This is a genomic window from Lysobacter sp., assembly GCF_035655815.1.
Lineage (GTDB): Bacteria > Pseudomonadota > Gammaproteobacteria > Xanthomonadales > Xanthomonadaceae > Lysobacter_J.
The window spans coordinates 1-113,099 of the sequence record NZ_DASRTS010000014.1; the positions used below are offsets into that span (position 1 = coordinate 1).

The window sequence follows — 113,099 nt, forward strand, 5'->3', positions numbered from 1 at the left end:
AACGACAGCAAGCAGTAATCGCGGAGAGCGAACGTGACGCAACCTGCGAGCGGTTCCGGCTTCAATCTGGTGGAGTTCTCCACGCGCCGTCGGGTGACGGTGATGATGGTGACGCTCACCTTCGTACTGTTTGGCCTGATCGCGCTGGGCGACCTCAAGGTCAACCTGCTGCCGGACCTGAGCTATCCGACGCTGACCGTCCGCACCGAATACACCGGTGCGGCGCCGGCGGAAATCGAGACGCTGATCAGCGAACCGGTCGAAGAGGCCGTCGGCGTGGTCAAGGGCCTGCGCAAACTCAAGTCGGTTTCGCGCACCGGGCAGAGCGACGTCGTGCTCGAGTTCGCCTGGGGCACCGACATGGACCAGGCCAGCCTGGAGGTGCGCGACAAGATGGAAGTCGTGCAGTTGCCGCTGGAGGCAAAGGCGCCGGTGCTGCTGCGCTTCAATCCGTCGACCGAGCCGATCCTGCGCATCGCGCTGTCGCCCAAGACCGAGGCCAGCAGCGAAACCGAAGCCATGCGCCAGCTGACGGGCATGCGCCGTTACGCCGACGACGACCTGAAGAAGAAGCTGGAGCCGGTCGAAGGCGTGGCCGCGGTCAAGGTGGGCGGCGGTCTGGAAGATGAAATCCAGGTCGACATCGACCAGCAGAAGATCGCGCAGCTCAACCTGCCCATCGACAACGTCATCCAGCGCCTGCAGCAGGAGAACATCAACATCTCCGGCGGGCGCCTGGAAGAAGGCTCGCAGCGCTATCTCGTGCGCACGGTGAACCAGTTCGCCAGCGTGCCGGAAATGCGCGAGATGCTGGTGACCACGCAGAGCGGTGGCGACAACGCCGCAGCCAGTGCGGCCGCCCAGATGGCCGCGATCGCCGCGCAGACCGGTTCGGCCGACGCGATGGCCGCCGCGGCCGCCGTGCAGAACGCCAACTCCGGCAGCAGCGCTTCGATCGCTGGCGGCATGCCCGTGCGCCTGAAGGACATCGCCGACGTGCGCCAGGGCTTCAAGGAGCGCGAGGCGATCATCCGCCTGGCCGGCAAGGAAGCCGTCGAGCTGGCGATCTACAAGGAAGGCGACGCCAATACCGTCGCGACCGCCGATGCGGTGCAGAAGCGGCTGGACGAGCTGAAGGAGCAGATCCCGCCGGACATCGAACTGACCACCATCGACGACCAGTCGCAGTTCATCCGCCACGCCATCAGCGACGTCAAGAAGGACGCGGTGATCGGCGGCATGCTCGCCATCCTGATCATCTTCCTGTTCCTGCGCGATGGCTGGAGCACGTTCGTGATCAGCCTGTCGCTGCCGGTCTCGATCATCGCCACGTTCTTCTTCATGGGCCAGATGGGCCTGAGCCTCAACGTCATGTCGCTGGGTGGTCTGGCGCTGGCGACCGGCCTGGTGGTGGACGACTCGATCGTGGTGCTGGAGAGCATCGCCAAGGCGCGCGAACGCGGCCTGGGCGTGCTCGATGCCGCCATCGCCGGCACGCGCGAGGTGAGCATGGCCGTGGTCGCGTCCACGCTGACCACCATCGCGGTGTTCCTGCCGCTGGTGTTCGTGCAGGGCATCGCGGGTCAGCTGTTCCGCGACCAGGCGCTCACCGTGGCGCTGGCCATCGGCATCTCGCTGATCGTGTCGATGACGCTGATCCCGATGCTGAGCGCGCTGAAAGGCCGTCCGCCGATGTCTTTCCCGGAAGAGGAGCCGCATCCGCGCTGGCAGCCCAAGTCGAAGCTGCAGAAGCCCATCGCCGCGGTCCAGCACGGCATCGGCGTGGGCACGCGTGGCGGGTTCTTCGGCCTGGCGTGGCTGGTCGTGCGCGCCTGGCGCGGACTGGTCGCCGTGGTCGGTCCGGTGATGCGCAAGGCCAGCGATCTTGCGATGGCGCCGTATGGCCGTGCCGAACGCGGTTACCTGAAGCTGCTGCCCGGCGCGCTCGCCCGTCCCTGGCTGGTGCTCGGTTCGGCCGGTCTGGCCTTCGTGCTGACGCTGCTGGCGGTGCCGCTGCTGGGTGCGGACCTGATTCCGCAGCTGGCGCAGGACCGGTTCGAAATGACGGTGAAACTGCCGCCCGGCACGCCGCTGCGCGAGACCGACTCGCTGGTGCGCGAACTGCAGCGCAAGCACGCCGGGGATGACGGCATCCGCACGCTGTACGGCGTCAGCGGTACCGGCACGCGCCTGGATGCCAACCCGACCGAGAGCGGCGAGAACATCGGCAAGCTGACCGTCGTGATGGAAGGCGGCGGCAGCAAGGAAGTGGAGGCGCGCGAAACCGAGCGCCTGCGCGAGACCATGCAGGCGCATCCGGCTGCGCAGGTCGACTTCGCCCGTCCGGAGCTCTTCAGCTTCTCCACGCCGCTGGAAATCGAGCTGCGCGGGCAGGACCTGGAGAGCATCCAGCAGGCAGGCCAGCGCATGGCGGCACTGCTGCGCAGCAACGAGCACTACGCCGACGTGAAGTCGACCGTGGAGGAAGGCTTCCCGGAGATCCAGATCCGCTTCGACCAGGATCGTGCCGGCGCACTGGGCCTGACCACGCGCCAGATCGCCGACGTGGTGGTGAAGAAGGTGCGCGGCGACGTCGCCACGCGCTACAGCTTCCGCGACCGCAAGATCGACGTGCTGGTGCGTGCCCGCGAGACGGACCGCGCGTCGCTCGACAGCATTCGCCGCCTCATCGTCAATCCGAACAGCAGCCGTCCGGTGACGCTGGACCAGGTGGCCGACGTGGTGTCCACCACCGGTCCCAGCGAGATCCACCGCGCCGACCAGGTGCGCGTGGCGATCGTCTCGGCCAACCTGCGCGACATCGACCTGGGCACCGCCGTGCGTGAAGTGCAGGAAATGGTGTCCAAGCAGCCGCTCGGCGCCGGCGTGAGCATGCACATCGGCGGCCAGGGCGAGGAACTGGCCGAATCGGTCACCTCGCTGCTGTTCGCCTTCGGCCTGGCGGTGTTCCTGGTGTACCTGGTGATGGCCTCGCAGTTCGAATCGCTGCTGCACCCGTTCGTCATCCTGTTCACCATTCCGCTGGCGCTGGTCGGTGCGGTGCTCGCGCTGCTGCTCACCAACTCGCCGGTGTCGGTGGTGGTGTTCATCGGCCTGATCCTGCTGGTCGGCCTGGTGGTGAAGAACGCGATCATCCTGATCGACAAGGTCAACCAGCTGCGCGAGGCCGGCGTCGCCAAGCGCGAAGCGCTGATCGAAGGTGCCCGTTCGCGCCTGCGTCCGATCGTGATGACCACCACGTGCACGCTGTTCGGCTTCCTGCCGCTCGCACTGGCGATGGGCGAGGGTGCCGAGGTGCGTTCGCCGATGGCGATCACCGTGATCGGCGGACTGCTGGTGTCCACGCTGCTGACGCTGCTGGTGATCCCGGTGGTGTACGACCTGCTGGACCGCCGCGCCGACGACTACTACGTCGAGCGCGCCAAGCGCCATCACGGCAAGCCGGTGGCGGACGACGCCGACGGCCAGGTCGAGCCGGTCTGAGGAGCGCTTCGACATGACCATTGCGGAGCTCAGCATCAAGCGGCCGGTCACGGCAATCATGTTCTTCGTGTCGCTGTTCGTGATCGGCCTGATCGCGGCGATCCGCCTGCCGCTGGAGGCCTTTCCGGAAGTCTCGCCGCCCTTCATCTTCGTGCAGCTTCCGTACACCGGCTCCACCCCCGAGGAGGTGGAGCGCACGATCCTGCGCCCGGTGGAGGAATCGCTGTCGACGATGACCGGCATCAAGCGCATGGATGCCAATGCGCGTGCCGACGGCGCCGAGATCTTCATGCAGTTCTCCGACTGGAACCGCGATGTCGCCATCGCGGCGTCGGAGGCGCGCGAGCGCATCGACGCGATCCGCGACGACCTGCCGGAAGACCTGCAGCGTTACAACGTCTTCAAGTTCTCCACCACCGACGAACCGGTGCTGCGCGTTCGACTTGCCAGCCAGAGCGACCTGACCGGCTCGTACGACATGATCGACCGCGAGTTCAAGCGGCGCATCGAACGCATCCCCGGCGTGGCGCGCGTGGACGTCACCGGCGCGGCGCCCAATGAGGTGGAGATCGCGATCGACCCCGATCGCCTGACCGCGCACAGCCTCAACCTCAACGAGCTCAACGAACGCCTCAAGGCGGTGAACTTCTCGATCTCCGCTGGGCAGATCGACGACGGTGGACGCCGCCTGCGCGTGCAGCCGGTGGGCGAGATCACCGACCTGCAGCAGCTGCGCGACCTGGTCATCAACAATGCCGGCGTGCGCCTGGGCGACATCGCCGACATCCGGCTCAAGCCGCAGCGCATGAACTATGGGCGTCGCCTCGACGGCCGCCCGGCGATCGGCCTGGACATCTTCAAGGAGCGCAACGCGAACCTGGTGGATGTGTCGAGCAAGGCGCTGGCGGAGGTGGAAGCCATCCGCAAGCAGCCGGAGCTGAGCGACATCCGCGTCATCATCATCGACAACCAGGGCGACAACGTCACCAGCTCGCTGCTGGAACTGGCGGAAGCCGGCGCCATCGGCCTGGTGCTGTCGATCGCGGTGCTGTTCTTCTTCCTGCGCCACTGGCCGTCGACGCTGATGGTGACGCTGGCCATCCCGATCTGCTTCGTGATGACGCTGGGCTTCATGTACTTCACCGGCGTCACGCTCAACATCCTGTCGATGATGGGCCTGTTGCTGGCGGTCGGCATGCTGGTCGACAACGCCGTGGTGGTGGTGGAGAGCATCTACCAGGAACGCGAGCGCATGCCGGACCAGCCGGTGCAGGCGTCGATCCTGGGCACCAGGCACGTGGCCATCGCGCTGTCGGCGGGCACGCTGTGCCACTGCATCGTGTTCCTGCCCAACCTGTTCGGCCAGCGCAACTTCCTCAGCATCTACCTGTCGCAGATCGCCATCACCATCTCGGTGTCGCTGCTGGCCTCGTGGCTGGTGGCCGTGAGCCTGATCCCGATGATCTCCGCGCGCCTGAAGACGCCGCCGGCGGTGAAGTCCGAGCGCGGCCTGATCCCGCGCATGCAGAAGCGCTACGCGCAGTTGCTGCGCTGGACGCTGGAGCATCGCGGCAAGAGCGTGCTGGGCATCCTGCTGATCATTGCAGTCAGCATCGTGCCGTTCATGCTGACCAAGAAGAACATGTTCGGTGGCGACGACGGCACCGAGACCAACATCTTCTACCAGTGGAAGGGCGCCTACACGAAGGAGCAGATGTCGGACGAGGTGCTGCGGATCGAGAAGTTCCTCGACGCCAACCGCAAGAAGTACAACATCACCCAGATCTACTCCTGGTACAGCGAGCAGGGCTGGGGCGGCACGCGCATCACCTTCGACACCGACAAGATCACCGAGTCGAAGGCCATCGTCGAGCAGCTGCGCAAGGACCTGCCCAAGTCCGCGCGCGCCAACATTGGCATCGGCAACCAGGGCGGCGGTGGCGGCGGTGGTCCGCCGGGGCAGAACGTGCAGGTGCAACTGGTCGGCGATTCCACCGCGACGCTGGTGGAACTGGCCAACGACATCGTGCCCATCCTGGCCAAGCGCAAGGAACTGCGCGATGTGCGCGTGGACATCGGCGACCAGAACAGCGAACTATCAGTGCGCGTGGATCGCGAGCGCGCGGCGGCCTTCGGCTTCAGCGCGCAGGAGGTGGCCAGCTTCGTCGGCTTGGCCCTGCGCGGCGCGCCGCTACGCGAGTTCCGCCGCGGCGAGACCGAGGTGCCGGTGTGGGTACGCTTCGCCGGCGCAGAGCAGTTCGACACGTCGGACATTGCCGGCTTCACCGTGCGCGCGCCGGATGGACGTTCGGTACCGCTGCTGGCGATGGTGGACGTGTCGATCAAGCCGGCCGCGACGCAGATCCAGCGCGCGAACCGCCAGACCACGGTCGCCATCCAGGCCAATCTGGGTGAGAAGGTCACCGTGCCCGAAGCGCGCAAGGCGATGGAAGAGGTGCTCAAGGCCGTCGCATTCCCGGCCGGCTACAGCTACAGCTTCGAGTCCGGGGCGTTCGAGGACGAGGCCGAAGCCAGTCAGCAGATGATGTTCAACCTGCTGATCGCGCTGATCATGATCTACGTCGTGATGGCGGCGGTGTTCGAGTCGCTGCTGTTCCCGTCGGCCATCATGAGCGGCGTGCTGTTCTCGGTGTTCGGCGTGTTCTGGCTGTTCTGGCTCACCGGCACCGAGTTCAACATCATGGCCTTCATCGGCATCCTGGTGCTGATGGGTGTGGTGGTGAACAACGGCATCGTGATGATCGAGCACATCAACAACCTGCGCCGCCGTGGCCTGTCGCGCACCGACGCGCTGGTGGAAGGCAGCAAGGAGCGCCTGCGTCCGATCCTGATGACCATGGGCACGGCGATCCTGGCGATGGTGCCGATCTCGCTGACGCAGACGCAGATCGGCGGCGACGGCCCGCCGTACTACCCGATGGCGCGCGCCATCGCCGGCGGCCTGGCGTTCTCGACGGTAGTCAGCCTGCTGTTCCTGCCGACCATCTACGCGATGCTGGACGACCTGCGTAACGGCACCGCCCGCGCGATCCGCCGCGCACGCGGAAAGCCCGCCGCAGTACCGGCGGCTGCGGTGGCGGCGTTGAAGGCGGAGTAAGCGCCTTCGCCATTACGAAACGAAAACGGGGAGGCAATGCTCCCCGTTTTCTTTGCGCAACCGTCAACGCAGATCAGGACGTTAGGGTGTTCGGCCGTTGGCGCCTGCTTCCGGCGCGGAGCGTGGAAACCTCATGCGCCTGTCGCCAGCAAGCTGGCTCCTACAGAAGCGCATGCAACCGCAGAGTCGCTCAGGGGCGTAGGAGCGAGCTCGCTCGCGACCTCGAGGCCAGCGGACACACGCGCCCGAAAACTCAGCCGACCAGCTTGCCCAGCATCCGCAATCCGCCCGTCCACACACCGATGGCGGTGCCCAGGCTGGTCAGGAAGAAGTTCAGCAGCACGCGCGCGACCCGGTTGCGCCACCAGCCGCGCCAGCTCTGCACGTCGTCGCGCAGGGCCATGAAGTCGGCGTAGGTGGGCTTGCGCAACCAGGCCTCAGTGAGCGCGCTGAGCGTGCCGGACGCGAGGGCCGGATGCAGCGGGGTGATCGGCGAGGCCACGAAAGCGACGAGGATGCTCAGCGGATGGCCGCCCGCGATCGCACAGCCGATCGCGCCAAGCACGCCGGTCGCCAGCACCCAATGCAGCATCAGCTCGGAACCCACATCCAAGCCGCCGCGCCAGAAGCCCCACGCGAACCCGCCCAGCACGAACACCGCCAGCGCGATGGTGAACCACGGCACGTCGCTCTTCTTCGGCAACGCTTCCAGGTCCGCGATGATGGTGTCGGGGGCGCGCGTTTCTTCCTTCAGATGCCGCGCCAGGCCCTGCAGGTGGCCCGCACCGACCACCGCCAGCACTTCACGCGAATCGCCGTGGCTCTCGCGCAGGCGCGCGGCCATGTAGCGGTCGCGTTCGGCGATCACGCTCTCGTACAGTTCGGGGCTGTCGCTGGCGAATTCGCTGAAGCTCGACTCCAGCATGTCACCCTGCTTGAGCTTCTCGATCTCGTCTGCGCCGACTTCCTCGTCGACGAACAGCGCCGCCAGCAGGCCACCACCGAGCTTCGCCCGCGACCACCAGCCCAGACGGCTGGATGCGCGCTTGAAGGTCAGGCCGACGTCGCGGTCGATCAGGTGCACCGGCAGATCGCGCTGGCGCGCTTCCAGCACGGCGCGCTTGAGTTCCGCGCCCGGCTCGATGCCCAGTTGTTCCGCCAGCCGGCGCTGGTACGCGGCCAGGGCGAGGTTCGCGGCGAACAGGGCGGTCTTGCCCGTGCGGATCACCTGGATCAGGTCCAGGCGCGACAGCGCATCAGGATCCGTCAGTGCCTGCAGGCGCTGCGGGTCCAGCTCGACCGCTACCGCGTCGAACGCACCGCTGCCGACCGCGTCGCGCACCGCTTCGACGCTGGCCAGCGACACATGCGCCGTGCCGAGCAGGGTGTAGCGGACGCCATCGCGTTCGACGATGGCGTGCGGCTGGTGCGCGAGCAGTTGCTGCAGCGACTCAGTCATGGGCGCGACCGGAGTGGGGGCGGATTGTGGCGTGGCGGGCTGCATGCATTCGATGTTCGGGCCTTCTGGGGGCTGGCAGCACGACGGCGCCGCAGGGGCGCCGTCGGTTGCACATCACAGGACTGGCCCAGAGCTTAGGGCTTGGCCCCGTATGGGGCAATGAAGCGGTTTCTCAAGCCACGCCAAACGGCAGGTTCGGCGTGGAGACCAGCCGCTGGCCGACCGCTTCGCCATGCAGGAACCGCATGACCGACGCGATGACGTCGGCATCGTCCAGTACGCGGCGATGGCCCAGGCCCCGGGTGGTCAGCAGGCGCGCGTCCGGCCAGTAGCGGGCATAGCGCTCGCCTTCGGCCCAGGGCACTTCGGGATCCTCCAGGTCATGCACGATCAGCGCCGGCCGACCGATCACCGGCGCCGTGCGGTGCGCCTGCTGCTCGTCGAAGGTCATCCCGATCAGGCTTTCGAAATAGCCGACCATCCGCTGTCCCAGGTGTCGGCCGATCCACATCACGTCCGCGAACCGCTCGGTAGCCGCGACCGGGTCCGCGGCCGGGGCGATCAGCACGGCGCGGTCCGCACGCAGGCCGCGTGAGAGCGCATTGGCCGTGGCCGCGCCGCCCAGCGAATGGCCGACGACCACCGCCGCGGGGCCGAAATGGCCGCCGACCGCCAGCAGATGACGGGTGAAGTCGGGCAGGGTGGCCAGCCGGCCCCCGGTGCGGCCGTGCGCGGGCTGGTCGAAGGTGACCACCGCGTAGCCGGTCCCCCTCAGGTGCGGCAGCCATGAACCGATACGCGTGCCGTGGCTGGACCAGCCGTGCGCGAACAGCACATAGGGCTGGGTTTTCGGATCGCCCCAGACATAGGCGGTGACCTCGTGGTCGTCGATGGGGATGCGGATCTCGCGGGCGTCAAACGTCGGCGCGGCCAGCGCGCGCGTCCGGGAAGATGGGAACGGCGTGCAGAACAGGCGGGCTGCACGGTCGAGCGTGGCGCGGGGCGCGACCCGGCTGCCGACCGCGAACCGCAGGCGCAGAGCCAGCAATGGCAAGTTGTTACGAACGGTCGTGCTAATTTTGGCGATGAGCGGGTACATGAGGTTCTCCGCGGACGCGGTCAGGGGGCGTAGGAACGGAACAGGCGCTCGAGCGCGCGACGGCCGCGCTCGATCGCCAGGTCGAAGCCGAACAGGCCGGCATCGTGGTGGACGATCAGGGCCAGGCTGTAGAGCTCGAAGGCCATCTGGTCAGGGTCGGTGTCGGTCGCCAGTTCGCCCGTGCCGATGGCCAGGCCGACCGCGCGGGCGATCTCCTGGCGCCAGCGGGTCTCCTGTGCCACCAGATGGTCGCGCAAGGGCCCGGGACGGTCGTCGTATTCGCTGGCGGCGCTCAGCAGCAGGCAGCCGCCCTCGGCCTGGACCCAGCCGAACCACGCTTCGAGGATGGCGCGCAGACGCGCCAGTCCCCGCGGCTGGCTCAGCGCCGGTCGCAGGACATAGGCGACGAAGCGCTCGCCGGCCGAGTCCAGCACCGCCAGTTGCAGGTCCTCGCGCGAGCCGAAGTGGGCGAAGACCCCGCTCTTGGACATACCCACGGCCTGCGCCAATGGCCCGATCGACAGGCCCTCGAGGCCGGCCGAGCACGCGATGCCGTAAGCGCGGTCGATGATGGCCTCGCGCGTCGCTGCGCCCTTGCTGGTGGCGGTGAGGAGATTCATGGGAAGGAAATTAGCACGTCCGTTCGTTTTATTTTCGACCGTTCGTCGGGCGCGACCTCATGTGTCTGGCGCGGTCGCGTTGCCGAGCCCGAGCGCCAGTTGCATCTGCACCGTGTCCAGCCACCGGTCGTGCTTGCGGCCCAGCCCCTGGAACACGCCTACCGTGCGGAAGCCGAACTTCTCGTGCAGCGCGATCGAGGCGACGTTGGTGATGTCGCCGACCACCGCCACCATCTGGCGCAGTCCCAACGCGGTGCAGTCATCGATGAGCCGCCGCAACAGGGCACTGCCGACGCCGCGGCCTGCGTAGTCCGGATGCACGTATACGGTGTCCTCCACGGTCCACCGGTAGCCCTCGCGCGTGCGATAGCTGCTGGCGTAGGCGTACCCGGCGAAGCGGCCGTCGAGTTCCGCGACGAGGTACGGCAGGCCCTGCGCGACCACGCCCTGCCAGCGACGCTGCATTTCCGTCTGGTCCGGTGCGTCGTATTCGTAGGTGGCGACGTTGTCGCGGACTTCGCTGGCGTACAGGGCCGTGATCGCCGGCAGGTCGCCGGCGGTCGCGGGGCGAATGCGCAGGCCGGAGGGCGGTGCGCTGTCGGAGACGTGGGCTGGCATGCGCGCACGATATCGCGCGCCCGCATGGCGTGGCAGAGGTCAGGCGAGCATCGGCGCGCACTCGCGCGCATAGTCGGCGAAGCGGCGGGGGGCGCGGCCGGTCAGGCGCTCGATGTCGCCGGTGACGCGACTGGCGTGGCCTTCCCGAAAATAACGTTCCAGGTCGAGCAGGCGGTCGGCGATCGGTTCGGGCATGCCCATGTCGAGCATGGCGTAGCGCAACTCGTTCGGTGGCAGGTCGACGTGGGTGATCGTGCGCCCAACCGCGAGCGACAGCGCCTCGGCGAGCTCGTCGTAGGTCAAGGCATCCGGTCCGGTCAGCGTGTAGGCCTGGCCGGCATGACCTGGTTCGGTCAGCGCCTTCACCGCCACGGCGGCGATGTCGCGCACGTCCACGTGGCTGATGCGCGCTTCGCCACTGGCGCTGTAGAACGCCGACTCGGAGCGGATCGTGGGGCTCATGAAGGTCATGACGTTCTGCATGAAGCTGTTGGGTCGCAGCAACGTCCAGGACAGCCCGCTGGCCTCGATTGCCCGTTCGACCGGCCGATGTACCTGCGCCAGGCTGTAATCCCCGCGCTCGGCGCCCATCACCGATTGCTTCACGATGTGGCGCACGCCGGCGTCGCGTGCCGCGCGCACGGCCGCCAGTTCCAGCTCCGTCTGGTCGATGGCGTTGTGCCCGAGCAGGAACAGCGATTCGCATCCGGCGAACGCGTCGCGCAGTGAGTCCGGATCGTCGAAGTCGATGAGCGCGGCGTCCACGCCTCGGGTGCGGGCGTCGTCGGCCTTGTCGGAAGAGTGGAACGCCGCACGCAGCGGCATACCGGACGACTGCAGTTGGCGGAACACCTCGCTGCCGAGCGTGCCGCCGGCGCCGGTGATGCAGATCATGACGCCGCTCCCTGCAGGAAGGAGCGGCGAACTTAGCCGGCGACCGGTGACCGCCTCGTGCAGGGCGGCCCGGCTCGGGAATCAGTCCCGGTAGCGCTTGAGCAGGTCGCCGTACGCGTCGATGCGGCGGTCCCGCAGGAACGGCCAGATGCGGCGGACGTGCTCACTGCGCTGCATGTCCACTTCGGCCATCAGGATTTCCGGCTCGCCCGTGTTGGCCTCGGCCAGGAATTCGCCCTGCGGTCCAAGCACGTGGCTGCTGCCCCAGAAATCGATGCCGGCCGCGTCCATCGGCGACTGTTCGTGGCCGACGCGGTTGCAGCTGAGCACGGGCAGGCCGTTGGCCACGGCATGGCCGCGATGACTCAGGATCCAGGCGTTGCGCTGGCGATCCTTCTCGGCCTGCTCATCGGTCGGATCCCAGCCGATGGCGGTGGGGTAAAGCAGCAGTTCGGCGCCGGCCAGCGCCATCAGGCGCGCGCCTTCCGGATACCACTGGTCCCAGCACACCATGACGCCGAGGCGGCCCACCGAGGTGTCCACCGGCTCGAAGCCGATGTCGCCCGGCGTGAAGTAGAACTTCTCGTAGAAACCCGGATCGTCCGGGATGTGCATCTTGCGGTACTTGCCCGCGATGGAGCCGTCCGCTTCGAAGACCACCGCGGTGTTGTGGTACAGGCCTGCCGCGCGCCGCTCGAACAGCGAACTCACCAGCACCACGCCGTGCTGCCTGGCCAGCGGGCCCAGGCGCTCGGTGCTGGGGCCGGGAATCGTCTCGGCCAGATCGAACTCGCACACGTTCTCGTGCTGGCAGAAGTACGGGCCATTATGCAGCTCCTGCAGCAGCACGAGCTTCGCACCGCGCCTGGCGGCTTCGGCCACGCGCTGCTCGATGACGCTCAGGTTCGCGTCGGCATCGCCGTGGTTGCGCTCCTGGATCAGCGCGACTGGGAGGGTGGTCTTCTTCATGGGCGAATTGTAGGTCGAGGGCCGGGCCAGGGCCGTGAATTCGAGTCGACGAGGATCGACACGGAAGCGGGATACGGAAAGCGGGATTAAGCCTTCGCTTTCATCCGCTCCTTCTGCGTCGATCCGCGTCGAAAAATAACCAGTGCAAGGTCGGGTCAGACGAGCCCGGCAGGCAACTGCATCGTGATGCAGTGCAGGCTGCCGTTCTGCCAGATCAACGGGCGGCATGGCACTGGCACGATCTCGCGGTCTGGGAAAGCCTCGGCGAGTACGGCCTGTGCCTTGGCGTCGGCTTCGTCGCCATACGCCGGCATCAGCACCGCACCATTGACGATGAGGAAGTTGGCGTAGCTGGCGGCCAGGCGGCGTCCGTCGTCGACGATGGGCTTCGCCCACGGCAGCGGGAACAGGCGGTACGGCTTGCCGTCCCGCGTGCGCAGTGCGGCGATCTCCTCGCCCATCGCCTTCAGTTCGGCGTAGTGCGAATCGGCCGGGTCGTCGCAAGCCTGGAAGACGATGGCATCGGGGCCTGCGAAGCGGGCGAGGGTGTCGACGTGGGCGTCGGTGTCGTCGCCTTCGAGGTAGCCGTGGTCCAGCCACAGCACGCGATCCTGCTTCAGCCAGTCGGCCAGCTTGCGGCTCAGTTGCTCGCGGGAGGCGTCGGGGTGGCGCTCACGCAGGCATTGCCACGTAGTCAGCAGGGTGCCTGCGCCGTCGGTATCGATGGCGCCACCTTCCAAAGCGAAATCAACGGGTTGACGCACACTCTTCGCGAAGATTCCCGCATTGGTCAGGCGCTCGACCAGCAGGTCGTCCTGACTCGCGTCGAACTTGCCGCCCCAGCCGGTGAAGCGGAAGTCGAGCAGGCGGAAGCCGTCGCCTTCGCGCAGCGTGATCGGGCCGGAGTCGCGCAGCCAGGTGTCGTCGTAAGGCGCTTCGACGAAGCGCACACGGCTCATGTCGATACGTGCGGAGGACAGGCGCGCGCGTGCATACGCTTCCACGTCCTCGTCGGCCACGCACACGATGGCGTGCTGGAAGCGGGTGATCGCCGCGACGAGCGCGATGTAGGTCTCTTCGACCTCACCGAGCCGGTCGGCCCAGTCGGTATCGGCGTTGGGCCAGGCGATCAGGACGGCGGACTGGGGTTCCCATTCGGCGGGAAAGCGCGATGCGTGTGCGTTCATGACCTCATCGGATGGGCGGCTTGGGCCCGATTTCCTCGGCGTTCGCCTTGGTTGCCACCACGTCGATCACCTTGTTCTTCTCGAAGTACACGGTGAACGTCGGGTACACCCAGCGGTTGATGGTCGGCCACTGGCGCTTCTGTCCGCCCTGGGCTTCCAGCTTCTGCGCCGGAGCGCCGTAGCTCGCCTCGACCCGCGCCATCGTCTGGCCGCGGTCCGGCAGGGTCGCCTGGTTTTCTTCCTGGACGCGCTCGATCAGCAGCGTGTCGGCCGAGGCGACACCGGCGAATGCGAGCAGAGCCAACAGCGGAACGGCAGCGATGCGATGCTTCATGACGAGCCCCCTCGTGAGTAGTGCGGGATTGTATGCACAAGCCCCCGGAACGCGGCAGCGCGCCGCCGTCACGGTTTGAACGATCGGGACGCCTCGTTTCACTGTGCCTGACGCAGAAAGGCCGCCTGACGGCGGCCCTTCGACGGTGCATCGCGAGTCGCGGGACCGGCGCGGGCAACGATGGCCCGGCCGCTCGCGATCAGCGCTGACGTGCCTTGAAACGCGGGTTGGACTTGCAGATCACGAAGACCTTGCCACGACGGCGAACGACCTTGCAGTCGCGGTGGCGGGCCTTCGCCGACTTCAGGGAGGACAGGACCTTCATGACAGACCTCGGCTACAGGTGAATGTGGATAACGAACGAAGCCGGCGATTCTAGCGGGTAATTCCCACGTGGATCAAGTGGTTGCATTGGAGCGGGTGGAGGAACGGGTGGGTGGTTGGCAGGAGGGGCTTGCGCGCGGCCTGGATCCCGGGGGAATCCGGTCCCTGGACCGTCCTCTCGGGTCAGCCCTGGACACTCCCGGCGCTTCGCTGGCCGGTCGGCGGATCCTGGCGGCGCGTGGGCGCCGGTTCCGGGGGTGGATACCGTTGCCGTCCATGGCGTCGCGCGCTGGGCTGCGGATCGCCCGGCCCGGCCATCCATGGCCGGGCGTTCGGCAGATCACGCGGCAGTGCCGCGTAAGCGATCTGCCTCACCCGCGTGAGCGATCTGCCTCACCCATAATGTCCCGATGAACAGCGCAGACAATTCCAAGAACGTCCCCGTCCTCACCATCGACGGCCCGTCCGGCTCCGGCAAGGGCACCATCAGCCGGCTCGTGGCCGCCCGGCTCGGCTGGCATTACCTGGATTCCGGAGCCCTGTACCGGGCCGTGGGCGTCGCCGCCGGCTGGGCCGACGTGGATCTTGCCGACCCTGCGGCCCTGGTCCGCTGCACGTTCGACACCCGGATCGACTTCCTCGAGGACCCGGTTTCCCGCGAGCTGCGGATCCTGGTCAACGGCGTGGATGCCACCGACGAACTGCGCACCGAGACAGCGGGCGCGGCGGCTTCGGCCATCGCCGCCATTCCGGAGGTGCGCTCCGCCCTGAAGGACCGTCAGCGTGCTTTCCGGCAGGCCCCGGGCCTGGTGGCTGACGGCCGCGACATGGGCACGGTGATCTTCCCGGATGCCCCCTTCAAGGTATTTCTGACCGCCAGTGCCGAAGAAAGAGCGGAAAGGCGCTATAAGCAGTTGAAAGACAAGGGGGTTTCCGTTAATTTAGACGGTCTGCTGCGGGAGATCCTCGCCCGTGACGCCCGCGATGCCAGTCGCGCGGTGGCGCCATTGCGTCCGGCCGAAGAGGCCGTTCGCATCGACACCACCGGTCTTGGCATCGATGACGTCGTCGAGCGCGTGCTGGGACTGGTCACGACGTAATCGCATCGCGCGATGCGTTGCGGTTCCGCGCAAGGCTAACCGCAGCAGAGACAGTTCCACCGCGACGTGCGTCGTTGTTTGCGCACGATGCGATGGGTGAATCCACCAACACATGGCGTGGCTGTATCGCGCCACATCAACGGGTGGGTCGACCACGCGCTGCTTGATGCCCTCCAATGCGGATGGCCCTGACAGCCGGTGCGGCCCGTGTGTTCAACCGAGTAATTTCTCCAATGACCGAATCATTTGCCGAACTGTTTGAACAGAGCCAGACCAACCTGGCCAAGCTGAAGCCGGGCGCGATCGTCACCGGTACCGTCGTGGAAGTCCGCGGCGACGTGGTGGTGATCAACGCCGGCCTGAAGTCGGAAGGCATCGTGCCGATCGAACAGTTCCGGAACGACGCCGGCGAGATCGACGTGGGCGTGGGCGACGAAGTCAAGGTCGCGCTCGACTCGATCGAGAACGGCTTCGGCGAGACCGTGCTTTCGCGCGAGAAGGCCAAGCGCGCCATGGTGTGGGACGAACTCGAGCAGGCGCTCGAGAAGAACGAGACCATCACCGGCCGCATCAGCGGCAAGGTCAAGGGCGGCTTCACCGTCGACATCAAGGACGTGCGCGGCTTCCTGCCGGGCTCCCTGGTCGACGTGCGCCCGGTGCGCGACTCGGCCTACCTCGAAGGCAAGGAACTCGAGTTCAAGCTCATCAAGCTTGACCGCAAGCGCAACAACATCGTCGTCTCCCGCCGTGCGGTGGTCGAGAGCGAGTACAGCGTCGAGCGCGAGCAGCTGCTCGAGAAGCTGCAGGAAGGCGCCATCCTCAAGGGCGTGGTCAAGAACCTCACCGATTACGGTGCGTTCGTCGACCTGGGCGGCATCGACGGCCTGCTGCACATCACCGACATGGCGTGGAAGCGCGTGCGCCATCCGTCGGAAGTCGTGGAAGTCGGCCAGGAGCTGGACGTCCGCGTGCTCAAGTACGACCGCGAGCGCAACCGCGTCAGCCTCGGCCTGAAGCAGCTGGGCGAGGATCCGTGGGACAACATCGCCCGTCGCTACCCGGCCAACACCCGCGTGTTCGGCAAGGTCTCCAACGTCACCGATTACGGTGCGTTCGTCGAGATCGAGCCGGGCGTGGAAGGCCTGGTGCACGTGTCCGAGATGGACTGGACCAACAAGAACGTCAACCCGTCGAAGATCGTGCAGGTCGGCGACGAGGTGCAGGTCATGGTCCTGGACGTCGACGAGGAGCGTCGCCGCATTTCGCTGGGCATGAAGCAGGTCACCAGCAACCCGTGGGAAACCTTCGCGGCGATCCACAAGAAGGGCGACAAGGTGTCGGGCCAGATCAAGTCGATCACCGACTTCGGCATCTTCATCGGCCTGGACGGCGGCATCGACGGCCTGGTGCACCTGTCCGACCTCAGCTGGAACACCACCGGCGAGGACGTGGTCCGCAACTACAAGAAGGGCGACACGCTGGAAGCCGTCGTCCTGGCCGTGGACCCGGAGCGCGAGCGCATCAGCCTGGGCGTCAAGCAGCTTGAGCAGGACCCGATGGGTCAGTACGTGGCCTCCAACGCCAAGGGCTCGATCGTCCGCGGCAAGGTGAAGGAAGTCGACGCCAAGGGCGCCGTGGTCGAGCTGGACGGCGGCATCGAGGGCTACATCGCCGCCCGCGACATCGCCAAGGAGCGCGTCGAGGATGCCTCGCAGTACCTGAAGGTCGGCCAGGAAGTCGAAGCCAAGATCATCGGTACAGACCGCAAGGGCCGCTCGATGCAGCTGTCGATCAAGGCCAAGGACGAAGCCGAGCAGCAGGAAGCGCTGGCCGACTACAACCGTGCTTCGTCCGAAGCTTCCAGTGGTACCACCAAGCTGGGCGCGCTGCTGCGCGAACAGCTGGGCAACAAGGGCGAGTAATCGCCTCCGAAGCGGTAAACGCGAAGGCGGTCCGGTGATCCGGGCCGCCTTCGATGTGCGAGGTTCCTCGCAAGCGCCCGCGCGCAGTCAACGCGGATGTCCGACGCAGAGCGTGCATGACCAAGTCAGAACTCATCGAGATCCTTTCACAGCGCCAGGCCCATCTGAAGGGCGAGGACGTCGATCTGGCGGTGAAGGCGCTGCTCGAGATGATGGGTGGTTCGCTTGCTGGCGGCGAACGGATCGAGATCCGCGGTTTCGGCAGCTTCTCCCTGCATTACCGTCCGCCACGCCTGGGCCGCAATCCCAAGACGGGCGAGTCGGTCGCGTTGCCGGGCAAGCACGTTCCACACTTCAAGCCGGGCAAGGAACTGCGCGAGCGCGTCAGTGGCGTGGTGCCGCTGGACGAGGCCGAATAAGCGTTTCCTGACGCCGTATCTCTGGACCTGTCGGCGAGGTCCGTTAAGCTAACGCAGACCACCGCGGTCCCTGGAGGCCGTCATGCGCCTGCTTCGTCTTCTCATCGCGATCGCGTGCCTCGCGGCAGGTGCCATCGTGGGCGCGCTCAACCGCGCACCGGTGGTGATCGACCTGGGCTTCACGCGGATGGCGAGCAACCTGGGCGTGAGCCTGTTGTGCGCACTGCTGCTGGGCGTTCTGGTCGGCGGACTGGCGATCAGCGCCAGCGTCGTGTTGCCGCTGCGTCGGCGACTCGCCCGCGCCGAGCGCCGCGAGCCGGTCGTAGCCCCCATTTCCGGACCTTGATGCATGGCCTTCATCAGCGAGTGGTTCTGGTTCTTCCTGCTCCTTCCGATCGCCGCCGTCAGCGGCTGGATCATCGGTCGCCGTGGCGGCGAACGTCATAGCGACACGCAGGTCAGCCGGCTGTCGACCACGTATTTCCGCGGCCTCAACTACCTTTTGAACGAGCAGCCCGACAAGGCGATCGAGTTGTTCCTGCACATCGCGGAACTCGACAAGGACACGTTCGAAACGCAGGTTGCGCTGGGTCATCTGTTCCGTCGCCGCGGCGAGGTCGACCGTGCGATCCGCCTGCATCAGGCATTGGTGCAGCGCCCCGGCTTGAGCGATCAGCAGCGCGTGCAGGCATTGCTCGCGCTGGGCGAGGACTACATGCGCTCGGGGCTGCTGGACCGCGCCGAGACCGTTTTCAGCGACCTGGTGGCGTTGGACATGCGCGCGCCGCTGGCACTGCGCCACCTCATCGGCATCTATCAGTCCGAGCGCGACTGGGACAAGGCTATCGAGAACGCCCGTCGCTACGAGGAAGCCACCGGCGAGCCGATGGGCAAGCTGATCGCGCAGTTCGAATGCGAACTGGCAGATCGTCACCGCGCGGCAGGCGACATCGAGGCCGCGCGTGAGGCGGTGAAGCGTGCCTACGAGGCCGATACCAACTCGGTGCGCGCCGGCATGATCGAAGGGCGCATCGAGGTGGAGACCGGCAACGACGCGGGCGCGATCCGTGCCTTCGAGCGCGTGGCGCGCGTGGACCCGGATTACCTGCCCGAAATCTTGCCGTCGCTGCTGGCCTGCTACGAACGCGTCGGCGATGCGCCGGGTGCGCGCGCGTTCCTGGCCGAAATGACCGAGCACTATCGCGGCATCGCGCCGGTGCTCGCACTTACCCGCATGGTCGAGAGCGAAGAAGGTGTCCCTGCGGCTCGCGCCTACCTCGCGCGCCAGCTCAAGGATCGCCCGTCGGTGCGCGGCGAAGCCGCCCTGATCGACCTGACCCTGGCCGAAGACGCGGACCCGGCGGCGACGCTGCACGACCTGAAACACATCACCGATCAGTTGCTGGTGCGCAACCCGAGCTATCGGTGCAATCGTTGCGGCTTCGGTGCGCGCAGCCATCACTGGCAATGCCCGAGTTGCAAGGAGTGGGGCACGATCAAGCCGCTGCTGAACTACGCCGTGGTCTGACGCATGCTCGAATGGTTGGTGTTGCACTTCTGCATCGGCGTGGCGGGCACGTGGCTGGCACGGCACTACGCGCTGCGCCGGTCCTTGATCGATCTTCCCGGCGAACGCCGTAGCCATAGCGTGGCCACGCCGCGCGGCGGTGGCATTTCCATCGTCCTGGCACTGATGGTGGCCGTGGTGGCCTTGGGCATCCGCCAGCCGGTGCAGGCGCCACTCATGCTGGCGCTCGGTGTCGGCGTGATGCTGGTGGCCGGCGTGGGCTGGGTGGACGACCACCGGCCACTGTCGCCATGGTGGCGGCTGGGCGTGCACGTCGTCGCTTCCGGGCTGTTCGGCTGGGTCGTAGCGGATGTGTATGACTCGGTCTGGCTGGGGATATGCGGGTTCGTCGCCACCCTCGTGCTAACCAACGTCTGGAACTTCATGGACGGTATCAATGGCCTGGCGGCCAGCCAGGCATTGATCGCGGCGTTCGGACTGGGCGGGTTGGCCGCCGGAAATGCATGGCTGCTCGGCCTGGCGCTGGCGGCCGCATGCGCCGGCTTCCTGCCTTTCAACTTCCCGCGCGCCCGGATCTTCCTGGGAGACGTGGGCAGCGGAGCGATCGGTTTCGCCCTAGGGGCGATGGCGACCTTGGCCGCCGCGAGCCTGCAGGGCAGGGCATGGCTGGCACTGCTGCCGGTTTCTGTGTTCCTGGTGGATGCGGGCCTGACGCTGGCACGCCGCCTGCTTCGGGGGGAGCGGTGGTGGACTCCTCACACCCAGCATGCCTACCAGGTCTGGGCCCGCCGCAACGGTCACGGAACGGTGACGGTCGCCTATGCGATCGTTTCGGTTCTGGTCATACTTCTGGCCGGCTGGTTGTACGCACGCGATGCACCCTTCATCGCGGGTACGACGATGGCGTGGTATATGTGCTGCGCTTTTTTTTGGCTCGGCCTGCAAAGATTAGACGCAAGGTCGGCAAGAAGTTGACCTGACCATAATTAGACGAGGGCATGGAATGAGCTCATGGCGTGATCGCTGGAAAAGCGGCCTTCCGCGCCTCGCGGTAGTCGCGCACGATCTGGCCATGGTGTGGCTCGTGTGGCAGGCCCTCCACCGCCTGCGCTGGGGCATCGAAGCCAACGCCCCTGTTATTCCACTGTGGTCTCCCGAAGTCGCCCTGGTGCTCGCCGCGCAGGGGCTGGTCTTCTGGCAGGTCGGCCTGTACCGCGGGCTGTGGCGCTTCGCCGGTGTCCCGGACCTGTGGAACATCCTCAAGGCCTCGGTGCTGGGACTGTTCGCCATCGTGCTGGGCCTGTTCCTGTACAACCGCCTTGGCACCGTGCCGCGCACCGTGCTGGTGCTGTATCCGCTGGTCCTGATGGGCATGCTGGGCGCGCCACGACTGCTGTACCGGGCGTGGAAGGACAGCCGTCTCGACTCGGGCGCGACGGCGTCAGTCCGCATCCTCATCCTTGGCGCAGGGCATGCGGGCGAAGCCTTGGTGCGTGACCTGCGCCGCTCGGGCACCTACCAGCCGGTCGGCTTCCTCGACGACGCCGTGCGTCTGCGCGGAAGCAAGGTGCAGGGCGTGCCGGTCCTGGGCCGCGTGCAGGACGTGGCCGAGATCGCCCGCGAGACCGCCGCCAAGCTGCTGGTCATCGCCATGCCTTCGGCGGACGCCAACGCGTTGCAGCGCGTGGTGGTGGCATGCGAGCGCACGGGCCTGCCGTTCCGCATGGTGCCCAAGCTGCAGGACGTGCTGGAAGGCCGCTCGCTGCCCGGCGAACTCAAGGAAGTCGCGATCGAGGACCTGCTGGGCCGCAAGCCGGTCATGCCGGACTGGAAGGCCATCCGCAGCTGGCTGGGATCGCGCTCGGTGCTGGTCACCGGTGCCGGTGGATCGATCGGCTCCGAACTTTGCCGCCAGTGCGCACGTCATGGCGCGCGTCGCATCGCGCTGATCGAGATCGACGAACTGGCGCTGACCACCACCGAGGCCGCGCTGCGCCGCGATTTCCCGGACCTCGAATACATCGCCATCCTCGGCGACTGCGGTGACCCTGCGGTGATCGCGCACGCGCTCGCGCGCGCCGAACCGGATGCTGTCTTCCACGCCGCCGCCTACAAGCAGGTGCCGCTGCTCGAACTCCAGTTGCGCGAGGCTGTCCGCAACAACGTCCTGGCGACTGAAACCGTCGCGCGTGCCTGCCGCAACGCGGGCGTGGGCACCGTCGTGCTGATCTCCACCGACAAGGCGGTCGACCCGGTCAACGTGCTAGGCGCCACCAAGCGTCTGGCCGAGATGGCCTGCCAGTCGCTGGCTGATCAGCGCTCGACGCGTTTCGTAACGGTGCGCTTCGGCAACGTGCTCGACTCGGCGGGCAGCGTGGTGCCGCTGTTCCGCGAGCAGATCCGCGCGGGTGGCCCGGTGACCGTGACCGATCCGGAAGTCACGCGCTTCTTCATGACCATTCCCGAGGCCTGCCAACTGATCCTGCAGGCCTCCGCCATCGGCACGCACGAAGCCATCTACACGCTCGACATGGGCGAACCCGTGCCGATCCGCCTGCTGGCCGAGCAGATGATCCGCCTGGCCGGCAAGCATCCGGGCCGCGACATCGCCATCGTGTACACCGGCCTGCGCCCGGGCGAGAAGCTGCACGAGACGTTGTTCCATGCGGACGAGCGCTACCGCCAGACCGCGCATCCGAAGATCCTGCAGGCCGAGCCGCGCGACGTTTCGGCCGCGCAGATCGACAACGCCATCGCCCAGCTGCGTGAAGCCTGCGGCCGTTACGACCTGGACGCGCTGGGCCATCTGTTGCGCATGGCCGTGCCCGAATTCCAGCCGGTCGGTACACATCCCGACTACCAGGAATCTGCCACCGTGGTGGCCTTTCCCGCTCGTAACGCCAGGAAGATTTGATGTCAGTTCGTATCCGCAAGGCCGTTTTTCCCGTGGCCGGCCTCGGCACCCGTTTTCTTCCCGCAACCAAGACCGTTCCCAAGGAAATGCTGCCGATCATCGATCGACCGCTGATCCAGTACGCCGTCGACGAGGCGATAGAAGCCGGCTGCGATACGCTGGTGTTCGTCACCAACCGATACAAGCACGCGGTTGCGGACTATTTCGACAAAGCCTACGAGCTGGAACAGAAGCTCGAGCGCAGCGGCAAGACCGAGCAGCTCGAACTGGTGCGCAACGTGCTGCCGGACGGCGTGCGTGCGGTGTTCGTGACCCAGGCTGAGGCACTGGGCCTCGGTCATGCCGTACTGTGCGCCAAGCCGGTGATCGGTGACGAACCCTTCGCCGTGCTGCTGCCGGACGACCTGATCTGGAACCGCGGTCCCGGAGCGCTCAAGCAGATGGCCGATGCGGCCGAAGCCACGGGCGCCAGCATGATCGCCGTGCAGGACGTGCCGCGCGAGCAGACAGCCAGTTACGGCATCGTCGCCACCGATTCGTTCGACAAGCGACAGGGGCGCATCCGCGCCATCGTCGAGAAACCCAAGCCCGAGGTCGCGCCGAGCAATCTCGCGGTGGTAGGTCGCTACGTGCTGAACCCGCGCATCTTCTCGCTGCTTGAGTCGACCACGCCGGGGGCCGGTGGCGAAATCCAGCTGACGGACGCCATCGCGTCGCTGCTGGGCGAAGAGACGGTCAACGCTTACCGTTTCCAGGGAACGCGCTTCGACTGCGGTACGCACATCGGACTGGTCGAGGCGACGATCCGCTACGCGCTGGACCACGAGAAGCTCAGCGACTCCGCGCGACAGCTGATGCAGAACGCGCTGTCCGAACTGGGCGTGGAAGAGCTCGGCTGATCCAAGCCGCGCAGCCGGCGGCGCAGCTAGACTGACGACGACGGCTCTTGCCGTCGTCGTGGGTGCAGCCGATGGTGGGACCCGATTCCAACTACTACACCGCGACCACGCCGCGCCATGGCATTGGTGCCGGACCGCTGGTCGGCACGCGTGTCGCCCGAGTCTGCGTGGTCGGCGGTGGCTTCGCCGGTCTCAACACCGCGTTGGGACTGGCCGAACGCGGGCTCGACGGCATCGTGCTGCTCGAGTCGGAGCAGGTCGGGTTCGGTGCGTCGGGGCGCAACGGTGGATTCGTGTTCGGCGGGTTTTCGCGCGGCGAAGACAGCCTGCTGCATGAGCTGGGCGCCGAACGCGCACGGCGCCTGTACGCGGGCACGACATCCGCCGTCGAGCTGATCCGCCGCCGCACGGTCCATTACGGCATCGAGTGCGATCGCGTCGATGCCGGCGTGATCTGGGCCAACTGGTTCCGCGATCAGCAGGTCCTGCTCGAACGCCAGCGCCTGCTGGCCGAGCACTACGGCGCGCACTGGGAGTGGATTCCGCAGGCCAACCTGCGCGAACTGGTGAGGACCCGTCGTTACCACGACGGTCTGTTCGAAGCCAACGCGTTCCACTTCCATCCGTTGAAGTACGCCCGCGGTCTCGCCCAAGCCGCCGAGGCGCAGGGCGTTGCCGTCCACGAGTTCACGCCTGCGGTTGAGCTCCAGCGCCATGGCCACGGCTGGCGCGTGCGGACGCCGGATGGCGTCGTCGAGGCAGAACAGGTGGTGCTGGCCTGTGGCGGCTACCTGGCCGGTCTGCGGGCGGAGGTCGACGCCGGCGTGCTGCCGATCGCGACCTACGTGATGGTGACCCAGCCCCTCGGATCGCGGCTGGACGAGATCATGACGACGCGCGCAGCGGTCTACGACACGCGCTTCGCGTTCGATTACTACCGTCCGTTGCCCGACACCCGGCTGCTGTGGGGTGGACGCATCTCGGTGCTCGACCGCTCGCCTGCGGAGGTGGAGCAGTTGCTATACGGCGACATGCTGAAGGTGTTCCCGCAATTGCACGGCGTGCGCATCGATTACGCCTGGTCCGGACTGATGAGCTACGCACGCCACCAGATGCCGCAGATTGGCGCGATCGATGACGGGCTGTGGCTGGCGCAGGCGTTCGGTGGACACGGTGTCGCGCCCACCACCTTCGCAGGAGAATTGCTGGCAAGCGCCATCGCCGAGGGCGACACGCGCTGGCGGGAACTGTCCGGCTATGGGCTCGTCTCTGCCGTGAAGCCGGTCGGTTTTGTCGGCGCGCAGTTGAGTTACTGGTGGGCGCAGTTGAAGGACGACTGGAAGGACCGCATCGAACAGGCGAGGGCAGGATGAGCGAACAGGACACGATTAGCTGGGACGATTTCGAGAAGGTGCTGCTCTGCGCCGGCACGGTGCAACGCGTCGAGGAGTTTCCCGAGGCACGCAAGCCGGCCTGGAAGCTGTGGGTCGATTTCGGACCGCACGGCGTGCGCAAGACCAGTGCGCAGATCCGCCACCTCTATGGTGCCGACGACCTGGTCGGCCGGCAGATCGTCGGTGTCATCAACTTTCCGCCGAAGCAGGTGGGGCCGTTCGTGTCGGAGTTTCTGCTGACCGGCTTTCCGACGGACGAGGGGGTGGTGATCACCACCGTGGAGCGGCCGGTGCCGAACGGGACGCGGCTGGCGTGAGCCGCGCCCATTCCCGCCAAGCCCGATAGCTGAGCTAGGAAGGCAGAACCGCCACACGCAGGATAGGGCGAACGACGTTCCCACGAAAAAGGGCAGCCAACGGCTGCCCTTTTCGCGTGCTCGTGCGGTGGGCGGTCAGAGCGCTTCGAACACGCCCGCCGCGCCCATGCCGGTGCCGATGCACATCGTCACCATGCCGTACTTCTGCTGGCGACGGCGTAGGCCGTGCACGATCGTCGCGGTGCGGATCGCGCCAGTTGCGCCCAGGGGATGGCCGAGAGCAATGGCGCCGCCCAGCGGGTTGACCTTCGACGGATCCAGTCCGCTGTCGCGGATCACCGCCAGCGCCTGCGCAGCGAACGCCTCGTTGAGCTCGATCCAGTCCAGCTGCTCCTTGGTCAGGCCGGCCTGCTTCAGCGCCTTCGGAATGGCCGCGATCGGGCCGATGCCCATCACTTCGGGACGCACACCGGCCACCGAGAAGCTGACGAAACGCGCGAGCGGCGTCAGGCCGTAGTCCTTCACCGCCTGCTCGGACGCCAGCAGCACCGCGGCCGCGCCGTCGCTCATCTGCGAGCTGTTGCCCGCGGTGACGGTGCCGCCGAACTGGCCGTTGCGGAAGACGGGCTTCAGCTTGCCCAGGCCTTCGATGGACGAATCCGGACGCGGGCCTTCGTCCACTTCGACCAGTGCCTTCCTGACGCGCACGGTGTTGCCCGACAGGTCCGGCACGCGCGAGATCACCTCGTATGGCGAGATCTCGGACTTGAACTCGCCGGCCTGGATGGCGGCGATGGCCTTCTGGTGCGAGGCCAGGGCGAAGGCGTCCTGGTCCTCGCGCGAGACCTTCCATTCCTCGGCGACCTTCTCGGCCGTGATGCCCATGCCGTAGGCGATGGCGACGTTCTCGTCCTTCGCGAACACCTGCGGGCTCAGTGCCACCTTGTTGCCCATCATCGGCACCATCGACATCGATTCGGTGCCACCGGCCAGCATCAGGTCGGCATTGCCCAGGCGGATTTCGTTGGCGGCCAGTGCGACGGCCTGCAGGCCGGACGAACAGAAGCGGTTGATGGTCTGGGCGGCCACGGTGTTGGGCAGGCCGGCCAGCAGCGCGCCGATACGCGCCACGTTCATGCCTTGCTCGCCCTCGGGCATGGCGCAGCCGATGATGGCGTCGTCGATGCGGTTTACGTCGATGCCCGGTGCCTGCGCGACCACGTTGCGCAGCACGTGCGCGAGCATCTCGTCAGGGCGGGTGTTGCGAAAAACGCCACGGGGCGCCTTGCCGACCGGAGTGCGGGTAGCGGCGACGATGTAGGCGTCTTGAACTTGCTTGATCATGTCGTTGTGTCCTGTGTCGTCGTCGCTTAGTTACGCAGCGGCTTGCCGGTCTTGAGCATGTGCGCGATGCGCTCCTGCGTCTTGGGCATCTGTGCCAGCGCGACGAAGTGTTCGCGTTCGAGCTTGAGCAGCCACTCTTCGTCCACCAGCGCGCCGCGGTCGACTTCGCCGCCACAGATGACCGTGGCGATGCGGCTGGCGATCTCGTAGTCGTGCGGCGAGATGAAGCGGCCTTCCAGCATGTTCACCAGCAGCATCTTGAATGTGGCGATGCCGACATCGCCGGCGACCTGGATGCGTCGCGCGGGCAGCGGCGGACGGTAGCCCGACTCGGCCAGGCCACGCGCCTGCGCCTTGGCGACGTGCAGCAGCTCGAAGGCGTTGAACACGACCACGTCGTTGTCGCGGGCCAGCTTCAGCTCGCGCGCTTCGAATGCGGAGGTGGACACCTTGCCCATTGCCACGCTCTCGAACGCCGTCTTGAGCTGCGCAAAGACGTCGCCGCCCGGACCCGCCGCTTCGGACGCGCGTACGGCGAGTTCCTTCAGGCCGCCACCGGCCGGCAGCAGGCCCACGCCGGCCTCGACCAGGCCGATGTAGCTTTCCAGCGCGAAGACGCTGCGTGCCGAGTGCATCTGGAACTCGCAACCGCCGCCGAGCGCCAAGCCGCGCACCGCGCTCACCACCGGTACCAGCGAATACTTGATGCGCTGGCTGGTCGCCTGGAAGTTGGCCACCATCGCCTCGAAGCCCTTCACGTCGCCGGCCTGCAGCAGGCCCAGCGCACCGGCCAGGTCGGCACCGGCGGAGAACGGCTCCTTCGGCTGCCAGATCACCAGGCCGCGGAAGTCGCGCTCGGCGATGGCGACGGCTTCCTGCAGGCCATTGAGCACGTGGTCGTTGACCGTGTGCATCTTGGTCTTGAAGCTGACCACGGCGATGTCGTCGCCCTCGTCGGCCCACATGCGGATGCCGTCGTTCTCGAACACGGTGCGACCATGCGAGAACTTCTCGCCGAGCAGCGGATCCGGAAAGCGCTGGCGCGCGTACACCGGATTGGACGAGCGCGGCACCTGCGCCTTGCGCGCCGGGCTGAAACTGCCGTCCTTGTCGTGGACGCCGTCGCGGCCGTCGAACACCCAGTCCGGCAGCGGTGCGCTGCTCATCGCCTTGCCGGCGACGATGTCCTCGGCGATCCAGTCGGCGACCTGCTTCCAGCCGGCCGACTGCCACGTCTCGAACGGGCCCAGCGACCAGCCGTAACCCCAGCGCATCGCGAAGTCGACATCGCGCGCGGTCTCGGCGATCGACTCCAGATGGTAGGCGCTGTAATGGAACGAATCACGGAAGATCGCCCACAGGAACTGCGCCTGCGGATGCTGGCTGGCGCGCAGCGCTGCGAACTTCTTCTGCGGATCCCGTTCCTTCAGCAGTGCCGCGACCTCGGCATCGAGTTCGCCGGCCGAAGCGCGGTAGTCCTGCGCCTTCAGGTCCAGCACTAGGATGTCCTTGCCGCGCTTGGTGTACACGCCGGCGCCGGTCTTCTGGCCCAGCGCGCCCTTCTCGATCAGCGCCGCCAGCCACTTCGGAGCCTTGAAGTACTGATGCCACGGGTCGTCCGGCAGCGTGTCGGCCATGGTCTTGATGACGTGCGCCATCGTGTCCAAGCCCACCACGTCGGCGGTGCGGTAGGTGGCGGACTTGGGCCGGCCGATGAACGGGCCGGTCAACGCGTCGACGGTGTCGAAACCCAGGCCGAACTGCTCGGTGTGGTGCATGGCCGCCAGCATCGAGAACACGCCGATGCGGTTGCCGATGAAGTTCGGCGTGTCCTTGGCGATCACCACGCCCTTGCCCAGCGTGGTCGTCAGGAAGGTTTCCAGCGCCTCCAGCACGTCGGCGTCGGTGCTCTTGGCCGGGATCAGCTCGGCCAGGTGCATGTAGCGCGGCGGATTGAAGAAGTGCACGCCGCAGAAACGGTGGCGCAGCTGCTCTGGCAGCACCTCTGCCAGCTTGTTGATGCCCAGGCCGGAGGTGTTGCTGGCCAGGATGGTGTGCTCGGCCACGAACGGCGCGATCTTCCTGTACAGGTCCTGCTTCCAGTCCATCCGCTCGGCGATGGCCTCGATGATCAGGTCGCAGCCGCGCAGCAGCTCCAGGCCCGTCTCGTAGTTGGCGGGCGTGATGCGTTCGGACAGCGACTTGCTGGCGAGCGGGGCGGGACTGAGCTTGCCCAGGTTGGCGACGGCCTTGGCGACGATGCCGTTGGGGTCGCCCTCCTTGGCAGGCAGGTCGAACAGGACGGTGTCGACGCCTGCGTTGGTCAGGTGCGCGGCGATCTGCGCGCCCATCACACCGGCGCCGAGCACGGCGACGCGCCGCGCAAGCAGTTTCTTAGGCATGTTATGCAAGTCCTTGTTACAGAAGGAAATCAGCTTTTGAAGCCGGCGGCGGCGAAGCGGATCAACTCGCGCGCCGCACGTTCACGATGCGCCGCCTCGGTGACACCGGCGGGTCGCTTGATCAGACCGAAGTCGGCCATCGCATAGGTGAGCGCGCCGGCCAGGAAGTCCAGGCGCCAGTACAACTCCTCCTTGCTCAGCCCGGGCACGCACGCGGAGATCGCCTTGGCGAACTCGCGCAGCACGTGTCCGTAGTGGTCGGACAGGAACTTGCGCAGGCGGTCGTTCTTCTCGGCGTAGGCGCGGGCGACCACGCGCACGAACGCGCCACCGCCGTGGCGGTCCTGGGCCATGGCCAGGGCAGGCTCGACAAAGGCCGCGAGGATCGGCTCGAGCTCGCCGGGATGGCGCTCGATGGCAGTGCGCAGGGCACCGAGGCGCTGCGCGCTCATCTCGTCCATGCGGCGGCGGAAGACCTCGTTGACGAGGTTCTCCTTGCTGCCGAAGTGGTAGTTGACGGCGGCGATGTTGACGTCCGCGCGGCTGGTGACCTGGCGGAGCGAAGTGCCGGTGAAGCCGAACTGGGCGAAGAGCTCTTCGGCGGCGCCAAGGATGCGGTCCTTGGTCGAGAAATGGGCGGTGGTGGCCATCGGGCTCCGGAGGAACGGGCAGGTGAATCAAACGCTTGTTTGATGCTAGTCCCGGCATGCCTGAACCGTCAACGCCGATCTGCGGCCAAGCGGTGCAAAACCGCGTGACGATCCGCTAGAATTACCGGAGCCTTGTTGGCTAAACCCGCGTCCCGACGCGGGTTTTTCTGTTATCCTCGGGCGCGAACCCTGGTGAATGCCACCACGTTCGGCGGCCCGCCAACCCGGAGAGAATCCATGGCGCTGGAGCGCACCCTGTCCATCATCAAGCCCGACGCCGTCGCCAAGAACGTCATCGGCGAGATCTACACCCGCTTCGAGAAGGCCGGCCTGAAGGTCGTCGCCTCGAAGATGAAGCACCTGTCCAAGCAGGAAGCCGAGGGCTTCTACGCCGTGCACCGCGAGCGTCCGTTCTTCAAGGCGCTGGTCGAGTTCATGATCTCGGGCCCGGTGATGATCCAGGTGCTGGAAGGCGAGGGCGCGGTGCTGAAGAACCGCGAACTGATGGGCGCGACCAACCCGAAGGATGCCGCGCCGGGCACGATCCGCGCCGACTTTGCCGACAGCATCGACGCGAACGCCGTGCACGGTTCCGACAGCCTGGAGAACGCCGCGATCGAAGTCGCGTACTTCTTCCCGGCCACGGACGTCTACGCCCGCTAAGCAGCACAGACCTCAGGCCATGACCACGCAACGCGAACGCATCGACATCCAGCTGGCCGACGCAGGCAATGCGCCGGCGACGGAGTCGGCCGCGCGCGTCGAAGCGGGCCTGGCCGGCAAGCACGCGGTCGGGTCGAAGACGAACCTCTTCGACCTCGACCGCGCCTCGCTCGAGCACTTTTTCGAACAGACGCTCGGCGAGAAGAAATTCCGCGCGCACCAGGTGATGAAATGGATCCATCACCGGTACGTGACCGATTTCAACGACATGACCGACCTGGGCAAGGCGCTGCGCGCCAAGCTCGAGGAGCACGCTGAAGTACGCGTGCCGCAGGTCGTGTTCGACAAGGCGTCCACCGACGGCACGCACAAGTGGCTGCTCGGCATGGACCCGAAGAACGCCATCGAAACCGTCTACATCCCCGACAAGGGGCGCGGCACGCTGTGCGTGTCGTCGCAGGTGGGCTGCGCGCTCAACTGCCAGTTCTGCTCCACCGCCACCCAGGGCTTCAACCGCAACCTGTCCACCGCCGAGATCATCGGCCAGGTGTGGGTCGCCGCGCGCCATCTGGGTAACGTGCCGCACCAGCAACGCAGGCTCACCAATGTCGTGATGATGGGCATGGGCGAGCCGCTGGCGAACTTCGACAACGTCGTCCGCGCGATGAGCATCATGCGCGACGACCTCGGCTACGGCCTGGCCAACAAGCGCGTCACGCTGTCCACCGCCGGCATGGTGCCGATGATCGACCGCCTCGCGCTGGAGAGCGACGTGTCGCTCGCCGTTTCGCTGCATGCGCCCAACGACGAGCTGCGTAGCGAACTGGTGCCGCTCAACAAGAAGTACCCCATCGAACAACTGATGGACGCCTGCGTGCGCTACGCGCTGCGCAAGCGCGGCACGTCGGTGACGTTCGAATACACGCTCATGAAGGGCGTGAACGACCAGCCGCAGCACGCACGCCAGTTGCTGCGCCTGATGCGCCAGTTCGACAACGCCGTGCAGATGAAGGATGCGGCGAAGGTCAACCTGATTCCCTTTAACCCGTTCCCGGGCACCCGTTTCGAGCGGCCGGACGACGCGGCCATCCGCGCGTTCCAGAAGCTGCTCAACGAGGCCGGCATGATCGCGCCGGTACGGCGCACCCGTGGCGACGATATCGACGCCGCCTGCGGTCAGCTCAAGGGGCAGGTGATGGACCGTACCCGCCGGCAGGCGGAGTTCCGCAAACGGCTGCAGGCCGGCGGTCTCGGAAACGAGGCGGCGTGATGCGGGGGGAGCTGCGCTAGTCATGGATGTCCGCGGCCGCCCGCTGAGTCTCGTCGCCACGACCGCGTTGCTGGTGGTCGTAGTGCTCGCGACCGGCGCGTGCAAGCGCCTGACCTTCGTGCGCCAGGACTTCTCCCGCCAGGATTACGAGCGCGTATCGCCCGAAGTCGACGTCAGTGGCAAGGGCGGCAACCGCAACGCCGCGCAGGCGCTCCAGCATCTGCAACTCGCCCAGGTACGACTAGTGGGCGGCGATTACGAAACCGCCGAGCGCGAAGCGCGGAAGGCGCTCAAGCTGGATCCCAAATCCGCCGACGCGCATTCGGTTCTGGCCGCCACCGCGGACCGGCGCGGTGCCTCGGCCGAGGCGGGCACGCACTACCTGCGCGCCGCCGAACTCGCGCCCGCCAACGGCGCCGTCCTGAACAACTACGGTGTGTGGCTTTGCGGGCAAGGCCGCCATGCCGAGTCGCTGGCCTGGTTCGACAAGGCCCTGGGCGATCCGCGCTACGGCACGCCCGCCGTCGCCCTGGCCAACTCCGGCACCTGCGCCATCCGCGCCGGCCAGGACGCCCGCGGCGAGCGTGATCTGCGCCGGGCGATCAGCCTGGATCCCGGCAATGCCACTGCGCTGGGCGCACTGGCGCAACTGGAATTCAGGCGCGGAAACGCCTTCGATGCCCGGGCGTTCTCGGAGCGCCGCCTGGCCGCTGCACCGCCCGATCCGGCGGCGTTGCAGCTTGCGTCACAAATCGAAGAGAAACTCGGCGACACGGCAGCCGCCGCAAGATACGTTCAGCGAATGAGGGCGGAGTTCCCGCAGTCGCGTGGCTCCGGCATGGGGGATGACGGTAAGCGATGATGCACTCTTACGAAGCCGCGCCTGAAACGGGCGCCAGTTGCGGCGTGCGCCTGAAACAGGCCCGTGAAAAGGCGGGGCTGTCGCAGGAAGACGTCGCCGTCAGTCTGAAGATTCCGGTGCGGGTCATCCGCCAGCTCGAGTCGGGGGATCCGAGCCAGCTGGGTGCGCCCGTGTTCGTCCGCGGCCAGTTGCGCAGCTATGCGCGCCTGCTTGGCGTGGACCTGGAGGACCTGCTGGGTAGCACCGCGAGTGCGCCGGTCGCGCCGTCCGTGCTGGTCAGCCACACGCACACGCCGCGCTACCGCCGCGTGTTCGAACAGGCCACGCGCCGCGCGATCTACATCGTGCTGACCGCGGCCATCGCGGTGCCGATCTGGATGGCCTCCAAGCAGCAGCTCAGCAAGGAGCCGCGGATCGAGACGCTCGACGTGGCCACCGCGCCCGCGGCGCCGAATGCCGTTGCGCCGGTTCCGGCCCAGGCGCCTGTAGTCGCTGCCGAACAGCATCGCACTCCGCTGGTCGCGTCGATGGCGACGCTGCCCCGGGCAGCGGCCGCACAGCCCGCGCTGTCGCTGACCTTCACCGGCAACAGCTGGGTCGAGGTGCGCGGCAACGACGGTCGCATCATCGAAAGCGGCGAGCTCGGTGCGGGCCAGCAGCGCACGTACGGCGCGGGCGAAGTCTCGCGCGTGGTGCTGGGCAATTCGTCGGCCGTCGAAGTCCGGCAGGCCGGCACGACGGTCGATCTGACACCGTTCAGCCGCGCGAACGTGGCGCGCTTTACGCTATCCTCTGACGGTTCCGTCACGCCGGTCACCGACTGACCCGCGGTAACGGAAGATTCCTCGCACCGGCTCGCCTCGCGGGCCGGTGTTCCTCATTGGATGACCGCCAGACGGCGGGACGACTGAGCATGGCAGCCGGATGGCGATAGACGATCTCCTCGACGAACACGAACAAAGCGAACGTGTCCTGCAGTGGTTGCGCAACAACGGCGCCGGCCTCATCGGCGGCATCGCGCTGGGCCTGGCGGCGATCGGCGGCTGGAAATGGTGGGAACACCGCGGCGAACAGCAGGGAATGGAGAACGCCAGCCACTACCAGGCCGCGCTGGACGCGATAGCCAGCAAGGACAAGCAGGCCGAAGCCAAGGTGAAGGCGTTGGGCGGCGGAACCTACGGCGCGCTTGCCTCGCTGGAACTGGCGCGCATGCAGGTCGACGCCAAACAGAACGACGCCGCGATCGCCACGCTGCGCGGCATCAAGGTCGAAGACCCGGCGATCGCGCAGATCGTCAACCAGCGGCTGGCGCGCCTGCTGATCGAAGCCAAGCAGGCCGACGCGGCGCTGAAGCTGGTGAACAATGCCGCCAGTCCGTCCGCCATCGAAGTGCGTGGCGACGCGCAGTTCGCGCTGGGGCAGCTGGAACAGGCGCGTGCGTCCTACTCGCAGGCCATGACGAAGCTCGACGTGGCTTCGCCGCAGCGCCGCCTGCTGGAACTCAAGCTCACCGAAGTCGGCGGTACGTCCGCCAAGCCCGAGGCCAAGTCCTGATGAAGCACCGCTCGATGCTGCTGCGTACCTCCCTCGTGCTGCTGTGCGCCGCGTCGCTGACCGGCTGCTCCACGATCAAGGGCTGGTTCGGCGGTGACAAGAAGAAGGACGACGGCAAGCCCAACGAACCCGCCGAGCTGACCGACATCACGCCGTCGGTGACGGTGTCCAAGATCTGGTCCGCGAACGCCGGCAAGGGCGAGGGCCGCATCGGTGTTCGCCAGGGTCCCGTCGTGGCCGATGGCCGGGTCTTTGCCGCCGCCATCGAAGGTGGCGTGCATGCGTTCGACCTGCAGACCGGCAAGCAGGTCTGGGAATACCGCCCCGACAAGAAGGCCAATGTCCGCCTGTCCGGCGGTCCGGGCGTGGGCGACGGGCTGGTCGTGGTGGGCGGCCTGGACGGCGAGGTGATCGCCCTGGATGCCGCGAGCGGCGAGGAGAAGTGGCAGGTCAAGGTGCCCAATGAAGTGATCGCCGCGCCCGCCATCGGGATGGGCATGGTGTTCGTGCGGTCCAACGACGGCCGCGTGACCGCGCTGGATGCGGCCACCGGCGAGCGCCGCTGGTTCTGGGTCCAGGACGTGCCGATGCTGTCGGTGCGTGGCAACGACGGGCCGGTTCTCGGTCCCGGCTTCGTGTTCGTCGGCAACGACGACGGCACCGTGGCCGCCTTGTCGGCCACCGATGGTCGTCCGATGTGGGAACTGCCGGTGGCGCAGGCCGAAGGCCGCACCGAGCTGGACCGCATGGCCGACATCGACGGCACGCCGGTGCTGGACGGGACCACGCTGTATGCCAGCAGCTTCAAGAAGGCGACGATGGCCATCGATGCACCGAGCGGCCGCCCGATGTGGGCGAGCGAGCACGGCGGCGCGGGTCGCGTGGGCCTGGGCAGCGACAAGCTGGTAGTGACCGACCCGACCGGCACCGTGTTCGGCCTCGACCGGGCCGGCGGCAGCGCGCTCTGGCAGCAGCCGGCGCTGGCCCGCCGCAACGTGACCGGCGCGGCGGTGCAGGGCGATTTCGCGGTCGTCGGCGACTACGACGGCTACGTGCACTGGATCAAGCTCGAGAACGGCGAATTCGCCGCGCGCGAGCGGGTCGGTGGCAAGGCGGTACGGGCTGCGCCGGTGGTCGCCGACGGCATCGCCATCGTGCAGAACGTCTCTGGCGAGCTGACCGCCTTCCGCCTGCAGTAAAGACACCGGGCAGGTCCCTGCCCAAACCGGAACGGTCCGGGCGCCAGCGCCCGGACCGTTTCCATTTTCACGCCCGGGCGGTCATCATGCCGTTCCCCGGCGGTTCGTCCGCCCCGGACCGGGCGTTGACGCCTGGCGCCATCACGGCGCGTCCGAACCTCCAATACCGCTTCCGGCTGACACCATGCTCCCCCTAGTCGCCCTCGTTGGACGTCCCAACGTCGGAAAATCCACCCTGTTCAACGCGCTCACGCGCAGTCGCGACGCCCTGGTGCACGACCAGCCCGGCGTGACGCGCGACCGCAACTACGGCGTATGCCGACCGGAGGGCAAGCGCCCGTTCGCGATCGTGGACACCGGCGGCATCGCAGGTGAGGACGAGGGGCTGGCCGGCGCCACCGCGCGCCAGGCGCGGGCCGCGGCGGAGGAAGCCGACCTGGTGCTGTTCGTGGTTGACGGCCGCGAAGGCGCGTCCTCGCTGGACGACGACATCCTAGTCTGGCTGCGCAAGACCGCGCGGCCGGCGATGCTGGTGGTCAACAAGACCGACGGCATCGATGCCCAGGCAGCGATCAACGAGTTCGCCCGTTACGGCATCACCGATGTCATCGCGGTCTCGTCGGCGCACCGCCAGGGCATCGACGCGCTGATCGATCACGTACTCAAGCGCGTGCCGGAAGAGGGCGCCGCAACCGAACTCGATGCCGATCCGAACCGCATCCGCGTCGCCTTCATCGGCCGGCCCAACGTGGGCAAGTCGACGCTGGTGAACCGCCTGCTGGGCGAGGAGCGGATGATCGCCTCCGAGGTGCCGGGCACCACGCGCGACTCGGTGTCCATCGACATGGAGCGCGACGGCCGCCTGTACCGCCTGATCGACACCGCCGGCCTGCGCCGCAAGTCGCGCGTGGACGAAGCGGTCGAGAAGTTCTCCATCGTCAAGACGCTGCAGGCGATCGAGCAGTGCCAGGTAGCGGTAGTGCTGCTGGACGCCAGCGAAGGCATCACCGACCAGGACGCGACCGTGCTGGGTCATGCGCTCGACGCCGGCCGCGCGCTCGTGGTCGCGGTGAACAAGTGGGACGGGCTCACCGACTATCAGCGCCAGCAGGCCGAAGCGCTGCTGGCGCGCAAGCTCGGCTTCGTCGACTGGGCCGAGGCGGTCCGCATCAGCGCCAAGCATGGCTCCGGCCTGCGCGAGCTGTTCCGCGCGATCCATCGCGCGCACGCGTCCGCCACGCACGAGTTCAGCACCAGCGAGGTCAACAAGGCGCTGGAAGTCGCGTACGAGACCAACCCGCCGCCGACCGTACGCGGGCACGTCGCCAAGCTGCGCTATGCGCATCCGGCGGCGAACAACCCCCCGACCTTCGTCGTGCACGGCACGCGCCTGCGCACGCTCAGCGACACGTACAAGCGTTATCTGGAGAACTTCTTCCGCAAGCGTTTCAAGCTGGTGGGCACGCCCGTGCGGTTCGTGTTCAAGGAAGGCACCAACCCGTACGAAGGCAAGAAGAACCCGCTGAGCGACCGCCAGGTCGCACGAAAGCGCCGCCTGATGCGGCACGTCAAGCGCGGCAAGTGAAGTTTCGGCCCGCGTGCGCAGCACGCGGCTTTGCCGAAACGTTATCCCGGCGAAGGCCGGGATTTAGGCGCATTGCATCGAGGTAGCCGATGTCGTCATTCCGATGAAGGCGGGGCTCGCGGCCCGCAGTGTCAAGCAGCGAATGTCGTCATCCCGGCGAAGGCCGGGTCCAGGTCCGCAGCGTCACGCAATCAATGGCGTCATTCCCGCGAAGGCGGGATCCAACCGTGAGCGCATCACGGCGTCCGTCGGTGTGTCGCGTCTGATGGCTGGATTCCCGCCTTCGCGGCAATGACAGCGAACCGGATGGCGATCGGCCGGCCACCGCGCGTCCCGACCCTCACCCCAACCCCTCTCCCAAGGGGAGAGGGGCTAAAAAGCGTGCATCTTCCGCGCCGTCATCAGCGCGTACCTTGAACGCCGTCATCCCGGCGGAGGCCGGGATCCAGGCCGTAGCGTCACGCAACCCATGCCGTCATTCCCGCGAAGGCGGGGATCCGACCGTGAGCGCATCACGCCGTCCGTCGGTGTGCCTCGTCTGATGGCTGGATTCCCGCCTTCGCGGGAATGACAGCGAACCGTGTGGCGATAGGGCGCCACCGACGGCCGTAAGGGCTTGAAGCGCCGCGCACCGTACAATTTCTTCATGTGGCTATCTCCCTCCGACCTCACCATCGGCATCCTCGCTGGTGGCCGTGCTACGCGGCTGGGCGGGATCGACAAGGCCTGGCTGGAACGCGACGGCATCGCACAGGTCATCCGCTGGCAGCGCCGATTTGCGAACGAGGCGTCCGCGCTGCTGGTCAGCGCCAACCGCGATCTCGACCGTTACGCCGACGCCGGCCTGCGTACTGTGCCCGACCGGACCATGCGCGACATCGGTCCGCTCGCCGGGCTCGATGCGCTGGCCGCCGTGTGCATGACGCCTTGGCTGCTGACGCTCCCCGTCGACCTGGTCGGCGTCAATGAATGTCTGCTGCCCACACTCGCTTCCGCGGCCGGCGACATCGGTGCCCATGCGGTCGATGACGATGGCCCGCAGCCGCTCGTCGCGTTGTGGCGCGTCGATGCGCTGCGCGATGCGATGCCGCAGGCGCTGGCGGGCGACGGCGCGGTACATGCGCTGCAGCGCAGCCTGCGCATGGCGGCCGTGCGGCTGGAAGGCGTACGCTTCGGCAACCTCAACACGCCCGAAGATCTCGCCGCCGCGCGCGTCGAGCCGACACCATGAGCGACTTCCCCACGCACCTCGTTTTCGATGACGCAGTCGACGTGATCCGCGAAGTCGCGGCACGACATCGCCTTGAGTCCGAGACGCTGCCGTTGTCGCGCGCGCACGGACGCATCCTTGCCGAGGACGTGATTGCGCCCATCGCGCTGCCGCCGTTCGACAACAGTGCGATGGACGGCTTCGCGTTGCGACACGCGGATCTTGGCCCGGGTGAAACCACCTTGAAGCTGGTCGGCGAGCAGTTCGCGGGCATGGCCCTTCCGCTCCAGGTGGGCGAAGGCGAGTGCGTGCGCATCACTACCGGGGCGCCGATGCCGGCCGGTGCGGACACCGTGGTCATCAAGGAAAACACGCATGCGAACAGTGAGCACGTGACCGTCCTGGCGCCGCCGCCGCACGCGGGCGCCAACGTGCGCCGTGCCGGGGAGGACGTGGCTTCAGGCGAGCGGGTGCTGCTGGCGGGGTCGCGCCTCACGCCCGCGCGCGTGTCGCTTGCCGCGTCGCTGGGTATCCCGTCGCTGCCCGTACACCGCAAGCCCACCGTGGCGGTGTTCAGCAGCGGCGATGAACTGGTCGAACCCGGATTGCCACTCGCACCGGGACAGATCTACGACAGCAATCGTGAGCTGCTGATGGGGCTGCTGCGTGCTGAGGGGCTGGAGCCCACCGCATGGCCGCGCCTGCCAGACGATCCGCGCCAGGTCGAGATCGCGCTGCGCGATGCAGGCTGCGCGTTCGATCTCATCGTCACGTGCGGCGCGGTCTCTGCTGGCGAAAAGGACCACATTCCGGCGGTCCTGCAGCAGTTCGGGCAGGTGCACTTCTGGAAGGTGAAGATGAAGCCGGGCATGCCGGTGTTGTTCGGCAGCCTCGACCAGGCCCGGGTCCTGGCACTGCCGGGCAACCCGGTGTCGGTGTTCGCGACCTTCCTCGGCTTCGGGCGCGTGCTGATCGATGCGCTGCAGGGCGCTACCGAGCCGCGGGCGCTGGAGCGGGCGCAACTCGCGTCGCCCGTCGACAAGCCGCATGCACGTCGCGAATTCATGCGGGCCAGTGTGTTCTGCGATGACCATGGCGTTCTGCGCGCGGACCCCAACCCCGCGGTTGGCAGCCATCGCCTGCGGGCGGTCAGCGACTCCAACGCCCTGATTGTGCTGCCGGATGGACCGCAGCGTCTTGCCGCAGGATCGCTGGTCGAGGTACTCCGCTACGCCTGAGCGGCGCGATAATCCGGGCATGGACATCGAACGCATCACCCCGGCCGAAGCGCTGCGGCGCCAGCGCGATGGCGCCCTCCTGATCGACGTACGCGAACGCCACGAACGTGCCGCGGGCCATGCGAAGGGCGCGATGGGTATCGCCAAAGCCGAGCTCGAGGCCGATCCACAGGCGGTGGTGCCGGACCGCGACGCCGTCGTGCTGCTGATCTGCCAGTCCGGACAACGCTCGCTCGCCGCTGCCAACGCACTGCTCGCTGCCGGGTACCGGCGCGTGGCATCGGTGGAGGGCGGCACGACGCGCTGGATCGCCGAAGGGCTGCCGCTGGCCCCGCCGGATGCCGATTCGGATTTCTACGACCGTTATTCGCGCCACCTGCGTCTGCCGGAAGTCGGCGAAGCGGGGCAGCGCAGGTTGCAGTCCGCCCGCATCGCGATGGTCGGCGCAGGCGGACTTGGATCGCCCGCGGCGTTCTATCTGGCGGCGGCCGGCGTCGGCAGCCTGGTGCTGGCGGACGACGACGTGGTCGACCGCAGCAATCTGCAGCGCCAGATCCTGCATACCGAGGCGCGCATCGGCGTGGCGAAGGTTGAGTCGGCGCGCATCGCGCTGTCCGCCCTCAACCCGACAGTGCAGGTCGACGTCTTCCCCGAGCGCATCACCGCAGCCAACGTGGAGCGCCTGATCGCCGATGCCGACGTGGTGATCGACGGCGCGGACAACTTCCCCGTGCGCTACCTGCTCAACGATGCCTGCGTGAAGCTGGGCAAGCCGCTGGTGTACGGTGCCGTGCATCGGTTCGAAGGGCAGGTGAGCGTATTCGATGCAGGCCGCCATCGCGGTCATGCGCCGTGCTACCGGTGCCTGTTCCCGGAACCGCCGCCGCCGGAAGCCGCCCCCAACTGCGCCGAGGCCGGCGTGCTGGGCGTGCTGCCGGGCGTGATTGGCCTGTTGCAGGCGACCGAGGCGATCAAGCTGATCCTGGGGATCGGTGAGCCCCTGAGCGGCCGCCTGCTGCATTTCGACGCGCTAGGCATGCGCTTCCGCGAAACCCGCCTGCCGGCTGACCCGGAATGCCCTGTGTGCGCCGAGGGCCGGGAGTTTCCCGGCTACATCGACTACGTGCGCTTCTGTGCGGCTTGAAGCCCTTGCGTTTGACGCTGATTGACGCAGAGGACGCAGAAAGAGCAGGGGACAGGCGGTGCCGCCTAGCGCTCACCACCTAACGTCCAGGCGTTGACGCTGGACGACGCAGATGCCGCGGAAAAAGTATGTCGGCGCGTGTTGCTCTGCGCTTTGATCCGCGTTCTTTGCGTTCTTCAGCGTCCAAATCACAGCCTGAACATCGGTCGTTCAACGCGGAGTGACGCAGAGGACGCAGAAAGAGCATGTCGATCAAGACGGGTATGCGACGCGCTTTGTCTGCGTCATCTGCGTCAATCTGTGTCCAACCCTGAAGAGAGTCAGCGCAGGAACTCCGCGATCGCCTGTTCGAACGCCGTTTCCGAGCTGATGGTGTTGTGGTCGGCGTGCGGGACGTCGACCACGCGCGGTGGAGTGCCCAACGATGCGATGAGTCGATCCGTGTTGGCGGGCGGCACGACGGTGTCGCGGCCGGCGCGCACCACCAGCACCTTGCCCTGGTAGCCACGCAGGCGGCTGGCCGAGTCGAACCGGTCCTTCACCAGCCAGCGCACCGGGAATACCGGATAGTGCGTCTGCGCCACCGCGGCCAGGCTGTCGAACGGCGCGACGAGCACCAGGTGCGAGACCTTGCGTTGCGAAGCGACATGGCTGGCCACGCCGCTGCCCAGGCTGGAGCCGATCACCGCGACGGGCTCGCCCGGATGCCGCGCCTGCACTTCGTCGAATAGTGCGAGCGCGTCGTCCAGCAAAGCCTCTTCGCTGGGCGTGCCGCCACTGGCGCCGTATCCACGGTAGGACACCAGGTAGATGCTGCGACCCGGCAGCAGGCGCTCGAGTTGTTCGCGCCGGTTCTGGATGCTTTCGGCGTTGCCGCCGAAATAGATCACGGGCCGCGGCGATTCCGGGTTCACCGCCCAGCCATGCAGTTGCACGTCGCCGCGGGCCAGCACGAAATCGGTCTGCGCCGCATCGACACGCGTGGCCTGCGGGAAGTAGATCAGCTCGCGCTGCTTGGCGAACAGCCATGCGCAGATCGCGGCATAGCCGAGCAACGGAAGGCTGGCCCAGCCGAGCAGTTGCCGGCGCATCGTTCAGCCGACGTGACGGCGCTGCGCCGCTTCGAATGCCGCCAGTTGCTCCGGCGTCGCCTCGCGCTGGTGCTGAGCCTTCCACTGCGCGAACGGCATGCCGTATACGGCTTCGCGCGCCTCGTCCTTGGTCATGGTGATGCCGCGCTGCTCGGCGGCCTCGCGGTACCAGTCGGACAGGCAGTTGCGGCAGAAGCCGGCGTTGATCATCAGGTCGATGTTCTGCACGTCGGGGCGCTCGCGCATCAGGTGCTGGAGCAGGCGCCGGAAGGCGGCGGCTTCGATCTGGGTGGTTTCGAAATCGGTCTCGGTCATGGGGCCTCCGGCGGCCGGAGCGGTATGTCGGAAAGAGGCGCCGAGCCCGGCGCCCGCTTCGGCGATAATGCACGGCCCGACTCTAGCGCAGTCGACATCGCGTCCACGGCATGACCGCTCCCACGACCTCCGCACCGGCCCGCATCCTCGACGGCAAGCGCATTGCCGAGGACCTGCTCGACAACCTCAAGAGCCGGGTCGACGCGCGCGTGGCCGCCGGCAAGCCGCGCCCCGGCCTGGCGGTCGTGCTGGTCGGCAACGATCCCGCGTCCGCCGTGTACGTGCGCAACAAGCGGCGCGCGGCCGAGAAGGTGGGCATTCGCGCCATCGACTACGACCTGCCGGCGCAGACCAGCAACGAGGACCTGCTGGCCCTGATCGACCAGCTCAACGCAGACCCGGACGTGCACGGCATCCTGGTGCAGCTGCCGCTGCCGGACCGCCGCGATGCGACCGAACTGATCCACCGCATCGACCCGCGCAAGGACGTGGACGGCTTCCACCCGGAAAACGTTGGCCACTTGGCCCTGCGGCAGTTCGGCCTGCGCCCGTGCACGCCGCGCGGCATCACCACGCTGCTGGCCTATACCGACCGCCCGGTCCGCGGGCAGAGCGCGACCATTGTCGGCGTCTCCAACCACGTCGGCCGGCCGATGGCGCTGGAGTTGCTGATCGCGGGTTGCACCGTCACCAGCTGCCACAAGTTCACGCCCCCCGACGTGCTGGAGTCGGCCGTGCGCGGTGCGGACATCCTGGTGGTGGCCGTGGGCCGGCCGGGCCTGATTCCCGGCGAATGGGTCAAGCCGGGCGCGGTGGTGATCGACGTGGGCATCAACCGCCTGGACGACGGCCGCCTGGTCGGCGACGTCGGCTTCGCGGCCGCTGCGCAACGCGCCAGCTGGATCACGCCCGTACCCGGCGGTGTCGGCCCGATGACGGTGGCGACGCTGATGCAGAACACGCTGGAAGCGGCGGAAGCGGCGGATTCCGGCCGCGCCTGGCAGCCGGTGCGCTGACGGCCGCGGTTCGCGGAGCGGCGCCGCCGGCGCATTGCGACACGCGGGTGGAACGCGATGTCCCGGCCGATCCGAGCGTAGGAAGTCCCGGACGGGTTACAATGTCGCGCTTCATCCTCCCGGCCCCCGCCCATGCTGCGCATCCAGGCTGAAGCACTTACCTTCGACGACGTCTCGCTCGTCCCGGCCCATTCGACGGTCCTGCCCAAGGACGTCTCGCTCGCCACCCGCCTGACCCGCGACCTGACCATCCGCCTGCCGATCCTGTCGGCCGCGATGGACACGGTCAGCGAAGCGCGTCTGGCGATCGCGATGGCCCAACTGGGCGGCATCAGCATCGTTCACAAGAACATGAGCCTGGAAGCCCAGGCCGCGCAGATCGCCTCGGTGAAGAAGTTCGAGGCGGGCGTGATCAAGGAGCCGTTCACCGTCGGCCCCGAGACCACCATCGCCGAAGTCCTCAAGCTCACCCGCGCCCGAAACATCTCCGGCGTGCCGGTGGTGGAGGGCGGCCAGCTGGTCGGCATCGTCACCAGCCGCGACATGCGCTTCGAGAAGAAGCTCGACGATCCGGTCCGCCACATCATGACCAAGAAGGACCGCCTGGTGACGGTGCGCGAAGGCGCCACCGACGAGGAAGTCCTGGACCTGCTGCACAAGCACCGCATCGAGAAGGTGCTGGTGGTCAACGACGGCTTCGAGCTGCGCGGCCTTATCACCGTGAAGGACATCCAGAAGAAGTCCGACAACCCCAATGCCGCCTACGACACCAGCGAACGCCTGCTGGTCGGCGCGGCCGTGGGCGTGGGCGGCGACACCGAGGCGCGCATCGAAGCGCTGGCCGCGGCTGGTGTGGACGTGGTGGTGGTCGATACCGCGCACGGCCATTCGCAGGGCGTGCTGGACCGCGTGAAGTGGGTCAAGAAGAACTTCCCGCAACTGCAGGTCATCGGCGGCAACATTGTCACCGGCGACGCCGCGCTGGCCCTGATGGACCACGGCGCGGACGCGGTGAAGGTGGGCGTGGGCCCCGGTTCGATCTGCACCACGCGCATCGTCGCCGGCGTCGGCGTGCCGCAGATCACCGCGGTGTCGATGGTGGCCGAGGCGCTGCAGGACCGCATCCCGCTGATCGCCGACGGTGGCATCCGCTACTCGGGCGACATCGGCAAGGCCATCGTGGCCGGCGCGTCCAGCGTGATGATCGGCGGCCTGTTCGCGGGCACCGAGGAAGCTCCGGGCGAGGTCGAGCTGTTCCAGGGCCGCAGCTACAAGAGCTACCGCGGCATGGGCTCGCTGGGCGCGATGGAGCAGGGCTCCAAGGACCGTTATTTCCAGGATGCGTCCGACGCCGACAAGCTGGTGCCGGAAGGCATCGAAGGTCGCGTGCCGTACCGCGGCCCGCTGCGCGGCGTGGTGCACCAACTCGCCGGTGGCCTGCGCGCGACCATGGGTTACGTCGGCTGCGCGACCATCGAGGAAATGCGCACCAAGCCAAGCTTCGTGCGCGTAACCAACGCCGGCACGCGCGAGAGCCATGTGCACGACGTGCAGATCACGAAGGAACCGCCGAATTACCGGGCCAGCTGAAGCTGGCCCGTGCTTTTGTCGTCATTCCCGCGAAGGCGGGAATCCATGGACTTTGCTGTTGTCGTCAATGTCGAGTCACGCGGCGCATGGAACGTTCAACGTCCATGGATTCCCGCCTTCGCGGGAATGACGGACAACAACAAAGGCCGAAGGTCCAATCTGCTGCGCCGCCAATGACCAACATCCACAGCGACAAGATCCTCATCCTCGATTTCGGCGCGCAGTACACGCAGCTGATCGCCCGCCGCATCCGCGAGATCGGCGTCTACTGCGAGATCTGGGCGTGGGACCATGACCCGGCCCAGATTTCGGCGTTCGGCGCCAAGGGCATCATCCTGTCGGGTGGCCCGGAATCGACGACGGAACACGGTGCACCGAAGGCGCCGCAGCAGGTGTTCGATAGCGGCCTGCCGATCCTCGGCATCTGCTACGGCATGCAGACGCTTGCCGCGCAGTTGGGCGGCGCGACCGAAGCGGCCGACGCGCGCGAGTTCGGCCACGCCGAGGTGGAGTTGGTGGCGAAGGACGCGCTGCTGGGCGGCCTGTCCGACCACGATGGCGAGCCGCGCATCGACGTGTGGATGAGCCACGGTGACCACGTCGCCAAGGCGCCGCCGGGCTGGACGGTCACCGCCGTCACCGACCGCATTCCGGTCGCCGCGATGGCGCTGGAAGAAAAGCGCTGGTACGGCGTGCAGTTCCACCCGGAAGTCACCCACACCAAGCAGGGGCAGACGCTGCTGCGCCGCTTCGTCACCGAGATCTGCGGCTGCCGCACGCTGTGGACGGCGGCCAACATCATCGACGACCAGATCGCGCGCGTGCGCGAGCAGGTCGGCGACGATGAAGTGATCCTCGGCCTGTCCGGCGGCGTCGACTCGTCCGTGGTCGCCGCGCTGCTGCACAAGGCCATCGGCCCGCAGCTGACCTGCGTGTTCGTCGATACCGGCCTGCTGCGCTGGAACGAGGGCGACCAGGTGATGGCGATGTTCGCCGAGCACATGGGCGTCAAGGTGATCCGCGTGAACGCGGCCGATCGCTACTACAAGGCGCTGGAAGGCGTCAGCGACCCGGAAGCCAAGCGCAAGATCATCGGCAACCTGTTCGTCGAGATCTTCGACGAGGAGTCGGCCAGGCTGAGCAATGCGCGCTGGCTGGCGCAGGGCACCATCTATCCCGACGTGATCGAGTCGGCCGGCAGCAAGACCGGCAAGGCGCACGTCATCAAGAGCCATCACAACGTCGGCGGCCTGCCCGAGCACATGAAGCTCGGCCTGGTCGAACCGCTGCGCGAGCTGTTCAAGGACGAAGTGCGCCGCCTGGGCGTGGAACTGGGCCTGCCGCAGGCGATGGTCTACCGCCATCCGTTCCCCGGTCCGGGACTGGGCGTGCGCATCCTGGGCGAAGTGAAGCGCGAATATGCCGAACTGCTTGCCCGCGCGGACCACATCTTCATCGAAGAGCTGCGCAAGGCCGATCTGTACGACCGCGTCAGCCAGGCGTTCGCGGTGTTCCTGCCGGTCAAGTCGGTGGGCGTAGTCGGCGATGCCCGCGCCTATGAGTGGGTGATCGCGCTGCGCGCCGTGGAGACCATCGACTTCATGACGGCGCACTGGGCGCACTTGCCGTACGACTTCCTGGGCCGTGTTTCCAACCGTATCATCAACGAGTTGCGTGGTGTTTCCCGCGTCGTTTACGACATCAGCGGCAAGCCGCCTGCGACGATCGAGTGGGAATGACGGACCATGCCGGGTAAGGCCGGCGACCAGGGGGAGCCATGGGGAAGGCGATCGTTTTGATGCTGGTGGCCATGTTCGGCAGCTGGTGGTTTTTCCACGCGGGTCGCCAGATGACTGAAGAGTCGATCCGCGACCAGTACGACGTGGAAGCGCACGCCACGGCCAAGATGGACGCAGATTACCTGTGCGACCGGCTGGCGGGCGACTACCGGCACGAGAGCCTGGTCTTCGCGCTGGCGACCGGAACCGAGCGCAAGACCTTCGGCAAGGAGGAATCCTGCGACGAGATGCGCGAGGCGTTCCGCGTGTTCAAGCGCCTGAGTGCGTTGACCAACGGCGCGATGGGCATGGCCGTCGAGAACCGGATCGTCGAGGTCAGCCTGTCGGACGACCGCAAGACCGCCGACGTCGAGGTCATCTCGACCATCCGCTTGGGCGGCCGCCTGCTGGGCAAGACGCACGGCATCGACCGGCTCATCCGCCGCAACGGCCGCATCCTGCACGCTGAAGCGAAATCGAAGTCCTGGGTGTACGTGCCGGCGAATTGATCTTCGGGTTGGACCACGCAGGCCAAATCCGACTTGTTTGAGACGCGTCATTCCCGCGAAAGCGGGAATCCAGTGCCTCCGCTCCTGAATGCTTCGAAGTCGCTGGATCCCCGCTTTCGCGGGGATGACGGAGCGAAGGAACGAGCTCGCAGGAGCGAGCTGCTCGCGATGGATGATCCGGCCTAGTCGCGAGCAAGCTCGCTCCTACGGAGCTGGCGGTCTTCACGAGCAAAAACCGCTCGAGCAGAATTGCTCCGCCGAAATGGGCGACTAGAACGATTCGCCCGGCACGCGCACCCAGCCTTCCATCAGCACCCGGGCGCTGCGGCTCATGATGGCCTTGGTCACGGTCCATTGACTGTCGACGAATTTCGCCTGCGCGCCGACGCGCAGCGTGCCCGACGGGTGACCGAAACGGACCGCCTCGCGCTCGCCGCCGCCGGCGGCGAGGTTCACCAGCGTGCCGGGGATCGACGCCGCCGTGCCGATGGCGACCGCGGCCGTGCCCATCATCGCGTGGTGCAGCTTGCCCATCGACAGCGCCCGCACGCGCAGGTCGATGTCGCCAGCCGCGATTTCCTTGCCGCTGGAGGCGGTGTAATCGCCCGGCGGAGCGACGAACGCAACCTTCGGCGTGTGCTGGCGCGTCGCGGCCTGGTCGGTGCTGGCGATCAGGCCCATGCGCACGGCGCCCAGAGCGCGGATGGTCTCGAAGCGGGCGAGGGCCAGCGGATCCTTGTTGATCGCGTCCTGCAGCTCGCTGCCGGTGTAGCCCAGGTCGGCGGCGTTGAGGAAGATGGTCGGGATGCCCGCGTTGATCATCGTGACCTTGAGGGCACCGACCCCGGGCACGTCGAGTTCATCGACCAGGTTGCCGGTCGGGAACATCGCGCCGCCACCTTCGCCGTCGTCGGAGGGATCGAGGAACTCGAGCGCGACCTCCGCGGCGGGAAAGGTCACGCCGTCCAGTTCGAAATCGCCGGTTTCCTGCACCTGCCCGTCGGTGACCGGCACGTGCGCAATGATGGTCTTGCCAATGTTCGCCTGCCAGATCCGCACGGTGCAGATGCCGTCGTGCGGAATGCGCGCCGGATCGATCAGCCCGTTGGCGATGGCGAATGGACCGACGGCGGAGCTCAGGTTGCCGCAGTTGCCGCTCCAGTCGACGAAGGCGGTGTCGATGGACACCTGGCCGTACAGGTAGTCGACGTCATGCTCCGGCACGGAGGCCCTCGAGATGATCACGCACTTGCTGGTGCTCGACGTCGCGCCACCCATGCCATCGGTGTGCTTGCCGTAGGGATCCGGCGAGCCGATCACGCGCATCAGCAGCGCATCGCGCGCCTTCCCGGGTACCCGGGCGCTCTCGGGCAGATCTTCGAGGCGGAAGAACACACCCTTGCTGGTGCCGCCGCGCATGTAGGTGGCGGGGATGCGGATCTGTGGGGCGTGGGTCATGTTCCGGCTTCCGGCGTGCGATAAAGAGTGAGGGAGATCTTTGGACACGGATGACGCGGATGACGCGGATGAATACGAACAAGGCGTTTACGTGTTTGTAGTGCTCTGTCCGTGTTTCTCCGTGTCATCGCGTCTAAACGATGACGTTCAAGCCCCGTCCGGAATCTCCGGCTCGACCAGCTTGGCCAGCATCTCCAGCGACTCCTGCCAGCCGAGATAGCAGAACTCGACCGGGATCGCGTCCGGGATTCCCTTCTGCACGATGCTCACGTCCGTGCCGACCATGCCGGGCTTCAGTGTGACTTCGACTTCCATCGTGCCCGGCAGTTCGGGATTGTCGAACTGGTCGTCGTAGCGCAGCTTCTCGCCGGGGACGAGTTCGCGGTACGTACCGCCGAAGGAGTGGCTGCCGCCGGTACCGAAGTTGGTGAACGACATGCGGTAGGTGCCGCCGACGCGTGCGTCCATCGAGTGGACATCGCCGGTGAAGCCGTGGGGAGGCAGCCATTTCACCATCGCCGCAGGCGTGATGAAGGCGCGATAGATGCGCTCGGCGGGAGCGCGGATGACGCGGTGCAGGGTGACGGTGCCGGGCATGTGGTTACCTCTCCTTTCGGTGGTGGAGCGGGGCTTGGCTCAGGCCGCCGCCTTGGACGATTCCAGGAAATCCTGCGCGAAGCGCTGCAGCACGCCGCCGGCTTCGTAGATCGATACTTCCTCATCGCTGTCGAGGCGACAGGTGACCGGCACTTCCACGCGCTCGCCGTTACGGCGATGGATGACCAGCGTGAGGTCGGCGCGCGGCTTGCGCTCGCCGATCACGTCGAAGGTTTCGGTACCGTCGATGCCCAGCGTCAGGCGGTTCACGCCCGGCTTGAACTCCAGCGGCAGCACGCCCATGCCGATCAGGTTGGTGCGGTGGATGCGCTCGAAGCCCTCGGCGACGATGGCTTCCACGCCGGCCAGCCGGACGCCCTTGGCGGCCCAGTCGCGCGACGAGCCCTGGCCATAGTCCGCGCCGGCGATGATGATCAGCGGCTGCTTGCGCTCCATGTAGGTCTCGATCGCTTCCCACATGCGCACGACCTGGCCGTCCGGCTCGATGCGCGCCAGCGAACCCTTCCTGACGTGGCCATCGACCACGGCCATTTCGTTGACCAGGGTCGGGTTGGCGAACGTCGCGCGTTGCGCGGTCAGATGATCGCCGCGGTGCGTGGCGTACGAATTGAAGTCCTCTTCCGGCAGGCCCATTTTAGCCAGGTACTCGCCCGCGGCGCTGTTGGGCAGGATCGCGTTGGATGGCGACAGGTGGTCGGTGGTGATGTTGTCGCCCAGCACCGCCAGCGGACGCAGGCCACGCAGCGTGCGCTCACCGGCCAGCGCGCCTTCCCAGTACGGCGGACGGCGAATGTAGGTGCTCATCGGACGCCAGTCGTACAGCGGGCTGACCTTTTCGCCGTGTTCGACGCGGATGTTGAACATCGGCTCATACACGCGACGAAACTGCTCCGGCTTCACGCTCTGCGCGACGATCGCGTCGATCTCCTCGTCCGAGGGCCAGATGTCCTTCAGCGTGACCGGCACGCCGTTCGGATCCAGACCCAGCACGTCCTTCTCGATGTCGAAGCGCACCGTGCCGGCGATGGCGTACGCCACGACCAGCGGTGGCGAGGCGAGGAAAGCCTGCTTGGCGTACGGGTGGATGCGGCCGTCGAAGTTGCGGTTGCCGGACAGCACGGCGGTGGCGTAGAGGTCGCGGTCGATGATTTCCTGCTGGATCACCGGATCGAGCGCGCCGGACATGCCGTTGCAAGTGGTGCAGGCGAAGGCGACGATGCCGAAGCCGAGCTGTTCAAGTTCCGGCAGCAACTTCGCTTCTTCCAGATACAACTGCACGGCCTTCGAGCCCGGCGCCAGCGAGGTCTTCACCCACGGCTTGCGCGCCAGGCCGCGCGCATTGGCGTTGCGCGCCAGCAGCGCGGCGGCGATCACGTTGCGCGGGTTGCTGGTGTTGGTGCAACTGGTGATGGCGGCGATGATCACCGCGCCGTCGGGCATCAGGCCCGCGGCTTCTTGCGCCAGTGCGTTGCCCAGGTTCACGGCGATGCCGCGCTCGGCCAGCGCCGAGGTCGGCAGGCGCTTGTGCGGGTTGGACGGGCCGGCCATGTTGCGCACCACGCTCGACAGGTCGAAGGTGAGCGTGCGTTCGTACTGCGCGTTACGCAGGCTGTCCGTCCACAGGCCGGCGGTTTTCGCGTAGGTCTCTACCAGCTTCACCTGCGCGTCGTCACGGCCGGTCAGACGCAGGTAGTCCAGTGTCTGCTGGTCGATGAAGAACATCGCCGCAGTGGCGCCGTATTCGGGCGCCATGTTGGAGATGGTGGCGCGGTCGCCCAGGGTCAGGCTCGACGCACCTTCGCCGCGGAATTCCAGATAGGCGCCGACCACCTTTTCCTTGCGCAGGAATTCGGTCAGGGCCAGCACGATGTCGGTGGCGGTGATGCCGGGCTGGCGCTTGCCGGTCAGCTCGACGCCGACGATGTCCGGCAGGCGCATCCACGAGGCGCGGCCGAGCATCACGTTTTCCGCTTCCAGGCCGCCGACACCAATCGCGATCACGCCGAGGGCGTCCACGTGCGGCGTGTGGCTGTCGGTGCCCACGCAGGTGTCGGGGAAGGCGACGCTTCTGCCGTTCTCGTCGCGCTGCACCTGGATTACCGGCGACATCTTCTCCAGGTTGATCTGGTGCATGATCCCGTTGCCCGGCGGAATCACGTCGACGTTCTTGAACGCCTTTTTCGTCCAGTCGATGAAGTGGAAACGGTCTTCGTTGCGGCGGTCCTCGATGGCGCGGTTCTTCTCGAACGCCTGCGGGTCGTAGCCCCCGCATTCCACGGCGAGCGAGTGGTCGACGATCAACTGCACCGGCACCACCGGGTTGACCTTGGCCGGATCGCCGCCCTGGTCGGCGATGGCATCGCGCAGGCCGGCCAGGTCCACCAGCGCCGTCTGGCCCAGGATGTCGTGGCACACCACGCGCGCTGGGAACCACGGGAAGTCCAGGTCGCGGCGGCGTTCGATCAGCTGCTTCAGCGAATCCGTCAGCGTGGCGGGGTCGCAGCGCCGCACCAGGTTCTCCGCCAGCACGCGCGAGGTGTAGGGCAGGGCGTCGTAGGCGCCCGGCTGGATGGCCTCGATCGCGGCTCGCGCGTCGAAGTAATCCAGCTGGGTGCCCGGGAGCGGCTTGCGGTATTGGGTGTTCATGTCGGAAATCAGGACCTGGAGCGTGCGGTCGAAGGCGGCGTTCGACGGCTGGCGGGCCGCGACAGGCGCGGGGAACCGCAATTTTGCCATTTCCGTCCGCGACTCGACTGATGGAATGGGGCCGGATACGCGCTCCGGGCCGCCTCGGGCCGCTGCGGCGTGACGTGATGCGGTGGGCTCGGGCATGCTTTCCCGATGGTTCAGCAAATCACGAGCGCCCTGGATTTCACCGACGACGACCAGCGATGGATGCGCCATGCCCTGGCGCTGGCCGACCGAGCCGAGCGCGAGGACGACGAGATCCCGGTCGGCGCGGTGCTGGTGTCGGCCGACGGCGAGGTGCTGGGCGAAGGCTGGAACCGCAACATCACCGAGCGCGACCCAAGCGCGCACGCCGAAATCGTGGCCATGCGCGAGGCCGGCCGGCGCCTGGGCAACCATCGCCTGCTCGGTTCGACGCTGTACGTGACGCTGGAGCCGTGCGCGATGTGCGCCATGGCGATGGTGCACGCGCGCGTGGCACGTGTGGTGTTCGGCGCCTTCGATCCGAAGACCGGTGCGGCCGGCAGCGTGTTCGACCTGCTGGCCGATCCGCGCCACAACCATCGCGTGCAGGTGCAGGGCGGGGTGTTCGGCGACGAGGCCGGCTCGCGGTTGACTGCGTACTTCCGGCGAAAGCGCGGCAAGCCCAGCTGACCTGATTCAGTCGGCCGGGCGATCTCCACACGAGGAGGGGGCGCCGGCATGCACCACGCGCGGCATGCGTGCCGGAATCTCCGCAAGGCGCGTGAGCATCGCGCGGGTGATGTGCAGGCGGCCGTCGGTAGCCACCAGCAGCGCGCAGCCCAGGCCCATGCGAGCGGCCAGCCGGTCGAAACCCTCGGGTCCGGCCACCATCAACGTCGTGGCGGCCATGTCGGCCAGCACGGGATCGTCCGACAGCACCGTCGTCGCCGCGCTGACGCGTTGGGGTCGCCCGTTGCGTGGATTCACGATATGCCCGCCCTGCGCATCGGATCGCCGGCGCAGGTAGTCGCCGGAAGACGAGAGCGCTTCACCGTCGCGCATCTCAACCGAACCCAGCAACCCCTCCGGGCCGCGCACGCCCACGCGCCATGGCTGGCCGGCATCCTGGCCACGCGCGAGCACGAAGCCGCCGATGTAGACCAGGGCATCGTCCATTCCGCGCGACTGCAGCAGGTCGCGCACCTGCTGCGCGGCGTAGCCTTCGGCCAGCGCATTGAGATCGAGCTGGGCGGCAGCGTTGCCGCTGCTGACCTTGCCCTCGGCGTCGATCCGGATATCGTCCATCGAAGGGGCGCGTGCGACCAGATATCGCACCTGCCTGCTGGAAGGGGCCCGGCCAGGGGCAGGGTAGTCGCTGGTGTGGAAACCCCAAGTGCCGATGAGCTTTCCCGCGGCCGGATTGAACAATCCCTCGCTGAGCGCATGGCCACGCTGGGCGGCGCGGATCATCTCCAGCAGGTCCGGCGGAACTGCGTAGCTCCGGCCTTTTGCGAGCGCGTCGTTCAGTCGGGTGAGCTCGCTCGGCTCCCACGCATGCCAGGTGCGGTGGTCGCGGGCGAGCAGGGCGCCGATGCTTGCCAGCGCCGATTCGGCTCGCTCGCGATCGCGTGTGCGGATCACGATGCGGGCTCTGGTGCCGAACACCAGGTATTCCGCCTCGACTGTCCCGACCGGACGCATCCAAGTCATCGCCGAGGCGATGACGGCGACCAGCAACAGCACCGCGAGCAGGCGCGCCAGCCCGGTCGGATGCGTGCGCTGGTACCGTCTCATCGCGGTTCGGAGTCGGCCGCGATGTGTTCGAGCAGACGATGCAGCGTGTGCAGGCGCGTCGCTTCGGAACCCAGTCGCCAGGGATCCGCCACGACCGAGCCATCCGGCCGCCGTAGACATGCAGTCGTGGTGATGTCTTCAGGCCGCGCAGGTGCCGTGTCCAGGCGCCAGCGGCGGTCCTCTGCCGTCCACTCGACCGACCATGCGTCCGGCGCGAGGATGCGCGCCAGGACCGGCACACCACCCAGCTCGGCGGACAGGCCGTCCGAATGCGCGGTGATGGCGGAGCCGTAGGGCTCGGGCAGCGGCTGTTCCGCAAGGGTCTGCGTCCACGACGCAATCCCGGGTTCGTTGTCCGGGCCGCCGCGGCAACGCCAGTCGATCCAGACGCGGATGCTCTCGTGCTGCTCCTGCAGCAGCGCGAGCGTCAGCCACACGTCGTAGCCCGCGCGGACATCGACCCGCTCACTACGGACGGCTTCGAGCAGGTCCGCCGCTTCCTCGAAACCTGTTTCGCGCAGGATCTGCTTCCGCTGTTCGCGCAGGTCGAAGGCGCGCCGCGACAATTCGGCCAGTTCCAGCGCGACCTCGGGATCGAGTCCGGAGAAGAAGGTGTCCATCGCAGATCACATCCCGTGGTCGTGGTTCATGCCGCCGTCCAGTTGCACCTTCTCCGGCGTGATCTCCGAAAAGCGCAATACCTCGCCGCCGTGTTCGCGGGCAAAGGTGTCGGCATCGACCCGGCTGGCGAAGCTCGCCAGCGTCGGCCCCATGCTGCCGACGCGACGCGATCCTTCGACATAGAACGCGTCCTGCACCCGGATCCACTGCCCTTTGGGCTGTTCCCAGTCGGTCTTGGCCATGTCCTGCGTGTATGCGCCGGCGATCGCGTGGACCTGTTCCGGCGCGACCACCTGCGACAGCAGCTCAACCGTGTCGCAGAAGTAGATCGTCTTGCCGTCCGCGTAGCGGATCTGACCCTTGGGCCCAGGGAAGTCGGACAGCGTCATGCCATCGAGTTCGCAGATCTCGTCGCCCTTGAGCTCTGTGGCCGTCTTCTCGACGTGCGCTGGCTCGGCACATGCCGAGAGAACGAGCGCGACAACGGCGATGGCTGCCAAGCGTCTGAGTGGGGAATTCGGAAGTGACATCAGCGGAATCTCCAGAGTGCAATGCCCAGCGGCATGACGATCCACAGCAGCATCACGCCGCACAGCAGGACGGGGTTGTTCCAGTGGTCGGCCATCAGGGTTTCGAGCCCGTAGGCGCTGCGCGCTGCGTCCATGCCGAACACGTTGAGCACGCGGAACACGTCCGCCGGATTCAGCAGCAGGGCATAGGGCGCCCAGCCGGACGCGTTGCGGCCGGCCGAAGCGACGAGCGCACCCAGCAGCGCGAGATCGAACATCAGCACGAAGAAGAACCAGATCGCGATGGCGCCGCCGGTGGCCCGCGCACGCTCGCGTGAAATCACGGAGACGAGGACAGCCAGGCTGAGGAAGGCCAGGCCCAGCAGCACCGCGCTGCCGACGAAGGCCGCGTATTGCCCGAGGCCTTCCGCATCGATGTGCCGGGCCAACGGCACCAGCGCCGCCCCGAAGCCGACGACGGTCGCCACGCTCAGGGCTGCGGCCAGGCCGCAGTACTTGCCAAGCAGCAGCTCCACGCGCGAGATCGGCATCGACAGCAGCAGGCCCAGCGTGCCGCGTTCGCGTTCGCCGACGATCGCATCGAATCCCAGCAGCAACGCAATCAGTGGCACCAGGTAAATCGCCAGGCTCGCCAGGCTGGCGATCGTCACGCCCACACCGCGGAAGCCGACTTCGCCGCTCTGCGCGCCGCCGACATAGGCGATGAGCAGCGCGAACACCGCCAGCACCACGGCCACCGCCATTACCCAGCGATTGCGCAGACGATCGCGGAATTCCTTGCAGGCGACCGCGAGGAGCGGACGCCAGGACGATCCGTCGCCGTGCAGTTTCAGGCGCAGCGCGCCGGGGGATTCAAGCTGGCTGCTCATGCGTCGGCCCCGGATCGGGATAGCCGCAAGAACACGTCTTCCAGCGTCGGCTCGCTGATGTCGAAGCCGGTGATCGCGTCGCCCAGCGAGGAAAGAATGGTCAGGAGCGCCAACTTGCGATCGGCCGGAACGTCGAAGGAAAGCTGCTCGCCCTGCGGCACGACAGGGGTGAAGCCGGCTTCGGCGATCACGTTCCCCGCATGGAGCAGCCTGCCTTCGCGCGCGTTGACCCGGACGCATGTAGGCAGCCGCGCGCGTTGTCCCAGGTCCGCCACCGAGCCCGTCGCGAGCAGGCGCCCATTGGCCATGATGGCCAGCGCATCGACGCGCGGTTCGATCTCCGAAAGCAGGTGCGAGCTGATCACCACGCTCACGCCCTCGTCGCGAAGCACGCGCAGGGTGTCGTAGAACGTGCGTGTGGCGACCGGATCGAGTCCATTGGTCGGCTCGTCGAGCAGCAGCAGGGAAGGGCGACGGAGAAGCGCCTGGGCGAAGCCGAGCCGCTGCCGCATTCCCTTGGAGTACTCGCGCACCTTGCGGCCGGCTGCATCCGCCAGGCCGACGCGATCGAGCAGTGCCGCGCTTTCGCCGGCATCGGCAGACTTTATCCGCGCGAAGAACTGCAGCGTCTCGAGCCCGCTGAGGTTCTCGTACAGGGCCAGGTTCTCGGGCAGGTAACCGATGCCCCGCCGCACCGAACGCGGGCTACCCCGCTCGATGCTCTCGCCGCGGATGCGGATGGCGCCGCGCGTCGGGCGCAACAGCCCCAGCATCAGCTTGAACAGGGTGCTCTTGCCGGCTCCGTTATGGCCGGTCAGGCCGAACACTTGCCCCGGCTTCACCTCGAAACTCACGTCCTCGACGGCCCGTACCGGCCCGTAATGCATGCTGACGTGGTCGACTTCGATCACCGCGGCGCTCATGGCGGCGAGTTCCCCTGGTCGTTGCGGACCCTGGCCAGCCATTGCGGCCAGTCCGCGTGATGCGGCTTCATTGCGGGTGCCGGATCGACGATGGTCGCCACCCGCAGCACGGGGAACTGCCGGGCGACCACCTTCAACGACTGCATGACGGGGCTGCTGTCGAGCAGTTTGACGAACGGGTAGCGGGTGAGCAGGCGGTCGACCATGTCGTTGGCCTCGTACACGGTATCCCCGCGCCCGTTGCCGTCCTGGTCCCAGCCCAGGTAGTTGCTCCAGTAGTTGCCCTCGCGCTGGCCCCACCGCACATCGCGCGAGGCCACGTAGCGCACCTGTTCGCCGTTGTGGATGAAGTCGTTGCCGTCGACTTCGTTGTTGTAGGAGCCCGCCCACAGGTGCAGGCCGACGCGATTGCCCGCAATGAGGTTGTCGCGCAGCTCGTTGTACTCGGCGTCGTACACGAAGAATCCGCGGCCGTTGCCCACGCTGACGTTTCCGGCGATCGTCGAGTCCTGCAGCGTGCGCAGCATGATGCCGTGGTCGGCGTTGTTCCACGTCCGGTTGCCCAGTACCTGGATCTCGCGCACTTCCATCAGCGCCAGCCCGCCGAGGTTGTCGTGGCTGTCGTTGCCCTGCCACACGTTGCGGTACGAGTTCATGTAGTGGGACCCGTAGCGGACGTGGTGCATCACGTTGCCGACGAACCGCGCGTCGTGCGAGACATCCACGTAGATGCCGTCGCGCGTGAAGCTGATCCGGTTGCGCAGGATCTGCGCGCGCTGGCTGTTGTAGACCTGGATGCCGTTGCCGCGCTGGGACGACAGCTTGTGGCGCATGCCGGTCACCAGATTGCCGTCCACCCGCACGTCGTCGGACTTCTCGACCCACAGGCCGAACAGCACGTTGGCAAACACGCATGCGCGGATCACCGTGCGATGCGAGCCCGGCTGGATGTAGATGCCCGCGTTCTGCGCACCGAGGTCGTCGCCGCTGTCGCGCACGATCAGGTTCTCGATCCGCACGTCGGGCGCGGCGATACGGATCACGTCGCCGCGGCCATCCGCGCTGACGCGGACGGAACCGCGGCCGACGAGGGTGAGCGGCTTGTCGATCCGCAGGTTGCCGACGTAGCGGCCGGCATCGATCTGCAGCGTGTCGCCGGACGATGCCCGGGCGATGGCTGCTTCGATGCTGTCCCCGGGCCGGATACGCCATGTGGCCGCCTCGGCGGCGGACAAGCCCGCCGTGCCAGCCAGAAGCATCGCGGCCGTCGCGAGGCGCCGGATCATTCGGTCAACCTCAGCGGGATGAAATGTCCATCGCGGCCGACCGGCGTGAGCGGCAAGCCCGCTTTCGCGCGGCGCTTGCGCTCCGATGCGAGTGGCGGGCAGGCGTGGTCGTCGTAGTACAGCACCATGCAGTCCAGGCACTGCATGCATTCGCTAGGGTCGATGCGGCCCTTGTCGTCGATCGCCTGCGATCCGCATCCGGCCGCGCAGGCCTTGCACGTGGTGCATTCGGCCTTGCGCCACAACCCGAAGACGCGCCACCGCGAAGGGATCGCGAGTGCCGCTCCGAGCGGGCAGAGGTACTTGCAGAACGGCCGTTCGGTGAACATGGCGGCCACCATCAGCAGCGTCCAGAACGCGATGAACGGCCAGCTGCGCGTCCACACGTGCACGAGGAACGTACTCTTGAACGGCTCGATCTCGGCCAGGTGTTCGGCCAATGCCATGGAGTGGAACGAAGCGCCGACCAATACGGCCAGCACAACGTACTTCGACCAGCGCAGGCGGTGGTGCCATCGCGCGGGCACGCGGAACTGCCAGCGCTTCAGCCCGATGCGGCCGGCGAACTTGTACAGCAACTCCGAGAGCGACCCGTACGGGCACAGCCAGCCGCAGAACACGCCGCGGCCCCACAGCACAATGGTGACAGCGATGAAGATCCAGAACAGGAAGATCAGCGGATCGCTCAGGAACAGGTCCCAGCGCCAGCCGTCGATCAACGCGTGCAGCAGCGTAAGCAGCTGCACCACGGACGGCTGCGCCAGCTGCCAGAAGCCGACGAACACCACGGCGACCAGCCACACCCCTATGTGCGGCCACAGGATCCAGCGCTTGTCGGTGCGACGCGAGCGGGCGGCCCAGCGTCGGTGCATTGCGTAGAACGCCGCGGTGAACAGCAGCAGCGCAACGAAGCCCGCGATTTCCCAGCGCTTGTTCGTCCACGCCTGCGTCCAGGAGGGTGCTGTCGTCTCCAGTCGTGGACGGCCGCCTTCCAGATGGCGCGCCGGCAGCCAATAGTCTGCGTCGAAGTTCGCGTATTCGGTCTGGCTGCCGATCTGGCTGCGGTTCGCCAGGAAAGTGAGCTTCCACGGATAGGCTGCGGAGAACGACGGGTCTCGCAGAATGAAGATGCCGGACTCGTGGTACGCCGGTGCGCCGGGGGCCTGCACACCGTAGAGGTTGAGGTAGTCGGTGTCGCGGAAGCTGTAGATGTCGACGTCCTGCGACACCTGGATGCGGTCGTAGATGCCGCCTCGCACGAAGGCCGAGCCCTTGAAAGAACTGGTGCCTTCGCCGATCACGAAGATCGCGTGCTCGCCGGGCGACAGGTCGGCCATCAGGCGTCGATAACCGGCCTCGCCCAGGATGCTGATACCTATGGCCGGTGCGTTGAGATAGCCGAACCAGAGATCGATGAACGGCCGATGGGAGGAAGGGCCACCGGCCTGTTCCGCGCTCACGATGAGCCGGCGGACGCTGCCTTCCTTCGTCAGCGTCGCCCAGTCGCGCAGCGTCGTGTCGCTGGTGAAGCGCGCCTGTGGCCGCGCAACCGCCTTCACCAGCCCGACCTGTCTCGCCACTGCGTAGCTTCCGCGACTGATCGCCTGGTTCTCGGCGATGACGGTGACCGTGGCGCCGCTGACCGCCTCCATCGCGATGTGTTCGCCTTCGGCCTTGCCCAGTTCGTAGCGGGCACCGGGCAGCGTGCCGGTGTACTGGGCGATGTATCGCGACAGCTCGCTTTCGGGAATGCCGGCCAGCAGGATCGGCTCGCTGTGCTTGAGGATGCGCGCGCCGCTGATGCGACCCTGCGCATCCATGCCGACCAGCGTGACGATCGGCTTTCCGGAATAGCCGACGATCTCCGGCGTGGCGTCGGTGCTGAGGAAGACGTACCCCACCAGTTCCTCGCGGCCGTCAACGTCACGGAAGCCGCGCACGAAGGAGGGGCTCCCCTCTCGCAACGAGAAGCGGGTCGCCTGCGGCAGCACACTTTCGCACGAGGTGTGCCGGCATAAGTCCGGTTGCGTGAACAACCCGGCCGGAAGCTCGCTCTCGTACGCACCGGCGTGCGCCACCATGGCCATCATCCACAGCGCGATGGCGGCGAGAAGCTTGATCAGGAAGTAACGTGTCATGGCCTGTGGCAGTGAGCCGCAGCGCAGACCTGCTGGCTGCCGCGTGCGCTGCATGCGCTATTGCGACTTGGCGATCATGTGGTCGACCGCAGCCTTCACGCTGGCATCGTCCAGCGACGGATTGCCGCCGCGCGCGGGCATCATGCCCTTCGCGCCGGTGAAACCTTCCAGCGCGTGCTTGTACAGCGTTTCCTTGCCCTGCGCGATGCGTTCCCTCCAGTCGTCCTTGTTGCCGGCCACCGGCGCGCCCATTGCCGGCGAGCCGTGGCACATCGCGCAGGTCTTCTGATAGGTCTGCTCGCCGGCGTCGTCGCCTTCCTGTGTCGCCATCTCGGTCGACGCCGCCGCCGTGGAGGGCGAGGTCGGCTCTGGAACAGGTTCGGACGATACAACGGGATCGGCAGCGACCGACGCGGCGGCCGCGGCTTCCGGAGACTTGGTTTCCTGCTTGGTCGTTGCTGGTTCGCCGCCGCATGCGGCCAGGACCAGGGCAAGGATGAGCGGAGACGCGCGAAGCGGCCGGATGCGCAACATGGGGATTCGTTCCTCGACAGGGATGGCGTGCCGCATGGGCGGCGTTGGCCGCGCACGTTATCGATCGGCAAGACATCTGCGCATTGACGTGGATCAATGCCATGAGCAATGACACGGATCGAAGATGCGCGCGCCATCAATGGACGCTCATGCGGAGGAAAGTTTGTGACCACACAGAAGGGGAACCCGGATAGCACGCGCAATCTGGGGCGAAGGAAATTCCTGGAAACGACCGCGCTGGCCGGTATGGCCACCGCGGGGCTTGGCCTTGGGCTCACGGGTTGTGCGCCGAAGGAGCAGGGGGCAGGGAAGGCGGGCGGCAGCGCGTCAGGCGCGACCGCGGCCGGTGCATCGCACGGCAACTACGAGGTTCCACCGGGCAAGCTGGACGACTACTACATCGTGTCGTCAGGCGGGCATTCGGGCGAGGTCCGCGTCTACGGCTGTCCGTCGGGGCGCACCCTCAAGCGGGTGCCGGTGTTCAACATCGATCCGATGGTCGGCTGGGGTATCACCAACGAGTCCAGGGCGATCATCGGCACCCGGCCCAATGGCGAACTGAAGTACTGGACCGGCGACACGCACCACGTGCACGGGTCGTACGAGGACGGCACCTACGACGGCAAGTACTTCTGGGTCAACGACAAGCTGCACAGCCGCGTCGCACGCATCCGTGGCGATACGTTCGAGGTCGACCGGATCACCGAAATTCCCAACGTGCAGGGCCAGCACGGCCTGTTCCCGGACAAGCGCGATCCGGTCAAGCAGGACGTCAACCGCACCACGCGCGTGTTCGCCGGCGCGGAGTTCCACCTGCCGCTGCCCAACGACGGCCGCGACATGGATTCGCCGGAGAAGTACGGCTGCCTGTTCACCTGCCTGGACGCCGAGACCATGGAGGTGCGCTGGCAGTGCCGGATCGACGGCAACATGGACCTGGTGGCCACGTCGTACGACGGCAAGTACGCCGCGTCCAATCAGTACAACACGGAGGGTGGCGTCCGCTACGAGGACATGATGTCCGCCGAACACGACGCCTGCGTGTTCTTCGACGTCGCCCGCATCGAGGCGGCGATCGCCGCAGGCAAGACGTTCCGCATCGGCGATTCCGCCGTGCCGGTGGTCGATGGCCGCAAGGCCGCCAACGCGGATCCGAAGACCGCGCTGACCTGCTACGTGCCGATCCCCAAGAATCCGCACGGCGTGAATGCCAGTCCGGACGGCAAGTACTTCGTCTGCTCGGGCAAGCTGTCGCCGACCTGTTCGGTAATCGACCTGTCGCTGGTGGAGAAGTGGTTTGCCGGCGAGCTGAAGACGCCGCGCGAAGCCGTCGTCGCCGAGCCCAACCTGGGCCTGGGACCGCTGCATACTGGCTTCGACGGTCGGGGCAATGCGTACACGACGCTGTTCCTGGACAGCAAGATCGTGAAGTGGAACGTCGACGCCGCCATCGCTCAGTTCAAGGGCGACAAGAACGCCAAGGTAGTGGTGGATTCCATCGACGTGCATTACCAGCCGGGTCACGGCTACACCTCAATGGGCGAGACCAGAAATCCGGACGGCAAGTACTTCAACTCGGGCAACAAGTTCTCGAAGGACCGCTTCCTGCCCGTCGGGCCGCTGCACGTGGAGACCGAGCAGCTGATCGACATTTCCGGCGACAGGATGGTGCTGGTGCACGATCACACCGCGTATCCGGAGCCACACGACGCGATCATTATCCGCGCCGATGCGGTCAAGACGCGGCAGGTGTACAAGCTCGACGACTTCCCCAACGCGGTGACGGAGCCGGGCATCGAGCGCAACGGCAACAAGGTGCACGTCCGCATGACGTCGCAGGCGCCGGCGTTCTCGATGCGCGAGTTCACGGTGCACAAGGGCGACATCGTGACGCTGACGCTGACCAACCTGGACAAGGTGGAGGACCTGACGCACGGCTTCGGCATCCCGAAGTACAACGTCAACTTCATCGTCAATCCGCAGGAGACCAAATCGGTCACCTTCGTGGCCGACAAGCCGGGCGTGTTCTGGTGCTACTGCACGCACTTCTGCCACGCGCTCCACCTGGAAATGCGTTCGCGCATGATCGTCACCGCGTAAGCAACCCGCAACGGCGAAGGGTCGCTAGACCCTTCGCCGTTGCGTCGTCAGTCGTTCCGAAGGTCGAGCCGGTCCTTGGCGAGTTGCTCGTCCAGTTCCTTGTCGAGCATGCGCAGACCCAGCTTGGCTTCGTGGCCCAGGCACAACGAAGCGGTCAGCATCAGCAGCACGCCGACCACCGCCAGGCCGGTGGGCAGCAGGTCCAGCCGGTAGCCGAAGAACGCGTCCACCGCGATGCCCATGCTGGTGCCGACGAAGGCCGTGATCGCGCCGTACAGCATGCGCACCGAGGCCAGCACCAGGTACGAACGCCGCCGGTGGATGGCGATGCGCGCTTCCAGCGATACCCGCGCCGGGCCCTGTTCGGTGCCGCGCAGCACCTCGATCTCCGCGCGCATGCGGTCCACCACGCGGGCCAGGCGGTTGTTGGAGGAGATCAGCAGTGAACTGGCGGCAGTCAGGAAGAACGCCGGCGTGATCATGGCGGAGACGACGGCGTAGTGGTTCGGGTCGATCGCGACGGGCGAGGGCATGCGGGTTCCGTGAGCACTGTGCGAGGCCCGCCGGACGGGCCGGCCTGTATCATGCGCCCGACCTCACTTCAGTGCGAGCACATGGCGGCTGTCACCACGACGAACGACGAGCATCTGATCTGGATCGACCTGGAGATGACCGGGCTCGATACGGGGCGCGATTCCATCCTGGAAATCGCGACCGTGGTGACCGACAAGCAGCTCAACGTGCTCGCCGAGGGGCCGGAGCTGGCCATCTCGCATCCGTTGTCGCGGCTGGAGGCCATGGACGAATGGAACCGCAACCAGCACGGCCGGTCCGGCCTGTGGCAGCGCGTGCTCGAAAGCCAGGTCAGCCTGGCGGAGGCGGAGGCGGCGACGCTCGACTTTCTGGGCCAGTGGGTGCCGGCGGGGAAGTCGCCGATGTGCGGCAACTCGATCTGCCAGGATCGCCGATTCCTGCACCGCCTGATGCCACGGCTTGAGCGGCACTTCCACTACCGCAACCTCGACGTCAGCACCATCAAGGAACTGGCGCGCCGCTGGGCTCCTGACGTACTGGCCGGCGTCAACAAGGAAGCGCGGCACACCGCTCTGAGCGACGTGCGCGATTCCATCGCCGAATTGCGCCACTACCGTCTGGCGATGGGCCGGCTGGGCGGGCTGCCGGGCGTCTGAGTCTCAGCGCGGCTCGGGCGGGCTGCGCTCGCCCGATGGCTGGGTCTGCTCAGGGGACAACGACTGCGTCTGCTGTGTCTGCTCCGGCGACGTCGATGGCTGATCCGGCGTCTTCGCCTGATCGCCCGTGGAGGCCGTCTGATTCGCCGCCTCCGTGATCCGCCGCTGCGCGCGGATGTCGCGCTGGGCCTGCTGGATGCTGATGCCGGCGACGTCGAATGCCTTCTTGATCCGCTCGTTCAAATCGCACTTGGTGGCGAAGTGGTCCGCGTTGCTCACGTGGCAACGCACGCCCAGCCGCACCGCGATGTCCGCCAGTTCGTACACCACCACGTCCGGTGCAGGCTCGTCGAAGATGCGCTTGTCCGCCCGCATGATGGTCATGATGGCTTGGCGGGCGGCGTCGATGTCGTCCTCGTACCCGATACCGATGATCAGCTCGATGCGCCGCCGTGTGTCGGGCGTGAGGTTGATGATCGGCGCGGTGGTGATGAGGTTGTTGGGCAGGACGATGGTCTGGTTGTCCGGACCGCGCAGGCGCGTCTGGAAGATGCTCACCGCCTCCACCGTGCCGCTGCTGCCGCCGATCTGCACCACGTCGCCGACACGGAACGGCTTCAGCGTGACCAGCATCACGCCGGAGGCCACATTGGACAGCGAGTCCTTCAGCGCCAGGCCGATCGCCAGGCCGGCCGCGCCGAGGATGGCGATGAACGAGGTGGGCGCGAGCCCGAAGAATCCCTGCAGGATCGCCAGCAGCAGCACGATCAGCAGCGCGATGTAGATCACGCGGCTGATGAACTGCAGCGACGTAGTCTCGACGTGTGCACGCGTCAGTGCGCGCCCGACCACCCGCACGATCCACTTGGCGATGTGATGGCCGATGTAGAAGACCAGCAGGGCGCCGCCGATCTTGATGCCCACGTCCATCGCCCACGCCCAGAACTGCTCGGCGGTCATGGTGCTGAAATGCTGCGCAGGCGCGAGCTCCCTGGTCAGACTCGGCAACGTGTCCTGCAACATGGCCCGGGATTTCGGATCGGCAGGCAAAACGGCCTCCTCGTGTGATCCAGAGATTCAAGCTTCGCAAAATACGACGCCCCGCATAAGCGGGGCGTCAGTGTGAGGCGATGGTTCAACAGCCCAAATGCGTCATGCCGCGGCCTTCGACTTCGCCTTGGCCAGGCGAAGCCACGTGTCGACTACGGTATCGGGGTTTAGCGAAACCGACTCGATGCCCTGTTCCATCAGCCACTCGGCCAGGTCCGGGTGATCGCTGGGACCCTGTCCGCAGATGCCGACGTACTTGCCCTTGGCGCGCGCGGCCTTGATCGCCAGCGACAGCAGCTTCTTGACGGCCGGGTCGCGCTCGTCGAACAGCTGCGCGACGATGCCCGAGTCGCGGTCCAGGCCCAGCGTGAGCTGGGTAAGGTCGTTGGAGCCGATCGAGAAGCCATCGAAGATGTCGAGGAACTCGTCCGCGAGCAGCGCGTTCGAAGGCACCTCGCACATCATGATGATCTTGAGGCCGCCCTTGCCCTGTTCCAGGCCGTTGGCGCGCAGCACCTCTACGACCTTGCGGCCTTCCTCCAGCGTGCGCACGAACGGGATCATCACCCAGCAGTTGGTCAGGCCCATCTGCTCGCGCACCTTCAGCACGGCACGGCATTCCAGCGCGAAGGCTTCGGTGAAGCTCGGATCGACGTAGCGGCTGGCGCCGCGGAAGCCGATCATCGGGTTCTCTTCATGCGGCTCGTAGCGCGAGCCGCCAATCAGGTTGGCGTATTCGTTGGACTTGAAGTCCGACAGGCGCACGATGACCGGATGCGGCGCGAATGACGCCGTGATCGTAGCGATGCCTTCGGCCAGGCGATCCACGTAGAAGTCGACCGGGCTGCTGTAGCCAGCCATCTTCTCGTCGATCTTCTTCTTGGTCGCGGCGTCCTGCGCACTGTATTCCAACAGTGCCTTGGGATGAACGCCGATGTGGCTCGCGATGATCATCTCCAGGCGGGCCAGGCCCACGCCGGCATTGGGCAGCATGGCGAAGTCGAATGCGCGCTCCGGGTTGGCGACATTCATCATCACCTTGAGCGGGGCCTCCGGCATCTTGCCGAGGTCGGCGACGTTGCGCTCGAAGGGGAGGGCGCCCTTGTAGATGTAGCCGGTGTCGCCCTCGGCGCAACTGACGGTGACTTCCTGGCCGTCCTGGATCGAATCCAGCGCGTTGCCGGTGCCGACGACGGCCGGCACGCCGAGTTCGCGCGCGATGATCGCCGCGTGGCAGGTACGGCCCCCGCGGTTGGTCACGATGGCCGCCGAACGCTTCATCACCGGTTCCCAGTCAGGGTCCGTCATGTCGGCGACCAGCACGTCGCCCGGCTGCACGCGGTTCATGTCGGCCAGCGAGCGCACCACGCGCGCCACGCCGGTGCCGATCTTCTGGCCGATGGCGCGACCTTCGCACACCACCTCGCCGCGCTTGCTCAGCTGGTAGCGCTCGAGCTGGGTGGCGTGGCCACGCGACTTCACCGTTTCCGGACGGGCCTGCACGATGAAGAGCTTGCCACTGACGCCGTCCTTCGCCCACTCGATGTCCATCGGGCGACCGTAGTGCTTCTCGATGACCAGCGCCTGCTTGGCCAGTTCCTGCACGTCTTCGTCGCTGATGGAGAACGCGTTGCGCAATTCAGCCGGCGTCTCCTCGATGCGCACGCGCTCACCCGGCTTGTCGGAATACACCATGCGCTGCTGCTTGGCCCCGAGCCCGCGACGCAGGATCGCCTGCTTGCCCTGCTGCAACGTGGGCTTGTAGACGTAGAACTCGTCCGGGTTCACCGCACCCTGCACGACCATCTCGCCCAGACCGTAGCTCGACGTGATGAAGACGACGTCGCGGAAACCCGACTCGGTGTCCAGCGTGAACAGCACGCCCGACGAGCCGACGTTCGAGCGCACCATCAGCTGCACGCCCGCCGACAGGAACACGTCCTCGTGCTTGAAGCCGTGGTGCACGCGATAGGCGATGGCGCGGTCGTTGTACAACGAGGCGAAGACTTCCTTGACCTTGTGCACGACGTCGTCGGCACCGGTGACGTTGAGGAAGGTCTCCTGCTGGCCGGCAAACGAGGCATCCGGCAGATCCTCTGCAGTGGCGGAGGAACGCACGGCAACGGCGACATCACCACCGCCGTTCTCCTCGCACAGCTGCTTGTAGGCGGTGCGGATGTCGGCATCCAGCTGCGGCTGCAGCGGAGCATCGATGACCCAGCCGCGGATTTCGCCACCGGCTGCCGTGAGCGCCTGCACGTCCTCGACATCGAGCGAGGCCAGCTTGTCGTAGATGCGCTGGTGCAGGTTGTTGTGCGCGATGAAATCCTTGAATGCCTCGGCCGTGGTCGCGAAGCCGCCGGGCACGGAAACGCCCAGTCCGGAGAGGTTGCCGATCATCTCGCCGAGCGAGGAATTCTTGCCGCCGACGCGGGCCAGGTCGGTCAGGCGAAGCGCGTGCAGCCAGAGGATGTTCTCGTTCAAGCGGGCAATCTCCGAAGGGGCGGGCGCATGCGGGGCGCGTTGAAGCGGATATGATCGCCGCTGCGTCGAACGCATACAAGCTTGATTCGACGGGGTTTTTCGTATCCTGACGCGTTTTCTGCAGCGAGGTGTCGCGATGGCTGGTGTACGTCCGGTGTTCTATGTGTCCGATGGTACCGGTATCACGGCGGAGACCATTGGCCACAGTCTGCTGACCCAGTTCACCGACGTGCAGTTCGTCACCGACCGGATTCCATTCGTGGACAGTGTCGAGCGCGCCCGTGAAGTGGCCGAGAAGATTCGCGGCGCCGCCGAGGCTCATGGCGTGCGGCCGGTGGTCATCAACTCGTGCATGGACGCAGACGTGAGCGCGGCGCTGGCCGAGAGCGGGGCGTTGATGCTGGATGTTTTCGCGCCGTTCATCGAGCCGCTGGAACGGGAGCTGGAGCAGACGCGCGAGCGCCGCATCGGGCTTGCGCACGGCATGGTGGATTTCGAGACGTATCACCGTCGCATCAACGCGATGAATTTCGCGTTGACCCACGACGATGGACAGAGCGTCGATTACCACGATGCGGACGTGGTGCTGGTCGCGGTGTCGCGCGCGGGCAAGACGCCGACCTGCGTGTATCTCGCGCTGCATTACGGCGTGCGCGCCGCGAACTATCCATTGACCGAGGAAGACCTGGAACACGACCGGCTTCCGCCACGGCTGCGGCCATACCGCAACAAGCTGTTCGGGCTGACCATCGATCCGGTCCGTTTGCAGCAGATCCGCCAGGAGCGCCGGCCGAACTCGCGCTATGCGCAGCTGGACACCTGCAAGCGCGAGGTGGCGGCGGCCGAGGCGATGTTCCGGGCGGAACGCATTCCGACGCTGAGCACGACCCATACCTCGATCGAGGAGATCTCGAGCAAGGTGCTGACGACGTTGGGGTTGCAGCGCGAGATGTTCTGAACGGCGGGTTCAGGAAAACCCCTGAAAAACCCTGCCCAGGGAACTCTTACCGTAGGCCTGCTGCGGCAATGCGTCAACGCTGCCGCAGGGCGGTTGCGGCGTGTAGGATCGACCCATGTCGATGTCCCTCGCCACGCGCTCCGCACGCATTCCCAGGCTCAGCCGTTTCGGCTGGCTGATGGGTCTCTACGCGGAAAACCACTCCCGCCTGTCCCGCCTGTTCGCCCCGCAGGGACTGGCGGTGGGCACCTATCACTCCAGCGTCGGCGATGGCCTGGACGTACGGCTGGACGTCATCGAGCGTCACCCGTACACGACCGAACTGCGCCTCACCTATGCGATGCGCGATCCGCTCACTGGCGAACCCGATCCATCCGCCTACCTGCGGCTCTACCACGACGCCCGGCAGCTGGAAGTCACGCACTGCTATGTCGGGCGACGCTGGCAGGACGCCATCGGCATGTACCCGCCGCCGGCGGAAGTGGTCGACCACCGCACCCGCATGAATACGTTTCTGGGGAAGTGGCTCGAGTATCTAGCGGAGCGGGGACACGCTGTGGCAACATTACGCCCCGTTGAAGCCGGCCCTGCTGCCGGCGGATACGACGAAAAAAATCTGGCAGCGAACGCTTGACGACATCGCTGAACGCCCGCTAGAATTTTCGTCTTTCCAGCACGTGGGGCCATAGCTCAGCTGGGAGAGCGCTTGCATGGCATGCAAGAGGTCGCCGGTTCGATCCCGGCTGGCTCCACCACCTCGTACAACCGGGGTTGGCTGAAGAGTTCCAACCAGTTTTGTCCCCATCGTCTAGAGGCCTAGGACATTACCCTTTCACGGTAGCGACCGGGGTTCGAATCCCCGTGGGGACGCCAAATAGATCAAGCACTTAGGGCTCGGGAAACCGGGCCCTAAGTGTTTTTCCGGAGGGGTTCCGGAGTTTATTCGTCTAGGGCAAGCACCTGCCCAGACGAGCGTTCCACCCTGCCGTCAGCGCGCATGGTTAGCTCCTCGACTACCGGCTCGACCAAGAGCCACACGGTTCGGCTCGTCGATGGCGCGCCTCCGTGATGAATCAGGATCGGCAACTCAAGCACCGTGCCGCGAGTTTCTTCATCGAGCCTGACCTGATAGGTATTGGCGGTCACTGCATCCATTGCTGTCGTCCTGGTTGATGAAGCGGTGGTTCTATCACGCTCACAGCCTCAAGGGCTCGATCGACACGCGCCGATCCATGCGGAGCACGCCATAGCGCACCGCATCCGCGCCGTGGTCCGGGCCATCGCTGTCTAGGTCTTCTATCTTGCGATCGTCGCGCGCCAGCGTCGGCACGGTCTCCCAGAAGTAGCGGCAACGCCGGGCGATGTAGAGCCCCGGGCGATCCGGCATTCCTGCCTGGGATAAGAGCTTGCGCATGCGATTCCAGCCCGTGATGCGATCGGCCTTGCGCGCCGGCTCGAAGAACACGCCGAACTCCCGGAACTCGTCAGCGATCGAGCCGGTACTGTGCCCACTCCGCGCGAAGCAAGCGTCGTCGGCAACGCCACGGGGCGGGACCTTCCACCGCGCGCACATCGCCTTGATCTGGCCTGCCAGGTCGGGCACCGTCCAGCCCAATCCGGAATTGAGGTTGTCCTTCTTGCACGTGGCGAGCTCATCAACCAGAACAGCACTGTCGCGGGGGTAGAAGCGCCCGCCGATCTCTTCGCCGGGTGAGATGGCGAAGACGTACGTCGCGCTCGGCGCCGCGCTGCCGAAGTCGTGCGCCAGATAGGTCCGCCAGCCCTCTGGGATCGCATCCCAGTTCTCCACTGCGTTTCGCTTCTCATCCAGGCAACCAGCGAAGTACGCGCCGCGGTTGACGGTCCAGTCCCCCTCCACCCACGCACGCAGGAGCTCTGGGTCTTCCGGGCATGCCGCGCGCAGCTGCTTGGTGTACTCGCGCTGGTCGATGAACGTGTTGCCTGAGAACGTCGATGGCGCGTACACCCAAGTGCGCTCGCTCTTGTCCTCGTAAAAGGGTGCCCATGGCTCAGCGCGGAACACGTAGCGCTTGGACAGCCAGTGATGTCCCACGCCGCCCGGGTTCGCCGCTACGACGCAGCGAATGGGCATGTCCTTAGGGCCGCGAAGGTTGGAGCGCAGCATGTCGAGGAGAGCAGGGTCCGCATACTGGCCCGCCTCGTCCGCCATGAGCATGGTGAAGCTGCGGCCCTGGTATTTGTCGTAGTCGGCGAACGTCTCGATCTGGCCGAGCTCAAGGTAGGCCCCATTCGGGAAGCGCCAGACGTGCTCGCCGCCGTTGTAGCGTGCACCCGTTCCGTAGATCTTCCCGAACACCTCGCGGCACACTAGCTCAAAATCTGCGATGCCGCGGTAGCTCTTGCGCACGAACAACACACGCGCGCGCTCGCCGTACTGCTCAACGTGTCGCACAATCATGAGTGCCATCAGGTACGACTTGCCGCCGCCGCGCCCGCCGCCGAGGAAGAGGTCGCACGACTCAGGCACTTCCATTGCTCTGGTCTGAAACTCACTGAGCTCAATCGTCGGGCTTTGCATCGTGTTCGATCACCTGGCGAACGCCGTACTTCTGCTGGTACTGCTCCGGCGTGAGGGCGCCGGGGATGTTGAAGGTGAAGCTCACCTTGTTGGTCACGCTCGTCTGGTCGCCCTCGCGATAGCCATGGCGCGTCTTGAGCAGGAAGATTGCCGGAGTCGGGCTGGAGGCCATGTGCTTGCGCAGGCTCGCGAGTAGGGCTTGGTGCTCCTCTTCGATGCCTTCGTCTAGCGCTGCTTGCAGCTCTTCGTGACGCACTAGCCACGTGTTGAAGGTCTCCAGCGAAACACCCAGCCGTCGCGCGATGACCTTGCGCGAGGTGCCTTCGGCCGCCCAGCGCTTCACGTTCTCTTCCGCCTTTCGGGGAGGCTTGTTTGTCACCGCGACGCGGTGGTGTCGAGCCATCAGCGGGCCCTGCCGCGATAAGGCAGGCGGCTTCGCAACGTCACTGCTCGTCCTCCGCATAGATGCCCGCCGAAATGACTGCGGATCCGGCCCAGCATTGCCCGTAGGCTACTGGGACCGGATTACCTTGGGCCTGCGTATTCACGGGGCCGTTGAAGATGTAACTCGGCTGATTCGAGGGGCTGTCCTTCGCACCAAGGCCCCGTGGGTTCGGGGCAAGCATCTGTGTGATGCCGCCAACCACGAGCGACAGGCCAATACCCGCGGTCACGCCTGCCATGCCGCCTGCGCCGATGGCGAGGGACCAGCCAGCACCGCCGGTGAAGAAGCCAGCCGCAATGATGAGCGCCGCGCCGAGGATCACCTGGAACACGCCTCCGCGCTTGGCGCCGGCGAGAACCGGAGCGATGCGGATCGCATCGTTGCCAGGAGGGTCGAGCAGCTGATCTTCCCGAAGGTTCTGGCGGCCGTGGAAAACCGCGAACGCCATCCCTCGATCTTTCGATTCCATCAGGAACCGCTTGAACCCGGGGAGTTGCGTGCTGAGTGCGTGCACGGCTTCAGCAACGCTTCCGACAGCCAAGCGATATTCGCGCCCGAACTTGGCGCCCAAGGTGCCGTACAGGCGGATGGTTCGAAGCTTTTCGTTCATCAGTGTCGTCCTCACTTCGGGATCGATCGGACTGCGTCGTCGACGAAGGTCTGAAACTCCGCCACGGAGATTCGCACCATGCCTGCCGGTGCTTGTTTGGAGTGCCCCTCATACTCGAGGGTGCGGATGTAGGGCAGGCTGTTGGTGATGTAGATCGCGTCGTCAGCCTTCCACGCCGCCAGCGGCGCCATCGCGCGATAAATCGTGGTCTGGCCGTTCTTGTCGGTGATCGCGGTGACCATGTGATCTGGCCGCCCCAGACTTACGTTCCAGTTCGCGCGAGCACGGCCGCCGACGTACCCGGCCGGAGGCTTGCCCTTCCACAGCGACGGATTGCCGACCGGCGTGCGCAGGACGATGCGGGTGAGAAGGTCCGTCGCGATCTTGCGAACGACGTGATCCTGAGCGGCCTTTGCCTTTCGGGCGAACGCTGCGATATCGAGGGCGAAGGTGTCAGCCATGGGAAGTTGGGGTGAAGCGTGCGAGCCGTGAGTGACCCCTACCATGTCAAGGTAAAGGTCCTCGCACGCTCCACCCCATGGCTCAGTTGTGGCGCAGGAACGCCAGCGGGATCGCCTTACGCTCGAACTCGCGCGTCCAGTTGGTCGCGAGAGCGAGTTCGGCGATAGACGGACTCTCCAGCGCCACCGAGCCCTCGAGCCAGCGGAAGCCTGCCGGGTGGATGGCGAGGTTCACGCGGCTGTGGAGGATCTGCTGACCACCGCCGTTGCCGGCGCTCGGCTTGTCCTCGATCTGCGTGCCCTTGGCGACGCGCGGAGCCGTGACGCCGTAGCCGACGGCGCCGCGGCCGAACAGGACCGTGGTGTACACGGCGGCAGCGTCCGCGGCGTCGGGCCCGGCAGCCGGCGTGAACGGCATGCCGTCGTCGACGATGACGGCCAGGCCGCGGAACGTCTGGATGAAACCGCCGTCCGACTGCTGAACCGTCTCGATCAGGTCGTTCTTGAGCGCGTGCTCGTACGTGTCGCTGTGCATCGCGATCGCGACCAGATCGCGCATCGCATCGCCGAGAGTGCCGGCTGCCTCGATCACGCCCGTGGCGTTGAAGCGCGTGTTCGCGGTGATGGCGCCGACCGTGGCGGCCGCGATGCTGCGCACCATGTCGCCGCCGTCGTTGGCGATGTTGTCCGCCAGGATGCCGTTGAGGCTCGCCACGAGACGGCGCTGCATCTGGCGATCCCAGTAGGCGGTCACGCGCTCCTGGATTCGAGGCAGGGCGTTGTCGCCCGACAGCTCGCTGGCGAGGTTCATCGCCGACCAGCTGTTGTGCAGGAAGCTCTTGCGGACGATCTGCTTGCCGGCGTTGATCTTGTAGGGCGTGGACTCGTCAGCGGGGTTGTCGTTGACGATGTTTGCCTCTTCGTTGCCCAGGTCGTTCCAGTGCGGAACGGTGAACATGTCTGCGCCGGCGGATAGCTGGGCCTCGATCTCGCCGTTGCGAACGGCGACACCGGACTGGAAGAGGGCGGTTCGTTCCATCGTGTTCTGCACGACGTACGAGGTGAATTCGGCGGGGACGACGACGTCCGCGATCTGGGTGACAGCCATGGGTGGAACTCCGAAAGAGAACGGATGGATTCACGTTCGCTTGCGGCCACCAGCCGGTTGCGATGCCCCACCAGGGCGTTGGCGGAGTAGGGCACCACCCACCAGGCGATGCTCTACTTGTGCTCAGGATTACAGCTCTGAGCGGGGAGTCAAGACCGCTTGGGGTGGATACGTCGATCGAGGATTGTCTCGTAGACCTTAGTCCACACAGTCGATAGGCCCACGCCCAGGTTTTCAGGACCACTCTCACCGATGTACTGCAGGCCCTTCTCGGTCGACAGCACCGCGACCAGGATCTCGGTCGCCTGTTCTTCTGCGCTCTTACTCATTCTTGCCTTCCTTGCGGTGGTTGGAAACGTGAGCCTACCCAGCCCCGGAGGGGCGTGGAGGCATGACCCAGGGTGCAAATATCAAATCCCACCTCGTGCGACAACTCGACATATCCTGCGGGTGCCGGCAGGAAGCCGGTATTCGGCCCTCGGGCCTGGAGATGTAAATGAAGGACCTTAGGAAGCACTTGCAACGCTGGTTGCCCTTGGTGAAATCGGCCCTCGACGTGATCGCGGCGGGACTAAAGATCTGGGGGGACTGGCTGTGATACTTCGCGGCCCCTTCGGGGGCCGCCTTTTTCATGTTGGTAAGCCCCGCACCTTCCGGACGCCATACACGCAGAGGTCGTAGGTCGTGAGCGCCAGCCAGAGTACGCACTGCCACAGCAGGGGCAGGACGACGAGCAACACCTGTACCACGATGGCGACGGCCATGAAGGCGAGGGCGACGATTGCAACGATCGCGCCTGAGTTCTTACCCCAGCCCTGGCGGTAGCTCAGGCCGGGGATGCCGCTGCGCAAGCTGAAGCCCTTGGTTCCAATCGAGCCGTGCTTGCCACGCGCGCTCAGCGATGCGCCCGACCCACTCGTGTTTAGCCCCCAACCGCCACCCAGATTGATGCGCCGTTGAAAACGAAATCCCATGGCATTTCCCCATTCCCTTGAGGCGGAGAGTATGGCGCGGTCCCGCGCGCCGCAATCTCGTGCGCAGCCCGAGGCGCGGGTGTAGCTTTCGATTGGCGCCGTCATGATGGCGGCGGGGAGTGGTGAGATGATTCGCGAAAAGGCCGAACTTATTGCCGCGCAGCTGGCTGCCGGTGTGCTGGCAAACCCGTCCATCAATCTGAAGGTCGACCTGCAATTCATCCAGGACCGCAGCGACGAGATCTACCGCGCGATCCTCGAAAAGTTGCTTGAGCGCGACGACAACGGTTAAGAAGCCGGTCCCCTCCTAAGGGACAGGGGCGGAGATAGCTCCGCCCCCTGCACCCATCAGCGAAGCCCAAGGCCGCTCGGCGCCGGTGCCGCCGGCGGATTCTGACGCGGGCGTGACGAACTGCCGCTGCGCCACGGGAAACCGGCGCCGCCTCCCGTCGCCAAGGAGTTCGGCGCCTTGATGAGGTGGCCGAACTCATTCGCGGTGGGGCTGCGATTGCTCGGTTCGGCCCAGGCCTCACACAGCATGGTCGTCAGATCCGCCTCGGTGAACACCACCTCGCGAGGCTCGCCCTTGCCACCGCTGCCGCGCTCCCAGATCTTCGGTATGCCCCCGTCCTTGTCGCGGACAACGATGCGGCCGTCCTCGTGCGCGAACTGGTAGCCGTGCTTGTCGAGCATGACCTGGAGGACGTCTGGGGCCACGCTGATGCGTTCCAGCATCTGCCGCACCGGCTGGCCGACGGCGAGCTCGCGCACCTGGGTGAGGGCTTGGTCGCGCTCTGTGGTGAGTGCCTGAACCTGCTCGGCCTGATCGCGCAGCTGGCGCTTGGCGGCCTTCGCCTCGGCCAGGAGTTCAGCGTTCTGCGTGCGCAGGGCGTCGATCTCAACCTGGAGGGCTTCGGGAGAAGGATTGGTCATGGGGATTTGCCTCATGGTTTTGGGCCCGAAATGGGCTGATTCTTCGGAGAAAGTCCGGAAAACATGGTGCGGGCCTTGCTATTGCTCGGTATTCGCTACCGTGTGCCGGTGGCGACTGTGCTGGGCAGGCTTTTTTAGGGTGGGCGCCACACGGCTGAGCAGAGCTCCAGCCCCGCCGCTCTTCCCACGCGCGTAACAGCGGTAACAGGCTGACTACCCATCCTGTTACGCCGCCTCCGCTGTTACTTCGTTACCACTGTTACCAGCAGTGAGGGGGGAGTAGGTTCCGCCTTCGTTTTTCAGCTGGCCGGAGCGCACCATGGTTGTTACCAGCTTGCGCACCGCCCCGTATCCCTGCGGTAACAAATCGGCGATTTCGCGGATCTTGGCCTTCCCGCCGAGCTTGTGGAGGGCATCGAGAACCGCCTGCCGTTCCTTGCTCATCTGAGCGTCTGAAACAGTGCGACCATCGCTAGACCAGAAGCCGTCGTCGAAGCGCAGGGCGATTTCCTGGGGCTCTTCGATGTCGCGCCCGTCCACGTACAGGCCCGCGTCCAGCTGCCCACGCTCACGACGCATCACAAGAACGTTGTCGACGCCGCCGGTCATGCCCTGCGTGCCTGACACCATCTGCAGCGCGTCGTTGCTGCTCTGCTTGCGGTTGTGCATTACCAGGACGATGGCGCAACTGAACTCGCGCGCGAGGGGCTTGAACATTTCGCCTACTTCGTAGTCAGCGGCATATGCGCTCTTCTGCTTCGAGACGTCCTTCTGGCGGAACGCGCTGACGGTGTCCACGACGACCAGGCGGCAATCCGGATGGTCGCGCAGCCACTTGGTGAGGTGCGCAATGCCGTCTTCGGCCCGGGGCCACTCGGTGGCGTAGTGGAGGCGTGTCACGTCGGCATGGTCGAAACCGCGGGCGCTAATCCGCACGAATCGCGGCAGCAGCTTGTTGAGGCGCCGCTGTAGCCGGCGGTCGTTGTCCTCGAGCGCGAGCATGAGAGCGTCGCCCTGTTGCTCAGGCCCGCGCCCCGGCCACAGCGGGCGCCCGGCAGCGACAGCGATCGTTGCCTGATACAAGAGCCAGCTCTTGCCAATTTTCGGGTCGCCGGAAAGGATGCTGACGCCCTCGGGGAGAATGCCATGCACACCCCACTGGACAGGCGCGAACTCTCGCGTGAGCAGGTCTGCGGCGCTGGCGATGGCGGGCGCCTGGGCTGAGGGTTTTCGCGCAACAGGCAGCGTGGCAGCGTTGCTGAGCGGGTTCACCCATCCGCCTTCCTGCGCTGCCGCGAACACAGCACGGTAGCCGGTGCGATCATGCTTGAGTGTGTCCCACGTCATAGCGTCCGACGGCTGCCATTCGGCCGAGGTCTGCGACCATTCGACCCACAAGGCGCGACCGACGTCGCCGAGCTCGCGCAGCGCACAGCCCATCGCGATCCAGCGCTTGCGGTCATCAGCACGCATGGAGGCAAGCGCCGCTCGCAGCTCTGCGATCGTCCCGGGATCAACGGCGATGGCCGCTGCAGACGAGGCAGGCGCCGCTTGGGACGCAGGCATGGCCGCGGGTGGGAATGCAGCCAGGATCTTCTCGGCGGTGTATGGCAGTGCACCAGACTCGTGCACGATACGCACCCGGTGGCGCTCGCCCTTCGTGTGGTCGAAGCCCGGCAGGCGCATGACGCGCGGCAGATCACTAACGTTGGTGTCGGTTCCCAGCTTCGCTGCGATCGCGCTCTGTACTGCAGAGAATTTGTCGAGCGGAAGATCGTCGACGAGCCAATAGGTGTGCCATTTCCCGGGGCTGGTCTCGACCGCGACGTGTGGTTCCAGTCCGCAGTCAAACGCCACCTGCAGCGGAAGCCCAGCAATGTCGTTGTCGGCATAAACAGAGCGCACGCGCCTGATGCTGTCCCCGTCATGCCCGCCTTCGTTGACAACGACGTAGATGCCGTACCCCTTGGCGTTGTACTGCACGAGGTGGCGCGACACCTGGTCGAAGGTTCCGGTGAAGTTCTTCGCCGGAGTGCCATCGCGTGCCGGCCAGATGGCGCGAAAGCAAAAGGCATCGGTCGACTCATCCAAGACCGTGAGGAACGAGCGCGCCGCGTCTAGATCGGCTGGAGTCACGCGCGCACCTCCGGCAGGAGGCTGTTCAGCGCTGCCTCCAGCGCGCCAGGCGGCAACTGGGATTCGCGCTCTACGATCGCGCGGGAGTACATCGCCGCTTCGTCCGACATGTAGGCGAGGCCGTTGATGATCACGGTGTGACCGGTCGGCAGGCTCAGGTAGTTGATCAGCAGCGTTCGCAGCGTATGATCGACCTGTCCCGCCCGGGACTGCGCCTTACCAACGCCGCCGGCTCGCACCCGGTGGCGTTGTCGCTTCTGGGGCCGGGCCATCAGTGGCAGCCCCCCAACACGCCCCGCAGGATGGCCAGCGCCTCGTCGATTGTTTTGACGTTTGCGGCTTCGATGTCGCGGACCTGTTGCAGGTAGTTGCGTGATTCTTCGAGTTGCGCACGACCGAGCGGTGTCTGCGCCATCATTCGCGCTTGGGCTTCATCGCGAAGCGCGTCGGTCACTGCCAAACGCTCCGGTAGAGGGCGGCGCTTCATGCTTCGGCCCTCAGGCGGACCTTTTCGCCACGCTGCATACGGTCAACGAGCCTGATGAGCTCAGAGTCGGGGATGAGGGTGCGCTTCCCGATTTTGATCGGGTTGATCTCCCCCTCCTTGATGAGCGCGTACAGGATGGTCCGGCTGACACCGATGCGCTGGCACGCTTCGGGTACTTGATGGGTGAGCGGGTTGACCGTTGATACGGTGGTTTTCTTCACGAAGCGACTCCTCAGGCGAGGTTGCAGGAATCGCTGTGCCGGCAGACTTAAGTGTTGGGGATTGCAATCAATAGCCGGGACAGCGGGTCATCGCAGCTTGGGGACGGGGCTGCGTGCCGCTTCCGTTCTCCACACCGGGGGGATCCACCGATGCTGCGGCCGATTCTTGGGTCGGGCCGAGAGGTTTCACTGTAGGTTGCGCTACCCGCTGCACAGGTGTTTCCAGCACCTGCCTGGCTCTAGGCCAATCCGCCTCGCGCGTCGCTACTAGCTATCGAAAGAGAGCCGTTGGATTGGCCCATGGTGGAAACGCTGACACATAAAAGCTGCAACTTCAAGCCCGTGGTACGCCACTGAACCAGCCAGCATTCCCAGTCGTCCACTCGTTGCGAGCTTGTACGACGTTGTCCGTCATCCGGGGACACGGTGGGAATAGGTCGAACGACCCCCTGATTAACAGTCAACGAGTCCAACGACAGGGGCGGAGGGTTCGAATCCCTCAGTCTCCGCCCCATGTTCGAGTCCTCTCCCGGGCGTCGGCGGACTCAAAATCCGCCGGCCTCGCGGCCATGCATGGAGGTTGGCCGAGTCCCAGGAGAGGACTCGGCATGAGCAGGGGATTGAAAATCCCCGTGTTCGGAAAAGCAGCGGATTAAAAGTCCGATGCTCTAATCAGGCCGGGATCGCAGCGGGCCATGACTTTGCCCAAGGCGGGGGAAGCTTCCTGGTGCCGAACATGCGGCCGATCTCCTCGTCGGTGTGCCGCCGAACGGACGCCCCTTCCAGCCACAGATCGGTTCGCTGAGACAGCCGGATCCACTCAGCGAGCTCAGTTCGCTGAGGGCTATCCAGTTCCATGAAAAGGGCCAACACTTCTGCCGGCGTTACACTCTTGCGTGCCATGGTCGTTCTCCTGTTCAGAACGGTTGTGGAAGGTCGGTTGGGCGCGCTCGCAACGCGCCCGCCGACCGCTTAGCCGGCCTTTCGCCGGAGTCTTGATACCTTGGAATCGCGTGCGATGCCCAGCGCGGGGAGCTTCGCCACGCCGGCTGCTACCTCGTTAGGTAGGTAGCGCGCGTAGTGCTTGCGCGTAATGCGGCTGTCGCTGTGTCCCAATGCTTTGGCGACCAACTCCAGGTCGCGCGTAGCGATCAGCAAAAGCTTTCCGTATGTCGCTCGCGTAGTCTTGAAGCTCACGTCATCGAGCTTCGCGACTTCGACCGCAGCGGCCATTGGCTTAGTCACATCGTCCTTGCTCCAGGCGCGCCCGTCCGCGCGTTTGAACATATGGTCTGCGGGCTCGCGCCCAGCGGTGAGCGTATCGAACAAGGCGGCGCCCTCTGGCGTAAGCGGCTGCGTCAGCGTCTTTCCTGTCTTGCCCTGATAGATGCGCAACGTGCGCGTGTCCGGATCGAACGCGCGGCAGCGGAGGTCCAACAGTTCGCCGCGGCGGGCACCCGTCATGAGTGCGCCCTGCAGAAGCGTGCGAAGGTCCGCCGGCGCAGCGTTCAGCAGGCGCGTGATCTCATCCTGCTCAAGCATGCGCGGCTCCGGCTCTTCGCCGAGCGCGAACGGGTCGACCTTCATCCAGTAGGTTGGCAGGTCGGAAGGCAGTAGATCGTCCTTCCAGGCTCGATTGAGTGCGGCCTTAACCATGGACAGGACGCGATTGGCCGTTGCCTTGCGTGCGCGTACCTGGTCTGGATCAGTCGCATCGAACGGCTGCGCCTTCCCGCGCACGGTCGGCGCCTTCGCGATCATGCCCCGATGCCATTTCCTGAGAGCGTCCGAGTCCAGCGCGGTGACGAGCTTCGCGCCGATGCCGTCCTTGATATGCCGAGCCCATTGCTGGCGCGTGATCTCCTGCGATCCCTTGCCGGCCAAGTGCTCGTCGACGTAGGTCTGCATGATGGAATTAAGCGTCAGCCCATCGCCGTAGTGCCGAGGAGCGTGATTGCGTTCCTTCAGTCGGTTCGACGTCGCGGCCTTCGTCGCCTGGGCATAGCTGAGCACGACTTGGCCATCGGCGTCGGCGTGATCATCCGGAATCCCGACACGCTGGTGCCGATATCCGTCGCCATCACGCTGCCGCACGATCCATGCAGCGCCGCGCAGCCCTTTGTAGTAGCCGAGGAATGTGCCGGGGACGATCTGGCGCCAGTACGGCTCCTTGCGCGCCTTGAGCTTCGATCGTGCGCCTCGGGTCTCCAGGCGGTGGTCACGCGGGTTCCTTGCCACTGTAGCGAGTCCTCGGTTTCCGGAGTTATCCGGAGTTCACGGGCACAATCACCCATGGACGCTACCGTACATAAGCGGCCGTGGAAGTCAACGATGACGAGGGTTGCAGGCGGATTTAGGTGAACGTTCGCAAACGGCGGCGAACGATAGACGCTGCACTTTCACGGTAGCGACCGGGGTTCGAATCCCCGTGGGGACGCCAAACAGAACAGAGGCCGCCGCAAGGCGGCCTCTGTTTTTTTGTTCCCGCGTACCTGTTTCTCCGTCCCAGGCGGTTCAACTGAAGGGAAACGGCTGCGCGTCTGACGGCTCGACCCGAGCTTGCGGCTGCCGCGTTGCAAGGGCCGTTACGCGCGACGCATCTCCGGAGGCCGCGTATCGGCGGTCGCGGAGTCTTGTCATCGAAATGTGATCGCTCTTTCAAGCGCGTCATCTCGCGCTTCTCGACTGTGCGTCACGAGGGGCGCGACTGGTGCATGGACTGGGCCGAAGCTCATGGGGAGCGGCGCCGGTTCTGCGGTGTCTCGGCCGCCACCGCGGCCCTCGACATGTAATGCCGCTACGCAAGGCAGCCAGGGATGACGGACTGCCGTTGCCGGCTGGTGACTGCCGGCTTGGCTGGCCGGGGCGAGAAAGGGATTTCAGGGGATCGTCCCGGCCGGCTTTCTTTGTCTGCCCGCGCCTGTCCGATGCGCGGGCACGGTGATTCGGATGCCGGTGCCCGATGACGCTCCGAATGGCGGGCGATCCCTTAGGATCGCTCCTTCGGCAGGGCATGCGCTCGGCAGCAGAGCAAGGATGTATCGGGCATGCGCCATGCGCGCTATCGATTTGGCGAGTACGAACTCGATCTTGCCTCACGCAGCCTGTCGCGAAACGGCGTGGCGGTGACGCTGCCGCCCAAGTCCTTCGAGTGCCTGGCGTACCTGATGGCCCACCGCGAGCGCGCGGTGGGGCGCGACGAACTGATTTCGGCCGTATGGGGGCGGATCGACGTCAGCGATACCGTCGTCGCGCAGACGCTATTGCGCGCTCGCAAGGCACTGGACGACAGCGGCGATCGCCAAGCCAGGATCCGCACGGTGCCACGGTTCGGTTATCAATGGGTCGCGCCGGTGGAAGAGGTCCATCGCGTCATCGCACCCGCCTCACCTGACGCGACCGTTCCTGCAGCGGCACCGGTGAGCGACTCGGCCCCAACACCTACACCACCGCGACGGCACGGCTGGCGCTTCGCGTCGGTCCTGATCGTGGCGGTACTCGTCGCACTGGGAGCCCTGCTGTGGCTGCGGCCTTGGCAGCAGCAGGTGACACCGACTTCGAGCACCGCCGGGACGATCGTCGTGCTGCCGGTGGCCGTGACGCCTCAGGAGCCGGAAGACGCCTGGGTCCGGCTGGGCGCTATGGACTACATTGCCGCGCGCCTGCGTCTGGGCGGCATGAGCGTCCTGCCCAGCGAGCAGGCGTTGCACCTGGGCGCACGGCTGCGCACAGCGAAGGGCGAGGCCGAGTGGGCCCGCATCCGTGCGACCAGCGGGGCCGCATGGGTGATCGCGCCGGAGGCGTATCGGGGAACCACCGGCTGGCGCGTGCGGCTGCAGATGTTCGACGGCCGCCGGGCGCGGACGATCGACGCCCGCGGCGAGACCGCGCTGGTGGCCGCGTCGGCGGCTGCGGATTCCTGGTTGCGTCGCATGGGCCGTGTGCCGCCCGATGAGGGAGGATCGCGGCCGCTGGCCGAACGAGTCCAGCAGATAGACGCAGAGCTGTCCGCCGGCCAGCTGCCCGCCGTCCGCCGGCTGATCGCGCAGGCGTCGCCGGAGCAGCGCGCCGAGCCCCTGCTTCGTGTTCGTGAGGCGCAGCTCGAATACCGGGCGGGCCGCATGGACCAGGCCGCTCGTGTGTTCGAGGCAGTGCTTGGCGCCCGCACGCCAGACGAGGACGTGCGGGCGCTTGCGCTCATGGGGTCCGGAGCGGTGGAGATCCGCCGTCGGCAGTTCGCGCGTGCCGAGGCTTATTACAGCGACGCTCTTGCATTGCTGACACGGACTGACCGCGTCGTCACCGACCCCAACCTGCTCGGGCAGGCGTACAACGGCCGCGGCGTCTCGCGCGTGGAGCAGGGACGCATCGACGACGCCGTGCGCGACATGGCACGAGCGCGCGTCGCCATGCAGCAGGCCGGGAATCTGATCGAGGCCGCGATGGTGGGGACGAATCTCGGGATCGTCGAAACCCGTCGCGGCCATCATTCGCAGGCGATCATGGAGTTCGAACGCGCAATGGAGGTGTTCCGGCGCTTCGAGGTGGACGACTATCTCGCTGCGACGCTCTCGGCGATGGCCGCGACGCAGCTGACCATGGCGCAACCGCTGCAGGCACTGCAGACCGCACGGCGTGCCGATGAACTGGCGCGCTCCGTCGAGGACGGAACGCTCGATCAGCGGATCGCGGCCGTGCTGACGAGGGCGCAACTCGATGCCGGGCGTCTGCGTGATGCGAACTCCGGGCTGGTGCGTCTGCGTCGCCTCGGCGTTCCGGACGATGCGCCCAGAATGCGTCGGCTCGCGATGCGACTGGCGCTTTCCGAGGGACGGTTAGCCGAAGCGGATGCCCTGGCTCGTCGCCTTCCGCCGCCGGAAGAGCCGATCGATGTAGAGACTGGCCTGACCGCTGTGCAAGCCGCGCTGAGCCGGAACGACTTCGGCACGGCGCAGGCCTGGATGTCGCGCATGGAGGGTGCGACCGGGATCGATGCACACCTGCTCACCGCGGCCGCGCAGGCGCTCATGGTGCGGGCGCAGGGGGACCGGGCCGATACGTCAGCCTTCGTGGATCGCGCCTGGCGCGATGCAACCCGTGCCGACAGCCCGGAAACGCGAGTACGCGTAGGCGTGGCGCTGGCCTGCCTCCTGCTGGATAAACGGCCGGAGGCTGCGGTGGCGGTGCTGGGCGATCTCGACGCGTTCGTGGAGACCGACTATCGCGTCGCGTGGGCGATGTGGCGTCTGCACCGCGCACTCGGCGACCGGACGACGGCGGATCGGCTGGAGCGCCAGGCGGTCGCACTGAAGGGCGAGCGGGATCTGACGCGAGTGCCGGTGCTGTAGTGCCAAAAGCCGGTCCGGATGCGGTTGCGCATCCGGACGCAGCGAGTGCGTTATTGCCTGACCAGGTCAACCTTGCCCAGCCTCAGCGCGTTCGCGACCACCGACACGGAGCTCAGGCTCATCGCCAGCGCCGCGATCATCGGACTGAGCAGCAGGCCGGTGATCGGATACAGCACGCCGGCGGCGATCGGTACGCCCAGTGCGTTGTAGAGGAAGGCGAAGGCGAGGTTCTGCTTCATGTTCGCCACGGTGGCCCGCGACATCGCCTGTGCGCGCGCGATGCCGCGCAGGTCGCCCTTGACCAGTGTGACCTGCGCACTCGACATCGCCACGTCGGTGCCGGTGCCCATCGCGATGCCGATGTCGGCTGCGGCCAGGGCAGGGGCATCGTTGATGCCGTCGCCCGCCATCGCGACCCTGCGACCTTCGGCCTTCAGGCGCTGCACCAGCGCGAGCTTGTCCTTCGGTCGCACCTCGCCATGCACTTCGTCGATGCCCAGCGTGCGTGCGACGGCGTGGGCGGTCGCGACGCCGTCGCCCGTGGCCATGACGATGCGCAGGCCGGCCGCGTGCAGGGCGCGGATGGCGTCCGGCGTGGAGGCCTTGATCGGGTCGGCTACGGCGATCATACCGGCCGCCGTGCCATCCACCGACACGAACATGACGCTGGCGCCTTCGTGGCGGAGCGATTCAGCGTGTTTCGAGAGCGACGCGATATCAGTACCTTCCTCTCGCATCAGTTCAGTGTTGCCGATCGCCACGCGCCTGCCGCCCACGCGACCACGCACGCCGATGCCGGTCGCCGATTCGAAGCCCTCAACCGGATCGAGCGCCAGGTTGCGGCGTCGCGCTTCGGCAACGATCGCATCGGCCAGCGGATGTTCGCTGCCGGCATCCAGGCTGGCGGCTAGGGTGAGCAGTTGCGTTTCGTCGAAGCCGTTGGCAGGAACCGCCATGCGGAAGGTCGGCTTTCCTTCGGTGAGCGTGCCGGTCTTGTCGACGACGAGCGTGTCGATGCGGCGGAAATTCTCGATGGCCTCCGCATCGCGGAACAACACACCCGTTTGCGCGGCGCGTCCCGTGGCAACCATGATCGACATCGGCGTCGCCAGTCCCAGTGCGCACGGACAGGCGATGATCAGCACCGATACCGCGTTGAGCACGGCGTAGGTCCATGACGGTTCCGGACCGAACAGCCCCCAGGCGAAGAACGTCGCCACCGCCACCGCCAGTACGGCGAGCACGAACCAGAACGCAACCTTGTCGGCCATGCGCTGCATCGGTGCACGCGAGCGCTGCGCCTGCGCTACCAGCTGCACGATCTGCGCCAGCGCGGTTTCCGAGCCGACCTTCTCCGCGCGGATCACCAAGCTGCCGGTGCCGTTGAGGGTGGCACCGAATACCTTCGCGCCGACATCCTTTTCCACAGGAATCGGTTCGCCGGTCAGCATGGATTCGTCCACACTGGAGCGGCCCTCAAGCACGACGCCGTCCACCGGCACCTTTTCACCCGGGCGCACGCGCAGGCGATCGCCGACGTGCACATGGGTCAGTTCGATGTCTTCCTCGCTGCCGTCCTCGCGCAGGCGGCGCGCGGTCTTCGGTGCGAGCCCCAGCAGGGCCTTGATGGCAGCGGAGGTTTTCGACCGCGCGCGCAGTTCGAGCAACTGACCCAGCAGGGTCAGCGACACGATCACCGCCGCAGCTTCGAAGTACACGCCCACGCGCCCGTGTTCGTGGAAAGAGACGGGGAAGATGTCCGGCGCGACCGTCGCGACCACGCTGTAGCCGAACGCCGCCGCCACGCCGATGCCGATCAGGGTGAACATGTTCGGGCTGCGGTTGCGGATCGAGTGCACGCAGCGCTCGAGGAATGGCCAACCGGCCCACAGCACCACCGGTGCGCTCAGTGCGAGTTCGATCCAGGTGCGCGCGGTCGCACTGAGTGCGTGCGTGTACTGGCCGAACATAGCCAGGCCCAGCACTACCAGCGTCAGCGGCAGCGTCCACCAGAAGCGGCGGGAGAAATCGCGCAGCTCCGGGTTGTCCTCCTCATCCAGGCTGAGCATTTCCGGTTCCAGCGCCATGCCGCACAACGGGCAGCTACCGGGATGGTCCTGACGGATTTCCGGATGCATGGGGCAGGTATAGATGGTGCCGGCTGGAGCAGGGGCAGGGTCGTCCTGCGGCGACAGGTATTTCTGCGGGTCAGCTACGAACCGCTCGCGGCAGCGTGCCGAGCAGAAGTGATGGGTGACGCCTTCGTGCGTGGCCTGGTGCTTCGATGTCGCGGGATCCACCTGCATGCCGCAGACCGGGTCGGTCACGGTCTCGGGACCCGCCGGCGCCGGCTTGTGCGAACAGCACGAGGCCGACCTCGTCGGCGCATCGGTATGCGGGCGGTCGTGGGCATGTCCGTGCGCCTGATCGTGGTGCGAATGGCCGTGGTGGGGATGCGCGCTCATGCGTCCTCCTTCGCCAGCGCGCCCAGGATCGGGCACTGGGACGGATCGCCATGTCCAGGGCACGCGTCGACCAGCGAGCGCAGGCCGTCGCGGATCCGCGTCAGTTCTTCCAGCCGGTGCTCGACATCGGCCAGCTTCTCCATCGCTGCCGCCTTGATTCCGGCGACGTCGCCAGCACGATGGTCCGACAGCGACAGCAGTTCCTGGATCTCGTTAAGGGTGAAGCCCAGCGCCTTGGCGCGCTTGATGAAGCGCAGGCGTACGAGGTCCTGCTCGTCGTAATGACGGTAGCCGGACGGTTGTCGCACGGGTTTGGGCAACAGCCCGTGGCGTTCGTAATAGCGCACGGTGTCGATGGCGACACCGCTGCGCTTGGCGAGTTGACCGATCTGCATGACCTACCTCTTCGATGGCATGCGGGGAGTCTGCGGGCTGGACCATGGTCCAGAGTCAAGCCCCTGGCGGCGCGCTCCGACCGTGCCGCCGCGGGTTCATTGACCGTGGGCCGCGAAAACGGACGTGCTCCCGTCCTTCGCGACCAGTTCCACCACGTAGGGCTGCACGCGGCCGTCCGGCATTTCCATACCGGGCGAGCCCGCGGGCATGCCGGGCACCGCCAGCCCTCTGGCATCGGGACGCTCGGCCAGCAGGCGCTTCACGTCCTCTGCGGGCACATGGCCTTCGATGAAGTAGCCGTCGATCTGTGTCGTGTGGCACGACCCCTTTCCGAACGGGACGCCGGCCTGTTGCTTCACCGAGTGCACGTCTTCCGTGTCGTGCACGTCGACCTCGAAGCCTGCATGGCGCATGTGCTCGATCCACGCGCCACAGCAGCCGCAGGTCGGACTCTTGGTCACGAGCATGCGGGGCAGGGCATCGTCGCGCGAAGCCACAGGAGCCTGCGCCGGCGGACTCTTCGCAAGCGCAGCCGACGCGGTCACCGCGATGGGCACGTCGGTGCCGTCGCATGCGGTGAGTGCCATCGAAAGAGCGACAGCCGGTATCGGTAGTGCAATGAGTTTGCCGATGCGATTCATCGCGCCTCCTCAGAACCACAGCCGCAGGCCGGCGACCACACGCGTATCCCGCGGGTCCTCGCCCGCTGCCTCGTGCAGGTCCGCCGTACCGCCGAACGCACGCTCATGCACGACGCCCACGTACGGCGCGAATCGCCGCGTGAACTCGTAGCGCAGGCGCAGGCCCGCTTCGAGCTTGCCCAGGCCGGAGCCGACGCCACGTCGCGGGTCATCCTTGCCATGCCACTCCACTTCGACCAGCGGCTGCAGGATCAGTCGATTGGTGAGCAGCAACTCGTACTCGACCTCGATGTTCGCCGCGGTCTGCCCGGACTCGCCCAGGTATGCCGTGGCCTGCACCTCGAACTTGTACGGCGCCAGCCCCTGCAGACCGATGGCGGCCCAGGTCTGCGGCGAGCCCGGCTGGAAGTCGTGCCTGACGCCGCCGACCACGTCCCACCATGCGGACACGCTGCGTCCATAGAGCACTTCGAGATTCGCCGATTCGGTATGGCCATCCACGCGCACGCCTTCGGAGCGCAGCCATAACCGCGAGAGGTCGCCGCCGATCCAGGCCTGCGCTTCCCAAGCCTGGCCGCTGCCGTGGTCCGCATCCCAGGCTTCCAGCCGGTCCACCAGCATGAAGCTATGCAGATCCGAACCGTGTTGCATCGCGTGATGCAGTTCGGGGAACGCGGCCGCACGGTCGGCATCCGTGACTACGGGAATGGGCGTGAGAGGTTCTTCCGCGGGGGCAGCGGGCTCCATAGTGTGTGCCGCATGCGCGGAGTGATCAGATGCGGTGTTGTGCTTCGAGTGGTCCGCCCCAGGGGATTCCGGAGGAGCCGGCGGATACGCGGCATGGTCTGCGTGCGTCTGCACGTCATGTACATGATCCTGCGCGCGTGCCTTTTCGCCGTGTTGCTTGTGGTCGCCGGCATGGTCGTGCGACGCCGCACCGTCCGTCGCAGCAGGCTGTTGCGCGCCGGCCTGCTGTACGTGCGCCTGGTCGTGATCCTGCGCGAGCGCCGGAGCGTGCGTGGCCAGCATCAGCGCAATTGCAGGAATGGCGCATGGGATCGATCGGAACGTCTTCATTCCTCGACCCTCACTTCGCGCATCATTCCCGCTTCCATGTGGTAGAGCAGGTGGCAGTGGTACGCCCACCTTCCCAGTGCGTCCGCGCGCACGCGATAACTCCGGCGCGTGCCCGGCGGCATGTCCACCGTGTGCTTGCGCAGGTGGAACTGCCCGTGCTCATCCTCCACGTCGCTCCACAATCCATGCAGGTGGATCGGGTGCGTCATCATCGTGTCGTTGACCAGCACGATGCGCATGCGCTCGCCGTAGTTCAGGCGCACCGGCTCGGCATCACTGAACTTCTGCCCATTGAACGACCAGGCGAACTTCTCCATGTGCCCGGTCAGGTGTAGCTCGATCTCGCGCGTGGGTTCACGCCCATCCGGATCGTCGAAGAGGCTCTTCATCGCCGCGTAGGTAAGCACCTTGCGGCCGTTGTCGCGCAGGCCGATGCCCGGATCATCCAGCTTGGGCGCCGGCGCCATGGTCTGCATGTCGACCAGCGGATTGCCTTTCTCGCTGGCAGGATGCGATTGCATCGTCGCGGCCGCGGCGGAGCCATGACCCGCGTGCGAATCCGACGCGTGGCCCATGTTGGCGCCGCAGCCACCCTCCGTGCCCTTCATGCCCATGCTGGCGCCGCATCCGCCTTCCATGCCCTTCATGGAGTGAGCGCCGTGCGACATGCCGCCGTGGCCCATGTCGTCCATGGTGAGGATCGGTCGTGGATCCAGCGCTGGCAGGGGTGCTTCCAGTCCGTGGCGTACCGCGAGTGTGCCGCGCGCATAACCGGTGCGGCCCATGTCCTGCGCGAAGATGGCAAAGGCGTCCTGGCCGGACGGCTCGACGATCACGTCGAACGTCTCCGCCACCGCGATGCGGAACTCGTCCACCGTCACGGGATGGATGTATTGGCCATCGGCCGCGACCACGGTCATCTTCAGTCCGGGAATGCGCACGTCGAAGTACGTCATTGCCGAGCCGTTGATGAAGCGCAGCAACAGCTTCTCACCGCTGCGGAACAGGCCGGTCCAGTTGGCGGCAGGCGCCGAGCCGTTCATCAGGTAGGTATAGGTGTGCGCGTTGACGTCCGAGATGTCGGTTGGCGTCATCCGCATCTCGCCCCAGGCCTTGCGATCCTGCAGTGTGGCGGACAGCCCGTCGCGCCGTGCATCGCGGACGAAGTCGCCGACCGTGCGCTTATAGAAGTTGTCGTGCTCTGCCATCTTCTTCATGCGGCGGAAGAGGGCGGCCGGGTCCAGGTCGGTCCAGTCGGACAGCAGGATCACGTGCTCGCGGTCGTACCGGAACGGCGCGGGTTCGAGCGGGTCGACGACAATGGCGCCGTACAGGCCGGCCTGTTCCTGGAACAGCGAGTGGCTGTGGTACCAGTAGGTTCCCGACTGGCGGATGTCGAAGCGGTAGACGAACGTCTCGCCAGGCCGTATGCCATCGAAGCTGAGGCCGGGGACGCCATCCATGTTGGCCGGCAGCAGAATGCCGTGCCAGTGGATCGAACTCTCGACCGGCAGGCGGTTGGCGACGCGCAGGGTGACAGTGTCGCCTTCGCGCCAGCGCAGGATCGGCGCCGGAAGCGAGCCGTTGACGGTGACTGCCGGGCGCGCTTGTCCGGTGATGTTGACCGGTTGTGCATCGATGGCCAGGTCGAAGTCGGTGCCACGCAGGGTTGCAGGCGCAGGCGTGCCGGCTGCGAGTGCCGGTCCGCGCCAGGCGAGGGTACCCGCTGCCACGCCGCCGGCTGCCAGGCCGGTGACGAAGCGGCGTCGCGACACGGACAGCGCGTCGCGCGGGGAGAAATCAGATGTCATGAAGTACTCCGCAAGGATGTCGAGTGCGCACGCCTCAGGCGCGCGCAGACGGATCGACGGCACGGGTGTGCCACGGGGTACTCAGCCGATGGGCGGCCTGAACAGGTTGGGCAGCAGTGGCGACGCGTGCCGCGCAGCCTGCGCGGAAACGACGCGGGTTTCGCGCGGGATATACGCGGAGGGCACCGCATGCCGCACGGCGCTGGTTGCGTGCTGCAGGCAGTCGCAACTGCATTGCGAGGGCTGGCAGCAGCCCTGCTCCGGGGTATGCGCCTTTTCAGCGACGCAATCGACAGTCGTCGCGTGGTGCGGCGTCACGTCCGCTGGAGAAACGGCTGCAGACTCATGGCAAGGCGTTGCCGGATCGGCCGCGGGAGCGCCTGCGATCTCGGGAGCCACGACGAGATGTTGCAGCTCCATCTGCGTGGCCGCGAACGCATAGCCCGATCCGTTCAGGATCAGGGCGACGCACAGCAGCATCCGCATGACGATCGACCGCAACATGGGCACAGTCTAGCCGACCCTCGCGTCAGCGCGAACCGACGACGCCTGAACCACCGACGCGGGGACGGGGAATGCGCCGATAACTCCCCGGAAATGCCGGGTATATACTTCCAAAACGCAGCACCCCGGCCTTTCCGCCGACCTTGGACCCGGGACCCGACGTCCCGCCACCGCAAGCGACAGGAACCCGCTTGGTCTTCCGCATCGTCCTCGCAGATGACCATCCGATAGTTTCCAGCGGCGTTCGCATGCTGCTGGAACAGGACTCGCACTTCCGCGTGGTCGCCGAGGTCACCAGCCCGGACGAACTGATCCGCACGCTCGATGCCACCGCGTGCGAGCTGGTACTGACCGATTTCAACATGCCGGGAGAGCAGGTCGCCGACGGCATGACCCTGCTGCAGCTGCTCGGACGGCGTTGGCCGGACCGCTCCCTGGTCGTCCTGACCCAACTGGGCAATCCCGCCGTGCTGAGTGCGGTCGCGCGCCTGCCCAACGTCCGCGCGGTCATCAGCAAGGCCGACGCCGTGAAGGAACTCCCCGCTGCGGTGAGCGCCGCGGCCATGGGCCGCAATTACGTCAGTACCTCGATCCGCAAGCAGTTCGAACTGGCCCAGGCGGAATCCGCCCACGCGACCACCACCTTGTCCAAGCGCGAGGCCGAAGTCATGCGTCTGTTCGCCTCCGGCCGCACCGTGTCCGAGATCGCGCGCCAGCTCAACCGCAGCGTCAAGACCGTCAGCAGCCAGAAAGTCGAGGCGATGCGCAAGCTGGGCGTGAAGAGCGACCTCGAGTTCTACGCCTACGCGCGCGAACACGGCCTGGGCTTCTGATCATCACGTCCGCTTTGCGCCGCTCATGACGAACGCGGCCGCCTTTATGGCGGCCGTGTACGTCAAGTGGACGACTCACTCTCAGTGGCGCTTGATCATCGTTTCGCGCGCCTGTTCGGCGCGCGAGGCGCCGATGGCCGTCTCCACCTGCTTCACTTCTTCCGGCGGCGGGAGCACGGCGGGGAATCCGAGTGACTGGATCCACAGCTCACGGGCCCACCCCTTCGTGTGATAGAGGTGATGGTCCTCGTCCTTCTCTACCGCCTGATAAGCCTGCTTGAGTACGTCCGCGTAATCGGCCTTGGCCTTCAGTGCGACCTGGCCGATCAGTTCCCAGTTCTGGTGGTCCTTCGTTTCGGCCAGAACCACGCACTCGGCCGCGACGAGTTCCGCCGCTGCCGGATCGGCTTCCTTCATGGCCATCTCGATCGCCTGCACAAGCGACTGGCCGTGGTGCGCGACGATCATGCGTCCCGGACTCTGCTGCTCGGTATCCAGGCCGAGCTCGCCGAACACGCGCGTCAGCACTTCCTCGTGCGTCTTCGTCTCTTCCAGGTATTCCTCCCATTCCTTCTTGAGGTCGGGGTTCTGCGCGGCCTTGATCGCGGCCATGTACACCTGGATGCCCCCGCGTTCCGTCTCCAGTGCCTGCAACAGCAGCTCCTGAACCTGTGCCTCGTCGAACTTCGAAGTGCGCGCCATGTCTGCTCCTGCAATCGGAAAGTTGTGTTGCGTACTTATAGAAATCCGCGCGGCCATGTGGCGTGAAGGCATGCGTGTCGGAGTGTTCATGGCTCGGGAACGCGATTCAGTTTTGTGCGTCACATGCGAAGGAACCGATGCGATATCAGCACGCGGAATCCGTAGTTGTTCGCCTGCGTATGCATAAAACCATACGGATATGCAAGGTCTTTCAGATGTTTCCCATTCATGCCGTCCTGGGCGCGAACGCAATATTCACGCGCCGATGGATGGGCGTCCCCGAACTCGCCAGCGGTATCGGATCTCCGATCAATGTGCATGCGTGCACCACTGCCCGCATGCGATCGACGCGCGGACAAGGGGCGCCGCGCGGGACTCAACCAGAGACAAACAGTGAACAAGAGCATTCTGTCCTTCGCGCTCGTTGCGGCCTTGAGTGTCGTCGCAGCACCGAAGAGCGCGTCAGCCGCAGACGGCACGTTGTACTTCCACGGCGAAATCGAAGACTCGACCTGCGTGGTCACGGGCGGCGCTGGAACGGATGGCGGAGTTGGCGATATCAACGTGACTTTGCCAAAGGTCCAGAAGTCGGATCTGCTGGCGGGCCAACGCGCCGGTGACACACCTTTCGAACTGATCCTGGGCGGCGACAGCACCTGTGTCGACGGCAAGGTGGCTTCGCTGTGGTTCGAGACCGCACAGAGCCCGCTGATCAACCCGACCACCGGCAACCTGCGCAATAACGCAACCGGCGGCGCGGAGAACGTCGAGATCGGTCTGCTCAACGGCGCCCGTGCACCGATCAACCTGTACACCAGTACGAATTCGCCCCAAGCCGAGATCGACGGCAATACCGCGAGGCTGAAGTACTGGGCGCAATACGTGGCGACCGGTGGTGACGCAAGCTCCGGTCTTGTGGAGACCAACGTCGTCTTCTCCGTCGCATACGAGTAACTGCTCATCGGCCCTCGGTTGCAGCCGTGGATGCCGGCTGCAGCCACGCGGCCCGGTTCGCCGGGCCGCGTCCTCGCTCAACGGGTTCCCTCATGAAACTCCCTTCGCGGGTCGCACGCCTGTGCGTCCTGTTCGCCTTCCTTTGCCTCCACGACGTGAATGCGGCGATCCAGATCACGGGAACCCGCGTGATCTATCCCGCCGATGAGCGGGAGGTGACGATTCAACTGCAGAACAACGGCTCCTCACCACGGTTGCTGCAGACATGGGTCGACTCGGGTGACGCCAGCCAGGGCGCCACCAACTCAAACGCGCCTTTCATGATCACGCCACCGATCACCAGGGTCGAGCCGGGCAAAGGCCAGTCACTGCGCCTCATGTTCACGGGTGGCGACGTGCCGGCCGATCGGGAATCGGTCTTCTGGCTCAACGTGCTCGAGATCCCACCTCGACCGCAGACCGCCGGGGACGGCGAGAACTTCATGCAGTTCGCCGTGCGCACGCGCATCAAGATCTTCTACCGGCCCAAGGGGCTGGCAGGTGATCCGGTCGGTTCCTACAGCCTTCTCCAGTGGCGGTTGCTCAAGCAGGGTGCCGGCCATGCCGTCGAGTGCACCAACCTCACCGCATACAACGTTTCGCTCGCGTCCGTTCGGCTCAAGGGAACGATCAGGGACGAGAAGAAGATGCCGGAAGGTGGCATGTGTCCGGCATTCGGACGCCACGTATTCCCGGTTGAAGCGGCCGCCACGATGGACGGAGTCGCGTTCACGGCGATCAACGACTACGGCGGCTTCAGCGAGCACGAATCGGCGTTCGCGCCTTGATCTCCGGCCCACATTACGACGTCCGGCAGGGGCGATCAGCCCCCTTCGGCCGAACTGCCAACCCACAAGCAGACAGACCATGCATTCGTACCAGAAGGACTCGGGACGCTGCGCCACGCCAGGCAAGCTGCGCCGGCGGCGGCTGGCGCTGTTCGTCTCTGCGGCGATCGCGCAGGGCGGGACTGCAATGGCCGCGCCGTCGCCAGTTCCGGAGCCGTCTCCCGGCCCGCAACCAGTGGAATTCAGCACGGGCTTCTTCGGGAAGGACGGTGGCGAGATCGACCTTTCGCGTTTCGAACGCGGGAATCCTGTTCTGCCCGGCACATACCGGATCGACCTGTACGTCAACGACTTCCGCCTGTCGCGCGAGGAAATCGTCTTCGTCGCCGACGATCCGCGGACCTCGGCGCATCCATGTTTCGGCCAGCCGGTCCTGGATCGCGCGAACATCGACCTGGAGAAGCTCGCCGCCGACGGTATCCAGATCGAAGGCGACTGCGTGGACGTCGCCGCTTTGATTCCCGGTGCCACGGTCCAGTTCGACATCGGTACGTTGCGGCTGGACCTGACGGTGCCGCAGATCTACATGCGGCGGCATGCGCGCGGCTACGTCAGCTCCGAGTTGTGGGATAAGGGCATCAACGCCTTCACCCTTGGGTACGGTTTCAACGCCTACTCGAGCCACGCCGCGGGCTACGATCAGCGCCAGGCGTACCTGGGCCTCAACTCGGGGCTCAACATCGGTGGCTGGCGCTTGCGCAACCAGTCGGCAATCCAGTGGCGCCGCGGCGCCGGCAGCCGCTTCCAGAACACGGCTGCCTACGCGCAGCACGACATCACGCGGTGGCAGTCGCAACTGAAGCTGGGCGACGGTTTCACCACGGGTGAACTGTTCGATTCGACCGGATTCAGGGGCGTCAGCCTCGCCAGCGACGACCGCATGCGCCCGGATTCAATGAGCGGATACGCGCCGATCGTGCGTGGCATGGCGGAGACGAATGCGAATATCCAGGTCCGCCAGAATGGATACGTCATCTACGAGACCACCGTATCCCCGGGGGCCTTCGAGATCAACGACCTGTACGCCACCGGCTACGGCGGCGACCTGGAAGTCAGCGTCACCGAAGCCGATGGCCGCGTGCGTACGTTTGTCGTCCCCTATGCCTCGGTTCCGCGTCTGATCCGTCCTGGAACATGGCGATACGCTGCCACCGCGGGCCGGGTCCGAAATGATGCGTTGCAGATGGACGGCCCGTATTTCGTCGAGGGAACCTATCAGCGGGGAATCAACAATTGGCTGACGGGCTACTTCGGCGCACAGGCCAGCGACGGCCGCCTGTACCGGGCTTTGATGCTGGGCGCCGCGTTCAATACCCCTATCGGTGCGATATCGGCGGACGTTACCCAGGCCGACACCGATTTCGGTAGCCGTGACCGGCACAGTGGCCATAGCGCGCGAGTCACGTACAGCAAGAGCATTCCGAGCATTCGTACGGATTTCGCGCTGGCGGCGTTGCGCTATTCGAGCGAAGGCTATTTCCGGCTGTCCGATGCGGTGTGGCTGGACGACGAGGTGCGAAGCGGTCGACTTGCCGGAGGTGTGTCTCAAGGTGCCGGCAAGGAGCGCAGCCGGCTGCAGCTGACCTTGAACCAGCGACTCGGAGAGCGGGCGGGCGCGCTGTACGTCAGCGGGGCACGAAATGCGTACTGGCAGGGATTCGAAAATTCCAGCACGTACCAGGTTGGCTACAACAATGTCTTCCGAAATCTGGCGTATGGGATCTCGGCCTCACGGACGCGCCTCACCGACGGGTCGCATGACCAGCGGTACTACCTGAGCCTGTCCGTTCCGCTCGGACGGCCCAGCGCGTACCGCGCTCCGCAATTCAACCTCGCGTCATCGTTCGGTGCTGGCGACACTTCGGTGATGGCGGGCGTCAACGGCAGTGCCGGGAAGCGCAGCGAACTCACGTACGGCGTCAACGGCAACTTCGGCAATGGCAATCGCGACACCATCGGCGCCAACGTCTCCTGGCGCGCCCCCCGCGCAACACTGGGCAGCTCCTACACGTACGGAAGCGATCGCGAGCAGGCGTCAGTGAGCGCGGCAGGTGCGGTGATCGCGCATGCAGGAGGCATCACGTTCGCGCGGCAGCTGGGCGAGACCGTCGGCCTGATCGAAGCGAAGGGCGCCAGCGGCGCCATGCTGGCGAGCGATCCGAATACCCGCGTCGATTCGCGCGGCTATGCGGTGGTCGAGAGCCTGATGGCGTACCGGTTGAACGAGGTGACGCTGAATCCAAAGGGCATCTCGTACGACATCGAGCTTGAAAACACACGCCTCACCGTTGCGCCCCGCGCAGGTGCCGTGATGCCGCTGCATTTCGAGGCGCGACGTGGACACGCTCTGCTCCTGCGCATCTTGCGGAATGACGGCACGCCGGTTCCGTTCGGGGCGGACCTGATGGACGAGGGCGGCGCAAGCGTGGGTGTGGTCGGACAGGCGGGGCAAGCATTCGCCCGTGTCGAGAGCGCCCAAGGCGTGCTGCAGGTTCGGTGGGGCGCTGACGAGGCGGATCGATGCGCCGTCCGGTACGACGTGCCCGAGGTTTCGCGTGGCGACATCGAGCGCATGGATGCGGTCTGCGTGTCCGGCAAGGGTGCCCAGCCAGTTGGGCCCGATCTCAACGGATGATTCCGATGAACAGAACAAGTGCGATGAGGTGCGTCCTTGCTGCGATGATATGGCTGAAGGCTCCCACCTGTCTTGCGAACTGCATCGCGAACGCGGGCTTCCCTGCGGTGGTTACCTACGGTCCGACGCTGTATGTCGCCAGTTCGCTTGGACAAGGGGACCTCATCCCCGGGACGGTGCGGCCGTTTGCAGCGTCCGGCACGTGCACACGCGATAGGAACGGCTCGGCCCCTCGTGTGCCAACCGAAGGCTCGGAGATCGTGGCATGTACGCGGTCATCCGGCTCGGTGGCCATACCCGGGCTCCCCGGCGTATACACGACCGGGATAAGCGGCATCGGCATGGCCATCCGAGACAAGTATGGCAATCGCGTAATCAACGCGGAGGGACAGCAATGCCATTCGGTCTTCGACTATCTGGCCCCGAGCGGTGATCCGGCACGCCCGTTGGCGTACAACGTTTCCGGAAGTGTCGAACTGGTCAAGACGACGCCGCCCGGAACGCCCGTAGGCAGCGGTGTACTCAATCCGTCGCTGTACCAGTTCCTGTTTGGCGTCTACGAGACGCTCTGGCTGCTCGGCGGCCATGTCGACGGTACTCCGTCTGCAGTGATGCCATCCGGAAACATCGCGATCGGCAGTGTGACATGCCTGGTCGACTATCCGACCTCGATCAATCTGCCCAAGGTGGATCGCCTGGCATTCACCACGATAGGGTCTTCCGCGGGCGAGACACGGTTCGCTATCGGCCTGGTCTGCGACCAGCGCACGCGCGTCGGTATCACCATGGACGCGGCGCCCGGAGTGATCATGCGCAATCCAGCCACCGGAACCGTCGGACTGCTCAATGAAGGCGCGAACGGCGTGGCAGCCGGTTTCGGTCTGCAGTTGTTGCAGGGCAGTCCGCCGAGCGCGATGCCGCTGCAGGTACGCAATGAGTTCGCCGAGCTCGCGGCGAACATGCGAGCTAGCCGTGAGTATGTCGTCAGATACGTCAGATCCAGCGCGGTGACGCAGCCGGGCATCGTCGAGAGTGCGGTCGTTTTTACGTTCGACTACCAGTGAGACCGCACGCGCTGACGAGCAGCGATCGGAGGAGCATACTGGAGGCCTGCCATGAGATTCGGAGGATTCCCATGGCCCGGAATGCAGTGCAAATCTAGGTTCGAAGCCCTTCCTATGTCGCAGCTGCGCGTGCAGGCTTCCCATGATTCGATCGCTTCCTCGCAGCGCCACATCGGACGGGCCGACCTGCACGCATTGGCGGCAGCTACTCGGATTGCCCGTCATCCTGCTGCTGTTCGTCTGTGCCGTGATGCTTCCATGCCGCGCGCAGGGCTCGTCAAATGTCAGCCTCTCGTCCGAAGAACAAACCTGGCTGCGACAGAATCCAACCGTTCGTGTCGGTGTCTTCGTAGGCGACCATCTGCCGGGTGAATCATGGGGTGGCGGTCGGCCGGAAGGGCTCGGCGTCGACTACGCACGGTTGCTCGCATCTCGTGCGGGGCTACGCCTGGAGTTCCATCCATTCACCGACTGGGAGGCGGTTGTCTTCGGAGACGGCGCGTCGTTGCGCTATGACCTGCTGCTGAGCCAGGCGATCAGTTCGGATCGCGCCGATCGTTTCATCTACCTTCGCCCGTACGCCGCCGGACGCATGGTCATGGTGGCACGCAGGAACGATGAGCGGATGCGGGACGAAGGCGACCTGCAGCATGCACGGATCGCCGTCGAGCGCACCTTCCGCCTGCCCATCCAGGTCCTGCACACAAGGTTCCCGCGGGCCACGCTGATGTACGCACGGGACGGGCGCGAGGCATTGGACATGGTCGCGCGGGGCGAGGCAGATGCCTATGTGGGCAGTACTCCGGCCCGGACCCTGACGCTGCTGCGGCAGCGCCCGCGCGACGATCTCGCGTTGCTGGGGCCGCTCAGTACCCCGCCCACCGAAGTGGCCCTCGCGGTGAATGCTGCCAGGCCGATGTTGGCCCGCATTCTGGGCAAGGCCGAGCAGTCGGTCGCACCAGAGGAACTCGCGCGCCTGCGCGAGCGATGGGGCGTGCAGAGCGGTCCGCAGGCGGGATTGCCCCGCGCTTCGGGGCTGACCGATGACGAGCGCCGGTGGCTGAGCGCACTGCCAGAGCTTCGCGTCGGATACGAGGTCGACCGATACCCGTACACATTCGTGGACAGCGACGGAAAGCCGGCCGGCCTGTCGGTCGATTATGCGGAACGTATCGCCAGCATGCTGGGGCTGCGGCTCCGACTGGTTCCCGCCGACGACTGGACGAGCCTGCGACGCATGATCGACGCGCATGAAATCGATCTGGTCCTGGCCGCCACTCCCGAGGACTTCCGCAGCCGTTCCATCGGCCTGAGCCATCCATACGAGCGTTTTCCGGTAGTGATCGTCGCGCCATTGCGCAATTCGAGCGTCGGCAACATGGAAGATCTCGAAGGTCGCGTCGTGGCGGCCCGCGAGGAGGCAGGCTTGCTGCCGCAGTTGCGCACAATGCTGCGCGCAAGCCGGATGATCACGGTCGGCAGCAACGAGGCCGGCCTGGACCTTGTCGCGCGTGGCGAAGCCGATGCATTCGTCGGCACGCTGCCCGCCATAGACGCGCTGGTACGCACCCGCTACGCGGCAACCCTGCGCGTGGCTGGGCCGACCGGGCTGGAGCAGGAACTCTCGTTCGCCGTCAGCGGCGACTACGCGCGGCTCCTTCCGCTGATCGATCGCGCGTTGACGAACATGGCCGAGCCCGAGCGTCAGGCCATCCGTAGTCACTGGCTCTCGGTTGAGTACCACTATTCCAAAGGGCTGCCGTGGGGCTGGGTTCTCGGCGGCGCCCTGGCGGTTTCGCTCGTGCTTTCCATCATCGGCATCTCCTACCTGCGCCAGAACCGCGCATGGCGGGCGCAGGTCGCGGCCGAGCGCAATCTGGCGCTGCAGCTCGCTTTCCAGCATGCGCTGCTCGAGAACATCCCCTATCCGGTCTTCGTGAAGGACGCGCATGGGCGGTATCTCGCGATCAACCGGGCCTATGAAACTGCATTCGGTTGCGAGCGCAGCCAGGTGATCGGGCGAACGCTGATCGAGACCCGGCACCTCAAAGGCCTGGATGCGGAGGCGCTTCATCGCAGCGATCTGGCCCTTCTGGAAGCTGGCGGCCATGCGCGCCGTGAGTTGTCGATGCTCAATGCGCAGGGGGTGACGCGCGAGATGCTGCTGTGGCTGCACACCTTTGCGCGCAGCAGCGACGAACCCAGCCTGCTCGGCACACTGGTAGACGTCACCGACATCCGGGAAGCCGAGGCGCGGGCGCGCGCATCCGAGCAGCGGCTGGCTGACATCACGCAGGCATTGCCGTCGGCGGTGTTCCAGTTGCGGGTGCTTCCGGACGGCTCACGCCGTTTCACCTACGCGGCGGGCGACACCCGGCAGACCATCGGACTGACAGCGGAGCAACTGATCGCGGACGAGGAGCTGGCGTTCTCGCATATCCATCCGGATGACCGCGCGCTCACTTCACGCATGGTGGAGATGGCAGCGCGGACACTGAAGCCCATGCCGCCGTTCGACGTGCGGGTTGAGGTGAACGGTGAGCTCCGCTGGATTCGCACGGAAGGCGGTGAGCCCCGGCGAGCGGACGATGGCGCCGTGGAGTGGAGCGGTTACTGGATCGACACCACCCAGAGCCACCGGCAGGAACAGGCGTTGCGGGCGGCCAAGGCGCAGGCCGAAGCGGCCGTGGCTGCGCGCAGCGCCTTCCTTGCCATGATGAGTCACGAGATCCGCACGCCCATGGCGGGCGTGATCGGTCTGATCGAACTGATGGCGCAGGATCCGCGCGATGAGGAGCAGAAGCACATGCTCCAGATGGCACAGGACTCGGCCGGCGCGCTGTTGCAGATTGTCGACGACATCCTCGATTTCTCGCGCATCGAGTCGGGAAGACTGGAGCTGGAGGTCGCACCCTTCGACCTGCGGATGCTCGCGGACAGCGTGGTCGGCCTGCTGGCGCTGCGCGCACAGGAGAAAGGAGTGCGGCTGTGCTCCGTGCTCGACTGGCGCCTGGCCGCCCAGTTTGAAGGCGACGCCACGCGCGTGCGTCAGGTCGTGATGAACCTGATGAGCAACGCGCTCAAGTTCACCCATGCGGGCCATATCGAGCTTTCGATCGAACTGGTGGACGAAGAGGAGGGCATGCATCAGGTACTGCGCATTGCCGTGGCGGACACCGGTATCGGCATCCCGCCGCAGCAGCTGGGCCGATTGTTCCAACCCTTCACCCAGGCGGAAGCATCGACCACCCGCCGCTTCGGGGGCACGGGGCTGGGCCTGAGCATTTGCCGGCGGCTGGCAGACCTGATGGGCGGCAACATCCATCTGGAAAGTGCAGTCGGGGTCGGAACGCGCGCGGTGTTCGAGGTCACCCTGCCGGTCGTGCGACGCATGCAGCCGCACGAGGCGTTTGCCGGCCGGACCGCAGTGGTATGCACGCAGGACTCGAAGTTCGTCCGCGAGCTTTCCAACGCGCTTTCAGCGCTCGGGTTCAACCTCATCGAAAGCGACTCCCGTGATCTGAGGGAGTTCACCGGAAGCGATGCTGCGCTGCTGGTGCTCGACGCGGAACTGGAGGCGGGCTCGCCGCTGCCGGAGGTTCCGCGCATCCTGCTGACCAACGTGCCGGACCCGCGCGGGTTCCATGTGGAGGAAGGCCGGATCGTGCTCTGCAGCAATCCGCTGCTCTGGCGGGCCGCCCGCGGCGCGTGCCTGGCCGCCTTCGGGTTGCAGCACGAGGAAGAGAGCGGTCGCGCGGATGCGGCTGCTGGCCGCGCCGCACGACTGCTGGTTGCCGAAGACCATCCGGTCAACCGCGCGCTCATCGCGCGACAGCTCGAACAGCTCGGGTACGCCTACGATCTGGTCGAGGACGGACAACAGGCACTCGACGCGCTGGCAACCGGACACTACCGGTTGCTGCTGACGGACTGCCACATGCCTCATCTGGACGGCTACGAGCTGTCGCGACGACTGCGCGAGCGCGAGAAGCCTGGCACTCACATGCCCATCATCGCCTTGTCCGCGAGCGCTTTGCCGGAAGAAGTCCAGCGCTGTCGCGATGCAGGGATGGACGATTTCCTCGCCAAACCCGTCCGGCTCGAAGCCTTGCGGACGATGCTGCAGACCTATCTGGGAGCATCCTCGCCGGATGCGGGCGAGGACACGCCAGTGCCGACGACGGGCGAGGACGCCATCGCGTTTCTGTCGCAGGCCTTTGGCGGGACGCGGCAGGCTCGCGAGATGCTCGGGGCGCTGCTGCACGCGTGCTACCAGGACATGACCGTCTTGGAGCAGGCCATGCGTGACGGCGACGCGGAGAAGCAGGAGCACCTGCTGCACCGATGCGAAGGTGCACTCCGGCTCACGGGAGCCGAGCTCTATCCGGACGGAAAGCCGCGCGACGCCACGGACCGGCGCGATGCCATCGCGCGCCGGCTGGTCGAACTCGACCAACTGCTGCAGGGGCCAGGAGACGTGGGCGCGAGCGGAGCATAGCTGCGTCGCAGCGCCGCGAGCATCCGGCATCCGGCATCCGCACGAACGGATCCGTGCCTGGGTACTCGATGCACGCGTTGCTTGAGTGCGGACTCACTCCGCTTCAAGTCCCCGTCGTGATGTGAGCATGACGATCGCTTATTACGGTGTATGAATGGGGCTGTGGCCTACTGTGCCGCCCATCGAAGTGCCGATCCGTAATGCGCAATGCCTCGATACTGGCCGTGGCGATCGCCGTGGCACTTGCTCCAACGCTTCTCCACGCACAGGCCGCAGGCGACGAAAAGACGTTGGACGCCGTGGTCGTCACCGGCTCCAACATCAAGCGCAGCGATGCCGAGGGGCCGAGCCCCGTCCAGGTGATCGACCGCGTGCAGTTGGAGCAGTCCGGCAAGCAGACGGTGGCCGACGTGCTGCGCTCCATCTCGGCCAACACCGGCAACGCCTACAACGAGACCTACAACAACGGCTGGGCGTCCGGTGCCGCCGGCATCGGGCTGCGCGGGCTTTCGCAGAAAAACACACTGGTCCTCTTGAACGGGCGGCGCCTGGCCAACTACGGCTTCCCGCAGGGCGGCCTGTCCGACACGTTCGTCAATCTCAACGCGCTACCACTGGTGGCGGTCGAGCGGATCGAGGTGCTGAAGGATGGCGCGTCGGCGGTCTACGGTTCCGACGCGGTCGCGGGCGTGGTCAACATCATCACGCGCCAGAACGCGCAGGGCCTGGAAGTCGGCGCAAGCTCGGGCACCTCCACCGAGGGTGGGCGGGACCAGAACCACTTCACGCTGGTCGGCGGGTTCGGGGACCTCGATGCCGACCGCTACAACGTGCTGTACAGCTTCGAGTACTTCCAGCGCGATCGCCTCGACCAGGACGAGCGCGACCTGACCTCATCCGGCATCTACAGCGGTCGACCCGGCGGCCGCTGGAACGGCTGGTCGGCCAAGGGCGCGCGATTCCTCGGCGCGAACGGCGCGTCGATTCCGCTGCTGGACGCCGACGGCGACTGCCCGGAAGGCACGGTCCTGACGGCCAGCGCGCCGATCGACGGACGGGCCGGCAATACCTGCGCCTTCAACCTCGCGCCGTACACCACGTTGATTCCGGGCACGGAGCGCTATCAGGGCTACGTCGCGGGCACGTACCGCATCACCGATGACGTCGAAGCCTTCGGCGAGGCCCTGTACAGCTACATCCGTGGCGATTCGATCTTCGGTTCAAGCCCGTACTTCACGCTGGAGAGCGGCCGCTTCGCGCTGAATGCGCAGACCGGCCTGGCCGAGCCCGTACCTGCAGTGCTGCCCGCCAGCAACCCGTACAACCCGTTCGGCGTGGACACGCCCATCGAGTACACGTTCTTCAACCTCGGGCGGTCGGACAAGATCAACACGTCGCGCTTCTATCGCGTGCTGGGTGGCGTGCGCGGCCGCACCGAGCGCTGGGACTGGGAAACCGGCGTGTTCACCTCGCGCAGCCGCGAACGCGAAACCGTCACTGCCGGCTTCGCCAACCGGTACGGGCTGGCTGACGCCCTGGCCAGCGGCAGCTACAACCTGCTGCAGCCGTCGGCAACGCCACAATCGGTCATCGATTCGATCAACCTGAGCACGGTACGTCCCGCCGAATCTGAGCTCAACGGCGTGGACTTCAAGCTGACTGGTGACCTGTTCGACCTGCCGGCCGGCAGCGTGGGCTTCGCGGCAGGCGCGGAGTGGCGGCAGGAGAAGCTGCGCTCGACCAATCCCTGGCAGATCGATGCCGGGCTGCAGATCCGCCCGGCGATCGCCGAAGTGGACGGCCAGCGCGACGTCGCCGCGGTGTACGCCGAGTTCAACGTGCCGCTGCTGACGGGCCTGGAGCTGCAACTGGCCGGCCGCGGGGATCACTACAGCGATTTCGGCAATGCCTTCTCGCCCAAGGCCAGCCTGCGCTGGCAGCCGCTGGACTGGCTGCTGGTGCGTGCGGCCGCCTCGCGCGGGTTCCGCGCGCCGTCGCTGTCGGAGAACGCCAACAGCACCAACATCTCCTACGGCGCGGTGATCGACCCGTACGATCCTGACCTGCCGAACTCCACGCAGCGTCCGACCTTCTTCACGGTCGGCAACAGCGACCTCGATCCAGAACGCACCCGCAGCTACAACCTGGGCTTCGTGGTGTCGCCCGGGGCGGACACCAGCGTCAGCGTCGATTACTACCGGATCGAACTCGACAACCTCATCGGGACCAACAACACCACGGCCATCGTCAACCGCAACGATCCGGCCGACGTGATCCGCGATGCTGACGGCAAGCTGGTGGCGATCTACAACCGCTACCAGAACCTGAGCGAACTGGAGACCTCAGGCTTCGACGTCGAATTCAGCCAGCGCCTGCGCACGCAGAGTGCCGGCGACTTCAGCCTGTCGAGCGTGTTCACGCATGTGCTGGAGTACAAGCGTCCGGCGACCGTCGGCGGCCCGTCCGTCGACTACGCCGGCAGCAACCTCGGGCCGGCGCTGCCACGCAACAAGGCCACCACGACGCTGGGCTGGGACATCGCCGACGTCAGCACCAGCCTGACCTGGTACTACACGGGTGGATACGACCAGCGCATGGTCACCGGCACGGGCATTCCGAACCGGGTCGATGCAGGCAACCAGTTCGACCTGTACGTGGGCTACAAGGGGTTAGAGGGCTGGACGTTGTACGCCAAGGTCCAGAACGTGCTGGATGAAGAGCCGCCGTACGATCCGGCGGGTTTCGCCGGCTTGCGCGTGCCCTACGACATCACCCAGTACGACCTGCGCGGCCGTTACGTGACGGTGGGCTTCGACTACCGGTTCTGACGGTGCGCGGAACGCCGTACGACTGAAGCACCGGGGCCGCATTGCGCGGCGCCGGTGCGGCTTTCAGTCGCAGTAATCCATGACGGTGCGCGTGCGGTACGCGCCGTCGTCGCGTGGCTGGACAGACGTGTCCACCACGGTTGGCTGCGGACATGCGTACGAGGACAGGATGCTGTCCTGCGACAGGGTATCGAAGCGGACGAGGCAAGCCTCGTCGCCCGGATAGCGATCCGTTTCGACAGGGGTGTTCATGCGCGTGTCCCACTGGAGGCAGACGCGCACTGTGCGTGCGTGCCGGTTATGCCGCAGTGAAGTCGGGCGAGCGGACTCATGATTCGTCCAGATGCGTCCGGCACGTGCGGATGCGTATGCGACGACCGACCTGGCAGGCTGATGTGCCTGGTCCGGCACGGCGCCGCGAAACCTTCTTCCAAGTCCGGCTAGACTCGGCCCACGATCACTGCTGGGGGCGATGTATGGGAGCATCGATTTTCGGGCGTGGTAGGCATTGCCGCGCCTTGGGGTGGGCCGTGCTGGCCTTGGCGATGGTGGGGCCGGCACAAGCGGCCACACCGAATCGGGAGGCGATCCAGGCGCAGGTCGAGAAGCGGCACGATTCGGCGGTGAAGGCGCTGCAGGAGTGGATCGCACTGCCGTCCATCGCGGCCGAAGACCGCAATTCGCAACAGGGTGCGCAGTACATGGCCCGGCTGGCACGTGAGGCCGGGTTCCAGCACGTCGAGATCGTCACAACGAATGGCAAGCCAGGTGTGTTCGCCACGCTGGATGCGGGCGCGCCGACCACGCTGGGCGTGTACTTCATGTACGACGTGAAGCAGTTCGATCCGGCCGAATGGTCTTCGCCGCCACTGGAAGGCCGGATGGTCGACAAGCCTGGCTTGGGCAAGGCCATCGTCGGGCGCGGCGCGACCAACCAGAAGGGGCCGGAGCTGGCGTTCCTGACGGCCCTGCAGGCGATCCGCGACGCGGAGCAGAAGGTGCCGGTGAACCTGGTCCTGGTGGCCGAGGGCGAGGAGGAAATCGGCTCGCCCAACATCAAGGACCTGGTGCTGCGCCCGGACGTCCAGGACGCACTCAAGAAGAGCATCGGCGTGTTCATGCCGATGGGCCTGCAGAGCGCCGACGGCTCGGTCACGGTCAACCTGGGCGCGAAGGGTGTCGTCGAGCTGGAACTGGTCGCCGACGGCAAGGCATGGGGTCGTGGTCCGGAAAAGGACGTCCACTCCTCGCTGAAGGCCATGGTCGACAGCCCCGCATGGCGGCTCGTCAAGGCCTTGGACACCCTGGTTTCCGAAGACGGCAATACGGTGGCCATCGACGGGTTCCCCGCGCCGGAGCCGCTGACCGTGGCGGAGCGGGTGATGATCGCCAAGTCCACCGGGATGCGCGACGAAGCCACCGCCAAGAAGGTACTGGGCGTGCCGCACTGGATCGACGACCTGTCGTGGCAGAAGGCGAACGAACGGCTGGTATCGCAGCCCACCGTCAACATCCAGGGTCTGGTGGGCGGCTATACCGGGCCCGGTGGCAAGACGATCCTCCCGCACCGCGCCGTGGCCAAGATCGACATGCGGCTGGTGCCGCCGATGACGCGCGACGGCGCGGTGGCGGCGCTCCAGGCGCATCTGGCCAACCGGGGTTTCGGCGACATCGCGGTCAACGTCAGCGGCGGATACGACCCCACCAGCACCGATCCCGACTCGCGCCTGATCCAGGCCCAGCTGGCGGTGCTGAAACGCAGCGGCATCGAGCCTCTGCTGTGGCCGCGACTGGCAGGTTCGTACCCCGGGTTCGTGTTCACGCAGCCGCCGCTTTCGCTGCCCGCCGGCCACTTCGGCCTGGGGCACGGTGGTGGCGCGCACGCTCCGGACGAGTTCTTCCTGATCGAGTCCACCAACCCCAAGGTCCAAGGCTTCGACGGCGCGGTGATGTCGTACGTCGATTACCTGTACGAACTCGGGAGCGCGTCCGGGGAAGCGACTTCGGCGAAGTAAGAGACCCCGTGCCGTCTGGCCAATGCGCTAGGCGGCGCCGGTGCCTTCTTGCGGCTCCACGCCTCACCAGATCGCAGGGTCGTCGAACATGGTGGGACCGATCTTCTGCTGATCGGCGAATCGCAGTTGGGGGCGTGGCACGCCGGCGATCGCATCGCCGACCGTGTCGGAGCGCAACCGACGATCGTTGCTGCGTACGTCGAAGGCGAGCGCATTCGCTGCCATGTTGCGGTGAGTAAAGTCATCCGGCTCTCCAGCCGGTCCGTGCACCGTCGTAGGCGCTTGGTACTGGAGTTGTATCGAAGAGAAGCGGGACTGCTGCGCCTGGGCGGGCGGGGCGGCGATGCCGCCGACGGCAAGCAGCAGGACGGCAAGGGTGCGGAACGTGTTCATCGGAAGCTCCTTTCGGTCGGTGGTGACCATTGCAAAGGAGGCGCGTACCTGCGATGTGTCCGGTGCAGGGCGGATTTGTATCGTGCTGTATGAGACCGCGCTGTAGGAAACGGCCCGGCGATGGAGCCCGGCCGATCCGTCGGCGGCGTCATCCTGTACGCCGTTCCTCAGCCAGGCGCTACGCGGACGGGCTGGTTGCCAGGTCGTCGAAGGTGACCGTCGCCTGCAGGCCGCCACCGTCGCGGTTGCGCAGCGACAGGGTTCCGTCAATCGACGCGGTGAGCTGCTGCGCGATCGCAAGCCCCAACCCGGTGCCGCCCGTGTCGCGATTGCGCGAGGTTTCCAGGCGCTGGAACGGCAGCATGACCGCATCGAGCTGGTCGTCGGGAATTCCGGGGCCGCGATCGCTCACGCTGATCTCCACCGAGCCGGCAGCATTGCGCTGCACATGCACCTCCGCGGTTCCGGCGTACTTGAGTGCGTTGTCGACGAGGTTGGCGAGCACGCGCCGCAAGGCTTGCGGGCGCGTGGCGATGGGACTGTCCAGCCGCCCCGTCAGCGACACCGCACGGCCCACGTCCTGGTAGTCCCACACGATGCTCTCCAGGAAGGCATCCAGGTCGAGGCGCTGCGCCGGCTCGGATGCACCGTGCGCGCTGCGCGCATACGCGATGCCGTCGCGGACGAGATGCTCCATCTCGGACAGGTCCTCGATGAACTTCGCGCGCTCAGGCGTTTCGTCCATCGCCTCGGTGCGCAGGCGCATGCGCGTGATCGGTGTCTGCAGGTCGTGCGAGATCGCGGCCAGGATCTGCAGGCGCTCCTTCATGTACGCGGCGATGCGATCCTGCATCGCATTGAACGCGGACACCGCGCGTGCGACCTCAGTGGGACCACCCTCGCGCAGGCGCTCGCCGTCACCGGCCGGTCGCAACGTCTGTGCCGCATTCGCCAGCCATGCCAGCGGACGCGTCGCCAGGCGCACGGCCGCCCACGTGCACAGCAGCAACAACGACAGCTGTAGTGCGAGCACGTACGGCAACCATTTTGCCAGCGGCATCACCGACGGCTGCACCTCGATCACCATCGGGCTGCCGTCGCTCAGCTTCAGGTGCACCTGGAATCGCTCGGGATCCATCGACACCATGTTGGCACGCACCGGAAAGCGCGGTCCAAGTGCGGCGGCGATCAGCGCCGTGGCGTCGCGCGCGCCGTCGGTGGCCAGCGGAGCGCCTTCTTCGCCCGGGCCGAGCAGATAGTGGAACGTGCGCCGGCGCAACATGGGCAACCAGTGCGGGCGCTCTTCCGCGGGGAGACGGTCGAGCAGGTTCACCGCCACCACCACGTCCTGCTCCAGGTTGCTCATCAGCATGGACGTGGCCGCTTCGTACCGCTCGTAGAACAGCAGGCCGAACGACAGGCCGTGCGCGATCAGCAGGCCGCTGAACAGGATCAGGTACAGCCGCGAGGCAATGGTTCGCGGCAGCCAGCGCATGAATCCGCGGCGTGTGTCGTTCACGCCTCTTCTCCCACCACGGTGACCGCGGAGGCGAACACGTAACCCTCGCTGCGAACGGTCTTGATGTAGGCCGGTTCGCGCGCGTCGTCGCGCAGGCGCTGGCGCAGGCGGCTGACCAGCAGGTCGATGGAGCGGTCGAAGAGCTCGGCATCCCGGCCCTGTGTCAGCGTCATGAGCTGGTCGCGGCTGAGCACCTTCTGCGGATGGTCGAGGAACACGCGCAGCAGCCGGTACTCCGCACCGCTCAGGGCGACCACGACATCGTTCCCGTCCAGGAGATGGCGCGCGGTCGTGTCCAGCCGCCACTGGCCGAACGACAGCAAACGGCTTGCTTCGGTGACGGTGAGGTTGGGCGGCAGCATGCGCGTGCGCCGGATCACCGCGTTGATGCGGGCCAGCAGTTCGCGAGGCGAGAACGGCTTGACCACGTAGTCGTCCGCGCCCATCTCCAGGCCGATGATGCGGTCGGTTTCGTCGTCGCGCGCGGTCAGCATCAGGATGGGAATGGCGCGGTGCTTGCTGGCGCGCAGGTTGCGCGCCAGCACCAGGCCGTCCTCGCCGGGCATCATCAGGTCCAGCACGATCAGGTCGATCGCGCTGGTCTCCAGCGTCGCGCGCATCTCGCGGCCGTCGGCGGCGGTCGATACCTTCAGTCCGTTCTTCTGCAGGTAGTCGGCCACCATCTGGCGGATTTCGCGATCGTCGTCGACGACGAGGATGTGGTTGGGCTGTTCCATGTCGATGTCCGTGCCATGCATGCGTGCGGCGCCAGCAGCGCACGCGCGGTTTCAGTCGGCCTGCAGCAGCTTCTGGATCCGCGCTTCGGTCTGTTCGTACTCGCCTTCACCGAAGTGCCGGTAGACGATGCGTCCGTTCCGGTCTATCAGGTACATCGCGGGCCAGTAGCGGTTGCCGAATGCGTTCCAGGTCTGGTAGCCGTTGTCCTGCGCGACAGGGTAGCCGATGCCGAAGCGCTTCACCGCGCTCTCCACGTTGGCGCGCACGCGTTCGTGTCCGTACTCGGGCGTGTGCACGCCAACGACCACCAGGCCCTGGTCCTTGTAGCGCTGATGCCACTGCTTCACGTGGGGCAGCACGTGGATGCAGTTGATGCAATCGTACGTCCAGAACTCGACCAGAACGACCTTGCCGCGCAGCTGTTCCATGGTGAGCGGGGCGCTGTTGATCCAGTGGTTGATGCCCTTGAAGTCCGGCGCGAACGGCGCGGGTGCGGTGAGGTTTGTCGGTATAGGATCTTCGTGCGTTCCTGCGCTGCACGAGACGGCGAACAGGCAGGCGGCGAGAATGCTGACGATGGGCTTGATCATGATGTTCACAGTCCGGTGGAAATGGTGGGGAGCCACTGCGTCGCCCATGCGTTGAGCGCCGCGTCGTAGTGGAAGAGCTGGAGCAGGGCCACGCCGATCGCGATGGCGCCGAAGGTCTTGCGGAACAGGTTTGCGCGACGGTTGAAGAAGCCCAGCCGCGACGACACCCAGTCGCCGCCGTAGGCGATGGCGATCAACGGGATTCCCGCGCCGACCGCATACAGGCCCAGCAGCGTGGTGGCCTTGGCCGGAGCTTCCGAACTGGCGGCCAGCGCGAGCATCGAGGCGAGCACCGGCCCCGCGCACGGGGTCCATGCGATGCCGAGCGATGCGCCGATCAGCAACGCGCCGAGTGCGCCGCTCGTGGGCACGCGCGAGGGTCGTGTCGATGCGCCACGCCAGCTTCGTACCGCTCCGACCAGCCGGTCGAACGGCGCGGGCCACAGGCAGGCCAGGCCGGCCAACAACAGCAGCACGATGGAGCCGTTGCGGATGCCGTTCTGCAGTTCGCCGGACGATGCGGCCAACGCACCGAGCGCGATGCCGCCGGCCGCGAAGGTCATGACGAAGCCGGCAATCACCAGCAACGGCTCCAGCTTCGTCCGGCCGGCCGACGTGGCCAGCACGATGGGCAGCACCGGCAGGATGCACGGCGACAGGACGGTGGCGATGCCGGCCAGCGCGGCAAGCGGGTACTCGATCATGGCGGGGTTCCTTGTGGGCGCGGGCTCAGCCGCCTTCGTGCGGCGCGGGTTCGGGCGGCTTCACGCCAGCGGCTTCGAGAATTGCGTAGGCCACATCGGTCGGATGCGACAGCGGCGATGCATGGCTGGCACCGACGGAACGCAGTTGCGCACCGATGCGTTGGGCCGTGGCGGTCTGCAGTTGCGGCGCGATCATGCGGTCCTCGCGCGACACCACGTACCAGCTCGGCCGCGTGCGCCATGCAGCGTGCGTCACGCGATCCTCGAATGCCGTCGCCTGGATGGGCTTCTGCGCATCGAAGATGCGACGTACTGCCTTCGCACCCAGGTCCTGCGCGAAGTCATCGCGGGCACCGGTTTCGTCGAGCCACAGCAGGCCGTCGTTGGAGCGCAGGTGCGACAGGCCCGGCGGAACCGGATAGCCCTGGGCCTGTTGCGCGGTGTCCTGGCCGACATCGGGCGCGAACGCGGCTACGTACACCAGGGACTCGACCTTGGGCGAGTCGCCGGCCTCGGTGATCACCGTGCCGCCCCAGGAATGACCGACCAGGACGACCGGTCCGGAGGCGGCATCGATGGCGCGTCGCGTCGCGGCCACGTCGGCCTGCAGCGACGTCAGCGGTGCATCCACCGTCACGGTGTTCACGCCCCAGCGTTGCAACACGGGCACGACCTTGTTCCAGCTGGACGGATCGGCAAACGCGCCGTGCACCAGTACGACGGTGGGCGTCGCGTCGGCGGCTTCGGCACGACCGGCGGCCTGTGCCGCCGGCGCGATGCCGGCGGCGAGGAGAGCCGCGAAGAGAAGAGTGCGGATCATGGTCGTGGCCTCACGCGATCGCGAAGTCGACGTCGACGTTGCCGCGCGTCATGCGCGAATACGGACACGTCTGGTGAGCGGCCTCGACCAGCTTGCGCTTGGTCTCGTCGTCAAGGCCCGGCAGGTTGATGTTCAGCGTCACTGCCAGCTGGTATTCGTCGTTGTCGGTCAGGCCGAGGGAGACGTCTGCGTCGACCGAGGCATCCGGCGGCAGCTTCACCCTGAAGCGCGGCGCCGCCAGCGACAGCGCGCCGATGAAGCAGGCCGAGTAGCCGATGCCGAACAACTGCTCCGGGTTGGTGCCCGGCTGGCCGGCACCGGGCGTGCTGAGCCTGACGTCGAGTTCGCCGTCGCTGGAACGACCAGTGCCGATACGGCCGCCGGTGACGTGGGTGTGGGCGGTGTAGAGGGTCTTCTTGAGGGAACTGCTCATGGGGTGACTCCGATCTGGGTGGGGAGAGATCCGGCGCGTCATCGCTCCGGTGGCGCCATTTCGCTCCCGGCGGTTGTCCCGAACATGTCGCGTACACGGCCTTGTTGTCGGCTTCTGTCGCCTGCCGGCCGACAGATACACGGGGATACAAACCGGCGTTGCCGCTGCAGGCGATGCCGGCGTGCCGCGGCATGGCACGCGACTGGGCCGGGGGCATTGGTCCCGGCACAGGCGCCCCCATTTCAGGTGGGCCGACCCACCTGGAGCACCCCATGAGCGACTACCGCAAGACGCCCGGAGCCATTGCCCGGCTGACGCCGGAGCAGTACCGCGTCACCCAGGAAAGCGCCACCGAGCGTCCCGGCACGGGCGAATACCTGCATGAGGAACGTCCCGGCATCTACGTCGACATCGTGTCCGGCGAGCCGCTGTTCGCGTCCTCGGCCAAGTTCGAGTCCGGTTGCGGCTGGCCGAGCTTCACCAAGCCGATCGAGCCGGCCAATGTCAGCGAAGTGCGCGACACCTCGTACGGCATGATCCGCACCGAGGTGCGCTCGACGCATGGCGACAGCCATCTCGGCCACGTGTTCGACGACGGCCCGCGTGATCGCGGCGGCCTGCGTTACTGCATCAACTCCGCCGCATTGCGCTTCATCCCGCGCGAGGAGATGGAAGCGGCCGGCTACGGCGCCTACCTGGACCAGGTGGAAGATCGGCGTTGATCGCGCACGGTCGTGCTTTACGCGCACGGCCAGCGGACCACCATGACAGCGATGCGATCACGTGGCGCGCCATCCACGCATTCGAGGGAACCAGCGACATGAACACCAAGACCGAGACCGCCATCCTGGCCGGCGGTTGTTTCTGGGGCATGCAGGACCTGCTGCGCCGCTACCCCGGCGTGATCTCCACGCGCGTGGGTTACTCCGGCGGCGACGTCCCCAATGCGACTTACCGCAACCACGGCACGCATGCCGAGGCCATCGAGATCGTGTTCGACCCGGAGCAGATCAGCTACCGCAAGATCCTGGAGTTCTTCTTCCAGATCCACGACCCGACCACGAAGAACCGGCAGGGCAACGACCTGGGCACCAGCTACCGCTCGGCGATCTTCTACGCGAACGAAGCACAGAAGCGCGAGGCGGAACGCACCATCGCCGACGTGGACGCCTCCGGTCTCTGGCCCGGGAAGGTCGTGACCGAAGTCGCGCCGGTCGGCCCGTTCTGGGAGGCGGAACCGGAGCACCAGGATTATCTGGAGCGCTATCCGGAAGGCTACACCTGCCACTTCATCCGCCCGGACTGGAAACTTCCCGAGCGCTCGTGAGAGGCACGCCATGAACGACGCGAAGGGCTACAGTCCGGTCAATTGCGAGTTCCACGACGTGCTGGAGCACCATGCGACAACCCGCACCACGGTGCGCGTGCGCTTTGGTGACGAGGCCGGCGCGCAGCAGGAGCGGGATGCGGTCATCACCGACGTGTTCGCGCGCGACGGCGCGGACTTCCTGTCGCTGGATACCGGCGAGACGGTGCGCCTCGATCGCGTCGAGGAAGTCGATGGCGTGAAGCTGGCGGAGTTTCCCGCGGTCGAGTGATTGGCGTTTCGCAGCCCGGACGTGAGCCGTCAGCTCACTCCGGGAAAGTCCTCGACGATGTCCAGCACACCGTTGATGACGAACTGCACGCCCATGCAGACCAGCACGAAGCCCATCAGGCGCGAGAACGCCTCGACACCGCTCTGGCCCAGCAGCCGGATGATGGTGCCGGCGCTGCGCATGCACAGCAGCAGCACCGCACTAGCGACGAAGAACGTGATCACGGGCGCCGCCATCATCACCCACGGCGTGAACGGCTGTTCGTCGCGCATTGCCGCGGCGGTGCTGATGATCAGCGCGATGGTGCCCGGGCCCGCGGTGGTGGGCATGGCCAGCGGAATGAACGCGATGTCGCTCTTGGTGTGATCGCGCAGCTCTTCGGCACGATGTTCCGCTTCGGGCACGTGCTCGACCGATTCGGCCGGAAACAACATGCGGAAGCCGATGTAGGCGACGATCATGCCGCC

104 protein-coding genes and 2 tRNA genes (1 of these 106 running past the window's edge) are annotated in these 113,099 nt (G+C 66.4%); 47 read left to right on the top strand and 59 right to left on the bottom strand.

Annotation, left to right across the window (positions count from 1 at the left end; translation table 11 throughout):
* Positions 1–33 precede the first annotated feature (33 nt).
* Positions 34–3,504: an efflux RND transporter permease subunit gene (locus tag VFE83_RS02845; protein WP_324903366.1), complete on the top strand. Its 3,471-nt coding sequence runs from the start codon at positions 34–36 to the stop codon at positions 3,502–3,504.
* 13 nt (positions 3,505–3,517) lie between these two features.
* Positions 3,518–6,622, top strand: a complete 3,105-nt coding sequence (locus tag VFE83_RS02850) for an efflux RND transporter permease subunit (RefSeq protein ID WP_324903367.1) — start codon at positions 3,518–3,520, stop codon at positions 6,620–6,622.
* Positions 6,623–6,875: 253 nt separating this feature from the next.
* On the opposite strand, the gene VFE83_RS02855 is transcribed toward VFE83_RS02850, so the two are convergent.
* The 9 genes from VFE83_RS02855 to ykgO all read right to left on the bottom strand — a co-directional run bounded on the left by VFE83_RS02855 (position 6,876) and on the right by ykgO (position 14,127).
* The gene (locus VFE83_RS02855; RefSeq protein ID WP_324903368.1) at positions 6,876–8,081 is read right to left on the bottom strand and encodes a TraB/GumN family protein; all 1,206 of its coding nucleotides are present in this window, start codon (positions 8,079–8,081) and stop codon (positions 6,876–6,878) included.
* A gap of 172 nt (positions 8,082–8,253) precedes the next feature.
* On the bottom strand, positions 8,254–9,180 hold the full coding sequence (locus VFE83_RS02860) for an alpha/beta hydrolase (protein WP_324903369.1): 927 nt from the start codon (positions 9,178–9,180) through the stop codon (positions 8,254–8,256).
* A 20-nt stretch (positions 9,181–9,200) separates the two neighbouring features.
* Positions 9,201–9,800, bottom strand: a complete 600-nt coding sequence (locus tag VFE83_RS02865; RefSeq protein WP_324903370.1) for a TetR/AcrR family transcriptional regulator — start codon at positions 9,798–9,800, stop codon at positions 9,201–9,203.
* A gap of 57 nt (positions 9,801–9,857) precedes the next feature.
* On the bottom strand, positions 9,858–10,418 hold the full coding sequence (locus tag VFE83_RS02870) for a GNAT family N-acetyltransferase (RefSeq protein WP_324903371.1): 561 nt from the start codon (positions 10,416–10,418) through the stop codon (positions 9,858–9,860).
* 39 nt (positions 10,419–10,457) lie between these two features.
* Positions 10,458–11,312 (bottom strand): SDR family oxidoreductase, encoded by an 855-nt coding sequence (locus VFE83_RS02875; protein WP_324903372.1) that lies wholly within the window; start codon positions 11,310–11,312, stop codon positions 10,458–10,460.
* 81 nt (positions 11,313–11,393) lie between these two features.
* Complete coding sequence (locus tag VFE83_RS02880) at positions 11,394–12,281, bottom strand: carbon-nitrogen hydrolase (protein WP_324903373.1); 888 nt, start codon at positions 12,279–12,281, stop codon at positions 11,394–11,396.
* Positions 12,282–12,436: 155 nt separating this feature from the next.
* Positions 12,437–13,468, bottom strand: a complete 1,032-nt coding sequence (locus tag VFE83_RS02885) for an agmatine deiminase family protein (RefSeq protein ID WP_324903374.1) — start codon at positions 13,466–13,468, stop codon at positions 12,437–12,439.
* Positions 13,469–13,472: 4 nt separating this feature from the next.
* A complete protein-coding gene (locus VFE83_RS02890; protein ID WP_324903375.1) occupies positions 13,473–13,802 on the bottom strand; it encodes a hypothetical protein in 330 nt (109 codons plus the stop codon).
* A 199-nt stretch (positions 13,803–14,001) separates the two neighbouring features.
* On the bottom strand, positions 14,002–14,127 hold the full coding sequence (gene ykgO / locus VFE83_RS02895) for a type B 50S ribosomal protein L36 (RefSeq protein ID WP_010342887.1): 126 nt from the start codon (positions 14,125–14,127) through the stop codon (positions 14,002–14,004).
* A 409-nt stretch (positions 14,128–14,536) separates the two neighbouring features.
* On the opposite strand from ykgO, the gene cmk reads away from it, so the two are divergent.
* The 10 genes from cmk to VFE83_RS02945 all read left to right on the top strand — a co-directional run bounded on the left by cmk (position 14,537) and on the right by VFE83_RS02945 (position 24,619).
* Complete coding sequence (cmk, locus tag VFE83_RS02900) at positions 14,537–15,226, top strand: (d)CMP kinase (RefSeq protein WP_324903376.1); 690 nt, start codon at positions 14,537–14,539, stop codon at positions 15,224–15,226.
* Positions 15,227–15,459: 233 nt separating this feature from the next.
* Positions 15,460–17,148, top strand: coding sequence for a 30S ribosomal protein S1 (gene rpsA, locus VFE83_RS02905; RefSeq protein WP_324903377.1), 1,689 nt, complete (start codon positions 15,460–15,462; stop codon positions 17,146–17,148).
* A 53-nt stretch (positions 17,149–17,201) separates the two neighbouring features.
* Positions 17,202–17,567 carry an integration host factor subunit beta gene (locus VFE83_RS02910; protein ID WP_324903378.1) on the top strand — a complete coding sequence of 122 codons (366 nt, stop codon included), beginning with the start codon at positions 17,202–17,204 and terminating at the stop codon, positions 17,565–17,567.
* Between the two features lie 82 nt (positions 17,568–17,649).
* Entirely contained in the window at positions 17,650–17,913 is a 264-nt protein-coding gene (locus tag VFE83_RS02915) for a lipopolysaccharide assembly protein LapA domain-containing protein (RefSeq protein WP_324903379.1), read from the top strand.
* Positions 17,914–17,916: 3 nt separating this feature from the next.
* Entirely contained in the window at positions 17,917–19,095 is a 1,179-nt protein-coding gene (lapB, locus tag VFE83_RS02920) for a lipopolysaccharide assembly protein LapB (protein ID WP_324903380.1), read from the top strand.
* Positions 19,096–19,098: 3 nt separating this feature from the next.
* Positions 19,099–20,070, top strand: coding sequence for a glycosyltransferase family 4 protein (locus VFE83_RS02925; protein ID WP_324903381.1), 972 nt, complete (start codon positions 19,099–19,101; stop codon positions 20,068–20,070).
* Positions 20,071–20,098: 28 nt separating this feature from the next.
* A complete protein-coding gene (locus VFE83_RS02930; RefSeq protein WP_324903383.1) occupies positions 20,099–22,009 on the top strand; it encodes a nucleoside-diphosphate sugar epimerase/dehydratase in 1,911 nt (636 codons plus the stop codon).
* Positions 22,009–22,908, top strand: a complete 900-nt coding sequence (galU, locus tag VFE83_RS02935) for a UTP--glucose-1-phosphate uridylyltransferase GalU (protein WP_324903384.1) — start codon at positions 22,009–22,011, stop codon at positions 22,906–22,908. The genes VFE83_RS02930 and galU overlap by 1 nt, the downstream gene beginning before the upstream one ends.
* 71 nt (positions 22,909–22,979) lie before the next feature.
* Positions 22,980–24,281, top strand: a complete 1,302-nt coding sequence (locus VFE83_RS02940) for an FAD-binding oxidoreductase (protein ID WP_324903385.1) — start codon at positions 22,980–22,982, stop codon at positions 24,279–24,281.
* Positions 24,278–24,619 (top strand): tRNA-binding protein, encoded by a 342-nt coding sequence (locus VFE83_RS02945; protein WP_324903386.1) that lies wholly within the window; start codon positions 24,278–24,280, stop codon positions 24,617–24,619. Before VFE83_RS02940 ends, VFE83_RS02945 begins: the two co-directional genes overlap by 4 nt.
* Positions 24,620–24,754: 135 nt before the next feature.
* On the opposite strand, the gene VFE83_RS02950 is transcribed toward VFE83_RS02945, so the two are convergent.
* The 3 genes from VFE83_RS02950 to VFE83_RS02960 are packed head-to-tail and all read right to left on the bottom strand — an operon-like array spanning position 24,755 to position 29,015.
* Positions 24,755–25,963: an acetyl-CoA C-acyltransferase gene (locus tag VFE83_RS02950; protein ID WP_324903387.1), complete on the bottom strand. Its 1,209-nt coding sequence runs from the start codon at positions 25,961–25,963 to the stop codon at positions 24,755–24,757.
* Positions 25,964–25,989: 26 nt separating this feature from the next.
* On the bottom strand, positions 25,990–28,365 hold the full coding sequence (locus VFE83_RS02955; RefSeq protein ID WP_324903388.1) for a 3-hydroxyacyl-CoA dehydrogenase/enoyl-CoA hydratase family protein: 2,376 nt from the start codon (positions 28,363–28,365) through the stop codon (positions 25,990–25,992).
* A 29-nt stretch (positions 28,366–28,394) separates the two neighbouring features.
* Positions 28,395–29,015 carry a TetR/AcrR family transcriptional regulator gene (locus VFE83_RS02960; protein WP_324903389.1) on the bottom strand — a complete coding sequence of 207 codons (621 nt, stop codon included), beginning with the start codon at positions 29,013–29,015 and terminating at the stop codon, positions 28,395–28,397.
* A gap of 237 nt (positions 29,016–29,252) precedes the next feature.
* On the opposite strand from VFE83_RS02960, the gene ndk reads away from it, so the two are divergent.
* The 10 genes from ndk to moeB all read left to right on the top strand — a co-directional run bounded on the left by ndk (position 29,253) and on the right by moeB (position 39,740).
* Complete coding sequence (gene ndk / locus VFE83_RS02965) at positions 29,253–29,678, top strand: nucleoside-diphosphate kinase (RefSeq protein ID WP_324903390.1); 426 nt, start codon at positions 29,253–29,255, stop codon at positions 29,676–29,678.
* A 19-nt stretch (positions 29,679–29,697) separates the two neighbouring features.
* A complete protein-coding gene (rlmN, locus tag VFE83_RS02970; protein ID WP_324903391.1) occupies positions 29,698–30,948 on the top strand; it encodes a 23S rRNA (adenine(2503)-C(2))-methyltransferase RlmN in 1,251 nt (416 codons plus the stop codon).
* Between the two features lie 22 nt (positions 30,949–30,970).
* Positions 30,971–31,810: a type IV pilus biogenesis/stability protein PilW gene (gene pilW, locus VFE83_RS02975; protein WP_324903392.1), complete on the top strand. Its 840-nt coding sequence runs from the start codon at positions 30,971–30,973 to the stop codon at positions 31,808–31,810.
* Complete coding sequence (locus VFE83_RS02980; protein ID WP_324903394.1) at positions 31,807–32,634, top strand: helix-turn-helix domain-containing protein; 828 nt, start codon at positions 31,807–31,809, stop codon at positions 32,632–32,634. Before pilW ends, VFE83_RS02980 begins: the two co-directional genes overlap by 4 nt.
* Before the next feature lie 100 nt (positions 32,635–32,734).
* Positions 32,735–33,364, top strand: a complete 630-nt coding sequence (locus VFE83_RS02985) for a YfgM family protein (protein ID WP_324903395.1) — start codon at positions 32,735–32,737, stop codon at positions 33,362–33,364.
* On the top strand, positions 33,364–34,563 hold the full coding sequence (bamB, locus tag VFE83_RS02990; protein ID WP_324903396.1) for an outer membrane protein assembly factor BamB: 1,200 nt from the start codon (positions 33,364–33,366) through the stop codon (positions 34,561–34,563). Before VFE83_RS02985 ends, bamB begins: the two co-directional genes overlap by 1 nt.
* Positions 34,564–34,747: 184 nt before the next feature.
* Positions 34,748–36,148, top strand: coding sequence for a ribosome biogenesis GTPase Der (gene der, locus VFE83_RS02995; RefSeq protein WP_324903397.1), 1,401 nt, complete (start codon positions 34,748–34,750; stop codon positions 36,146–36,148).
* Positions 36,149–36,794: 646 nt separating this feature from the next.
* The gene (mobA, locus tag VFE83_RS03000) at positions 36,795–37,379 is read left to right on the top strand and encodes a molybdenum cofactor guanylyltransferase (protein ID WP_324903398.1); all 585 of its coding nucleotides are present in this window, start codon (positions 36,795–36,797) and stop codon (positions 37,377–37,379) included.
* The gene (gene glp / locus VFE83_RS03005; protein WP_324903399.1) at positions 37,376–38,596 is read left to right on the top strand and encodes a gephyrin-like molybdotransferase Glp; all 1,221 of its coding nucleotides are present in this window, start codon (positions 37,376–37,378) and stop codon (positions 38,594–38,596) included. The genes mobA and glp overlap by 4 nt, the downstream gene beginning before the upstream one ends.
* 19 nt (positions 38,597–38,615) lie before the next feature.
* The gene (moeB, locus tag VFE83_RS03010; RefSeq protein WP_324903400.1) at positions 38,616–39,740 is read left to right on the top strand and encodes a molybdopterin-synthase adenylyltransferase MoeB; all 1,125 of its coding nucleotides are present in this window, start codon (positions 38,616–38,618) and stop codon (positions 39,738–39,740) included.
* 320 nt (positions 39,741–40,060) lie between these two features.
* Here the strand turns inward: moeB and VFE83_RS03015 are convergent, their stop codons facing one another.
* The gene (locus VFE83_RS03015) at positions 40,061–40,831 is read right to left on the bottom strand and encodes an alpha/beta hydrolase (protein WP_324903401.1); all 771 of its coding nucleotides are present in this window, start codon (positions 40,829–40,831) and stop codon (positions 40,061–40,063) included.
* A 3-nt stretch (positions 40,832–40,834) separates the two neighbouring features.
* Positions 40,835–41,146, bottom strand: coding sequence for a DUF1244 domain-containing protein (locus VFE83_RS03020; RefSeq protein ID WP_324903402.1), 312 nt, complete (start codon positions 41,144–41,146; stop codon positions 40,835–40,837).
* Between the two features lie 110 nt (positions 41,147–41,256).
* On the opposite strand from VFE83_RS03020, the gene folD reads away from it, so the two are divergent.
* The 4 genes from folD to VFE83_RS03040 all read left to right on the top strand — a co-directional run bounded on the left by folD (position 41,257) and on the right by VFE83_RS03040 (position 46,039).
* Complete coding sequence (gene folD / locus VFE83_RS03025; RefSeq protein ID WP_324903403.1) at positions 41,257–42,162, top strand: bifunctional methylenetetrahydrofolate dehydrogenase/methenyltetrahydrofolate cyclohydrolase FolD; 906 nt, start codon at positions 41,257–41,259, stop codon at positions 42,160–42,162.
* A gap of 132 nt (positions 42,163–42,294) precedes the next feature.
* The gene (guaB, locus tag VFE83_RS03030) at positions 42,295–43,752 is read left to right on the top strand and encodes an IMP dehydrogenase (RefSeq protein WP_324903404.1); all 1,458 of its coding nucleotides are present in this window, start codon (positions 42,295–42,297) and stop codon (positions 43,750–43,752) included.
* A gap of 173 nt (positions 43,753–43,925) precedes the next feature.
* Positions 43,926–45,491: a glutamine-hydrolyzing GMP synthase gene (guaA, locus tag VFE83_RS03035; RefSeq protein ID WP_324903405.1), complete on the top strand. Its 1,566-nt coding sequence runs from the start codon at positions 43,926–43,928 to the stop codon at positions 45,489–45,491.
* A gap of 38 nt (positions 45,492–45,529) precedes the next feature.
* Positions 45,530–46,039: a hypothetical protein gene (locus tag VFE83_RS03040; protein ID WP_324903406.1), complete on the top strand. Its 510-nt coding sequence runs from the start codon at positions 45,530–45,532 to the stop codon at positions 46,037–46,039.
* A 270-nt stretch (positions 46,040–46,309) separates the two neighbouring features.
* Here the strand turns inward: VFE83_RS03040 and prpF are convergent, their stop codons facing one another.
* The 3 genes from prpF to acnD form a co-directional block, all read right to left on the bottom strand.
* Positions 46,310–47,497, bottom strand: a complete 1,188-nt coding sequence (gene prpF / locus VFE83_RS03045; protein ID WP_324903407.1) for a 2-methylaconitate cis-trans isomerase PrpF — start codon at positions 47,495–47,497, stop codon at positions 46,310–46,312.
* Positions 47,498–47,644: 147 nt separating this feature from the next.
* Positions 47,645–48,094: an SRPBCC family protein gene (locus VFE83_RS03050; protein ID WP_324903408.1), complete on the bottom strand. Its 450-nt coding sequence runs from the start codon at positions 48,092–48,094 to the stop codon at positions 47,645–47,647.
* A 39-nt stretch (positions 48,095–48,133) separates the two neighbouring features.
* A complete protein-coding gene (gene acnD, locus VFE83_RS03055; protein WP_324903409.1) occupies positions 48,134–50,761 on the bottom strand; it encodes a Fe/S-dependent 2-methylisocitrate dehydratase AcnD in 2,628 nt (875 codons plus the stop codon).
* A gap of 195 nt (positions 50,762–50,956) precedes the next feature.
* Between acnD and tadA the strand changes: the two genes are divergently transcribed.
* The gene (tadA, locus tag VFE83_RS03060; RefSeq protein ID WP_324903410.1) at positions 50,957–51,457 is read left to right on the top strand and encodes a tRNA adenosine(34) deaminase TadA; all 501 of its coding nucleotides are present in this window, start codon (positions 50,957–50,959) and stop codon (positions 51,455–51,457) included.
* A 6-nt stretch (positions 51,458–51,463) separates the two neighbouring features.
* Here tadA and VFE83_RS03065 read toward each other — a convergent pair whose 3' ends face one another.
* Genes VFE83_RS03065 through VFE83_RS03100 form a run of 8 tightly spaced genes read right to left on the bottom strand, consistent with a single transcriptional unit; the run spans position 51,464 to position 59,462 of the window.
* Positions 51,464–52,561 (bottom strand): FAD:protein FMN transferase, encoded by a 1,098-nt coding sequence (locus VFE83_RS03065; RefSeq protein ID WP_324903411.1) that lies wholly within the window; start codon positions 52,559–52,561, stop codon positions 51,464–51,466.
* Positions 52,558–53,181 carry a hypothetical protein gene (locus VFE83_RS03070; RefSeq protein ID WP_324903412.1) on the bottom strand — a complete coding sequence of 208 codons (624 nt, stop codon included), beginning with the start codon at positions 53,179–53,181 and terminating at the stop codon, positions 52,558–52,560. The genes VFE83_RS03065 and VFE83_RS03070 overlap by 4 nt, the downstream gene beginning before the upstream one ends.
* Before the next feature lie 6 nt (positions 53,182–53,187).
* The gene (locus tag VFE83_RS03075; RefSeq protein WP_324903413.1) at positions 53,188–53,682 is read right to left on the bottom strand and encodes a nitrous oxide reductase accessory protein NosL; all 495 of its coding nucleotides are present in this window, start codon (positions 53,680–53,682) and stop codon (positions 53,188–53,190) included.
* Positions 53,683–53,711: 29 nt separating this feature from the next.
* Positions 53,712–54,581 carry an ABC transporter permease gene (locus VFE83_RS03080; RefSeq protein WP_324903414.1) on the bottom strand — a complete coding sequence of 290 codons (870 nt, stop codon included), beginning with the start codon at positions 54,579–54,581 and terminating at the stop codon, positions 53,712–53,714.
* On the bottom strand, positions 54,578–55,504 hold the full coding sequence (locus VFE83_RS03085) for an ABC transporter ATP-binding protein (RefSeq protein WP_324903415.1): 927 nt from the start codon (positions 55,502–55,504) through the stop codon (positions 54,578–54,580). The genes VFE83_RS03080 and VFE83_RS03085 overlap by 4 nt, the downstream gene beginning before the upstream one ends.
* Complete coding sequence (locus VFE83_RS03090) at positions 55,501–56,790, bottom strand: nitrous oxide reductase family maturation protein NosD (protein ID WP_324903416.1); 1,290 nt, start codon at positions 56,788–56,790, stop codon at positions 55,501–55,503. The genes VFE83_RS03085 and VFE83_RS03090 overlap by 4 nt, the downstream gene beginning before the upstream one ends.
* Positions 56,787–58,928 carry a 4Fe-4S binding protein gene (locus tag VFE83_RS03095; RefSeq protein ID WP_324903417.1) on the bottom strand — a complete coding sequence of 714 codons (2,142 nt, stop codon included), beginning with the start codon at positions 58,926–58,928 and terminating at the stop codon, positions 56,787–56,789. The genes VFE83_RS03090 and VFE83_RS03095 overlap by 4 nt, the downstream gene beginning before the upstream one ends.
* A gap of 57 nt (positions 58,929–58,985) precedes the next feature.
* The gene (locus VFE83_RS03100) at positions 58,986–59,462 is read right to left on the bottom strand and encodes a c-type cytochrome (protein ID WP_324903418.1); all 477 of its coding nucleotides are present in this window, start codon (positions 59,460–59,462) and stop codon (positions 58,986–58,988) included.
* A gap of 165 nt (positions 59,463–59,627) precedes the next feature.
* Here VFE83_RS03100 and nosZ point away from each other — a divergent pair, with 165 nt between their 5' ends.
* Positions 59,628–61,562 (top strand): TAT-dependent nitrous-oxide reductase, encoded by a 1,935-nt coding sequence (nosZ, locus tag VFE83_RS03105; RefSeq protein WP_324903419.1) that lies wholly within the window; start codon positions 59,628–59,630, stop codon positions 61,560–61,562.
* A 47-nt stretch (positions 61,563–61,609) separates the two neighbouring features.
* Here the strand turns inward: nosZ and VFE83_RS03110 are convergent, their stop codons facing one another.
* Entirely contained in the window at positions 61,610–62,095 is a 486-nt protein-coding gene (locus VFE83_RS03110) for a DUF2721 domain-containing protein (RefSeq protein WP_324903420.1), read from the bottom strand.
* Between the two features lie 81 nt (positions 62,096–62,176).
* Between VFE83_RS03110 and orn the strand changes: the two genes are divergently transcribed.
* Positions 62,177–62,752 (top strand): oligoribonuclease, encoded by a 576-nt coding sequence (orn, locus tag VFE83_RS03115; protein WP_324903421.1) that lies wholly within the window; start codon positions 62,177–62,179, stop codon positions 62,750–62,752.
* Between the two features lie 3 nt (positions 62,753–62,755).
* Here orn and VFE83_RS03120 read toward each other — a convergent pair whose 3' ends face one another.
* Together VFE83_RS03120 and ppsA are read right to left on the bottom strand one after the other, a co-directional pair.
* Positions 62,756–63,775 (bottom strand): mechanosensitive ion channel family protein, encoded by a 1,020-nt coding sequence (locus tag VFE83_RS03120; protein WP_324903422.1) that lies wholly within the window; start codon positions 63,773–63,775, stop codon positions 62,756–62,758.
* A 129-nt stretch (positions 63,776–63,904) separates the two neighbouring features.
* Positions 63,905–66,286 (bottom strand): phosphoenolpyruvate synthase, encoded by a 2,382-nt coding sequence (ppsA, locus tag VFE83_RS03125; protein WP_324903423.1) that lies wholly within the window; start codon positions 66,284–66,286, stop codon positions 63,905–63,907.
* Positions 66,287–66,422: 136 nt separating this feature from the next.
* On the opposite strand from ppsA, the gene ppsR reads away from it, so the two are divergent.
* The 4 genes from ppsR (at position 66,423) to VFE83_RS03145 (ending at position 68,117) form a co-directional block, all read left to right on the top strand.
* The gene (gene ppsR, locus VFE83_RS03130) at positions 66,423–67,244 is read left to right on the top strand and encodes a posphoenolpyruvate synthetase regulatory kinase/phosphorylase PpsR (protein WP_324903424.1); all 822 of its coding nucleotides are present in this window, start codon (positions 66,423–66,425) and stop codon (positions 67,242–67,244) included.
* A 121-nt stretch (positions 67,245–67,365) separates the two neighbouring features.
* The gene (locus VFE83_RS03135) at positions 67,366–67,878 is read left to right on the top strand and encodes a DUF1249 domain-containing protein (protein ID WP_414674681.1); all 513 of its coding nucleotides are present in this window, start codon (positions 67,366–67,368) and stop codon (positions 67,876–67,878) included.
* Positions 67,879–67,923: 45 nt separating this feature from the next.
* Positions 67,924–67,999: transfer RNA gene (locus VFE83_RS03140), tRNA-Ala, on the top strand.
* A gap of 42 nt (positions 68,000–68,041) precedes the next feature.
* Positions 68,042–68,117, top strand: a tRNA-Glu gene (locus VFE83_RS03145).
* 66 nt (positions 68,118–68,183) lie between these two features.
* On the opposite strand, the gene VFE83_RS03150 is transcribed toward VFE83_RS03145, so the two are convergent.
* The 8 genes from VFE83_RS03150 to VFE83_RS03185 all read right to left on the bottom strand — a co-directional run bounded on the left by VFE83_RS03150 (position 68,184) and on the right by VFE83_RS03185 (position 73,507).
* Positions 68,184–68,399 carry a hypothetical protein gene (locus tag VFE83_RS03150; RefSeq protein ID WP_324903426.1) on the bottom strand — a complete coding sequence of 72 codons (216 nt, stop codon included), beginning with the start codon at positions 68,397–68,399 and terminating at the stop codon, positions 68,184–68,186.
* Between the two features lie 40 nt (positions 68,400–68,439).
* Positions 68,440–69,804 carry a phage terminase large subunit gene (locus VFE83_RS03155; protein WP_324903427.1) on the bottom strand — a complete coding sequence of 455 codons (1,365 nt, stop codon included), beginning with the start codon at positions 69,802–69,804 and terminating at the stop codon, positions 68,440–68,442.
* Positions 69,785–70,147, bottom strand: coding sequence for a hypothetical protein (locus tag VFE83_RS03160; RefSeq protein WP_324903428.1), 363 nt, complete (start codon positions 70,145–70,147; stop codon positions 69,785–69,787). The genes VFE83_RS03155 and VFE83_RS03160 overlap by 20 nt, the downstream gene beginning before the upstream one ends.
* A gap of 100 nt (positions 70,148–70,247) precedes the next feature.
* Positions 70,248–70,859: a tail assembly protein gene (locus VFE83_RS03165; protein WP_324903429.1), complete on the bottom strand. Its 612-nt coding sequence runs from the start codon at positions 70,857–70,859 to the stop codon at positions 70,248–70,250.
* A gap of 11 nt (positions 70,860–70,870) precedes the next feature.
* Positions 70,871–71,320, bottom strand: coding sequence for a hypothetical protein (locus tag VFE83_RS03170; protein WP_324903430.1), 450 nt, complete (start codon positions 71,318–71,320; stop codon positions 70,871–70,873).
* An 82-nt stretch (positions 71,321–71,402) separates the two neighbouring features.
* On the bottom strand, positions 71,403–72,428 hold the full coding sequence (locus VFE83_RS03175; RefSeq protein ID WP_324903431.1) for a hypothetical protein: 1,026 nt from the start codon (positions 72,426–72,428) through the stop codon (positions 71,403–71,405).
* Between the two features lie 149 nt (positions 72,429–72,577).
* On the bottom strand, positions 72,578–72,757 hold the full coding sequence (locus VFE83_RS03180; RefSeq protein ID WP_324903432.1) for a hypothetical protein: 180 nt from the start codon (positions 72,755–72,757) through the stop codon (positions 72,578–72,580).
* A 300-nt stretch (positions 72,758–73,057) separates the two neighbouring features.
* On the bottom strand, positions 73,058–73,507 hold the full coding sequence (locus VFE83_RS03185) for a DUF4236 domain-containing protein (RefSeq protein ID WP_324903433.1): 450 nt from the start codon (positions 73,505–73,507) through the stop codon (positions 73,058–73,060).
* A gap of 22 nt (positions 73,508–73,529) precedes the next feature.
* Here VFE83_RS03185 and VFE83_RS03190 point away from each other — a divergent pair, with 22 nt between their 5' ends.
* Positions 73,530–73,694 (top strand): hypothetical protein, encoded by a 165-nt coding sequence (locus tag VFE83_RS03190; RefSeq protein WP_324903434.1) that lies wholly within the window; start codon positions 73,530–73,532, stop codon positions 73,692–73,694.
* 56 nt (positions 73,695–73,750) lie between these two features.
* Here VFE83_RS03190 and VFE83_RS03195 read toward each other — a convergent pair whose 3' ends face one another.
* From VFE83_RS03195 to VFE83_RS03225, 7 genes are all read right to left on the bottom strand, one after another.
* On the bottom strand, positions 73,751–74,335 hold the full coding sequence (locus VFE83_RS03195) for a hypothetical protein (protein ID WP_324903435.1): 585 nt from the start codon (positions 74,333–74,335) through the stop codon (positions 73,751–73,753).
* 225 nt (positions 74,336–74,560) lie between these two features.
* Complete coding sequence (locus VFE83_RS03200; protein ID WP_324903436.1) at positions 74,561–76,471, bottom strand: AAA family ATPase; 1,911 nt, start codon at positions 76,469–76,471, stop codon at positions 74,561–74,563.
* Positions 76,468–76,743, bottom strand: a complete 276-nt coding sequence (locus tag VFE83_RS03205; protein WP_324903437.1) for a hypothetical protein — start codon at positions 76,741–76,743, stop codon at positions 76,468–76,470. The genes VFE83_RS03200 and VFE83_RS03205 overlap by 4 nt, the downstream gene beginning before the upstream one ends.
* On the bottom strand, positions 76,743–76,925 hold the full coding sequence (locus VFE83_RS03210; protein WP_324903438.1) for a hypothetical protein: 183 nt from the start codon (positions 76,923–76,925) through the stop codon (positions 76,743–76,745). Before VFE83_RS03210 ends, VFE83_RS03205 begins: the two co-directional genes overlap by 1 nt.
* A 29-nt stretch (positions 76,926–76,954) precedes the next feature.
* Positions 76,955–77,179, bottom strand: a complete 225-nt coding sequence (locus VFE83_RS03215; protein WP_324903439.1) for a helix-turn-helix domain-containing protein — start codon at positions 77,177–77,179, stop codon at positions 76,955–76,957.
* A 672-nt stretch (positions 77,180–77,851) separates the two neighbouring features.
* Entirely contained in the window at positions 77,852–78,082 is a 231-nt protein-coding gene (locus tag VFE83_RS03220) for a hypothetical protein (protein ID WP_324903440.1), read from the bottom strand.
* Between the two features lie 69 nt (positions 78,083–78,151).
* Positions 78,152–79,417 (bottom strand): site-specific integrase, encoded by a 1,266-nt coding sequence (locus VFE83_RS03225; protein ID WP_324903441.1) that lies wholly within the window; start codon positions 79,415–79,417, stop codon positions 78,152–78,154.
* Positions 79,418–80,226: 809 nt separating this feature from the next.
* Between VFE83_RS03225 and VFE83_RS03230 the strand changes: the two genes are divergently transcribed.
* Positions 80,227–82,527, top strand: coding sequence for a winged helix-turn-helix domain-containing protein (locus tag VFE83_RS03230; protein ID WP_324903442.1), 2,301 nt, complete (start codon positions 80,227–80,229; stop codon positions 82,525–82,527).
* A 50-nt stretch (positions 82,528–82,577) separates the two neighbouring features.
* Here the strand turns inward: VFE83_RS03230 and VFE83_RS03235 are convergent, their stop codons facing one another.
* From VFE83_RS03235 to VFE83_RS19490, 4 genes are all read right to left on the bottom strand, one after another.
* Positions 82,578–84,992 (bottom strand): heavy metal translocating P-type ATPase, encoded by a 2,415-nt coding sequence (locus VFE83_RS03235; RefSeq protein WP_324903443.1) that lies wholly within the window; start codon positions 84,990–84,992, stop codon positions 82,578–82,580.
* A complete protein-coding gene (locus tag VFE83_RS03240; RefSeq protein WP_324903444.1) occupies positions 84,989–85,387 on the bottom strand; it encodes a heavy metal-responsive transcriptional regulator in 399 nt (132 codons plus the stop codon). Before VFE83_RS03240 ends, VFE83_RS03235 begins: the two co-directional genes overlap by 4 nt.
* A gap of 96 nt (positions 85,388–85,483) precedes the next feature.
* On the bottom strand, positions 85,484–85,975 hold the full coding sequence (locus VFE83_RS03245) for a DUF411 domain-containing protein (protein ID WP_414674678.1): 492 nt from the start codon (positions 85,973–85,975) through the stop codon (positions 85,484–85,486).
* 63 nt (positions 85,976–86,038) lie between these two features.
* Positions 86,039–86,680 (bottom strand): copper resistance protein B, encoded by a 642-nt coding sequence (locus VFE83_RS19490; RefSeq protein WP_414674679.1) that lies wholly within the window; start codon positions 86,678–86,680, stop codon positions 86,039–86,041.
* 219 nt (positions 86,681–86,899) lie between these two features.
* Between VFE83_RS19490 and VFE83_RS19495 the strand changes: the two genes are divergently transcribed.
* The gene (locus VFE83_RS19495) at positions 86,900–87,151 is read left to right on the top strand and encodes a hypothetical protein (RefSeq protein WP_414674680.1); all 252 of its coding nucleotides are present in this window, start codon (positions 86,900–86,902) and stop codon (positions 87,149–87,151) included.
* Here VFE83_RS19495 and VFE83_RS03255 read toward each other — a convergent pair.
* Together VFE83_RS03255 and VFE83_RS03260 are read right to left on the bottom strand one after the other, a co-directional pair.
* The gene (locus tag VFE83_RS03255) at positions 87,103–88,917 is read right to left on the bottom strand and encodes a copper resistance system multicopper oxidase (protein WP_324903447.1); all 1,815 of its coding nucleotides are present in this window, start codon (positions 88,915–88,917) and stop codon (positions 87,103–87,105) included. The two genes, VFE83_RS19495 and VFE83_RS03255, sit on opposite strands and share 49 nt — an antisense overlap.
* 81 nt (positions 88,918–88,998) lie before the next feature.
* Entirely contained in the window at positions 88,999–89,421 is a 423-nt protein-coding gene (locus VFE83_RS03260) for a CopL family metal-binding regulatory protein (RefSeq protein ID WP_324903448.1), read from the bottom strand.
* Positions 89,422–89,612: 191 nt separating this feature from the next.
* On the opposite strand from VFE83_RS03260, the gene VFE83_RS03265 reads away from it, so the two are divergent.
* On the top strand, positions 89,613–90,254 hold the full coding sequence (locus VFE83_RS03265; protein WP_324903449.1) for a LuxR C-terminal-related transcriptional regulator: 642 nt from the start codon (positions 89,613–89,615) through the stop codon (positions 90,252–90,254).
* 81 nt (positions 90,255–90,335) lie between these two features.
* Here VFE83_RS03265 and VFE83_RS03270 read toward each other — a convergent pair whose 3' ends face one another.
* The gene (locus tag VFE83_RS03270) at positions 90,336–90,956 is read right to left on the bottom strand and encodes a DUF892 family protein (RefSeq protein ID WP_324903450.1); all 621 of its coding nucleotides are present in this window, start codon (positions 90,954–90,956) and stop codon (positions 90,336–90,338) included.
* 318 nt (positions 90,957–91,274) lie between these two features.
* Here VFE83_RS03270 and VFE83_RS03275 point away from each other — a divergent pair, with 318 nt between their 5' ends.
* The 6 genes from VFE83_RS03275 to VFE83_RS03300 all read left to right on the top strand — a co-directional run bounded on the left by VFE83_RS03275 (position 91,275) and on the right by VFE83_RS03300 (position 103,822).
* A complete protein-coding gene (locus tag VFE83_RS03275; protein WP_324903451.1) occupies positions 91,275–91,910 on the top strand; it encodes a fimbrial protein in 636 nt (211 codons plus the stop codon).
* Positions 91,911–92,002: 92 nt separating this feature from the next.
* Positions 92,003–92,737, top strand: a complete 735-nt coding sequence (locus tag VFE83_RS03280) for a fimbrial biogenesis chaperone (RefSeq protein WP_324903452.1) — start codon at positions 92,003–92,005, stop codon at positions 92,735–92,737.
* The gene (locus VFE83_RS03285) at positions 92,646–95,432 is read left to right on the top strand and encodes a fimbria/pilus outer membrane usher protein (protein WP_324903453.1); all 2,787 of its coding nucleotides are present in this window, start codon (positions 92,646–92,648) and stop codon (positions 95,430–95,432) included. The genes VFE83_RS03280 and VFE83_RS03285 overlap by 92 nt, the downstream gene beginning before the upstream one ends.
* Positions 95,433–95,773: 341 nt before the next feature.
* Positions 95,774–96,496: a fimbrial protein gene (locus VFE83_RS03290; RefSeq protein ID WP_324903454.1), complete on the top strand. Its 723-nt coding sequence runs from the start codon at positions 95,774–95,776 to the stop codon at positions 96,494–96,496.
* Between the two features lie 142 nt (positions 96,497–96,638).
* A complete protein-coding gene (locus VFE83_RS03295) occupies positions 96,639–100,994 on the top strand; it encodes an ATP-binding protein (protein WP_324903455.1) in 4,356 nt (1,451 codons plus the stop codon).
* Positions 100,995–101,194: 200 nt separating this feature from the next.
* Positions 101,195–103,822 (top strand): TonB-dependent receptor, encoded by a 2,628-nt coding sequence (locus tag VFE83_RS03300; protein ID WP_324903456.1) that lies wholly within the window; start codon positions 101,195–101,197, stop codon positions 103,820–103,822.
* Between the two features lie 63 nt (positions 103,823–103,885).
* Here the strand turns inward: VFE83_RS03300 and VFE83_RS03305 are convergent, their stop codons facing one another.
* Positions 103,886–104,074, bottom strand: a complete 189-nt coding sequence (locus tag VFE83_RS03305) for a hypothetical protein (RefSeq protein WP_324903457.1) — start codon at positions 104,072–104,074, stop codon at positions 103,886–103,888.
* Positions 104,075–104,352: 278 nt separating this feature from the next.
* Here VFE83_RS03305 and VFE83_RS03310 point away from each other — a divergent pair, with 278 nt between their 5' ends.
* The gene (locus VFE83_RS03310) at positions 104,353–105,837 is read left to right on the top strand and encodes a M20/M25/M40 family metallo-hydrolase (RefSeq protein ID WP_324903458.1); all 1,485 of its coding nucleotides are present in this window, start codon (positions 104,353–104,355) and stop codon (positions 105,835–105,837) included.
* Positions 105,838–105,900: 63 nt separating this feature from the next.
* Here VFE83_RS03310 and VFE83_RS03315 read toward each other — a convergent pair whose 3' ends face one another.
* The 7 genes from VFE83_RS03315 to VFE83_RS03345 all read right to left on the bottom strand — a co-directional run bounded on the left by VFE83_RS03315 (position 105,901) and on the right by VFE83_RS03345 (position 111,034).
* Positions 105,901–106,230 (bottom strand): hypothetical protein, encoded by a 330-nt coding sequence (locus VFE83_RS03315; RefSeq protein ID WP_324903459.1) that lies wholly within the window; start codon positions 106,228–106,230, stop codon positions 105,901–105,903.
* Positions 106,231–106,408: 178 nt separating this feature from the next.
* On the bottom strand, positions 106,409–107,749 hold the full coding sequence (locus VFE83_RS03320; RefSeq protein WP_324903460.1) for an ATP-binding protein: 1,341 nt from the start codon (positions 107,747–107,749) through the stop codon (positions 106,409–106,411).
* Positions 107,746–108,486, bottom strand: a complete 741-nt coding sequence (locus VFE83_RS03325; protein WP_324903461.1) for a response regulator — start codon at positions 108,484–108,486, stop codon at positions 107,746–107,748. The genes VFE83_RS03320 and VFE83_RS03325 overlap by 4 nt, the downstream gene beginning before the upstream one ends.
* A 51-nt stretch (positions 108,487–108,537) precedes the next feature.
* The gene (locus VFE83_RS03330) at positions 108,538–109,077 is read right to left on the bottom strand and encodes a thioredoxin family protein (protein ID WP_324903462.1); all 540 of its coding nucleotides are present in this window, start codon (positions 109,075–109,077) and stop codon (positions 108,538–108,540) included.
* Positions 109,078–109,082: 5 nt separating this feature from the next.
* On the bottom strand, positions 109,083–109,781 hold the full coding sequence (locus VFE83_RS03335; RefSeq protein WP_324903463.1) for a cytochrome c biogenesis CcdA family protein: 699 nt from the start codon (positions 109,779–109,781) through the stop codon (positions 109,083–109,085).
* A 25-nt stretch (positions 109,782–109,806) separates the two neighbouring features.
* Complete coding sequence (locus VFE83_RS03340) at positions 109,807–110,601, bottom strand: alpha/beta hydrolase (protein WP_324903464.1); 795 nt, start codon at positions 110,599–110,601, stop codon at positions 109,807–109,809.
* A gap of 10 nt (positions 110,602–110,611) precedes the next feature.
* Positions 110,612–111,034, bottom strand: coding sequence for an organic hydroperoxide resistance protein (locus VFE83_RS03345; protein WP_324903465.1), 423 nt, complete (start codon positions 111,032–111,034; stop codon positions 110,612–110,614).
* A 272-nt stretch (positions 111,035–111,306) separates the two neighbouring features.
* Between VFE83_RS03345 and msrB the strand changes: the two genes are divergently transcribed.
* From msrB to VFE83_RS03360, 3 genes are all read left to right on the top strand, one after another.
* Positions 111,307–111,756, top strand: coding sequence for a peptide-methionine (R)-S-oxide reductase MsrB (gene msrB, locus VFE83_RS03350; RefSeq protein ID WP_324903466.1), 450 nt, complete (start codon positions 111,307–111,309; stop codon positions 111,754–111,756).
* A 98-nt stretch (positions 111,757–111,854) separates the two neighbouring features.
* Positions 111,855–112,361: a peptide-methionine (S)-S-oxide reductase MsrA gene (gene msrA / locus VFE83_RS03355; protein ID WP_324903467.1), complete on the top strand. Its 507-nt coding sequence runs from the start codon at positions 111,855–111,857 to the stop codon at positions 112,359–112,361.
* A gap of 10 nt (positions 112,362–112,371) precedes the next feature.
* On the top strand, positions 112,372–112,632 hold the full coding sequence (locus tag VFE83_RS03360; protein ID WP_324903468.1) for a hypothetical protein: 261 nt from the start codon (positions 112,372–112,374) through the stop codon (positions 112,630–112,632).
* A gap of 29 nt (positions 112,633–112,661) precedes the next feature.
* Here the strand turns inward: VFE83_RS03360 and VFE83_RS03365 are convergent, their stop codons facing one another.
* On the bottom strand, positions 112,662–113,099 hold the 3' portion of the coding sequence (locus VFE83_RS03365) for a MarC family NAAT transporter (RefSeq protein ID WP_324903469.1). Its footprint extends 237 nt past the window's final position; only the last 438 of its 675 coding nucleotides appear in the window; the start codon falls outside the window, past its right edge; it ends in the stop codon at positions 112,662–112,664.

Excerpts from the sequence above, each read along its gene's own strand:
- VFE83_RS02850 (WP_324903367.1), top strand. The coding sequence starts at position 3,518 with ATGACCATTGCGGAGCTCAGCATCAAGCGGCCGGTCACGGCAATCATG.
- VFE83_RS02855 (WP_324903368.1), bottom strand. The coding sequence starts at position 8,081 with ATGACTGAGTCGCTGCAGCAACTGCTCGCGCACCAGCCGCACGCCATC.
- VFE83_RS02860 (WP_324903369.1), bottom strand. The coding sequence starts at position 9,180 with ATGTACCCGCTCATCGCCAAAATTAGCACGACCGTTCGTAACAACTTG.
- VFE83_RS02865 (WP_324903370.1), bottom strand. The coding sequence starts at position 9,800 with ATGAATCTCCTCACCGCCACCAGCAAGGGCGCAGCGACGCGCGAGGCC.
- VFE83_RS02870 (WP_324903371.1), bottom strand. The coding sequence starts at position 10,418 with ATGCCAGCCCACGTCTCCGACAGCGCACCGCCCTCCGGCCTGCGCATT.
- VFE83_RS02875 (WP_324903372.1), bottom strand. The coding sequence starts at position 11,312 with ATGATCTGCATCACCGGCGCCGGCGGCACGCTCGGCAGCGAGGTGTTC.
- VFE83_RS02880 (WP_324903373.1), bottom strand. The coding sequence starts at position 12,281 with ATGAAGAAGACCACCCTCCCAGTCGCGCTGATCCAGGAGCGCAACCAC.
- VFE83_RS02885 (WP_324903374.1), bottom strand. The coding sequence starts at position 13,468 with ATGAACGCACACGCATCGCGCTTTCCCGCCGAATGGGAACCCCAGTCC.
- VFE83_RS02890 (WP_324903375.1), bottom strand. The coding sequence starts at position 13,802 with ATGAAGCATCGCATCGCTGCCGTTCCGCTGTTGGCTCTGCTCGCATTC.
- ykgO (WP_010342887.1), bottom strand. The coding sequence starts at position 14,127 with ATGAAGGTCCTGTCCTCCCTGAAGTCGGCGAAGGCCCGCCACCGCGAC.
- cmk (WP_324903376.1), top strand. The coding sequence starts at position 14,537 with ATGAACAGCGCAGACAATTCCAAGAACGTCCCCGTCCTCACCATCGAC.
- rpsA (WP_324903377.1), top strand. The coding sequence starts at position 15,460 with ATGACCGAATCATTTGCCGAACTGTTTGAACAGAGCCAGACCAACCTG.
- VFE83_RS02910 (WP_324903378.1), top strand. The coding sequence starts at position 17,202 with ATGTGCGAGGTTCCTCGCAAGCGCCCGCGCGCAGTCAACGCGGATGTC.
- VFE83_RS02915 (WP_324903379.1), top strand. The coding sequence starts at position 17,650 with ATGCGCCTGCTTCGTCTTCTCATCGCGATCGCGTGCCTCGCGGCAGGT.
- lapB (WP_324903380.1), top strand. The coding sequence starts at position 17,917 with ATGGCCTTCATCAGCGAGTGGTTCTGGTTCTTCCTGCTCCTTCCGATC.
- VFE83_RS02925 (WP_324903381.1), top strand. The coding sequence starts at position 19,099 with ATGCTCGAATGGTTGGTGTTGCACTTCTGCATCGGCGTGGCGGGCACG.
- VFE83_RS02930 (WP_324903383.1), top strand. The coding sequence starts at position 20,099 with ATGAGCTCATGGCGTGATCGCTGGAAAAGCGGCCTTCCGCGCCTCGCG.
- galU (WP_324903384.1), top strand. The coding sequence starts at position 22,009 with ATGTCAGTTCGTATCCGCAAGGCCGTTTTTCCCGTGGCCGGCCTCGGC.
- VFE83_RS02940 (WP_324903385.1), top strand. The coding sequence starts at position 22,980 with ATGGTGGGACCCGATTCCAACTACTACACCGCGACCACGCCGCGCCAT.
- VFE83_RS02945 (WP_324903386.1), top strand. The coding sequence starts at position 24,278 with ATGAGCGAACAGGACACGATTAGCTGGGACGATTTCGAGAAGGTGCTG.
- VFE83_RS02950 (WP_324903387.1), bottom strand. The coding sequence starts at position 25,963 with ATGATCAAGCAAGTTCAAGACGCCTACATCGTCGCCGCTACCCGCACT.
- VFE83_RS02955 (WP_324903388.1), bottom strand. The coding sequence starts at position 28,365 with ATGCCTAAGAAACTGCTTGCGCGGCGCGTCGCCGTGCTCGGCGCCGGT.
- VFE83_RS02960 (WP_324903389.1), bottom strand. The coding sequence starts at position 29,015 with ATGGCCACCACCGCCCATTTCTCGACCAAGGACCGCATCCTTGGCGCC.
- ndk (WP_324903390.1), top strand. The coding sequence starts at position 29,253 with ATGGCGCTGGAGCGCACCCTGTCCATCATCAAGCCCGACGCCGTCGCC.
- rlmN (WP_324903391.1), top strand. The coding sequence starts at position 29,698 with ATGACCACGCAACGCGAACGCATCGACATCCAGCTGGCCGACGCAGGC.
- pilW (WP_324903392.1), top strand. The coding sequence starts at position 30,971 with ATGGATGTCCGCGGCCGCCCGCTGAGTCTCGTCGCCACGACCGCGTTG.
- VFE83_RS02980 (WP_324903394.1), top strand. The coding sequence starts at position 31,807 with ATGATGCACTCTTACGAAGCCGCGCCTGAAACGGGCGCCAGTTGCGGC.
- VFE83_RS02985 (WP_324903395.1), top strand. The coding sequence starts at position 32,735 with ATGGCGATAGACGATCTCCTCGACGAACACGAACAAAGCGAACGTGTC.
- bamB (WP_324903396.1), top strand. The coding sequence starts at position 33,364 with ATGAAGCACCGCTCGATGCTGCTGCGTACCTCCCTCGTGCTGCTGTGC.
- der (WP_324903397.1), top strand. The coding sequence starts at position 34,748 with ATGCTCCCCCTAGTCGCCCTCGTTGGACGTCCCAACGTCGGAAAATCC.
- mobA (WP_324903398.1), top strand. The coding sequence starts at position 36,795 with ATGTGGCTATCTCCCTCCGACCTCACCATCGGCATCCTCGCTGGTGGC.
- glp (WP_324903399.1), top strand. The coding sequence starts at position 37,376 with ATGAGCGACTTCCCCACGCACCTCGTTTTCGATGACGCAGTCGACGTG.
- moeB (WP_324903400.1), top strand. The coding sequence starts at position 38,616 with ATGGACATCGAACGCATCACCCCGGCCGAAGCGCTGCGGCGCCAGCGC.
- VFE83_RS03015 (WP_324903401.1), bottom strand. The coding sequence starts at position 40,831 with ATGCGCCGGCAACTGCTCGGCTGGGCCAGCCTTCCGTTGCTCGGCTAT.
- VFE83_RS03020 (WP_324903402.1), bottom strand. The coding sequence starts at position 41,146 with ATGACCGAGACCGATTTCGAAACCACCCAGATCGAAGCCGCCGCCTTC.
- folD (WP_324903403.1), top strand. The coding sequence starts at position 41,257 with ATGACCGCTCCCACGACCTCCGCACCGGCCCGCATCCTCGACGGCAAG.
- guaB (WP_324903404.1), top strand. The coding sequence starts at position 42,295 with ATGCTGCGCATCCAGGCTGAAGCACTTACCTTCGACGACGTCTCGCTC.
- guaA (WP_324903405.1), top strand. The coding sequence starts at position 43,926 with ATGACCAACATCCACAGCGACAAGATCCTCATCCTCGATTTCGGCGCG.
- VFE83_RS03040 (WP_324903406.1), top strand. The coding sequence starts at position 45,530 with ATGGGGAAGGCGATCGTTTTGATGCTGGTGGCCATGTTCGGCAGCTGG.
- prpF (WP_324903407.1), bottom strand. The coding sequence starts at position 47,497 with ATGACCCACGCCCCACAGATCCGCATCCCCGCCACCTACATGCGCGGC.
- VFE83_RS03050 (WP_324903408.1), bottom strand. The coding sequence starts at position 48,094 with ATGCCCGGCACCGTCACCCTGCACCGCGTCATCCGCGCTCCCGCCGAG.
- acnD (WP_324903409.1), bottom strand. The coding sequence starts at position 50,761 with ATGAACACCCAATACCGCAAGCCGCTCCCGGGCACCCAGCTGGATTAC.
- tadA (WP_324903410.1), top strand. The coding sequence starts at position 50,957 with ATGGTTCAGCAAATCACGAGCGCCCTGGATTTCACCGACGACGACCAG.
- VFE83_RS03065 (WP_324903411.1), bottom strand. The coding sequence starts at position 52,561 with ATGAGACGGTACCAGCGCACGCATCCGACCGGGCTGGCGCGCCTGCTC.
- VFE83_RS03070 (WP_324903412.1), bottom strand. The coding sequence starts at position 53,181 with ATGGACACCTTCTTCTCCGGACTCGATCCCGAGGTCGCGCTGGAACTG.
- VFE83_RS03080 (WP_324903414.1), bottom strand. The coding sequence starts at position 54,581 with ATGAGCAGCCAGCTTGAATCCCCCGGCGCGCTGCGCCTGAAACTGCAC.
- VFE83_RS03085 (WP_324903415.1), bottom strand. The coding sequence starts at position 55,504 with ATGAGCGCCGCGGTGATCGAAGTCGACCACGTCAGCATGCATTACGGG.
- VFE83_RS03090 (WP_324903416.1), bottom strand. The coding sequence starts at position 56,790 with ATGATCCGGCGCCTCGCGACGGCCGCGATGCTTCTGGCTGGCACGGCG.
- VFE83_RS03095 (WP_324903417.1), bottom strand. The coding sequence starts at position 58,928 with ATGACACGTTACTTCCTGATCAAGCTTCTCGCCGCCATCGCGCTGTGG.
- VFE83_RS03100 (WP_324903418.1), bottom strand. The coding sequence starts at position 59,462 with ATGTTGCGCATCCGGCCGCTTCGCGCGTCTCCGCTCATCCTTGCCCTG.
- VFE83_RS03110 (WP_324903420.1), bottom strand. The coding sequence starts at position 62,095 with ATGCCCTCGCCCGTCGCGATCGACCCGAACCACTACGCCGTCGTCTCC.
- orn (WP_324903421.1), top strand. The coding sequence starts at position 62,177 with ATGGCGGCTGTCACCACGACGAACGACGAGCATCTGATCTGGATCGAC.
- VFE83_RS03120 (WP_324903422.1), bottom strand. The coding sequence starts at position 63,775 with ATGTTGCAGGACACGTTGCCGAGTCTGACCAGGGAGCTCGCGCCTGCG.
- ppsR (WP_324903424.1), top strand. The coding sequence starts at position 66,423 with ATGGCTGGTGTACGTCCGGTGTTCTATGTGTCCGATGGTACCGGTATC.
- VFE83_RS03135 (WP_414674681.1), top strand. The coding sequence starts at position 67,366 with ATGTCCCTCGCCACGCGCTCCGCACGCATTCCCAGGCTCAGCCGTTTC.
- VFE83_RS03150 (WP_324903426.1), bottom strand. The coding sequence starts at position 68,399 with ATGGATGCAGTGACCGCCAATACCTATCAGGTCAGGCTCGATGAAGAA.
- VFE83_RS03155 (WP_324903427.1), bottom strand. The coding sequence starts at position 69,804 with ATGCAAAGCCCGACGATTGAGCTCAGTGAGTTTCAGACCAGAGCAATG.
- VFE83_RS03165 (WP_324903429.1), bottom strand. The coding sequence starts at position 70,859 with ATGAACGAAAAGCTTCGAACCATCCGCCTGTACGGCACCTTGGGCGCC.
- VFE83_RS03170 (WP_324903430.1), bottom strand. The coding sequence starts at position 71,320 with ATGGCTGACACCTTCGCCCTCGATATCGCAGCGTTCGCCCGAAAGGCA.
- VFE83_RS03175 (WP_324903431.1), bottom strand. The coding sequence starts at position 72,428 with ATGGCTGTCACCCAGATCGCGGACGTCGTCGTCCCCGCCGAATTCACC.
- VFE83_RS03180 (WP_324903432.1), bottom strand. The coding sequence starts at position 72,757 with ATGAGTAAGAGCGCAGAAGAACAGGCGACCGAGATCCTGGTCGCGGTG.
- VFE83_RS03185 (WP_324903433.1), bottom strand. The coding sequence starts at position 73,507 with ATGACGGCGCCAATCGAAAGCTACACCCGCGCCTCGGGCTGCGCACGA.
- VFE83_RS03190 (WP_324903434.1), top strand. The coding sequence starts at position 73,530 with ATGATTCGCGAAAAGGCCGAACTTATTGCCGCGCAGCTGGCTGCCGGT.
- VFE83_RS03195 (WP_324903435.1), bottom strand. The coding sequence starts at position 74,335 with ATGACCAATCCTTCTCCCGAAGCCCTCCAGGTTGAGATCGACGCCCTG.
- VFE83_RS03205 (WP_324903437.1), bottom strand. The coding sequence starts at position 76,743 with ATGGCCCGGCCCCAGAAGCGACAACGCCACCGGGTGCGAGCCGGCGGC.
- VFE83_RS03220 (WP_324903440.1), bottom strand. The coding sequence starts at position 78,082 with ATGGCACGCAAGAGTGTAACGCCGGCAGAAGTGTTGGCCCTTTTCATG.
- VFE83_RS03230 (WP_324903442.1), top strand. The coding sequence starts at position 80,227 with ATGCGCCATGCGCGCTATCGATTTGGCGAGTACGAACTCGATCTTGCC.
- VFE83_RS03235 (WP_324903443.1), bottom strand. The coding sequence starts at position 84,992 with ATGAGCGCGCATCCCCACCACGGCCATTCGCACCACGATCAGGCGCAC.
- VFE83_RS03240 (WP_324903444.1), bottom strand. The coding sequence starts at position 85,387 with ATGCAGATCGGTCAACTCGCCAAGCGCAGCGGTGTCGCCATCGACACC.
- VFE83_RS03245 (WP_414674678.1), bottom strand. The coding sequence starts at position 85,975 with ATGGCACTCACCGCATGCGACGGCACCGACGTGCCCATCGCGGTGACC.
- VFE83_RS19490 (WP_414674679.1), bottom strand. The coding sequence starts at position 86,680 with ATGCAACACGGTTCGGATCTGCATAGCTTCATGCTGGTGGACCGGCTG.
- VFE83_RS19495 (WP_414674680.1), top strand. The coding sequence starts at position 86,900 with ATGATCCTGCGCGCGTGCCTTTTCGCCGTGTTGCTTGTGGTCGCCGGC.
- VFE83_RS03255 (WP_324903447.1), bottom strand. The coding sequence starts at position 88,917 with ATGACATCTGATTTCTCCCCGCGCGACGCGCTGTCCGTGTCGCGACGC.
- VFE83_RS03260 (WP_324903448.1), bottom strand. The coding sequence starts at position 89,421 with ATGTTGCGGTCGATCGTCATGCGGATGCTGCTGTGCGTCGCCCTGATC.
- VFE83_RS03270 (WP_324903450.1), bottom strand. The coding sequence starts at position 90,956 with ATGGCGCGCACTTCGAAGTTCGACGAGGCACAGGTTCAGGAGCTGCTG.
- VFE83_RS03275 (WP_324903451.1), top strand. The coding sequence starts at position 91,275 with ATGCGTGCACCACTGCCCGCATGCGATCGACGCGCGGACAAGGGGCGC.
- VFE83_RS03280 (WP_324903452.1), top strand. The coding sequence starts at position 92,003 with ATGAAACTCCCTTCGCGGGTCGCACGCCTGTGCGTCCTGTTCGCCTTC.
- VFE83_RS03290 (WP_324903454.1), top strand. The coding sequence starts at position 95,774 with ATGGCCATCCGAGACAAGTATGGCAATCGCGTAATCAACGCGGAGGGA.
- VFE83_RS03295 (WP_324903455.1), top strand. The coding sequence starts at position 96,639 with ATGATTCGATCGCTTCCTCGCAGCGCCACATCGGACGGGCCGACCTGC.
- VFE83_RS03300 (WP_324903456.1), top strand. The coding sequence starts at position 101,195 with ATGCGCAATGCCTCGATACTGGCCGTGGCGATCGCCGTGGCACTTGCT.
- VFE83_RS03305 (WP_324903457.1), bottom strand. The coding sequence starts at position 104,074 with ATGAACACCCCTGTCGAAACGGATCGCTATCCGGGCGACGAGGCTTGC.
- VFE83_RS03315 (WP_324903459.1), bottom strand. The coding sequence starts at position 106,230 with ATGAACACGTTCCGCACCCTTGCCGTCCTGCTGCTTGCCGTCGGCGGC.
- VFE83_RS03325 (WP_324903461.1), bottom strand. The coding sequence starts at position 108,486 with ATGGAACAGCCCAACCACATCCTCGTCGTCGACGACGATCGCGAAATC.
- VFE83_RS03330 (WP_324903462.1), bottom strand. The coding sequence starts at position 109,077 with ATGATCAAGCCCATCGTCAGCATTCTCGCCGCCTGCCTGTTCGCCGTC.
- VFE83_RS03335 (WP_324903463.1), bottom strand. The coding sequence starts at position 109,781 with ATGATCGAGTACCCGCTTGCCGCGCTGGCCGGCATCGCCACCGTCCTG.
- VFE83_RS03340 (WP_324903464.1), bottom strand. The coding sequence starts at position 110,601 with ATGATCCGCACTCTTCTCTTCGCGGCTCTCCTCGCCGCCGGCATCGCG.
- VFE83_RS03345 (WP_324903465.1), bottom strand. The coding sequence starts at position 111,034 with ATGAGCAGTTCCCTCAAGAAGACCCTCTACACCGCCCACACCCACGTC.
- msrB (WP_324903466.1), top strand. The coding sequence starts at position 111,307 with ATGAGCGACTACCGCAAGACGCCCGGAGCCATTGCCCGGCTGACGCCG.
- msrA (WP_324903467.1), top strand. The coding sequence starts at position 111,855 with ATGAACACCAAGACCGAGACCGCCATCCTGGCCGGCGGTTGTTTCTGG.
- VFE83_RS03360 (WP_324903468.1), top strand. The coding sequence starts at position 112,372 with ATGAACGACGCGAAGGGCTACAGTCCGGTCAATTGCGAGTTCCACGAC.